The organism is Saccharospirillum salsuginis (assembly GCF_014651855.1).
Lineage (GTDB): Bacteria > Pseudomonadota > Gammaproteobacteria > Pseudomonadales > Natronospirillaceae > Saccharospirillum > Saccharospirillum salsuginis.
The window spans coordinates 1-115,343 of sequence record NZ_BMXR01000004.1 but is presented as its reverse complement, the minus strand read 5'-3'; the positions used below and the strand labels follow the sequence as shown (position 1 = coordinate 115,343).

The 115,343-nt window shown below is 59.0% G+C and carries 101 protein-coding genes and 1 tRNA gene (1 of these 102 running past the window's edge); 22 read left to right on the top strand and 80 right to left on the bottom strand.

What is annotated here, in order from left to right:
• Positions 1-1,325, bottom strand: partial view of a Na(+)-translocating NADH-quinone reductase subunit A gene (locus IE111_RS08905; protein ID WP_189608213.1) — the 5' portion only. It extends 13 nt beyond the left edge of the window; only the first 1,325 of its 1,338 coding nucleotides appear in the window; it begins with the start codon at positions 1,323-1,325; its stop codon lies beyond the left edge, outside the window.
• A gap of 286 nt (positions 1,326-1,611) precedes the next feature.
• Here IE111_RS08905 and mfd point away from each other — a divergent pair, with 286 nt between their 5' ends.
• Genes mfd through IE111_RS08890 form a run of 3 tightly spaced genes read left to right on the top strand, consistent with a single transcriptional unit; the run spans position 1,612 to position 6,726 of the window.
• Positions 1,612-5,067: a transcription-repair coupling factor gene (gene mfd, locus IE111_RS08900; protein WP_189608212.1), complete on the top strand. Its 3,456-nt coding sequence runs from the start codon at positions 1,612-1,614 to the stop codon at positions 5,065-5,067.
• 8 nt (positions 5,068-5,075) lie between these two features.
• Positions 5,076-5,867, top strand: a complete 792-nt coding sequence (locus IE111_RS08895; protein ID WP_189608211.1) for a CsiV family protein — start codon at positions 5,076-5,078, stop codon at positions 5,865-5,867.
• 13 nt (positions 5,868-5,880) lie between these two features.
• Positions 5,881-6,726 (top strand): DNA repair protein RecN, encoded by an 846-nt coding sequence (locus IE111_RS08890; RefSeq protein ID WP_189608210.1) that lies wholly within the window; start codon positions 5,881-5,883, stop codon positions 6,724-6,726.
• Positions 6,727-6,745: 19 nt separating this feature from the next.
• Here the strand turns inward: IE111_RS08890 and IE111_RS08885 are convergent, their stop codons facing one another.
• Both IE111_RS08885 and IE111_RS08880 read right to left on the bottom strand, forming a co-directional pair.
• Positions 6,746-7,495, bottom strand: a complete 750-nt coding sequence (locus IE111_RS08885; protein WP_189608209.1) for an S-methyl-5'-thioinosine phosphorylase — start codon at positions 7,493-7,495, stop codon at positions 6,746-6,748.
• A gap of 22 nt (positions 7,496-7,517) precedes the next feature.
• A tRNA-Arg gene (locus tag IE111_RS08880) sits at positions 7,518-7,593 on the bottom strand.
• Between the two features lie 156 nt (positions 7,594-7,749).
• Here IE111_RS08880 and IE111_RS08875 point away from each other — a divergent pair.
• Positions 7,750-8,298, top strand: a complete 549-nt coding sequence (locus tag IE111_RS08875) for a YecA/YgfB family protein (RefSeq protein WP_189608208.1) — start codon at positions 7,750-7,752, stop codon at positions 8,296-8,298.
• Positions 8,299-8,344: 46 nt separating this feature from the next.
• Here IE111_RS08875 and IE111_RS08870 read toward each other — a convergent pair whose 3' ends face one another.
• The 8 genes from IE111_RS08870 to IE111_RS08835 form a co-directional block, all read right to left on the bottom strand.
• Positions 8,345-8,647 carry a BolA family protein gene (locus IE111_RS08870; RefSeq protein WP_189608207.1) on the bottom strand — a complete coding sequence of 101 codons (303 nt, stop codon included), beginning with the start codon at positions 8,645-8,647 and terminating at the stop codon, positions 8,345-8,347.
• 55 nt (positions 8,648-8,702) lie between these two features.
• The gene (locus IE111_RS08865; protein WP_189608206.1) at positions 8,703-9,215 is read right to left on the bottom strand and encodes a 3'-5' exonuclease; all 513 of its coding nucleotides are present in this window, start codon (positions 9,213-9,215) and stop codon (positions 8,703-8,705) included.
• A 98-nt stretch (positions 9,216-9,313) separates the two neighbouring features.
• Positions 9,314-11,053: a protein-disulfide reductase DsbD family protein gene (locus IE111_RS08860; RefSeq protein ID WP_189608205.1), complete on the bottom strand. Its 1,740-nt coding sequence runs from the start codon at positions 11,051-11,053 to the stop codon at positions 9,314-9,316.
• Between the two features lie 7 nt (positions 11,054-11,060).
• On the bottom strand, positions 11,061-11,933 hold the full coding sequence (locus IE111_RS08855) for an FAD:protein FMN transferase (RefSeq protein ID WP_189608522.1): 873 nt from the start codon (positions 11,931-11,933) through the stop codon (positions 11,061-11,063).
• A 45-nt stretch (positions 11,934-11,978) separates the two neighbouring features.
• Positions 11,979-13,223: a DUF3570 domain-containing protein gene (locus tag IE111_RS08850; RefSeq protein ID WP_189608204.1), complete on the bottom strand. Its 1,245-nt coding sequence runs from the start codon at positions 13,221-13,223 to the stop codon at positions 11,979-11,981.
• A 9-nt stretch (positions 13,224-13,232) separates the two neighbouring features.
• Entirely contained in the window at positions 13,233-13,448 is a 216-nt protein-coding gene (locus tag IE111_RS08845; RefSeq protein ID WP_229805299.1) for a DUF4266 domain-containing protein, read from the bottom strand.
• 40 nt (positions 13,449-13,488) lie between these two features.
• Entirely contained in the window at positions 13,489-15,126 is a 1,638-nt protein-coding gene (locus IE111_RS08840; protein WP_189608203.1) for a DUF1501 domain-containing protein, read from the bottom strand.
• Between the two features lie 11 nt (positions 15,127-15,137).
• Positions 15,138-17,579, bottom strand: a complete 2,442-nt coding sequence (locus IE111_RS08835; protein ID WP_189608202.1) for a c-type cytochrome — start codon at positions 17,577-17,579, stop codon at positions 15,138-15,140.
• Positions 17,580-17,864: 285 nt separating this feature from the next.
• Between IE111_RS08835 and IE111_RS08830 the strand changes: the two genes are divergently transcribed.
• The 5 genes from IE111_RS08830 to IE111_RS08810 all read left to right on the top strand — a co-directional run bounded on the left by IE111_RS08830 (position 17,865) and on the right by IE111_RS08810 (position 20,845).
• Positions 17,865-19,061, top strand: a complete 1,197-nt coding sequence (locus IE111_RS08830) for a DesA family fatty acid desaturase (protein WP_189608201.1) — start codon at positions 17,865-17,867, stop codon at positions 19,059-19,061.
• A complete protein-coding gene (locus IE111_RS08825; RefSeq protein WP_189608200.1) occupies positions 19,058-19,417 on the top strand; it encodes a hypothetical protein in 360 nt (119 codons plus the stop codon). Before IE111_RS08830 ends, IE111_RS08825 begins: the two co-directional genes overlap by 4 nt.
• 66 nt (positions 19,418-19,483) lie before the next feature.
• Positions 19,484-19,831 (top strand): arsenate reductase (glutaredoxin), encoded by a 348-nt coding sequence (gene arsC, locus IE111_RS08820; protein ID WP_189608199.1) that lies wholly within the window; start codon positions 19,484-19,486, stop codon positions 19,829-19,831.
• Between the two features lie 23 nt (positions 19,832-19,854).
• A complete protein-coding gene (gene wrbA / locus IE111_RS08815; protein ID WP_189608198.1) occupies positions 19,855-20,451 on the top strand; it encodes an NAD(P)H:quinone oxidoreductase in 597 nt (198 codons plus the stop codon).
• Positions 20,441-20,845: a DUF2069 domain-containing protein gene (locus IE111_RS08810; RefSeq protein ID WP_189608197.1), complete on the top strand. Its 405-nt coding sequence runs from the start codon at positions 20,441-20,443 to the stop codon at positions 20,843-20,845. Before wrbA ends, IE111_RS08810 begins: the two co-directional genes overlap by 11 nt.
• A 279-nt stretch (positions 20,846-21,124) precedes the next feature.
• On the opposite strand, the gene IE111_RS08805 is transcribed toward IE111_RS08810, so the two are convergent.
• Entirely contained in the window at positions 21,125-22,102 is a 978-nt protein-coding gene (locus IE111_RS08805) for a GlxA family transcriptional regulator (protein WP_189608196.1), read from the bottom strand.
• 112 nt (positions 22,103-22,214) lie between these two features.
• On the opposite strand from IE111_RS08805, the gene IE111_RS08800 reads away from it, so the two are divergent.
• The 3 genes from IE111_RS08800 to IE111_RS08790 all read left to right on the top strand — a co-directional run bounded on the left by IE111_RS08800 (position 22,215) and on the right by IE111_RS08790 (position 26,020).
• Positions 22,215-24,059 carry a beta-ketoacyl synthase gene (locus tag IE111_RS08800; protein WP_189608195.1) on the top strand — a complete coding sequence of 615 codons (1,845 nt, stop codon included), beginning with the start codon at positions 22,215-22,217 and terminating at the stop codon, positions 24,057-24,059.
• A 132-nt stretch (positions 24,060-24,191) separates the two neighbouring features.
• Complete coding sequence (gene trmH, locus IE111_RS08795; protein ID WP_189608194.1) at positions 24,192-24,869, top strand: tRNA (guanosine(18)-2'-O)-methyltransferase TrmH; 678 nt, start codon at positions 24,192-24,194, stop codon at positions 24,867-24,869.
• Positions 24,866-26,020 carry a cation diffusion facilitator family transporter gene (locus IE111_RS08790; RefSeq protein ID WP_189608193.1) on the top strand — a complete coding sequence of 385 codons (1,155 nt, stop codon included), beginning with the start codon at positions 24,866-24,868 and terminating at the stop codon, positions 26,018-26,020. The genes trmH and IE111_RS08790 overlap by 4 nt, the downstream gene beginning before the upstream one ends.
• A 48-nt stretch (positions 26,021-26,068) precedes the next feature.
• Here IE111_RS08790 and IE111_RS08785 read toward each other — a convergent pair whose 3' ends face one another.
• From IE111_RS08785 to IE111_RS08740, 10 genes are all read right to left on the bottom strand, one after another.
• Complete coding sequence (locus IE111_RS08785; RefSeq protein WP_189608192.1) at positions 26,069-26,443, bottom strand: DUF2914 domain-containing protein; 375 nt, start codon at positions 26,441-26,443, stop codon at positions 26,069-26,071.
• A gap of 530 nt (positions 26,444-26,973) precedes the next feature.
• On the bottom strand, positions 26,974-28,068 hold the full coding sequence (gene aroC, locus IE111_RS08780) for a chorismate synthase (RefSeq protein ID WP_189608191.1): 1,095 nt from the start codon (positions 28,066-28,068) through the stop codon (positions 26,974-26,976).
• A 261-nt stretch (positions 28,069-28,329) separates the two neighbouring features.
• Positions 28,330-29,268, bottom strand: a complete 939-nt coding sequence (prmB, locus tag IE111_RS08775) for a 50S ribosomal protein L3 N(5)-glutamine methyltransferase (protein WP_189608190.1) — start codon at positions 29,266-29,268, stop codon at positions 28,330-28,332.
• 141 nt (positions 29,269-29,409) lie between these two features.
• The gene (locus IE111_RS08770) at positions 29,410-30,234 is read right to left on the bottom strand and encodes an alpha/beta fold hydrolase (protein ID WP_189608189.1); all 825 of its coding nucleotides are present in this window, start codon (positions 30,232-30,234) and stop codon (positions 29,410-29,412) included.
• 3 nt (positions 30,235-30,237) lie between these two features.
• Entirely contained in the window at positions 30,238-31,041 is an 804-nt protein-coding gene (locus IE111_RS08765) for an alpha/beta fold hydrolase (RefSeq protein WP_189608188.1), read from the bottom strand.
• A 79-nt stretch (positions 31,042-31,120) separates the two neighbouring features.
• On the bottom strand, positions 31,121-31,552 hold the full coding sequence (locus IE111_RS08760) for a SixA phosphatase family protein (protein WP_189608187.1): 432 nt from the start codon (positions 31,550-31,552) through the stop codon (positions 31,121-31,123).
• A gap of 2 nt (positions 31,553-31,554) precedes the next feature.
• Entirely contained in the window at positions 31,555-31,926 is a 372-nt protein-coding gene (locus tag IE111_RS08755) for a DUF4389 domain-containing protein (RefSeq protein WP_189608186.1), read from the bottom strand.
• Positions 31,926-32,963: an NAD(P)H-dependent glycerol-3-phosphate dehydrogenase gene (locus IE111_RS08750; RefSeq protein ID WP_229805298.1), complete on the bottom strand. Its 1,038-nt coding sequence runs from the start codon at positions 32,961-32,963 to the stop codon at positions 31,926-31,928. The genes IE111_RS08755 and IE111_RS08750 overlap by 1 nt, the downstream gene beginning before the upstream one ends.
• 29 nt (positions 32,964-32,992) lie before the next feature.
• Entirely contained in the window at positions 32,993-33,475 is a 483-nt protein-coding gene (locus tag IE111_RS08745; protein ID WP_373300879.1) for an STAS domain-containing protein, read from the bottom strand.
• A 33-nt stretch (positions 33,476-33,508) separates the two neighbouring features.
• Positions 33,509-34,693 (bottom strand): SpoIIE family protein phosphatase, encoded by a 1,185-nt coding sequence (locus IE111_RS08740; RefSeq protein WP_189608184.1) that lies wholly within the window; start codon positions 34,691-34,693, stop codon positions 33,509-33,511.
• Between the two features lie 145 nt (positions 34,694-34,838).
• On the opposite strand from IE111_RS08740, the gene IE111_RS08735 reads away from it, so the two are divergent.
• Complete coding sequence (locus IE111_RS08735; protein ID WP_189608183.1) at positions 34,839-35,144, top strand: PilZ domain-containing protein; 306 nt, start codon at positions 34,839-34,841, stop codon at positions 35,142-35,144.
• A 27-nt stretch (positions 35,145-35,171) separates the two neighbouring features.
• Here IE111_RS08735 and IE111_RS08730 read toward each other — a convergent pair whose 3' ends face one another.
• The 38 genes from IE111_RS08730 to fliS form a co-directional block, all read right to left on the bottom strand.
• Positions 35,172-35,939, bottom strand: coding sequence for an MlaA family lipoprotein (locus tag IE111_RS08730; RefSeq protein ID WP_189608182.1), 768 nt, complete (start codon positions 35,937-35,939; stop codon positions 35,172-35,174).
• Between the two features lie 16 nt (positions 35,940-35,955).
• Complete coding sequence (locus tag IE111_RS08725; RefSeq protein WP_189608181.1) at positions 35,956-36,408, bottom strand: hypothetical protein; 453 nt, start codon at positions 36,406-36,408, stop codon at positions 35,956-35,958.
• 189 nt (positions 36,409-36,597) lie between these two features.
• A complete protein-coding gene (locus tag IE111_RS08720) occupies positions 36,598-37,077 on the bottom strand; it encodes a chemotaxis protein CheW (RefSeq protein WP_189608180.1) in 480 nt (159 codons plus the stop codon).
• Positions 37,078-37,321: 244 nt separating this feature from the next.
• Positions 37,322-38,173 carry a chemotaxis protein CheW gene (locus IE111_RS08715; protein ID WP_189608179.1) on the bottom strand — a complete coding sequence of 284 codons (852 nt, stop codon included), beginning with the start codon at positions 38,171-38,173 and terminating at the stop codon, positions 37,322-37,324.
• A 78-nt stretch (positions 38,174-38,251) separates the two neighbouring features.
• Positions 38,252-39,022, bottom strand: a complete 771-nt coding sequence (locus IE111_RS08710; RefSeq protein ID WP_189608178.1) for a ParA family protein — start codon at positions 39,020-39,022, stop codon at positions 38,252-38,254.
• 240 nt (positions 39,023-39,262) lie between these two features.
• Positions 39,263-40,099 (bottom strand): OmpA family protein, encoded by an 837-nt coding sequence (locus IE111_RS08705; RefSeq protein ID WP_189608177.1) that lies wholly within the window; start codon positions 40,097-40,099, stop codon positions 39,263-39,265.
• Positions 40,096-40,830, bottom strand: a complete 735-nt coding sequence (locus IE111_RS08700; RefSeq protein WP_189608176.1) for a flagellar motor protein — start codon at positions 40,828-40,830, stop codon at positions 40,096-40,098. The genes IE111_RS08705 and IE111_RS08700 overlap by 4 nt, the downstream gene beginning before the upstream one ends.
• A 14-nt stretch (positions 40,831-40,844) precedes the next feature.
• Positions 40,845-41,888 (bottom strand): protein-glutamate methylesterase/protein-glutamine glutaminase, encoded by a 1,044-nt coding sequence (locus IE111_RS08695; protein WP_189608175.1) that lies wholly within the window; start codon positions 41,886-41,888, stop codon positions 40,845-40,847.
• Between the two features lie 182 nt (positions 41,889-42,070).
• Positions 42,071-44,392, bottom strand: coding sequence for a chemotaxis protein CheA (locus IE111_RS08690; RefSeq protein ID WP_189608174.1), 2,322 nt, complete (start codon positions 44,390-44,392; stop codon positions 42,071-42,073).
• Positions 44,393-44,403: 11 nt separating this feature from the next.
• Positions 44,404-45,306, bottom strand: coding sequence for a protein phosphatase CheZ (locus IE111_RS08685; RefSeq protein WP_189608173.1), 903 nt, complete (start codon positions 45,304-45,306; stop codon positions 44,404-44,406).
• 34 nt (positions 45,307-45,340) lie between these two features.
• Positions 45,341-45,715, bottom strand: coding sequence for a chemotaxis response regulator CheY (cheY, locus tag IE111_RS08680; protein WP_444544499.1), 375 nt, complete (start codon positions 45,713-45,715; stop codon positions 45,341-45,343).
• A gap of 349 nt (positions 45,716-46,064) precedes the next feature.
• Complete coding sequence (locus tag IE111_RS08675; RefSeq protein ID WP_189608519.1) at positions 46,065-46,778, bottom strand: RNA polymerase sigma factor FliA; 714 nt, start codon at positions 46,776-46,778, stop codon at positions 46,065-46,067.
• Positions 46,779-46,800: 22 nt separating this feature from the next.
• On the bottom strand, positions 46,801-47,625 hold the full coding sequence (locus tag IE111_RS08670) for a MinD/ParA family protein (protein ID WP_189608171.1): 825 nt from the start codon (positions 47,623-47,625) through the stop codon (positions 46,801-46,803).
• A gap of 38 nt (positions 47,626-47,663) precedes the next feature.
• Positions 47,664-49,019, bottom strand: coding sequence for a flagellar biosynthesis GTPase FlhF (gene flhF, locus IE111_RS08665; protein ID WP_189608170.1), 1,356 nt, complete (start codon positions 49,017-49,019; stop codon positions 47,664-47,666).
• Between the two features lie 10 nt (positions 49,020-49,029).
• On the bottom strand, positions 49,030-51,282 hold the full coding sequence (gene flhA, locus IE111_RS08660; RefSeq protein ID WP_189608169.1) for a flagellar biosynthesis protein FlhA: 2,253 nt from the start codon (positions 51,280-51,282) through the stop codon (positions 49,030-49,032).
• Between the two features lie 553 nt (positions 51,283-51,835).
• Positions 51,836-52,975, bottom strand: coding sequence for a flagellar biosynthesis protein FlhB (flhB, locus tag IE111_RS08655; RefSeq protein WP_189608168.1), 1,140 nt, complete (start codon positions 52,973-52,975; stop codon positions 51,836-51,838).
• Positions 52,976-52,998: 23 nt separating this feature from the next.
• Positions 52,999-53,772 (bottom strand): flagellar biosynthetic protein FliR, encoded by a 774-nt coding sequence (gene fliR, locus IE111_RS08650; RefSeq protein ID WP_189608167.1) that lies wholly within the window; start codon positions 53,770-53,772, stop codon positions 52,999-53,001.
• An 8-nt stretch (positions 53,773-53,780) separates the two neighbouring features.
• Complete coding sequence (locus tag IE111_RS08645) at positions 53,781-54,050, bottom strand: flagellar biosynthetic protein FliQ (RefSeq protein ID WP_189608166.1); 270 nt, start codon at positions 54,048-54,050, stop codon at positions 53,781-53,783.
• 13 nt (positions 54,051-54,063) lie between these two features.
• A complete protein-coding gene (gene fliP / locus IE111_RS08640) occupies positions 54,064-54,780 on the bottom strand; it encodes a flagellar type III secretion system pore protein FliP (protein ID WP_373300889.1) in 717 nt (238 codons plus the stop codon).
• Positions 54,781-54,805: 25 nt separating this feature from the next.
• Entirely contained in the window at positions 54,806-55,294 is a 489-nt protein-coding gene (fliO, locus tag IE111_RS08635; RefSeq protein ID WP_189608165.1) for a flagellar biosynthetic protein FliO, read from the bottom strand.
• A gap of 21 nt (positions 55,295-55,315) precedes the next feature.
• Positions 55,316-55,792, bottom strand: a complete 477-nt coding sequence (gene fliN / locus IE111_RS08630; protein WP_189608164.1) for a flagellar motor switch protein FliN — start codon at positions 55,790-55,792, stop codon at positions 55,316-55,318.
• Complete coding sequence (fliM, locus tag IE111_RS08625) at positions 55,785-56,873, bottom strand: flagellar motor switch protein FliM (RefSeq protein ID WP_189608163.1); 1,089 nt, start codon at positions 56,871-56,873, stop codon at positions 55,785-55,787. The genes fliN and fliM overlap by 8 nt, the downstream gene beginning before the upstream one ends.
• 8 nt (positions 56,874-56,881) lie before the next feature.
• Entirely contained in the window at positions 56,882-57,406 is a 525-nt protein-coding gene (locus tag IE111_RS08620) for a flagellar basal body-associated FliL family protein (protein ID WP_189608162.1), read from the bottom strand.
• 114 nt (positions 57,407-57,520) lie between these two features.
• On the bottom strand, positions 57,521-58,918 hold the full coding sequence (locus tag IE111_RS08615; RefSeq protein ID WP_189608161.1) for a flagellar hook-length control protein FliK: 1,398 nt from the start codon (positions 58,916-58,918) through the stop codon (positions 57,521-57,523).
• A 308-nt stretch (positions 58,919-59,226) separates the two neighbouring features.
• Complete coding sequence (locus IE111_RS08610; RefSeq protein ID WP_189608160.1) at positions 59,227-59,586, bottom strand: Hpt domain-containing protein; 360 nt, start codon at positions 59,584-59,586, stop codon at positions 59,227-59,229.
• Positions 59,587-59,659: 73 nt separating this feature from the next.
• On the bottom strand, positions 59,660-61,345 hold the full coding sequence (locus IE111_RS08605; protein WP_229805295.1) for an ATP-binding SpoIIE family protein phosphatase: 1,686 nt from the start codon (positions 61,343-61,345) through the stop codon (positions 59,660-59,662).
• Between the two features lie 20 nt (positions 61,346-61,365).
• Positions 61,366-61,671 (bottom strand): STAS domain-containing protein, encoded by a 306-nt coding sequence (locus IE111_RS08600; protein WP_189608159.1) that lies wholly within the window; start codon positions 61,669-61,671, stop codon positions 61,366-61,368.
• Positions 61,672-61,855: 184 nt separating this feature from the next.
• Entirely contained in the window at positions 61,856-62,302 is a 447-nt protein-coding gene (fliJ, locus tag IE111_RS08595) for a flagellar export protein FliJ (protein ID WP_189608158.1), read from the bottom strand.
• Between the two features lie 5 nt (positions 62,303-62,307).
• Entirely contained in the window at positions 62,308-63,717 is a 1,410-nt protein-coding gene (gene fliI / locus IE111_RS08590; RefSeq protein WP_189608157.1) for a flagellar protein export ATPase FliI, read from the bottom strand.
• On the bottom strand, positions 63,701-64,867 hold the full coding sequence (locus tag IE111_RS08585; protein ID WP_189608156.1) for a FliH/SctL family protein: 1,167 nt from the start codon (positions 64,865-64,867) through the stop codon (positions 63,701-63,703). The genes fliI and IE111_RS08585 overlap by 17 nt, the downstream gene beginning before the upstream one ends.
• Before the next feature lie 24 nt (positions 64,868-64,891).
• Positions 64,892-65,923 (bottom strand): flagellar motor switch protein FliG, encoded by a 1,032-nt coding sequence (gene fliG / locus IE111_RS08580; RefSeq protein ID WP_189608515.1) that lies wholly within the window; start codon positions 65,921-65,923, stop codon positions 64,892-64,894.
• A gap of 19 nt (positions 65,924-65,942) precedes the next feature.
• Positions 65,943-67,718, bottom strand: coding sequence for a flagellar basal-body MS-ring/collar protein FliF (fliF, locus tag IE111_RS08575; RefSeq protein WP_229805293.1), 1,776 nt, complete (start codon positions 67,716-67,718; stop codon positions 65,943-65,945).
• Between the two features lie 28 nt (positions 67,719-67,746).
• Entirely contained in the window at positions 67,747-68,232 is a 486-nt protein-coding gene (gene fliE / locus IE111_RS08570) for a flagellar hook-basal body complex protein FliE (protein WP_189608155.1), read from the bottom strand.
• 570 nt (positions 68,233-68,802) lie between these two features.
• Positions 68,803-70,209 (bottom strand): sigma-54-dependent transcriptional regulator, encoded by a 1,407-nt coding sequence (locus IE111_RS08565; protein ID WP_189608154.1) that lies wholly within the window; start codon positions 70,207-70,209, stop codon positions 68,803-68,805.
• A gap of 21 nt (positions 70,210-70,230) precedes the next feature.
• Positions 70,231-71,433, bottom strand: a complete 1,203-nt coding sequence (locus IE111_RS08560) for a sensor histidine kinase (protein ID WP_189608153.1) — start codon at positions 71,431-71,433, stop codon at positions 70,231-70,233.
• 196 nt (positions 71,434-71,629) lie between these two features.
• Positions 71,630-73,087: a sigma-54 dependent transcriptional regulator gene (locus tag IE111_RS08555; protein WP_189608152.1), complete on the bottom strand. Its 1,458-nt coding sequence runs from the start codon at positions 73,085-73,087 to the stop codon at positions 71,630-71,632.
• A 289-nt stretch (positions 73,088-73,376) separates the two neighbouring features.
• Complete coding sequence (locus IE111_RS08550) at positions 73,377-73,685, bottom strand: hypothetical protein (protein ID WP_189608151.1); 309 nt, start codon at positions 73,683-73,685, stop codon at positions 73,377-73,379.
• The gene (gene fliS, locus IE111_RS08545; RefSeq protein ID WP_229805292.1) at positions 73,685-74,128 is read right to left on the bottom strand and encodes a flagellar export chaperone FliS; all 444 of its coding nucleotides are present in this window, start codon (positions 74,126-74,128) and stop codon (positions 73,685-73,687) included. The genes IE111_RS08550 and fliS overlap by 1 nt, the downstream gene beginning before the upstream one ends.
• A gap of 353 nt (positions 74,129-74,481) precedes the next feature.
• Here fliS and IE111_RS08540 point away from each other — a divergent pair, with 353 nt between their 5' ends.
• Complete coding sequence (locus tag IE111_RS08540) at positions 74,482-76,536, top strand: class I SAM-dependent methyltransferase (RefSeq protein WP_189608150.1); 2,055 nt, start codon at positions 74,482-74,484, stop codon at positions 76,534-76,536.
• A gap of 187 nt (positions 76,537-76,723) precedes the next feature.
• On the opposite strand, the gene IE111_RS08535 is transcribed toward IE111_RS08540, so the two are convergent.
• From IE111_RS08535 to IE111_RS08450, 18 genes are all read right to left on the bottom strand, one after another.
• Positions 76,724-78,616 (bottom strand): hypothetical protein, encoded by a 1,893-nt coding sequence (locus IE111_RS08535; RefSeq protein ID WP_189608149.1) that lies wholly within the window; start codon positions 78,614-78,616, stop codon positions 76,724-76,726.
• A 390-nt stretch (positions 78,617-79,006) separates the two neighbouring features.
• Positions 79,007-82,909, bottom strand: a complete 3,903-nt coding sequence (fliD, locus tag IE111_RS08530; protein WP_189608148.1) for a flagellar filament capping protein FliD — start codon at positions 82,907-82,909, stop codon at positions 79,007-79,009.
• Positions 82,910-83,069: 160 nt separating this feature from the next.
• A complete protein-coding gene (locus IE111_RS08525) occupies positions 83,070-83,498 on the bottom strand; it encodes a flagellar protein FlaG (RefSeq protein WP_189608147.1) in 429 nt (142 codons plus the stop codon).
• A 99-nt stretch (positions 83,499-83,597) separates the two neighbouring features.
• Positions 83,598-86,414 carry a flagellin N-terminal helical domain-containing protein gene (locus IE111_RS08520; RefSeq protein WP_189608146.1) on the bottom strand — a complete coding sequence of 939 codons (2,817 nt, stop codon included), beginning with the start codon at positions 86,412-86,414 and terminating at the stop codon, positions 83,598-83,600.
• Between the two features lie 743 nt (positions 86,415-87,157).
• The gene (gene flgL / locus IE111_RS08515; RefSeq protein ID WP_189608145.1) at positions 87,158-88,414 is read right to left on the bottom strand and encodes a flagellar hook-associated protein FlgL; all 1,257 of its coding nucleotides are present in this window, start codon (positions 88,412-88,414) and stop codon (positions 87,158-87,160) included.
• 118 nt (positions 88,415-88,532) lie between these two features.
• Positions 88,533-91,592, bottom strand: a complete 3,060-nt coding sequence (gene flgK, locus IE111_RS08510; RefSeq protein ID WP_189608144.1) for a flagellar hook-associated protein FlgK — start codon at positions 91,590-91,592, stop codon at positions 88,533-88,535.
• Between the two features lie 10 nt (positions 91,593-91,602).
• Positions 91,603-92,589 (bottom strand): flagellar assembly peptidoglycan hydrolase FlgJ, encoded by a 987-nt coding sequence (flgJ, locus tag IE111_RS08505; RefSeq protein ID WP_189608143.1) that lies wholly within the window; start codon positions 92,587-92,589, stop codon positions 91,603-91,605.
• A gap of 174 nt (positions 92,590-92,763) precedes the next feature.
• Positions 92,764-93,852, bottom strand: a complete 1,089-nt coding sequence (locus IE111_RS08500) for a flagellar basal body P-ring protein FlgI (protein WP_189608142.1) — start codon at positions 93,850-93,852, stop codon at positions 92,764-92,766.
• A 218-nt stretch (positions 93,853-94,070) separates the two neighbouring features.
• Entirely contained in the window at positions 94,071-94,757 is a 687-nt protein-coding gene (gene flgH / locus IE111_RS08495) for a flagellar basal body L-ring protein FlgH (RefSeq protein WP_189608141.1), read from the bottom strand.
• Between the two features lie 19 nt (positions 94,758-94,776).
• A complete protein-coding gene (gene flgG, locus IE111_RS08490) occupies positions 94,777-95,562 on the bottom strand; it encodes a flagellar basal-body rod protein FlgG (protein WP_189608140.1) in 786 nt (261 codons plus the stop codon).
• A gap of 10 nt (positions 95,563-95,572) precedes the next feature.
• Positions 95,573-96,316: a flagellar basal-body rod protein FlgF gene (gene flgF, locus IE111_RS08485; protein WP_189608139.1), complete on the bottom strand. Its 744-nt coding sequence runs from the start codon at positions 96,314-96,316 to the stop codon at positions 95,573-95,575.
• Positions 96,317-96,533: 217 nt separating this feature from the next.
• The gene (locus IE111_RS08480; protein ID WP_189608138.1) at positions 96,534-100,193 is read right to left on the bottom strand and encodes a flagellar hook-basal body complex protein; all 3,660 of its coding nucleotides are present in this window, start codon (positions 100,191-100,193) and stop codon (positions 96,534-96,536) included.
• Between the two features lie 89 nt (positions 100,194-100,282).
• Positions 100,283-101,035, bottom strand: coding sequence for a flagellar hook assembly protein FlgD (locus tag IE111_RS08475; protein WP_189608137.1), 753 nt, complete (start codon positions 101,033-101,035; stop codon positions 100,283-100,285).
• Positions 101,036-101,051: 16 nt separating this feature from the next.
• Positions 101,052-101,495, bottom strand: a complete 444-nt coding sequence (gene flgC, locus IE111_RS08470; RefSeq protein WP_189608136.1) for a flagellar basal body rod protein FlgC — start codon at positions 101,493-101,495, stop codon at positions 101,052-101,054.
• 2 nt (positions 101,496-101,497) lie between these two features.
• Positions 101,498-101,896 (bottom strand): flagellar basal body rod protein FlgB, encoded by a 399-nt coding sequence (gene flgB, locus IE111_RS08465; RefSeq protein ID WP_189608135.1) that lies wholly within the window; start codon positions 101,894-101,896, stop codon positions 101,498-101,500.
• A 204-nt stretch (positions 101,897-102,100) separates the two neighbouring features.
• Entirely contained in the window at positions 102,101-102,877 is a 777-nt protein-coding gene (locus tag IE111_RS08460; RefSeq protein ID WP_189608134.1) for a DUF4382 domain-containing protein, read from the bottom strand.
• Positions 102,878-103,172: 295 nt separating this feature from the next.
• Positions 103,173-104,042 carry a DUF4382 domain-containing protein gene (locus IE111_RS08455; RefSeq protein ID WP_189608133.1) on the bottom strand — a complete coding sequence of 290 codons (870 nt, stop codon included), beginning with the start codon at positions 104,040-104,042 and terminating at the stop codon, positions 103,173-103,175.
• Between the two features lie 193 nt (positions 104,043-104,235).
• On the bottom strand, positions 104,236-105,144 hold the full coding sequence (locus IE111_RS08450; RefSeq protein WP_189608132.1) for a DUF4382 domain-containing protein: 909 nt from the start codon (positions 105,142-105,144) through the stop codon (positions 104,236-104,238).
• Positions 105,145-105,323: 179 nt separating this feature from the next.
• Between IE111_RS08450 and IE111_RS08445 the strand changes: the two genes are divergently transcribed.
• The 3 genes from IE111_RS08445 (at position 105,324) to IE111_RS08435 (ending at position 108,259) form a co-directional block, all read left to right on the top strand.
• Entirely contained in the window at positions 105,324-106,880 is a 1,557-nt protein-coding gene (locus IE111_RS08445; protein WP_189608131.1) for a sensor histidine kinase, read from the top strand.
• A gap of 51 nt (positions 106,881-106,931) precedes the next feature.
• Positions 106,932-107,438, top strand: a complete 507-nt coding sequence (locus IE111_RS08440; protein ID WP_189608130.1) for a hypothetical protein — start codon at positions 106,932-106,934, stop codon at positions 107,436-107,438.
• 98 nt (positions 107,439-107,536) lie between these two features.
• Positions 107,537-108,259 (top strand): response regulator transcription factor, encoded by a 723-nt coding sequence (locus tag IE111_RS08435; protein ID WP_189608129.1) that lies wholly within the window; start codon positions 107,537-107,539, stop codon positions 108,257-108,259.
• Here IE111_RS08435 and IE111_RS08430 read toward each other — a convergent pair.
• Positions 108,240-109,064, bottom strand: coding sequence for a CheR family methyltransferase (locus IE111_RS08430; RefSeq protein WP_189608128.1), 825 nt, complete (start codon positions 109,062-109,064; stop codon positions 108,240-108,242). The genes IE111_RS08435 and IE111_RS08430 overlap by 20 nt on opposite strands.
• Before the next feature lie 82 nt (positions 109,065-109,146).
• On the bottom strand, positions 109,147-110,103 hold the full coding sequence (locus IE111_RS08425; RefSeq protein WP_189608127.1) for a chemotaxis protein CheV: 957 nt from the start codon (positions 110,101-110,103) through the stop codon (positions 109,147-109,149).
• Positions 110,104-110,435: 332 nt separating this feature from the next.
• Between IE111_RS08425 and flgA the strand changes: the two genes are divergently transcribed.
• From flgA to IE111_RS08400, 5 genes are all read left to right on the top strand, one after another.
• On the top strand, positions 110,436-111,197 hold the full coding sequence (flgA, locus tag IE111_RS08420; protein WP_189608126.1) for a flagellar basal body P-ring formation chaperone FlgA: 762 nt from the start codon (positions 110,436-110,438) through the stop codon (positions 111,195-111,197).
• A gap of 540 nt (positions 111,198-111,737) precedes the next feature.
• Positions 111,738-112,046 (top strand): flagellar biosynthesis anti-sigma factor FlgM, encoded by a 309-nt coding sequence (gene flgM, locus IE111_RS08415; protein ID WP_189608125.1) that lies wholly within the window; start codon positions 111,738-111,740, stop codon positions 112,044-112,046.
• Between the two features lie 41 nt (positions 112,047-112,087).
• The gene (locus tag IE111_RS08410; RefSeq protein ID WP_189608124.1) at positions 112,088-112,579 is read left to right on the top strand and encodes a flagella synthesis protein FlgN; all 492 of its coding nucleotides are present in this window, start codon (positions 112,088-112,090) and stop codon (positions 112,577-112,579) included.
• An 18-nt stretch (positions 112,580-112,597) separates the two neighbouring features.
• On the top strand, positions 112,598-114,214 hold the full coding sequence (locus IE111_RS08405) for a hypothetical protein (RefSeq protein ID WP_189608123.1): 1,617 nt from the start codon (positions 112,598-112,600) through the stop codon (positions 114,212-114,214).
• Between the two features lie 123 nt (positions 114,215-114,337).
• A complete protein-coding gene (locus IE111_RS08400; protein ID WP_189608122.1) occupies positions 114,338-114,976 on the top strand; it encodes a response regulator in 639 nt (212 codons plus the stop codon).
• Positions 114,977-115,343 lie beyond the last annotated feature (367 nt).

The following is a 115,343-nucleotide window of genomic DNA, read 5'->3' as shown; positions in this document are numbered from 1 at the left end:
TCGATGCGGGTCAGATTCTCCCGCAGGATCGGGCCGTATTCGTACTTACCGGCACACACATAGGTGCACAGAGCCAGGTCTTCCTCGTCCAGCTCCAGCGCCCCCAACTTCTCGGCGGAATCGATATCGCCCACCACCAGCGCACGCAGCAACTGGGTCGGCAGTATGTCGAGCGGCATGACCCGCTCATACTGTCCCACCGGTAGCATGGCGCGCTCGGAACCGTTGGTCGTGGTGGTGAAGTTGAACGTCTTGCCCTTGAGCAATTTGGAGACATAGATGTTCAGGATGGAATGACGTTCCTTACCGGCGTGCAGGTAATGCAACATCGGCCGCTCGCGCCCTTCGGCGAGGACAGTGACCTGGTTGTGGTAACGGCCCAAATAATCGGCCTCTTCCAGACCACCCCGGCCGCCGAACACGGAGCCGGAGATCAGTCGGTTGTCGTCGCCTTCCAGTTCGTCGCGGGTCAGTTCGGCCAGAGAGGCACCGATACGGGTGCGCACCAGACGCGGTTCCTTGACCTGGGGACCGGCCAGCGCAACGACCCGGTCTGTGCTCAGCCGGCCGGTGGTGACCAGTTTGGCCAGGGCGATGACGTCCTGATAACCGATGGTCCAGACGACTTTGTCGGCATGGACCGGTTCCAGGAAATGGATGTGGGTACCGGGATTCCCGGCCGGGTGCTTGCCATTGAACTCTTCGACAGAGACACCGGATGCCGTCGGAATGTCGGCACCTGGGGATTTGCACAGCCAGACCTTGCCTTCTGTCAGCTTGGTCAGCAGAGACAGCCCCTGGCTGAAGGCGTCCCGATCGTCGGCGATGATCTTGGCCGGGTCCGCCGCCAGCGGCTGGGTATCGATCGCCTGAACGAAGATAGCCGTTGGTTTGCTGTCGATGGCCGGCACCTTGGAAAACGGCCGGGTGCGGAACGCGGTCCAGAAGCCGGACGTTACCAGCAGATCGCGCAGGGACTCGTTTGAGAGCCCATCGAGCCGATCCGCCGGGGTCGCCTCGAAGGTCACTTCATCGTCACCCTCGACATCGATAACCAGGGATTGGAAGACGCGGCGAGCGCCCCGGTGAATGGCCTTGACCACACCGCTGGCCGGTGCGGTGTAGGTCACACCTTCGTTCTTTTTGTCGGTAAACACCGGTTGACCGAGCTTGACCCGGTCTCCTTCGCGCACCAACATCGTCGGTTTCATGCCATGGTAGTCGAAGCCCACCAACGCCACCGTACTGACCGGTTGCCCGTCGGATATCTCCTGGCGCGGTGCGCCCGAGATCGGCAGGTCCAGCCCTTTTTTGATCGTAATCATAGTGTGCTGTGTCCAATGACTGTCAGAAACGGGAGGGAGGCGAACCGCACGGGGAGCGCCCAATCCCTGAAATCTGGTGTCAAATACGTTTCGGGATGGCGGAATTTGTGCCGAAAATGGCGTTCCAGTCCAACCCACCCAAAAAATGCGAGCGTAAGTATAAGGATCGGGGGTATGAATGGCTACCTCCGTTTGGGATAGACCGCTCTCGGTATCGGCTGGGCGCCCTACCCCTTTTCTGCTAGGATTCGCGGCCTTTAAAGTCAGGAACCACGCTCGGACAGCCATGCTCAGTCAAACCCTGAATTTTCCCGAACGCCCCGGAGACCATCGCCACACCGGCAACCTGGTCGGATGCGCGGACAGCGCCTACATCGCCGATGTGGTCAGCCGACACACCGGAACGGTGCTGGTCATCGCCGACGGCCCGACCGAACTGGACCGCCTGGCCGGCGAACTGGCTGTGTTTCGCGGCCAGGAAGACTGGGAGATCCTCTCCTTCCCGGACTGGGAAACGCTGCCCTACGACAATTTCTCGCCGCACGAAGACATCATTTCCGAACGGCTGCGGGTATTGAACGAGCTCGCCAAGCAGCCCCGGGCCGTCTGCCTGACCACTGCGGCCAACCTGAGTCATCGCCTGCCGCCGCACGAAGCCCTGATCGGGACCGCCTTCGACTGGCATGTGGGCCAGACCATCGATATCGCCACACAGCGCCGCCAACTCGAAAGCGCCGGTTACCGCGGCACCGATACCGTTTATGAGCACGGCGAATTCGCGGTGCGCGGCTCGATTCTGGACATCTACCCGATGGGCTCCGAACGGCCGATTCGCGTCGACCTGTTCGACGACGAGATCGAGACGCTGAAATATTTCGATCCGGACACCCAGCGATCCGAAGAGGAATTGGAGCGCATCACCCTGCTGCCTGGCCGGGAAGTACCGATGACCGAAACCGGCATCGCCCGTTTCCGCCAGGCCTTTCGAGAGCGTTTCGAGGTCGATTTCAGCCGCTGCGCGGTTTACCAGGATGTCAGCGAAGGCATCGCGCCGGGCGGTATCGAGTACTTCCTGCCGCTGTTTTATGAACGCACCGACACACTCTGGCACTATGTGCCCGAAGACACCCTGGTGCTGTATTTCGACAGCCTCGCCGACCAATTGCGCCTGTTCTGGTCGGAAGTGGAGGATCGCTACGAGAACCGTCGCCACGACATCACCCAGCCGATACTGACGCCACGCGAGCTGTTCATGCCGGAGGACGAGGTGTTTTCAGTCGCCAAGTCCTTCGCCCGCATCACCCTGTCCCGCTCACCGGTACGCGAGCAGGCCGGCCACCTGAACCTGCCGGTCGACACACCGGACTCGTACCCGATCGATCACCGCGCCCAGGAGCCGCTGAACAGGTTGGAGTGCTTCCTCAAGGAAACCGACAACAGAATCCTGTTCTGCGCGGAATCCATGGGGCGCCGGGAAGCATTGCGCGACCTGCTGGCGCGGATTCGGATCACGCCGCGCTCGGTGGACTCCGTTCGCGCGTTCATCGACGACGGCATCGACATCGGTCTGACCGTAGCCCCGCTGAGTCAGGGGTTGGTGGCCCGTGAAGCCGGTTTCACCTTGATCAGCGAATCCCAGTTGTTCGGCGACTACGTCGTTCAACAGCGTCGACGCACCCAGGCCCGCCAGGACAGCTCGGATCAGGTCATCAAGAACCTGACGGAACTGTCCATCGGCAGCCCCGTGGTTCACATCGACCACGGTGTGGGCCGCTACCAGGGCCTGGAAACCCTGGAACTGGACGGGCAGGAACAGGAATTTCTGCAACTGGAATACGCCCAGGGCAGTAAACTGTATGTCCCGGTCAGCAACCTGCACCTGATCAGTCGCTACTCCGGCGCCGATGTTGAGTACGCCCCGCTGCACAAGCTAGGCAACGACCGCTGGGTCAAGACCAAGCGCAAGGCGGCGGAAAAGATTCGCGACACGGCGGCGGAATTGCTCGCCCTCTACGCTCAGCGTGAAGCCCAGGAAGGCCATACCTTCAATTTCGATCCGAGCGAGTACACCCAGTTCGCGGCCGGGTTCGGCTTCGAGGAAACCGCCGACCAGGCTCAGGCCATCGACGCCGTTATCCACGATATGAAACGCGAACAACCGATGGACCGCCTGGTCTGCGGCGACGTCGGCTTCGGCAAAACCGAGGTGGCGCTACGGGCCGCCTTCATCGCGGCCCAGGCCGGGCGACAGGTGGCGGTGCTGGTGCCTACCACCCTGCTCGCCCAACAGCATTTCGAGAATTTCCGCGACCGGTTCGCCGACTGGCCGGTCCGGGTGGAAGCGCTCAGTCGCTTCCGCAGCGGCAGCGAGACCAAGAGCATCATCGACGGAATCGAGGACGGCAAGGTCGACATCGTGGTCGGCACCCACAAGCTGCTCCAGAAAGACATCAAGTTCAAGGATCTGGGCCTGCTGATCATCGACGAGGAACACCGTTTCGGTGTCGGCCAGAAAGAGAAAATCAAGGCGCTGCGCGCCAATGTCGACATTCTGACCCTGACCGCGACGCCGATTCCCCGCACACTGAACATGTCCATGTCCGGTGTGCGCGACCTGAGCATCATCGCCACGCCGCCGGCTCGCCGCCTGTCGGTGAAAACCTTTGTTCGCGAGCGCGAAGACGCCCAGGTCAAGGAGGCCATCCTGCGGGAGGTATTGCGTGGCGGCCAGGTCTACTACCTGCACAACGAAGTCAGCACCATCGAGAAAACCGCCCAGCATCTGCGCGAATTGGTGCCCGAAGCGCGAATCGTCGTGGCCCATGGCCAGATGCCGGAACGCCAGCTCGAGCGCATCATGTCGGATTTCTATCACAAGCGCTTCAACCTGCTGCTGTGCACCACCATCATCGAGACCGGCATCGACGTGCCGACGGCGAACACCATCGTCATCGAACGGGCGGACCGATTCGGCCTGGCCCAACTGCACCAGTTGCGCGGCCGTGTCGGCCGGTCCCACCATCAGGCCTACGCGTATCTGATGACACCGCCCTGGAAGACACTGGCGAAGGACGCCCAGAAACGACTCGAAGCCATCGGCGAGGCCCAGGACCTTGGCGCCGGTTTCACCTTGGCGACGCACGATCTGGAGATACGCGGCGCCGGCGAGTTACTGGGCGATGAACAGAGCGGTCATATCGAGGGCATCGGCTTCTCGTTGTATCTGGACATGCTGAACAAGGCGGTCAAGGCCATTCAATCCGGCGAGTCTTTTTCGCTGGAAGACGCCGAAAGCCACGGCCCGGACATCAACCTGCGCATCCCGGCACTGATCCCTTCCGACTATGTTCCGGACATCAACACCCGTTTGACCCTCTATAAGCGCATTGCTTCGGCGGAGAACGAGAATGAATTGCGAGAGCTGCAGGTGGAAATGATCGACCGCTTCGGCCTGCTGCCGGATCCGGTCAACTACCTGTTCCGTCAGACCGCTCTGCGACAACGCATCGAACCGTTGGGCATCGAACGGCTGGATGTCGGCCTGACCGGAGGCTTCATTGATTTCGGCACGAACACCACGGTGGACCCGTTCACCCTGGTTCAGCTGATCCAATCGATGCCGCAACGATTCAAACTAAAAAACGGCACTCAGTTGCGCTTCGAAGCGGACAGCCCGACGCCCGAGTCCCGGTTTGACACCGTGGATGAAATCATCAAACTGATCATCAGGAAACCCCAGTGAGACTCAGCATGACCGTGAAAACCGCGCTCGCGGCCGCCATAATCGGTTTGGCGGCCCCCCTGTTATGGGCCGAGGAAGAAGAACGTTGGTATCAAGTCGAATTGCTGATATTCGAAAATCCGGACTATGGCACCGAAAGCCCGGAACAGTGGCCCACCTACCCCAGCCTCTCCAGTCGCACCCCGGTCATCACGATCGATGAACCCGGTACCGCCGGGGAACCCGATGATGTCGAGGTCGTTTCGCCGGATATAGACGCCGCGAACCGCCCCACCCCTTTCGAGCCGCTGTCACCGGAAGAGCAACAACTGATGGCCGAGCGCACCGAACTGGAACGGACTCGTGGTTTTCGCATTCTTTACCACCAGGCCTGGATGCAACCGGTACCGGGTCGGAATGAGGTCATTCCCATCCGCATTCGGGGCGGTGACCAATACGGGCAACAGTCGGAACTGCAAGGTTATGTCAACCTCTATGTCGAGCGTTACCTGCACCTGGTGACGGATTTGCAACTGGTCCGCTACGCCCAGACCGACAACCCGTTTCGTCTGATCGACGAAGGCGAAAGCGCGGGTCCGGACGCCCTGGAGCCCTTCCCGGGCCTGTCGCTGGGCGAACAATCACCGCGCATGCAGACGGCCGGCGTCACCCAGGTCGACAATCGGTATTACGTCGCCACGGAAAGCGTTCGCCTGCAGCAGCGTCGCCGGATGCGCAGTACCGAACTGCACTACCTGGACAACCCTGAATTCGGCTTACTGGTATTGATCACTCCGATCGAATTCCAGGACAACGGCTGACCCCGGCATGCTCATGCGGATTCGTTCAATCATCGCCACGGGCCTAGCCCTTGGACTGATGGCCTGTTCGCCGACAACGCCCCGGGACGTGACTCACGCCTATTGGCAAGCCATGATCGAAGACGACGCCGAGACCGTCACCCGACTCTCGACCCTGGTCAGCACCGCCGCTTATGACGGTTATGATCAAAGCTGGCAAGGTGTCGACTTCAGCCTCGGCCGAATCGTCATCGACCAACAGGCAGCGACCGTCGATGTGGTATTGTCCGGCTTGTCGGACGCAAACGGTGCCGAGCGAACGGTGACGACCCATCTGGTTCAGACAGACGATCGCTGGCGCGTAGACTACTACGCCACCTACGACGCCTTTAACGATCGACCCATCGTCGATCGGGTCATGGGAACTTTGTCCGGCCTGAGTGATCGCTTGTCCTCCGAGTGGTCACGCCATTCGTCGCAAGCCGCACGCGAGATGGAGCAACTCGCCCGGGAGCTTCGACAACGAGCGGATGAGATGAACCGAAAGCTGGAACCGGAACTTGAACGCTACGCACAAGCATTGCAGAATGCCATAGAACAATTGGTGGCATCGCTGCGCGAAGCACTGGAAAACACGCCGTCGGCCAGCCCAGCGGACAAACGGAATTTGAATCAGACGATCTACTATCTGGAACAGCAGCAGAACAGACTGGAGCAGCCCGATTTACAGGGGGTCGCCGAAAGCAGCCAGGCCTTGACCGAAAGCCGGATCGCACTCGCCGAATTGGGCTCCGAGTTCAGCGACTACCAGAACCAGTGGCAACAGCTGTTCGACGAGATGCGCGAGACGATTCAGTCGATGCTGTCGAGTACGGAATAACGCCGTACTCGTTCAGCATTCAGCCGTAGAACTGATCCACGGCGGTGTGCAGTATGCGCTTGACCCGTTCCATTCCATCGTCCAGATTCTCTTCGATCTCCTTGATCGTGATCACGCCCTCGCCTTTACCGGCCGCCGGATTGACGATGACGGACAAGGCCGCATAGCGCAATTTCAATTCTCGCGCCAATACCGTTTCCGGCATACCGGTCATGCCGACGACGTCGCAACCGTCCTGTTCCATCCGGAAAATCTCCGCGGCGGTTTCCAGACGCGGCCCCTGGGTGGCGCCATACACACCGCCGTTGATCACAGGCTCATCCACTTGTTTGGCCGCTTTCAACAACAGTTGGCGCAGGCTTTCGGTATAGGGATAACTGAAATCGACGTGCGTCACCTGGGACAACTCGCCTTCGAATATGGTGTTGTCACGTCCGTAGGTGTAATCGATGATCTGGATCGGAACCACGAGCTTGCGGGCAGCCATGTTGTGCGTGATGCCGCCCACGGCTGTCACGGCAATGACGTCGGTCGCATACAGGTTTTGCAGCGCCCACAAATTGGCGCGATAGTTGACTTGGTGTGGCGGAATGCGGTGCGGGTGGCCGTGCCGGGCCAGGAACAGCACACGGTGGCCGTCCAGCTCACCTTCCAGAATCGGCGCGGACGGGCTGCCGAAAGGCGTTTGCACGTCGTGTGCCTTGGAAATGGTCAGTCCCGGCAGCTGGGTCAGCCCCGTGCCTCCGATGATCGCCAGCGTATCGCTCATATCGCACCTCTGTGTGTCGTTATGGCCTCCCCGCCTGGACTCGAACCAGGATTTAAGCCTTAGGAGGGCCTCGTTCTATCCGGTTGAACTACGGGGAGACAGGAAGCCGTCAGGCTCGACTGCATTGTAACGGGACCGGTGTGTCATGGAAACCCGTTCGGCGTCAAAGACTTAGCGTGTGGCCCCGGTGATAATATCCAGCCGGTCGACGGTTCGTTATAATCGTCCGCCCATACTGAACCACGATCGGTAACATGACAGATCTCGACCTGGACGCCCTGGCCGACTGGCTGGACGACGAAGCACGCCCCGAGGAATGCCTGGACATTCACGGTTTGCACGGTTATCTGACCGCTCTGACCGTCTGCGGCGAACCGCTGGACGACGAATGGCTCGCCAATGCGCTGGGTGCCTCCCTGCACGACCTGCCGGAGGACGAGGCTCAATGGTTCGCCGATCATTGCGTGGCGTTGTGCCAGGCGATCGGGAACGAGCTGTATTCGGACGACCAGGTCGGCGTTACCTTCGAGCCGACGGTCGACTGGCAGGATTCACCAATGCAGTTCTGGTGCGAGGGTTTCATGGAAGTGGTGTTCGCCCGGCCCGAACGATTCACCCATCCGAACGAGGATAACCTGGCAACGCTTCTGTTGCCGATCGAAGTGGGCTCGGGTTTCTTTGCCGACGAAGCGGACTACCAACCCCTTTACCGCCAACCCAAGCTGCTCAAGCAAATGTTCGATCAGATTCCGGAACTGCTGACCGACCTCTATCTCCTGCTGAACAGTCCCGAGAAACTCTAATCCAGGACCAACCACTGGGCCTCTTGACTGGACCTACCCCGGCGGGCTATTGACCACTCCCTCCCCGGCAATCCGGGGAGGCCGGCGCTTCACCCTGCCACTCGTCCGGTGCGAATGCGTGAATCGCCAGTGCATGGACCGGTCCGGCCAGCTCTTCCTGCAACAGACCGTAAACCAGCTGGTGTCGCTTGACGGCCCGCACGTTTTCGAAGTCGGGGCTGACGATCTCGACGCGAAAGTGCGTTTCGCTGTTGGCGGGCACAGAGTGCTTGTGACTCTCGTTCTCCACCATCAAGTGCTGTGGGTTCAGAGCGGCGAGTTTTTGCTCGATACTGGCTGCGACGGACATGATGATGTACCTCTGTAAGCGGGACTAAAGAAGCTGGGGAGCCCCCCGCTGTCTTTCAAGTCTTGCGGATGTGTTGCTGGTGTTCCTGGAACTGGGTGGCTTCAAAGGTCAATTGCAGCACACGGGCATCCTTACCGGCCCGATGATGCGTCAATTGCTGTTCCCGGCGAATACGTTCCTTGGTTTCATCCCAGATGGAGAGCTGGTAATCGCTCAGAATACGCGGCAGTGTTTCCAGGCGAAACGTCATGGTTTTGCGGGCGTGGTAAAAGAGCAAGGCCAGCCAGCCGGAATCGAAGCCCCAGCCATCGCTGTACATGATCTGCCCTTCGAGCAGTTCGTTGAGTTGGTCGGCGACCAGGGTGACGGGATAGCCTTCGCTCAACAATTGATCGCGACGGATGCCATGAATGGCCTCGGCGTCGTCATCCCAATGATCCCAATCAGGCTCCGGAGTGATCAACCAGGCATATTCGTCTCCGGTCTCGGTGGCCACCCCCACTTCGATGGGATAACTGCCCCGGCCGAACCCGGAGGCTTCTATGTCCAAAATACCTGGTAATAACATCGGTGCTGTCTGTCCACTCCCCAACCCAAATAAACGTCCGGCCTGCCGCCGGACGGATCAACCGTTTCATGATAGCAGCTATGGCGACCGAACGAAGTTTATTGGGTGAAGGTATCCTGTATCAAACCCGGTGTCAGCACCTGAGGCAACATCTGTGGCGGACCGCCATCGGCGGGGTAAAACGCATAGAGCGGAATGCCTTCACGATCGAACCCCTCGATCAGGGCATCGACAGAGGGTGAAGGATTGGTCCAGTCGGCTTTCACCAGGCGAATGCCCTCATCTTTCACCAACTGTTCGAACCGATCACCGGACAACGCCACCCGTTCATTGACTTTACAGGTGATGCACCAGGCGGCGGTCACATCCAGAAACACGGGCTCGCCTTGGGCCCGATACCGGTCAACCAATTGGGCGTCGTAAGGTTCCCAGAGTTCGGTTTCTTCCCGGTGGTCAAATACCAGAACAACCGCGATCACCAACACAGCCGCACGCAAACCGCGCTTGGTGATTTGAACGAAGGGACCGCTTCCGGGGCGGACGTTCAGGGCCGGCCAGACCGCCACCGTCAGCAGCAGCAAGCCGATACCGACTGTTAGCAGCGCCTGGGAGCCTTCCAGCTCAACCAGAACCCAGACCAGCCAGAGTACGGTGGCGAACAGCGGAAAGGCCATCAGTTGACGGAAGACGGTCATCCAGTGCCCGGGCTTGGGCAGGCGTTTGGCCAGGCCCGGCAAATAGGTGATCAACAGAATCGGCAAGGCCATGCCCAGACCCATGACGGCGAAGATCAACAGGCCGACGCCCGCCGGCTGCAGCAGGGCGAAACCGATAGCGGAGCCCATGAACGGCGCGGTACAGGGTGTCGCGACCAGGGTCGCCAGCACACCGGTGAAGAAAGTACCCGAGGCACCGGGCTTTTGGGTCAGATCCTGCCCCACGCCCATCAGGCGTTGGCCGACCTCCACATAGCCGGCCATGGCCAGAGCGAGGATGTAAAACAGAAAGACGAGGAAGGCCACAAAATACGGCGATTGCAGCTGGAACCCCCAGCCCACCCAGTTACCCAACTGGCGCAGCAGCAGCAATACAGCCGCCACCACCATAAAACTGAGCACTACGCCCAACGTATAAATCCAGCCATGAAGGCGGGCGTGTCCCTGATCGTGCCCGTATTGAGCGATGTGCAACGCCTTGAGCGACAACACCGGGAACACACAGGGCATCAGATTCAGGACCAGCCCGCCCAGTGCGGCGAACACCAGGGCTGCCACCAGGGACATGGACGCGACTTCCGCGGCGGGCGCGCCGGGTTGATTAGACCCCGGAGCGGTGGATTGAACCGGCGCGGCCGGTTCGGCAAAGTTGATCAACTCGCCTTCCAGATCCGATGTCGAGGATCCGACGGAGCCGGCACCGGCCGCCGGGCGCTCCATGGCCACACCCTGCAGATCGAAATAGCGTTTTTGCGGGGGATAACACAGGCCGGCCTCGGCGCAGCCCTGGTAGACGACTTCGATGTACCCGGAATCTACCACGACGGGGTATTCAGCGCTCATGCGGTCATAATAGAGCGCCATGTCCTCATCGAAATTGGGGTCGTACTTGATGACAAAGTCCTGGGCAAGTTCCGCCGGCCCGACTTCACCGCCATCGAAGGTATTCAGCGAATGGCGATCCCGATAGAGGTAGTAGTCCTCGGCGATGTCCCAGTCCAGTAGCAGGCGTTCGCCATCGCGCCGCACATCCAGTTCGAAGGCTTCATCGACGGGCAGGAATTCCGCGGCCTGGGCCAAACCGAGCATGCTCAGCAGGACGATATACAGCAACTGTTTCATGGGACCTCTATTGAGAATGCGGGCGCGGTGAGCGCGACGCCAGTGTTCCGGATACTGTCAATTGTTCGTCGAATAGTAAGAAAGGCACACCCAGCCCAGCCAGCCAGCTTTCGGCTTCTTTACCTTTCAACATGGCCATGGTGGTCAGGGCTCCGGCCAACAGACAGTGGTCCGTCACGATAGTGACCGAAGCCGGCCCACCCGGTACCGGCCAACCGGTACCGGGGTGTAAAATATGGCAATAGCGGCGTCCATTCACCACCATGAATCGTTCATAGTCGCCACTGGTCGCCAAAGCCCCCGAGGACAGCGGCAAGGTCGCCGCCGCCTGGCCCGGACGACGCGGATGGCTGATGCCGACCAGCCAGGGCGTCCCGTCCGGCTGTGGTCCGGTCACCCCGATATCTCCGGCCAGGTTGACCAGACCGCTGACATCGGCTTCCGCCATCAGGGCAAGCAACCGATCGGCGGCGAATTCTTTGACCAGTCCGCCGAGGTCAAGTTCCATGCCGGTCGGAATTTTTATTCGGGATCCCCGTCGCTCGACCCGGGGCCAGCCCACGGCGGACAGCACGGCATTCAAATGGCGTTGCTCGGGCAACCGGCCGGACTTGAAGTCCCAAGCCCGGCGCAAGACTCCGGTTGTGATGTCGAACAGGCCCTCGCTTTCGCGAAAGCACTGGTCGGCGAAGTCGAGCAAACCGGCCGTTTCCGGGTCGATGTCGAACCAGTCTCCGGCGCTGCGGTTCATTCGGGACAACAGACTGTCCGGATCGAAGCGGGAGTACTTGGTCTCGAGCCGGCGCACTTCCGCTTCGAGTCTGTCCATCAGGCCCGATTCACAATCGGTATAAACCGAGAGCACACAAGGGCCACCCATGGCCCTGAAGTGGTGTTGGCGTGGTTCGCCGCTCACTCGGACCGCCTAGAACCGGTAATCCAGTCCGGTGGTCAACCGCCAGAACGACACCAGGCCCGGCGTTTCCTCGTCACCATTGAACCCGTAGGCCGGATTGGCGGCGTAGCGCTCTCCACCAATGGTCCACGAGAACTGGCGAAAATCGGTCTTCAGAGACAACCCGATGCTTAAAGCGCCGTATTTGGACAGACGGGGATCGCTGGAGTAGTAAGTGGTCGTATCCGCCGTATAGTAGGGGTCAGCCACACCGTGGTCCGGGATTTCGTAGAAATACGCCTCTGTTTGCTGGTAGTAGCGCAGCTTGGGAACCAGTTGAAAATCGATGGCATTGTCCACGAACCAGTTCCAGTTCGGCGCGTAGTTCTGGTACCAGGCGACCTCCCAGGTACTGGAGAAAATATCCCAGGTATCGACGAGAAAACGGACATCGGCGTGCAATGCCGCATCCGGCCCCGGGAAATAGCGACGTGCACCGCCACTGAGAGTCAGCAGGGTCCGGTTGTCCGGTCGAATGTCGTAGGGTACTTCGGCACCGGCGTATTCGCGATACGGATCCGACAAATAGCCGTTCTTGTGGGTGACGCTGATGCCCGCCTGAACGACGGTGTTCATATCGATCACCTGCCCCACACCCTCGTAGGCGGACACCTGCCAAATCGACTCCCCTTTGGCGGCGAACCGGCCTGGCGTATTGGCCTGTTGTTGTTGATCGCCGGAGAAATCCTGAGTCGGATTAAGGATGTCATACCCGGCGCTCAAACCTCCACTGATCGTGGTCATCTGCTCATTGAGCTGGATGGACCCATCTGTACCGGCGAAAAAAGCGGTATAGTCCCGCTCGGTCGAAAAACCGGCGGTAGCGCCCGCCTCCGCTTCGGACCAGTAGTACCGGCCGGAGCCATAGAGGTCGAAACGGCGCTCGGTGGAGGCGCCGCTCATATACACCCGGGTCACATCCTCATCATCTTTATAGGTATAGGCCGGTGAGGCGCCGGACATACTCTCGAAGGACGTTTCGATATCCCAGCTCATGTGGTCGCCAAAGGGCATCATCAGATAGAACTGATGCACCTGGATCTTGTAGCGCTCCTGGGCACCGCCGTCGCTGCGCGAGGCGGGCGAATCATCTTCGGAATAATAGGTGAAACGGTAGCCGGTCTCGGCCTCGGCCGGCGCGGCGGCCTGAGCCACGGACACCATGCCGGGCACGGCCAGGGCACTGCGGGCAAGATTCTTCATTACGGCAGACATGCATACTCCTCAGTTACAACCGCAACCACCGCCTGCCGCGGCCGTTCCGCCAAAGGAAGCTTCCTTGGAATAGTAGATATGGTTTTCGAGCGTCGCCTCCAACGGATCCGGTGACCAGCTCATTTCGGGTTTGGCCAGGGTACCCCGTTGCCAGGGCTTGACCGTGGTACACCCGGTGGCCAGCAACAGGGCCACCAGGGTGATTGTCAGTGACTTGATCGACACAGGACTGCTTCTCCTCACCAGGTCGTAATAATGTCGTAGACTATCCGAATACCGGAATATCTTCAGCTTCGATCGGGAACGTCAGGCTGAAATCGTGATTCGAGATTCCGGCGATCGATCGCAAGCCCCGGTGCAAATGCGCCGGTGTAATGCGGATACTGCCACTCTGCTCCTCGTCCACCGGCGTCAATGTACTGCCCGACACCTGCACATTCCGGGCGCCGACCAACGGGTCCGTGGCATTCACCACAGTGCCACCCGATACATCCTGCCCCATCAACACGTAGCTGGTCACGGCCCAGTGATCCTTGCCTTCGCCACTGTTGTACCAGGGGGTGCGGCCAAAGTCGGAGCCCAGTGCGACGGTGGTTTGACCATCGATGCCGTAAACAGACAGCGTACGCCAAAGATAGTGCAAGTCGACGAGCACATCGCGAATGCGGAAAAAGTGCCGGTTGTCGTGGTCGTTGTGGGTATCGAACCCGCCAAAGCCGATTTGCATGGATGACGCCATACCGGTGCTCATGGCGGCCGCACCAATGCGCATTTGACGTTGACGCCCATTATTGGCGGCGTCATTGAGTTCGATCTCGGCCGGATCCGTCGGGTTGGCCAGCCGGGTCGCGACACCGGAAAACGCCAGCCCCTCGTCCCGGACCATATACAACTGACTCTGCAGACGATCCCGACGCGGCAGAGATTCCTTGACACTCAGTAACTGCCGGCGACGTTGCTTGGCCTGTTCAACCAACCCCTTCATACCGCCATCGAGATAATCACCCTCAGGGTCTGCCAGGGTGTTGAAGACATTGACATCACTGGCGCTGGAACGAGGCACCAAGCCCGCCGTTTCATCATTGCCTCCGCCATCGGTAATGTACGCCAGCGGTCGGTCCGCCCCTTTGACGGCCGCGTACAACGCGCTGAAGTCCGGATACGCCATATCCATACTGCCGGTATCGGCAAAACGGGTACCGGTATCGTGGCCGTTGGTCCGGTTGTCGACGCCGTTCAGAATCCGGACCTTACTGCCATAGAGGCAACAGAACGCATCGTACACGAAGCGATCGGCATCCATCTGGGTGCCGTTTCGAGTCACACCGACCATGGCATCGGCCAGGGTATCGAATTCGACGGTGGTCAGACGACCTTCCAGTATACCTTCGGCATTGGCCCGAATCTGTTCGGCTGAATCGCTTTTGGCGGTAGCCCAGTCAAACCCATCGCTCAGGTCCGCCCGCAAAAGACTCGGATCGGTACCATCCGGTGAGCCGGCCAACATGCGCCGAACATGCTCTATGGTGACCCCGGTGTTGGTGGCCGGAGTGCCGGGCTGATCCATATCCCCTTCATTGAAAGTCCCCCGATACGGTGCGTAGACCATATCCGCATCGACATTGTCTTCAAGTGCCACATCGGCCACTTTGCGAATCGCGGCTGAGCAGAATTTGTTCACCCTTGACCCGCTGTTGCGTGTGTCAGGGTCGATACTGCCGCGAGTGATGTTGCCCTTGGGATCGCAAAACGAAGTCGGATCCCAGCCACCACCCAGGTGCAGGAAAACGAAATAGCGACCCACCGGTGTCAGATCGGCGTAGGCTTTATTGGTGACAATGGCCGGTGTACAGACCGCCATGCCTGTTGCGCTGACCGTTTTTAGAAAATCACGACGTTTCATCTCGGCCACCCTTATCCGTAAATAAACCGATAATCATTGAGCAGATACACCAGCACGGCATACCAGGCGTCTTCGACTGTGCTGCGAGCGTCGTTGCAACCCGAATCGATGTCTTCGTCAATGACCGCTTTGAACAGATCGAACGCGATATCGACTTCTTCGCTGTTGATGCCGACTTCCTCGTGCAACAGGGCCAGGTAGAGATAGGCAATGGTGTTACGAACCGCGAGTGCCTCGGCCCGGCGATTGATCGCCACATCGTTTTCGAGGTCGGTCGAACGCTCCACCAGTTTGAACAGGGTCCGTTCGGAACGATCCAGGTCGAACTCGTTGTCGATGATGTCGCAAGCTTCCTCAACCGCCATGGCTTCCGCGAGCGTCGCGATGATGCCGCTGGCGGACTCGGCCGTTTCCAGCACTTCACGACTGTCTTTGCCCCCCATGAACAGACGATCGTTCTGGCGGTACAAATTCACACTGCCCCGCCATCCGCCGGAATTCAGAGCACGCAATTTCTGGTTCAGGTACACCGGCGGCAACAGACGGGTCGACCCGATGCCGTCGTATTCCGATTCCAAGCCAGCCTGGTACATACCGCTCGCACGGTAGTAACCACTCTTGGTGATGGCGTACACCAGTGCTTTGATGTCGAAATCCGAACTGGCGAATTCCGACGCTGCGTTGGTGATCAATCGGGCTTGTTGGGCGTAATTATTACGATAGTTCTCGGGGGAGTCCGGATTAGGCGCACCCAGAATGTCCTGACCGGTCAACCCTTTGAAGACAATTTGCGTGATGCCTTTGGCATACGCCGAATCGTTCGCGATCTGCTCACCCAGCCACTGCACTTCACGGCTGGAATAGTTGGTGCTTCCACTGTCAAAATGGTTCAGCTGGGCATTCGCCTGAGCCCAACCGACCTGGACACCCGGGACCAGCGGTCGTTCATCGCCTTGTAAAAACTGAAGCTCGGCGTCTTCCTGGTACAGGCCGTCCAGCCGGAAGTGTTTGTAGGCCTGTGCGACTGGATCCATGATTTTATGACAAACGGTACAGTCTTCGCTGGTTTTGGTCGGATCCTGAACCCCCACGGAGTTGTCGGCTTCGTCCAGTTCCAGGGCCGTGACATCCCGATTACCATCGATGGCCAACAAATCCTTACCGGCGAAGAACCAGTAGACCATGCGCGCGCGATGACGGTTACGGTTGGTATTCATGGCTGTGAACTTGGTCAGGAACACCAGATCGGTCAGAACACCCGAGTGTGGAACACCACCTGTTTTGATATTGCCCTCCGAATCGGAGTAAAACAGCTGAACCGGCTTGATATCGCGCGGGTCGTATGGGAAGGCTTCCATCACATACTGCGCTGTCAAGCCGCCGTTCACGTCCACACCGCTGCCAAACTGGTTACGGCCGACCAGGTTCAGCATATCGAGATACTCGGTCAGATCCTTCACATCGTCGAAGGTATCCCATTCAACGTTGTCGACTACCGGCAATGCCCCCCGATTCGGCGAACCATCAGGGTTCACTACTTTTACATTCGACGTTGCGGTATCACCGCCAAACGCCCGATAGGAAAACGCATTGACCACGGTGTACTTACCGCTGACCAGTTCTCGGAAATCCCGATCATTTCGTGCCAGGTATTCCACCATCAGAAGCGGTTTACGACCCAGAGCCTCGTCGCTGAAGTGCTCCAGGTAATTGCTGCCCAATTCGAAATCGTTGGTACCGTCGCCATCGGTATCCAATACCCGATCGGTCCAGTCCATCATCGGGAAGACGTTACCGTCCCGTTCATTCGCTTCCAGGTCTTTGTTGTAAACGTCGTTGAGACGTCCTCCGGTTGCGGGACGATACTTGTCAGTCAGGAAGCTGTCATTGAACACATCCTTGAGCCGCTCGTAGAAGTAATCCTCTTCCATGAATCCGTACACAACGGATTTTTCACCCTCGAGACTGCCGGTAAACTCATCGACTTCCTCATCGGTGGGCAACCGACCGGCCAGTTCCAGCGCCAGCTTGTGCACCGATTCTTTCGGCGTCATGGTGGCGACGCCCGGCAAGGCCCGCTCCACGGTGCCGACCGCGGATTCGTTGAAGGCGTGGTAGATGTAGTCGGCGACATCCTGGGCATCCCCACCGCGCAACGGGTTCGAGGCGCTGGGCATATCCTGTTCGATCTTGGCGACAAGGGAGGAGGTGCTACCACAGGTGGCACACGCCACCAGCGGACCGCCCGAACCACCGGAACCATTGGCTCCGTGGCAGGACGCGCATTCGGATTCGTACAAAGCCTTGCCGGCTTCGTTCAGGGACTTGGCGGCGGTATCATCGCCATCGAAATTCTGGGAACATCCTGTGATCAGCCCAATCAGCAGAGCCAGCAGACCCGCTTTGAGCCAGGTTTGCCGCCACAGGAATCCGGTCAGTCTCAGCGCGGCCATTTTTACACTCCATGACATTCCGTATTAAGACCGGGCCAAACTACCAGCCTTTGTAAGGACGAAACCGGAACAAATTCACAAGAAATTTACCAAATGAGAATACCGTGACAGCCATCACAGTTTGGCGTTGAGACTACCTCTCATTAGGGACGCGGAGCGTCAGATGATGACAAGATTTCACCCCGGAATAATCTTCAAGCCGTTTGGGTAAAGTCGGCTGACAGTCATTGGCAGCGTGAACCCCCTTGCCTATACTTCCACTCTGATCCATACAGGAAAGACTGAATGACCCTGGCAACCGGCCTTCTGCAGTGGCACTGGTGGCAACCCGTGCTCTACACCCTGATTCTGACCCACATCACCATTGTATCCGTAACCGTCTATCTGCACCGCCACTCGGCGCATCGAGCGTTGGACCTGCATCCGGCCCTGGCGCATTTCTTCCGGTTCTGGTTGTGGTTGACGACCTCGATCAAGACCCGCGAGTGGACCGCGATTCACCGCCGCCATCATGCCACCTGCGAGACCGAGAAAGATCCGCACAGCCCGCAAGTGCTGGGATTGAAAAAAGTACTGCTGGAAGGATCGGAGCTGTATAAACAGGCCGCCGACGAAACCACCCTGAACCGTTTTGGCAAGGGTACGCCGGATGACTGGCTGGAGCGGAACATCTACAGTCACCGGTTCGGCAACCTGGCGGGCATCGCCACCCTGGCGCTGATCAATATCGCCCTGTTTGGGCCGATCGGCATCACCATCTGGGCCATACAAATGCTCTGGATCCCCTTCTGGGCCGCCGGTATCATCAACGGTCTGGCGCATTTCTGGGGCTACCGCAATTACGAGAGCCCGGACGCGGCTCGCAACATCTCTCCGGTCGGCCTGCTGATCGGTGGAGAGGAACTGCACAACAACCACCACACCTATCCCAATTCGGCCAAGCTGTCGTCCCGCTGGTACGAGTTCGATATCGGCTGGACCTATATCCGCCTGTTCAGTTGGCTGGGCATGGCTAAAAACATTCGCCGCGGCCCGGTCGTCTACCGCGAGACCGACAAATCCCTGATTGATCTGGAAACCGCTATGGCGGCGGCCAATGATCGCTTTCGCATCATGGCCCAGTTCCGGCGTCAGGTATTGCGGCAGGCCATTCGTGAAGACCGCACCGTCCGGGAAACCGCCGGCCGCCACTATCGCCGACTCGCCACCTGGCTGACGCAAAACCAGGAGCATTGGGACGAAGCGCGCCATCAGTGGATGGACCAGTTTTTCGACAAACATCCGGAGCTGCAGAAACTGCATGCTCTGAAAGAAGAACTGAACCAGATCTGGGCCTTGCGCACCCGCTCGCGCGATGAACTGGTCACCGCTTTCAAAGCCTGGTGCGAGAAAGCAGAAAACGCCGGTTCGGATGCTTTGGCGGAATTCGCCGCCACTCTGCGTCAATATCGCCTGCAACCGGCCCATCTACCGGCGCGATGATCGATACCAACGCCCTGGCTCGGGAACTGGACGCCCTGCGCTGTCAGGGCGAAACCATTCAGTACAAGGCCATGGCGGAGCAGCTGGGCATTCAGCCACCCCGCCAGATCCAGCAACTGGCCACCCTGCTGGAAGCCATCCAGGAAGACGACGCCCTACTTGGCCGGCCGCAACGTGCCGCCCTGGTCATTCAAAAGGGCGGCAAACCCATTCCGCGTCAGGGATTTTTTCAAAAGCTGAAAGCGCTGGGCATCTACAACGGCAGCGACCAGGGGCCGGAAGCGGAAATGTGGCACCAGAACGAACTGGAAAAACTCTTCACCACGGATACGCCCGACTCGCCCACTTCGATTTGACCGGCTTCCACCAGGCCGGTCCCTCCCCTACAATGCCCCGCTGTTGCATAGACGGAGTCCGTTGCCATGTCCGAATACACCCTGTATCACAATCCCCGCTGTTCAAAATCCCGCCAGGCCAAGGCATTGCTGGACGAACAAGGCGTTGCCTATGAGACCCGGCTGTATCTGCAGGACCCGCTCAACACCAGCGAACTGAAAGCCCTGGTCACGAAATTGGGCATCGAGGCCACCGAGTTGCTGCGCACCAAGGAAGCGGAATACAAGGAAGCCGGTCTCTCCAAGAACAGCACCGCCGAAGAGGCTATCGAGGCCATGGCCAACTTTCCCAAGCTGATGGAGCGTCCGGTGTTGACCGGTCCCAAAGGCGCGCGCATCGGCCGTCCACCCGAAGCCATTCTGGATATTCTCTAAGCCACGGAGCAGCGATCCGGCCCATGCCCTACCTGTTGATTCTGTATTACAGCCGCCATGGCAGCCTGGCGAAGCTGGCCCAGTGCCTTGCCGAAGGGGCAGACGAAGTCAGCGGCATCGAGGCCCGACTGCGCACCGTCGCACCGATTCGGGCCGATTTCGAGGAGCCCGGTGACAGCATTCCGGATGACGGCCCCTTGTATTGCACTCTGGACGAACTGGCTGATTGCGCCGGTCTCGCTCTCGGTTCGCCGGGCCGTTTCGGAAATATGGCGGCACCGCTGAAATATTTCCTTGAGCAAAGCACACCGCAATGGGTGTCCGGCAAGCTAGCCGGAAAACCGGCCGGCGTGTTCACCAGCACCAGCACCCCCCATGGCGGCCAGGAAGCGACGCTGCTGTCGATGATGATTCCGCTATTGCACCACGGCATGCTGATCCAGGGGCTGCCGTTTACCGAATCCGGCCTGCACGATTCGTTGCACGGTGGCACGCCCTACGGTACTTCTCACGTCGCCGGTCCCGACCACGCCGACCCGGATACCGCCGTGCGTCTGTTGGCCAAACGACAGGGACGCCGCCTGGCCGAACTGGCACTGAGGTTGAATCATGAACGCTAAACCATCCCCGCAGACCGTCCGCGTGAACGCCAAACTGCGACTGAGCTACTGGTTGATGCTGCTCTCCATTCTCGGCGGCGCCTTCCTCTACGGTCCCGACTTCGGCACCATGCCGATCGGGCAATGGGTCGCGTCCTGCCTGGTCATCGGCTTCTTCATCAGCCTGCCGTTGCTGATGTTCATCCTGACGGCGCATCGTCCGACGCCGGGCGGTGTCAGTTGGATGAGTTTTCTGCTGCTGGGTTATCTGGTCTTCGGGATCGTATTGATCTTCTCTCCGAACGGGTTGTTGGCCGGGCTTTTACTGACGGGGACCACCCTGAGCACTTTTTTCTACGCCGTGGTTTGGTTGCGTCCATTTAAGAAAGCGGCCAAGGCCAGCAACAAAAAGTGAAGTAGGGTGCCATGAGACCAGTTGGATTACGCCCTAAGGGCTAATCCAACCTACTGAGGCTAGCGCCGGATACCGGGTATACGTATTCGGGGATGTCGACAGCCAAGGATGGCTGTCGCCAAGCCCCCATGGATGGGTTCACGGCGAGCGATGTGTCGCACCACCCGAATAGGTATACCCGGCAGCCGGTGCGGGTTTTGGCACCGCCCCAGGGAGGGCTACCCCCGTCTCAGGGGCGTACCCAACCACCAAACCAAAAGCAAACCCGCCACAAAACCTTCAACCGGCGGTAAACAGCTTCGAACGCACCATTTTTCGGTACTCCCCGGGGCTCAACGAGAGCTTCTCCCGGAACACCCGGCCGAAATAGGCGTTGTTCGGAAACCCGCTGGCCTCCCCCACTTCCGCGACCGTCAAATTGGTATCGCGCAGCAACTCCCGCGCGTGTTCCAGCCTCAGTCGCAGTACATAAGCCATGGGACTTTCCCCGGTGGCCTCGCGAAAGCGTCGACTGAAATTTCGTTCGGACTGTTCGAGCAAGGTGGCCAGCAGGGCTACAGTGATGTCTTCGGTCAGATGCTGACGCACCCAGGACTGGACCAGGCTGATGTCTTCGTCGTGATGAACCGCCCCACCCGGCTCGAAATAAGGCGTCGAGAAAGTCCGTTTCAGTTCGTGCATGAACTGGCGCTCCACCACGGCCAGGGCATCCTCGCCGTAGGTCTGCTCGATCAAAAACAGCACCAGGTCGGTCTGGGAATTGATCGAGCCGGCGCAATAGATGCCGTCTTCATGGGTTACGAAATGGTGGCCTTCGAAACGAACCTCGGGAAACCGATTCCGGAATCGATCGAGATAATACCAGTGCGTCGTGGCGACCTTCCGGTCCAGCAAGCCGGCCATGGCCAGATGCCCCACTCCGGTGCCGGTCGCCGCCAGTCGGGCGCCGCGTCGGTACTGTTCGGCCAGCCAGCTTTGCAGCCGTCGCCCCTGGCTGATCGACGGCCAGGGCGTGCCCCACATCGGGGGAACGAAGACCAGATCGGCATCGTCGGCGTCCTCGAACCGGCAATCGGCCTGGATGTTCAACCCTCCGGTAACCCGGGTCGGTCCGGTGTGCTCGCCCACCAGTTGCACGGATAAACCGGGTGTCCAGCGACGACGAACCCGATGACGACTGGCCGCGAAAAACATCTCCACCGGCAGGGCAATGCCCGTCAGCAGAGCCTGAGGGCTAACCACAAAGGCAAGCTTCATGAAACTGTCCTGATTAGGCTATTATTCGTCTGTATAGTTATACCATCCCGTCCGTCACCACACTATAGTGCCCTGCATTCCTGTTATTGCAGACCGAGACAAAGGCTTTCTCATGAAAAAGTTACCCGTGATTGTCGGGTTCGGTGGCATCAACGCCGCCGGACGGGTTTCCATGCACCACGGCTACCGCCGCATGGTGCACGAGGCGCTGGACGACGCCCGCATGGCCGGCACCTGGGAGGACCTGGCGACGCTGATGCGGCTCAAGGACTCCGCCAACCCGCGCGATGCCATCCTCGCCGGCACTCTGATCCGCCGTATCGAGGCCGAATCCCACTACGACCCCGCGGCCGTTCCCATGCATCGCAAGGCCACGCTGAACCAACCGGGCGGCCTGAGTTTCCATTTGAGGCGCAACCAGTTGCCGGAAACGATGCCCGCCGGCTGGACGGTCGAACCGGTCGAAGGCAGCGGCACTCAGGTGCGCGTCACGGTCGATTCGGACCTGCCCATCATGCTGCCCGATCAGTACGTTTCCCGGGTTTCCTCGGCCGGCACCCTGCCCACCGGATTCAACCCGGCGGACTACTACAATGCCGCCCACCACCCGCGCGGACTGCAAATGGCCGTTTATGGTGCCTCCGACGCCATTCAGTCCATGGGTGTGCGCTGGGAAGACGTGCTGGAGCACATTCATCCCGACCAGGTCTCCGTCTACGCCGGATCCGCCGTTTCCCAGATGGACCAGGCCGGCTTGCGCGGCCTGTACCAGAACCCGATGACCGGCAACCGCATCACCTCCAAGATGATGCCGCTGGCCCTGCCGGAAATGGCGGCCGACTTCGTCAACAGCTATATCCTCAACAGCGTCGGCAACACCGGTTCGAACGCCGGGGCCTGTGCAACCTTCCTCTACAACCTGCGTCAGGGCCTGATCGACATCGAGGCGGGCAAGTGCCGCGTGGCTGTGGTGGGCAATTCCGAGGCGCCGGTCGTACCCGAGATCATGGAAGGCTTCCGCATCATGGGCGCCCTCGCCGAGGACGAACAACTCAAGCAGCTCGACCAGAGCGAGACGGCCGACAATCGCCGCGCCTGCCGTCCGTTCTCATCCAATGCCGGTTTTACCATGGCCGAATCCAGCCAGTTCATGGTGCTGATGGACGACGAACTGGCCCTGCAACTCGGCGCCACGGTCTACGGCTCGGTCGCGGATGTTTTCGTCAATGCGGACGCCAACAAAAAATCCATTTCCGGCCCCGGCGTCGGCAATTACATCACCATGGCCAAGGCTACGGCCCTGGCGCGCGCCATCCTCGGCGACGATGGACTGCAACGCACCTTCGTCATGGCACACGGTACCGGCACACCGCAAAACCGTGTCACCGAATCGCACATCTTCAATGAGATCGCCCAGACATTCGGCATCGACAACTGGGCCGTGTCCGCCATCAAGTCGTATCTGGGTCACTCCCTCGGACCGGCAGCGGCCGACCAGTTGAACGCGGCTCTGGGTGTCTGGTCCGAAGGGTTCATACCGGGTATCCGCACCATCGACCACATTGCCGACGATGTGCATCGCGACCGCCTGAACATTGCCATGAACCACCTGGCGGTCGGCGAGCAAGGCGAAGACATGCTCGGCACCCTGATCAATTCCAAAGGCTTCGGCGGCAACAACGCCAGCGCCCTGGTGCTCTCGCCCAACACCACCCGCTCGCTGATGCAACAACGCCACGGCGAAGCCGCCCTGACCCAGTGGCAGCATCGCAACGAAACCGTTCAGGAAACCCAGGCCGCTTTCGATGCCCGGACTCGGAAGGACGGTTTGCAGGTGATGTATTCCTTTGGCGAATCGGTCATGACCGACAAGGACGTGCAACTGGACCGCGACAGTGTGAAATTGAGCCGGTTCAGCCGTAGCATACAACTACCGGGCAGGAATCCTTTCGTGTAACTCAAGTTTCGGAATTCGAGCTGGCTGTGAGGTAGTGGCCCGCGTCGGCTACCGGGATATTCCGACAAACGGTTGAGGTTTACCACCAGCACGGTAAAGTGCGCGGGTCCGAGTAACCGCTGAACAATGCCGATGAGCCGAAGCCGTTTCGAGAAATTCAAACAGGTCCTGCGTCAACGCCAGCATGACATGACCGTGGTCACCGACCAGGTCCACAAGGCCCAGAATATTTCCGCCATGATCCGCACCGCCGACGCCGTCGGCATTCCGGAGGTGCATATGGTCAAACCGGTCCGGGGGCATCTGGTGTATCACAACACAGCCGGCGGCAGCGGCCGTTTCGTCAGCACCCGGGTCCATCCGGATATTCAAACCGCACTGGATACGGTGCGGGGCAAGGGCATGCGATTGCTGGCCGCCGCCTGGTCGGACAACGCCGTCTCCTATCGCGATATGGACTACACTCAACCGTTCGCCCTGGTCATGGGAGCGGAAAAATACGGCCTGAGCGAGACCGCCATGGAGGCGGCCGATGCGCACCTGACCATCCCGATGATCGGTATGGTCGAAAGCTACAATGTCAGCGTCGCCGCGGCCATCATCCTGCAGGAAGCCATGCACCAGCGGATGCGATCCGGACACTACGATTTGCCCGACCCGACCGACGCGGCCAGCCGGAAACAGCTGTTTCGTTGGGCTCAGCCCAAGATGGCGGCTTACTGCGACCGCCACAACCTGCCCTACCCGGATCTCGATGAGGACGGCGACCTGATACCGCCCGAGGATCCGGCCTATCGAGGTGCCCTATGAGCGAAGTGGATCGAACGGTTCGACTGAGTGACGCCGAGCGTCGACGCATCATCGACCGGACCAACTGGGTCTGTGTCGTCGTGGACGCCATTTCTTTCATCATCAAGCTGGTGGTGGGCCTGATGGCCAAATCACCGGCGCTGATCGCCGACGCCATGCACAGTCTCAGTGATCTCGCGGCCGATGTTCCAATTATTCTGCTCGCCAAGATTTCGCATCAGGACGCCGACGACGACCACCCCTATGGCCACGCCCGATTCGAGACGCTGGGTACCGTCATGCTGGGCGGCCTGCTACTGGCCGTAGCCATCGGCATCGCCTTTGAAAGCGTTCAACTGCTGTTTTCCGATCAACGACCGCTGCCCAGCATTGCAGCCCTGATTACCGTGCTGATCGCGCTCGCCCTGAAAGAAGGGCTGTTTCACTATGCCATGCACAATGCCCGCAAAACCCGGTCGCCTTTGCTGGAGGCCAATGCCTGGCATTCGCGTTCGGACAGTCTGTCATCCCTGGTGGTCCTGGTCGGCATTGTCGCCACCCTGCTCGGCTATCCGCTGATTGAAATTCTGGCTGCCATCGCCGTCGCCGGCCTGATCGGCCGAATGGGCGTCAAGCTCGCCTGGGAAGCCATTCAGGAACTGGTCGACCGGGGGGTGGATCCGGACCGTCAGCGGGACTATCAGGACGCCCTGGGCTCGGTACCCGGCGTCAAGGATGTTCATATGCTGCGTACACGCATGATGGGACGGGATGTCATCGTCGACGCCCATGTCCAGGTCGGTGGCTACCTGAGTGTTTCCGAGGGCCACCAGATCAACGAGTGGGCCTTGAAGACGTTGAAGGACCGGTTCGAGGAAATCTCGGATGTGACCCTGCATATCGATCACGAAGACGACGAGCGGGATCATGAAAGCCGCCCGCTCGCGCCACTGCGCCCGACGATAGAAGGGCTGCTGCACGAGCGCGGGATCGACGACTATGATCGATTGATCATTCACTATCGGCAACAGCAGGCCGAACTGGAGCTGCGCTTTGCCGATGCCGACAGCCTGCGCAATGCGGCTCCGGTATGCAAAGCTGTCGTCGAGGAAGTGCCCTGGATACGCCAGGTGGTGTTGACCGAGGCGGGTCAGGCGTTTCGCAGGGATTAAGGCAGAGGAGACGGACCTTGCGGAGTGCAAGGTCCGTTAGCGGTGTAGTCAGTCAATCAGGACGCTGATCGTGTCGGTAGCCAGTATGGCGCCGGTCTTGTCGATCACTTCCACCTTCCAGATTCCGTCCCATTCGGGCAACAGTTCCTTACTGGAATAAACGCGCCAGCGCGGCCCGCCAATATCGAAACTCACTTCGGCCATCACCTGGTTCTTGTAACTCCACCGATGGGTGACGGTGGCGCCCGTCATGTTGCGGATCTCGGTGAAGTAGTACAGCGGATTGATGTTGGTGGCGTTGGTGAGTTGGTCGACCGGTTCCCGGTCTGCGATGTTGCGGGTGAACTGGTGTCGGGGAACCTCGGCCCAGGCCGTCAACGGCAAGGCGAGGCACAGCAATGCGGTCAGCAGGATCTTTTTCATTCTTGGTTGTCTCCTTCTTGGACAGGTCCTGAGTATTTAAAGGTCGCACGCTCGTGACGTTTTGTAAACGCCCTCTTGGTCTTAGCCAATGGTTTGGTTTCGTGGCTCATTCCTGGTGGCTGGGTTTGCATTTGTGCCCTTGGTCCGTGCCAGCAGTAGGGGGAGGCTTCCTCGGGGTCGCCGTAAATACATCCATGTAGGCTAGGCGGCAGCCATCCATGGCTGCCGACTTCCCCGAGGAAGCCTCCCCCTACTGCTCGCACTCACTCTCGAAATCCAATGACCAAAGACCCACTGCAGAGGTGCCTATAGTCGTTTGGACGAGGTAATAACTACGAGTGCCTGGGGAGGGGGTAGGCCTCATCGGGGAAGTGGGCGGCATGGATGCCGCCGTCTAGCCCCCATGGATGGGTTAAGTGGGCGGCATACCGCGCGACCCCGAGGAGGCCTACCCCCTCCTCAGGTACGGACCATTGGCACCAAACCAGACCATGCCACCAAGGCCGAGGCACCCAATCATCCGAGGGACTCTAAGCCTGCCCGGGGATAGGCGATAACGGTGGGACGACGTCTGCGTTTTGCGCGCGGTGGCGGAGCCAGTGGTCCATGAGGACGATGGCAAGCATGGCTTCGGCAATGGGGACGGCGCGGATGCCGACGCAGGGATCGTGGCGGCCCTTGGTGATCATCTCGGTGGCTTCGCCCTGCCGGGTGATGCTTTTGCCGGGAATCGTGATGCTGGACGTTGGTTTCAGGGCGATGTGGGCTTCGATGATCTGACCGGTGCTGATGCCGCCGACGATACCGCCGGCGTGATTGGAAAGGAAACCTTCCGGGCTCAGTTCGTCACGGTGTTCCGTGCCTTTCTGGTGGACCGCCGCGAAGCCGTCGCCGATTTCGACGCCCTTCACCGCATTGATACTCATCAGCGCGTGGGCGAGTTCGGCGTCCAGGCGGTCGAAGATGGGTTCCCCGAGGCCCGGTTTGACACCGACGGCCTGGACACTGACCCGGGCACCAACGGAGTTGCCTTCCTTGCGCAAGGCAGTCATGTAGTCTTCAAGTTCGGACACGCGCTCGGGATCGGCGCAGAAGAAGGGATTTTCACCGACAACGGACCAGTCCTTGCAACCGAGTTCGATGGGCCCCAGTTGGCTCAGATAGCCGCGTATCTCGATGCCTTGAGCGCGCAGAAACTGCTTGGCAATGGCGCCGGCAGCGACGCGCATGGCGGTCTCGCGGGCGGAGCTGCGACCGCCACCCCGGTAGTCGCGGAAGCCGTATTTCTGGTCGTAGCCGTAGTCGGCATGCGCCGGACGGTAGGTGTTCATGATCTCGGAGTAGTCTTTGCTCCGCTGGTCCGTGTTTTCGATCAGCAGGCCAATGGGGGTACCGGTGGTCCGCCCCTCGAACACGCCGGACAGAATACGAACCTGGTCGGCTTCGCGGCGCTGGGTGGTGTAGCGGCTGGTGCCGGGCTTGCGACGGTCGAGGTCGGTTTGCAGGTCGGCTTCGCTCAGTTCGATTCCGGGAGGGCAGCCGTCGACGATGGCACCGAGCGCGGGACCGTGGCTCTCACCGAAGGTGGTGACGGTGAACAGTTTTCCGAATGTGTTTCCAGACATCTTGGGGTGACTCTCTCTCGTCCGTGGCTGTCGGTTTGTTCCGCAGCCAGGTTTCATCTGTGCTTGGGTGTCATGCAGTGGTACTCGCCCCTGCCCTCACCTGCCCGCCGTTGATGCAATCACGTCTAGGCTGGGTCGGTCCGACGTCTCGGCCGCCCACCAAGGCAACCTGTTAATTATTCCAGACTCGTACCACCGCCGCTCTTCCGGCATGGGCGCGGTCCCCGGTTTCTCCAACCCTGGTGGTGGGCCGTGCCCACCCTACTGTCGTTCTCTTAACGCTTCGGCGCTGATGACGAATACGCCATGGCCTCCGCTGGCGAACTCCGGCCACTCGAACGGCAGGTCCGGATAGGCCTCGATCAGGGCGGCGGCACTGTTGCCGACTTCACAGACCAGCAGGCCCTGGTCGGTTAGATAGTTCGGCGCTTCTTTGAGGATACGCCGGACAATGTCCAGTCCGTCCTCGCCAGCCTCGAGCCCGAGCCGGGGTTCGTGATGAAACTCCTCGGGCATGCTGTCGAGATCCTCGGTGTCGACATAGGGAGGATTGCTGACGATCAGGTCATAACGCTGGCCATCGAGGGATTCGAACAGGTCGCCCTGGAAGGCGCTGACCTGCCAGCCGAGATCCTTGGTGTCGATGTTGTCGATCGCAAGGCGAATCGCGTCTTCGCTCAGGTCACTGAGGTGGACCTGGGCGTCCGGAAAAGCCCGGGCACAGGCGATGCCGATACAGCCACTGCCGGTGCAGAGATCAAGGATGGTCTCGGGTTCCGAGTCGATCCAGGGTTCGAATCGGTCCTCGATCAGCTCGGCGATGGGCGAACGGGGAATCAGGACTTCGGGCGTCACCTTGAAGGGTTCGCCGAAGTACCAGGCCTCGCTCAGCAGGTAAGCCGTGGGTATGCGATCGACACAACGCCGCTGGATCAGGGCCCACAACCGGGAACGCTCGGCGTTGAGCAGTCTTCCGTACAGAACCTGCGGTGGAGCGTCCCAATCGAGGTGCAGGCCGCGCAGACACAGGAAGACGGCTTCGTCCCAGCCGGATTCGAAGCCATGCCCGTAAAACACCTCATGCGCCCCCATCTGGCTGGCGGCGAAGCGAACCCAATCCCCGAGGGACACCAGTTCGCTCAAGCACTCGGCCTGGCGGTCCGGATCGCTGAATTCGGTCAGTCGGGCTGGGTCGGTCATAGGGCCTCTTGTTTTGCGAATGGCGTAAGAATGCGTAGTGGGCGGAGTATACCTTGGATCGAGGCGGAACTTGAGGGGTTCGGCGGGCGTTTTTAACAGGGCTGTGTTTCAGGAGCGGGCCGGGAGCTTGCCGATCCCGGCTCAGCCGAGGACGGATTCCACCCAGCGGGCCACCGGTTCCGGCGTTTCCATGTGTTCATGGTGATTGCCCGGAAAGACCTGGCTGTACAGCTCCGGCACGCAGGCTTCCCGGCCCTGAATCAAGTCCATGACCTGACTCATCGGGCTACTTTCGAAAATCGCCAGGTGTACAGGGCAGCGAATGCGCCCCAACAACGCCCGAATTTGCGACTCGGTCAGTCGCCAGGTGCTCTCTTCACGCAGGCGACGGTCGTAGCGATGGAACCAACCCTGGTCGTTGACGCCGACACCCCGCCAGGACAACAGCCGGGCACTGCGTTCGGACAGCGGAAACCGCCCTTTCATCCGGGCCTGCCAGAGTTGGTCGGGGTTTCGGTAATAGCGTCGACGGGAATCGACGATTCCGCGATTGTCGTAGATCCGCTGCAAGCGATCTAGATTGCCGTCGTCGGTATCCGCCACAGGTCCCAGGGCATCGAGTGCGATCACGGTACCGATCCGACCGTCCACCGAGGCCAGCATCTGTGCCAGGATGCCACCCAGCGAATGACCGAGCAGGTCGAACGACGGCCAGGCCAGTTCGTCCAATAATCGACCCAGGGTCGGCAGCCACTGCATCAGCGTCCAGCCTTCCCCCGCGGGCAGCCCTTCGGAGCGACCATGGCCGGGCAGATCGATGGCCCAGATTTCGACGCCTTCGATAACATCGCCCATCGGCTTGAAGCTCATGGCGTTGTCGAGAAAGCCGTGGAACGCAAGCACCGGTCTGCCCCGCCCGAACCGAACCCCTTGGATACGTCCATCCAATAACGAGAAATCGCGCATGCTTCAGGCTACCTTCCGGTGCCGCAGGCGATCGATCATCCGGTGAATGTCGTTGGCGGTTTCCAGGGGATGCTCAAACGGAAACATATGGCTGCCGGGGACCCGCATACTTTGAAAACCCAACTCGCGCTTCATACGCAGGTACTGACGCTTGAGCACCGTATCGGTATCGCGCCCGACAATGACCCCACTGGGCACATGAATCTGGTTCGGCCGGGGCGCCAGGCTATGCGGCACCGTGCGGAAAATGGCCAGTTCGACGGCCAGTTCATAGGCCAGTTCGATCCCGCCTTCCGGTGAAGGTCGGGTCGCGCTGGCGAGGTAATCGCGCAGGCATTGCTCATGGAAGTTGCGGAACAAGCCCCGGGTCTTGAAGTATTCGAAGGCCGTCGCTTCATCCGGCCAGTGCGTACGTCGGTTTTTGGAGCGACCGGCCGGAGTCACGTTGTCGATCAGCCCCAGGGCCTTGATGGTCCGTACGACCCAGCTTTCCCACCGACTGAAGACCGGCACGTCCAGCATCACCACCGCCTCGAACAATTCCGGCCGTTCCAGGCTGGCCATCAGCGTCAGACCGCCGCCCAGGGAATGGCCGACACCGATTACGGGCCGGTCGCACTGGCGTTCTATGCTGTCGATGAGCTGGCGCTTGAGGTAAGGCCAGTTGTTGGTGACGGGGTACTGCGGATCATGCCCGATCAGGGGCAGATTGCACACGTCATAGTGCGGAGCCAGGGCATCGAAGATGACGCCGTAGCTGGCCGATGGAAAGCCGTTGGCGTGTGCGAAGTGTATTTGCGGTTTCATGGTGTGAGACAGCCGTAGGACCAGCCGACAATCTAGCGTAACATCGACCAATATTCAAACGGCCGTTTGAATAAAGCGCTCAGCGCAACCACATCAATGTGGCGCCACCCGGGAACCAGTCCTCGGCTTCCAGGCAGGCCAGCCCCGCCGTGTGCAGGTGCAAAGTCCCGCGTTCGCCGACCAGATCGCACAGCAACTGACTGAGCAACGGATTGTGGCCCACCACGAGAGTGGTTTCCGCCTCGCCCGCCTGCAACAGTGACAGCGCCGCTTCGACGGGCTGTTCCGGCGTCAGACTATCGTCCAGAACCGGTTCGATGCCGGCCCGGGGCTTCATCAGCTCCGCCGTCTGCCGGGCCCGCAGGTAGGGGCTGCACAGAAAACGCGAGACCGGTTCAAGGAAGTCGGCCTTGTCGAGCACGGCCCGGCGGCCGGCTTCCACCAGGGCCCGGCCGGCGTCGTCGGTTTGATACGGCTCGGCTTCACCGTGTCGTAACAGATACAGCCGCATGGTCAATCCTTGCGTTCTTCGTCTGAGTCGGAACGGGCGTCGTTGTCGTCTGTCGGCTCATCCGTTTCGATCGGGTTTTCGTCTTCCGGACGTACGGCATCCACATCGCTGCTCGGCCAGTCGTCGAATGGAAACGGCTTGCGCGGGGTGTTGAACAGCAGAAAATCGACCACCTGCCGCTGGTACCGCGCCAATGAGACGCTGAACCGTCTCAGACGTCCATCCGGCCGGGTTTCGAACCAGCGCCAAATCCATTGCACCAAGGCCATCAGGCCGGTGACGAAATAGCTCAACCGAAGGATGAACCAGAACAAAATCATAAAGAGAATGCGCAGCCCGTGGCGCTCCTTCTCTTCTCGGTCCAATGTTGCCATCAGATACCCGCTCCCATGAATTCGACATCCTGTGCCAGGTCACCGGACATTAGGTTGCCGGCGACATCGCGGATGGGTTTGTCTTCGAAGATGATGGCATAGAGGCCACTCACAAGCGGCATGTAAATCTGCATCTCGGCGGCCTTGTCGTGCACCATACGCAGGGTATTGATGCCCTCGGCCGTCTCGCCGACCCGCTTGATGGCCTGCTTCAGCGAATCACCTTCACCAATGTAATAGCCTACGCGGTAGTTGCGGCTGAGTTTAGAGCTACAAGTCACGATCAGGTCCCCGACACCGGCCAAACCGAGGAATGTCATGGGGTTCGCCCCGAGACGAACCGCGAAGCGTGACATTTCCGCCAGCGCCCGGGTAATGAGCGCCGCACGGGTGTTTTCCGCCATGCCCAGGGCCGCCGCCAGGCCGGAGACAATGGCGTAGATGTTCTTCAGGGCACCGGCCAGTTCAACGCCGTAGATATCCGGATTGCCATACACCCGAAACGTCTGGTTGCTGAGCATCTGCTGGACTTTCTGGCGCAATGGCTGGCTGTACGAGGCGACGACGGTGGCGGAAATGTGATGATCTGCGATTTCCTTGGCCAGGTTGGGGCCACTGATTACACCGATGTCATGATTCGGTGCCTGTTCGTGCAGTATCTGGCTCATCAACTTGAAACTGACCGGCTCGATGCCCTTGGTCAAACTGATCAGGGCGGCATGAGGCTGCAACAGCGGGACCGCCTGCTCGACCACGGCCCGAAACGCCTTGCTGGGCACGGCGACGAAGACGAAGTCCGCGTCCTGGACGGCTTCGGTCAGGTCGAGTTCGGGGGTCAGATTGTCATGGAGGTGATAGCCGGGCAGATAGCGGCTGTTTTCGCGGTTCTTGAGGATGTCGTCGGCTTGTTTTTCACTGCGCATCCAGAGTTTGACGCGATGGCCGTTGCTGGCGGCGATGTTGGCGATTGCCGTGCCAAAACTGCCGCCCCCCAGGACTGCGATGGCCTGAGGGGTTTCCAGGGAGGTGTTGTTCACGAGCTTTCCTTAGGACTGAAAAATCCTGTTCAGTGGGTCGGCTGGTTTTCGAGACACTCGACCAGTTCGTGGAACGTCTGGCGGTTTTGCTCGTTCAGCGACATAAGAATCTTGTGGGCTTCCAGCACGCGATCGCGCGCGGACATTTCATCCACCGGCTGGGGCGTTTCCTCATTCAGGGAAGCATCCGGCTCCTCATCCACATTCGAATGGGGAACAATGACAAAGACCCGATCCCGGAACCCCATGGTTTCGATGATGCGGGTGATGTCGGGACGACTGGAAATCAGGGTGGGAACATGACCCATGGCCGGGGTGGCCAGACGGGAAACCTTGGCGAGCATGCCGAGGCTGGTGCTGTCGATGCCTTCAGCCTCGGTCAGATCGACGATCACCGAGGTGAACACGGGATCTTCCACCATTTTTTTCAAACAGTTATCGAGTGTCGTACAAAGCGTCATACGCACGTCCCCTGTCAACTTAATGACATAGGCACCTGCCTTATTAGCCATCAAAACACGACCGGTACTCATCTATGATACGACCTAATTGACCTTTTCTACCGTTAACACTGTGATGTCATCGGGCGCAGACTGGGTTTTTCCGGATTCGGATATCTGCGTCAGGAAGTCGACCATAGTATGGGTTGGGTCCGCCCCTAACTCAAGTAAATGCGCTTCTTTTTCTTGTAATGTCGAGTCATCCAGCAGTTCCAGAAAACCGTCCGACATGACGGATAATCGCTCGAAGCCGTCAAGATCCAGTCGTCGGTTTTCATAGTGGGCGTCGTCGAACAACCCGACGGCCAGGTTCTCCGGTTCGATGGCGCGACATACCTGACGGGTGCAGATCACCGGTGCGGGGAAATGCGCGGCGGAGGCATAGTCCAGCCGACCTTCTTCGGTGTCGATCACCCCGTAAAACATCGTGGCATGCTTACCGGTGTGAGTCTTCATCAATTCGAGGTTGATCTGGCGCAATACCTGCGCCGGAATCAGCACGATGTCCGAGGCATCGTTTTCGATCTCGTCTCGATACCGATCGATCTGGTTCTTGATCAGCAGGGTGATCAGCGCGGAACTGGCCCCGTGACCGGATACATCGGCCACGTAAAACACCAGTTTGCCCGGCACCGGCTGAAAATAGTCGACCAGATCCCCACTGAGGTAACTGGACGGGACCATACGGTGGTTGACCTGATAGCCACCATGCTCCAGCGGGAATTCCGGCAATAGCCGTTGCTGAACCGCCCGCCCGGCTTGCAGATCGAGCTTGAGCCGGTCCACATGGTCCTGCAGCTCCTGGTTCCGGGCTTCGAGTTCGACCCGGTAACGGTAGTTTTCGCGGATTAATAATGAGCGTTCCAGTGACCGCTCCACCGAATGTTCCAGCACCCCGAGATCGACCACCGGTTTCATCAGATAGTCACTGGCGCCAAGGCGCAGCGCCTCCACCACATCGGTCATGACACCGGCACCGGAAACCACGATGACCGGGACCTCGTCGGTCACCTCCATGATGCGGCGCAACAGCTGGAGGCCGTCCATGACCGGCATGCGCAGGTCGCAAATCACAAGATCCGGCGATTCACGCTCGAACAGTTCCAGGGCGGTCTGGCCGTTGTCGGCTTCCAGAACGGTGTAGCCACTGTCTTCCAGGTAGGCGACGATGGAATCGCGGACGGCTTTTTCGTCGTCGACGACCAGGAGTTTGGAGTCGGTTAAGAGCATCTGGTTGACTTCCATTAGACGTTAGAGGCAAGTTAACGGGGTGGTGCATCGAACGCAATAGATGATCGCACCCGACTGACGGCTTTCCCGGCAACTTGCCGGCTTCTTGATCGAGGCCACAGCGCCCTTCTCCGACGAGGTGACAATGAGTACAGCGGATCGGGAATACAGCGAAAAACGCGATTTCATTCGCATGACCATGAACGCCCAGGCCCAGGTATACCTGGATGGGGAACCCCAACCCCTGATCGGCCAGTGCAGCGACCTGAGCGCCACCGGTATGAGCCTGAGTCTGGATCGACCGGTGCCCGAAAACACGGAGCTACGGGTTGTGATTCAGTCACCCAATGAGCAGTTCCAATCACTGGATGCGCGCGCCATCGTCATCCGCAGTGTGGCGGGCGACGACGGCCGGTACTTCCTCGGGCTTCAAATCAAGAACCTGACCTGAAGCGAACGGCCGCATCACCGGGGCGGCCTAGAAAGATTCGTCGACGAACCCTTCCTCGTCGACGTCTTCTTTGCGGTCGGTACTGTCAATAAAGCTGTCCGACAAGCTCTGACCGTCCTGTACGTCATATTCCCGCTTGGACAGATAAGCCTCGCGTATCACCAGATATTTGTCGCCACTGAGCAACCCTTCCGAAGCCAACAGATCCGCCCGGGTCTGGATGCCATCGAGAGCCGCCAGCCCGCCCCGTTCCAGCACGTTCAACTCGGTGTACTGCAGGGGACTGAGCCAGACATCCGCCAATGTGCCGGAGCCGTCACGCAGGGTGGACGGCCCGACAATCGGCACTACCAGATAAGGCCCCGTCGGTACGCCCCAGCGGCCTAGCGTCTGGCCAAAGTCTTCCCGTTCGACCGGCAGTCCGATTTTCGTGGCGACGTCGAACAGCCCCCCGATCCCGACCGTGGTATTGATCATAAACCGGCCGGAGGAGGACAGCGTTGCCTTCCACTTACCCTGAAACAGATTATTGGTGGCGTTGCGCACCTCCCCGATGTTACCGAAGAAATTGCGCACCCCCCGTTCGAACGGGTCCGGCGTGAATTGGGTATAGACTTCGGAGACCGGTTTGAGAACGGCCTGGTCGATTGCGTCGTTGAAGACGAAAACAGCCCGGTTCACGGGCTCGAGGGGATCTTTATCACTGGCGGCCCAGGCGGCATTGAAGCCAACCGGGCTCGACAACACGATACAGACGACGAGGAGACGTCGGGGGAACTGGGTCCATTTCAGCATCGAGCGATGTTCAACCTCAGGCTGTGGTTCGGTAATCCTTCATCCAGTCAGCCAGGGCTTGTTCGGCACGGCTAGGTTGATTCTGGTCGTTGGACCGGATGTCGGGGGTCTTGGTCCGCGGACTGGAAATGGGCGCTTCCTCGGGGGCCGGACCATAGCCGTTCAGCAATTGCTCAAACGCACTGGGTTGCTTCCTGGCCGGGGCCGGGGCTGGAGTGGTATCGACCTGCTTGCGCATCCGTTTTTCCAGATGCTTCACACGATGACCCACCCCGATGGCACCTTGATTCATCATCTTCATTTCCTGACGAAAGTAGCGATGCTGGCTGACCAGCTTCTGCTCCAGACGGCGGATCTTACGAGCATGATGCCAGAGGTTGGCCGCCAGAAGCAAAACCAGCGTGCCCAGGATAACAACGGTGCTGTTGGATTGAATCAGGCTTTGAACAGTGCCGACGGTGGATTCCATGGGATGGCCTCTCGGATTTTTGACGCTTGAGAGGCCTTATGCACAAGCCAGGCCAGTTACAACGTTTGCTATGCCGGCGGCGAGGGATGGATGCGGGCAATCTTGGATCAAGGGTGGGGATGTGGCCGATTGAGACCTTTCCCTGTCGCGGGGGCGCCTTTCCTTGGCGGGTATGTTTGTCGCTTTCGTTTAAAGCTCGGCGATCTCCTGCCATTCCCGCTCGGTGAGCAGTTTTTCGATCTCGATGAGGATGAGCAGGGTGTCGTTTTTGTGGCACACACCCTGGATGTAGCGAGAGCTTTCGTCGTTGCCGACGTTGGGGGCGGTTTCGATTTCGGATTCGCGCAGATAGACGACTTCGGCGACGGAGTCGACCATGATGCCGACCACCTGGTCGTCGGATTCCAGGATGACGATGCGGGTGTTGTCGGTGACTTCTTCCGGGGCGAGGCCGAAGCGTTCGCGGGTGTCAATGACGGTGACGACGTTGCCGCGCAGGTTGATGATGCCGATGACGTAGCTGGGAGCGCCGGGTACGGGGGCGATCTCGGTGTAACGCAGGACTTCGCGGACCTGCATGACGTTGATGCCGTAGGTTTCGTTTCCTAGGCGGAAGGTGACCCATTGGAGGATGGGATCGTCACCGGATTTCGCTGTTTGGGCTGTCATGATTCAATCCTCTTGGATTCTAACGTACAACTATAGTTCACCCGTGGTGTTGGTCCAACCTCGGGGATTGTCCTCTGTTTGTCCCGCTAAGTGGTTTAACCCACATCCGGGAACGGGGAGCCTCATCCGGGGTCGCCGTGAATACGTCCATGTAGGCTTGACGGCGGCATCCATGCCGCCCACATCCCCGGCTGAGGCTCCCCGTCCTCGGCTGTTAGCCTATTCCGCCATTCTCTCGTTCATTTCACACCAACGCCGTTTTAGCGAAAGCATTCAAGTCCACAAGCGCGCACATTTGGTCGATCACCGTACCCGCCAACCAGGGTCGACTGGTGCGTTTGGTGCGCCATTTGACGTCTTCTGGCTCCAGGGTTATGGAGCCTTCGATGGCGTGGCAGCCGAAGGCCCAGTCGGAGCCATGTACACCGACGGCGTATGCGAGGTTTTCTGCGCTCTCGGGTCGGTAGCGTTCAGGCATGACGAGCCGGGCGGTGTCGACGACGCGGATGTTCTTTTTGTCCTGCTGGATGGGTAACAGCCCGAGGAACCATTTCGGTTGGTCGAACAGGGGTGTGAGTTCGCGCTCCAGCGGGTGGATGTTGCCGAGCAATAACAGCGGGACGGCGAGTTTGAGGCCGTCCACGACGAAGACGAGGCAGTCGAACCGTTCCTGGGCCCAGGCCGGACGACCGTTGTCGAGCCAGCGGCTGAGGTCGTGCGGGTCGATCTCGTCCACGGGTTCCGGGGTGGCTTCTTCGGTTTCAGGCTCGGTGGCGACCGGCTCGATTTCGGGCTCGACCTCTGGTTCCGGCTCGGGTGCCACAGGTTGAGGGGCCGGATCGGCCTTGAGTCGGGTTTGGGGCTCGGGTTCCGGTTCGGGTTCAGCGAGAGCCTGCTCCGGCACGGGGTCCGATGTTACCGGGAGTTCGACCGGCTCGTAGGGCCAGTCGTAGGTTTCCTCGGTTTGGCTCTGCGTGGCTTCGTGCAGCATGGCGTCGAGGTAGTTGGCGAGCGTTTTGTCGGCGGCCAATTCTCTCGTTTGGGTACGATGCTGACGGTTGTCCGGCTTGTCTTTGCGCGAGGCATGGGCGTTCATGGCATGCCCCCTGCCCCGCCGGGTCTGTCTGTTCTGAGCTGCATGTCACAGGTACGGCACAACGTCATGATCAGCTCTCTAATCCGTGGACAACAGGGATTTTAGCAGGGACTGGTAGGCGCGCGCACCGCGACTGTCGGGGGACAGGGCGGAAATGGAGACGCCTTCGCGGCTGGCGTCGCGCAGCCGGGTGTCTACGGGTATGGCGCTTTGCCAGATGTGGCCTTCGTACTGTTCGCGCAGGCTGCGCAGGGTCTTGATGGAGGCCTGGGTACGGCGGTCGAACATGGTCGGGATGATGAGGTAGTCGAGGCTTCGTTTTTGCGAGGCGGTGACCATCTGGATGGTGTGAACCATGCGTTCGAGGCCCTTGAGGGCGAGAAATTCGGTCTGGACCGGCACGAGCAGGCGTTTGCAGGCGGCCAGGGAGTTGATCAGCAGGACGCCGAGCAGCGGCGGTGTGTCGATCAGGGCGTAGTCGAAGTCGTCCCACAGGCGCGCCAGTGTTTTGGAGACGACGAGGCCCATGCCTTCCTGTTGGCTGACGTTGCGTTCGAGTGTGGCCAGGGCGGTACTGGCGGGCAACAGGGACATACCGGGCTGGCTGGTTTCGAGCAGCAGTTGGCCGGGCAGGTCGTCGGGGACCTTGCCTTTGTTCATGAACAGGTCGAAGACGCTGTGGCTGAGGTCGTCGGGGTTGTTGCCGAAGTAGCTGGTGAGGGAGCCCTGGGGGTCGAGGTCGAACACGAGGACACGATGGCCCTTTTCGGCGAGCATGGCGCCGAGGGTGACGACGGAGGTGGTTTTACCGACCCCCCCTTTTTGATTGGCAACGGACCAAACATGCATGGTTCTTTTCCTGTCTACACCTCAGTTTTAGCTGGGTTTCCAACTGTGCCGGGAACCCGCGCCTGCTGCCGGTGGTGCTCCAGCCGGGTCGCCGTGAATACATCCTTGTAGGCTAGACCGCAGCATCCATGCTGCGGACTTCCCGGCTGGAGCACCACCGGCATCAGTCGCTTGCCATCTCGATTACCGCTAAAAATATCTAAACACTCATAGCGGTGTACCAGCTTTTGTATCTATTCGTTAAGGCTCAGCAAATTCCGGTCCAGTTTGTCCACCCTGCCCTGCTTCCCCCGGCACGGTCAGGATATTGGGGCCGCCGAGCCGGGTGACGACGATGCTGACGCGCCGGTTGCGCTCGGCCCGGACCGGGTTGGTTTCGTCGAATTGGGGTTGAAACTCCCCGAATCCGACGGCGGACAAGCGCTGGCCGGAAACGCCAGCCTGTTGCAGGTAGCGGACAACATTGGCCGCTCGCATGGCCGACAGTTCCCAGTTGGTGTCGAATTCTCCGCCTGCCGGGCTCTGGTCGGTGTAGCCTTCGACGGCGACCGGGTTGTTGAGCGGTGCCAGTATTTTGGCGATTTCGTACAACAGGGCTTCGGCTTCATCCGTTATATCGGCCGATCCCGGTGAAAATAAAATGGGTTCCTGCAGATTGATTTCGAGCCAGTTTTCGGTGCCGCTGACGCTGATCAGTTGATCCTGGATGAGTTGCTGGAACTGGCTTTCGGTGCGCTGACGAATGTCCAGGAGGGTGGATTCCTGGTGGTAGGGTTCGGTATCGGCAAGGTCTTCCCGGGTGCTGGGTATGGGTTCGGGGCGATACAGGGGGTTGAAGAGGTCCGGGCCCTGGGGTGTGCCTTCAAGTTCGATGGGTTCGATGGCGCTGGGTTCGACGTCGAATATTTGCAGCAGGGTGCGGCTGACGTTGCGGAATTTCTCTTCGTTGATGTTGGATATGGCGTACAGGAATGCGAAGAAGGCGAACAGGAGTGTGAGAAAGTCCGCGTAGGAGATCATCCAGCGGAGCTGTTGCGAGCCTTCGAAGCGTTGCTGGCGACGGCGGCGGCGTTTCACTCTCGATACTCCCGTAGGCGACGCTCCAGTACGCGTGGGTTTTCGCTGTCGGCGATGGCGAGGATGCCGTCGACGACCATTTCTTCGAACGCATAACGCTCTTCGGCGATGGACCGCAGGCGGTTGGCGACCGGCAGGAAGAAGAGGTTGGCCAGGCCGACGCCGTAGATGGTGGCGACGAAGGCGGTGGCGATGCCGGCCCCGAGGGCGGCGGTATTGTCGATCTGGGTCATGACTTGGATGAGTCCGAGGACGGCGCCGATGATGCCCATGGTGGGCGCGTAGCCACCCAGGGCGTCGAACAGCCGGGCGGCTTTAAGCCAGCGGGCTTCACGGGAGTCCATGGCGACTTCGAGGCTGTGCTGAATTTTCTCGGCGGTCTCGCCGTCGACCAGCAATTGCAAACCGAGGCGTATGAAGTCGTCGTCTTCCTGGTTGGAATCGGTTTCGAGGCTCAACAGGCCTTTGCGGCGCGCCACCTGGCACCAGCGCACGAGTTTGCCGGCCGCCTGTTCGAAGCTGAAGCCGCGCCCGTTGAAGATCGCCGGGAAGTAGCGCCAGGCCAGGGACCAGGTCTTGGCGTCTGATTGCACCAGGCCGGCGGCGATGGTACCGCCCAGCACGATCAGGGCGGCGGGCATGTTGGTCAGCGAGCCGGCCTGGCCACCTTCGAGCAGGTGGCCGCCGAAGACGGCGATCCAGGCGAGTACGAGTCCGGCGAATGCGATCATGGCAAGGCCTCGGTTTATCCGGTGACGACGTCCACCAGGCGACGAGCCACTTCGTTCAGAGGTACGGTCTCGTCCGCCAGGTTCGCCTTGACGATTGCAGAAGGCATGCCATCGATGACACAGGTACTGGATTCCTGCGCCCAGACCACACCTTCGGTCTGCTTGATCAGGCGTGCGCCTTCACGCCCGTCAGCGCCCATACCGGTCAGTACCACCGCCAGGATGTTCTTGCCGTAATACTTCACGGCGCTGCCGAAAGTAACATCCACCGAAGGTTTGTAGTTCAGTCGTTCATCGCCGTCGAACACCCGGATGCGACCCTTGCCGGCCAGCATCATCTGTTTGCCGCCCGGGGCTAGCAAGGCTTCGCCGGGTCTCAAAGTATCGCCGTCGGCGGCTTCGCGGACGGTGATCTTGCATTGTCGGTTCAGGCGATCGGCGAACGCTCCCGTGAACGACCCCGGCATGTGCTGAATCATCAGAATAGGCGCCGGAAAGTTGGCCGGAATCTGGGTGAGGATTTTCTGCAGCGCCACCGGCCCACCGGTGGAGGTACCGAGCATGACCAAATCGAAGCGTTGCGGGTAACGTTTTTGCCCCTTTCGGGGTGCCGCGGGAGCGGGTGCCGGGGCGGTCGCGGCCGCCATCGCACGAGGCTTGGCCTGGCCGGCAATGGCGATGATTTTCTCGCACAGGGCCTTTTTCAGGGCGGTGGGGCCTCCGGCGACGTTCTCGTAGCTTTTCGGCAGGTAGTCCACGGCCCCGGCGTCGAGGGCATCGAGTGTGACCCGGGCGCCGGCCTGGGTCAGGGAGGAGAACATCAAAATCGGCGTCGGCTGTTTGGTCATGATTTCCCTGACCGCCGAAATGCCGTCCATCATCGGCATTTCGTAATCCATCGTGATGACGTCCGGCTTCAGTTTGACCGCCTTTTCCACCGCTTCCCGACCGTTGGTGGCTTCGCCAATCACGTTCAACTGCGGATGTGAGTTGATCAGACCCCGGATACGCACCCGAAAAAAACTGGAGTCGTCGACAATCAACACCGAAATGGGCATTCATTTCTCCTCAAAATACAGAAGACCCGGTATCTTGCGAGCCACACCGGTGTCGTCGGTGCGGCCCTGCCGATACCGGGCCGGAATCCGGCTCACTCTAGCATACTGGCCGGACAGCCAGATCGGCGAATAACGTCGACACCGGCCGAATAATAGGTTGGCGGCATCCGATGGCCGCCCGGTCAGTTGCCGGCGTACGCTTTCAGCAGGCTGGGAACATCCAGAATCAGGGCGATGCGGCCGTCGCCGGTGATGGTGGCGCCGGCCATGCCCTCGGTCCCCTGCAACATCTGGCCCAGAGGTTTGATGACGACCTCTTCCTGGCCGATGAGTGTATCGACCACAAAACCGACTTTCTGGGTGCCCACGGACACCACGACGACATGCCCTTCTTCGGGAACATCGGCGTGGCTGGTACCGCGAATCAACCAGCGCTTGAGATAGTACAGCGGCAACGGTTTACCGCGCACCATCACCACTTCCTTGCCGTCCACGACATTGGTTCGGGTCAGGTCCAGATGGAAGATCTCGTTCACGTTCACCAAAGGCAGTGCGAATGCCTGATCCTCAAGCATGACCATCAGGGTCGGCATGATGGCGAGTGTCAGCGGCACCTTGATTTTAATGGTGGTGCCCCGCCCCTGTTCGGAATCGATATCGATCGTACCGTTCAGTTGGCTGATCTTGGTTTTGACCACGTCCATGCCGACACCGCGCCCGGAGATGTCGGAGATTTCCGTTTTGGTACTGAAACCGGGTGCGAAGATCAGGTTGTAGCATTCTTTATTGCTGAGCCGGTCGGCGGCTTCCTGGTCCATGACACCCCGATTCACGGCGATTTCGCGCAGTTTGTCCGGGTTCATGCCGCCGCCGTCGTCGCGGATGGTCAGCAGAATATGGTCGCCTTCCTGCTCGGCGGACAGGATCACGCGGCCCATACGGGGTTTGCCCGCCGCTTCACGCACGTCCGGCATCTCGACACCATGGTCGACCGAGTTGCGCACCAAATGCACCAGGGGGTCGGCCAGGGCATCGACCAGGTTCTTGTCGAGGTCGGTATCTTCGCCAATCAATTCCAGATTGACTTCTTTTTTCATATTGCGCGCCAGATCGCGCACAACCCGGGGGAAGCGCCCGAATACCTTCTTGATGGGCTGCATCCGGGTTTTCATGACCGAACTCTGCAAGTCCGCGGTCACGACATTCAGGTTGCCGACCGCCTTTTGCAGCGTCTCGCTTTCCAACTCGGAACCGAGCCGGACCAGACGGTTACGCACCAGCACCAGCTCACCGACCATGTTCATAATGTCGTCGAGACGCTTGGTATCCACGCGCACAGTGGTGTCCTGGGCACCGCCACTGGCTGCCGGCCGATCGGGCTGTTGTACCTTGGCGGCGGGCTTGTCGGCCTCAGGTTCGGCCTTCTTCGCGGCCGGCTCCGCTTTTTTCGCCGGAGCCTGCTTGGCGGCCGGTTCGGGCTTCTTGTCGGCGGGAGCCTTTTCAGCAGGCTTTTCAGCCGGTTTGTCGGCTGGCTTTTGCTGGCTGGTGTCGGGTTTGGATTCCGATTTACCTGCATCTTGGTCTGGCTTGGAGTCACTGTCAGTCGTACCGACCGCCCCCGCGTTGAACTTGCCCTTGCCGTGCAATTGGTCCAGCAGCGCCTCGAATTCGTCATCGGTGATTTCATCACCGCCTTTGTCGCTTGAGGTGTCCGGTTCGGCGGCCGATTGTTCGGGTTTGCCGGCTTTCTTGTCTGCTTTGTCTTCGACCGGTTTGTCGTCACCCTGGTCGGATTCACTTCCGACGGCACCGGGATTGAACTTCCCCTTGCCATGCAACTGGTCCAGCAACGCTTCGAATTCGTCTTCGGAAATTTCCTCGTCACCACCGGAATCGGTCGAGTCGCCGGCCGACTGGCCGGAAGATGGCTGGGTCGAGTCAGCCGCTTTGGCCTGGTCTTCGGGCGATATGGCGTCGAGCAGTTCCTCGAATTCACTGTCGGTGATGTCTTCACCTGCTTGCGGGGTTTCGGCGGCTTCGGATTCAGCGCCCTCGGCACCGTCGCTGTCATCAGTGTCGTCCGATCCCGAGGCCGAGAGGTCTTCTCCGGGTTTTTGCGGCTCGGCGTACTTGTGCAGCCAGTCCAGCAGGTCCGGATCGGCCGGTTCCGGCATGGCGCCGTTACTGACCGTGGCGAACATGTCGTTGACCGAGTCCAGCGCCTTGAGCACGGTGTCCATCAGGTCCGAATCGACCTGACGATGACCGTTACGCAGCGTATCGAACACGTTTTCGGCGGCGTGACAGCAATCGACCAGCGCCGTCAATTGCAGGAAGCCGGCGCCCCCTTTGACGGTATGGAAACCGCGAAAGATGGCATTGAGCAGATCGCGGTCGTCGGGAGAGCGTTCCAGTTCAATCAGCTGTTCAGACAACTGCTCCAGAATTTCCCCGGCCTCGACCAGGAAATCCTGTAATATTTCTTCATCAGCTTCGAAGCCCATGGCTACGCTCCCTAAAACCCAAGACTGGACAGCAGGTCATCGACGTCATCCTGGCTGGACACGACATCCTCGGCTTCGGTGTCGATTTGGGGGCCTTGCCCCTTGAGGTTGTCCTGTTCCGCCTTGACTTCGCCGTCTCTGACAATACCCGTGATTTCTTCCACCTGGCTGGCCATGAAGACCAGATCGACCAGGCTGGCTTCGACCTCCTTGACCAGCCCGGTGACCCGATTGATCACCTGACCGGTAAGATCCTGGAAGTCCTGCGCCAGGAGAATGCTGGACAAATTGCCGTAGAGTTTTTGGGAATGATCGCTGAGTTGGTTGAAAAAACCATCGAGCTGCCAATACAACTCACGAAATTCCTCGGCGCTCATGTCGCGGTCGATCAGCCGCTTCCACTCGCCTTTCAGACGTTCGGCCTCGGAGGCGAGCTCGTTGGCCACCGGCATACTTTCCTCGACCAGATCGAGCGTCGTGTTGGCGGCCTTCTCGGTCATCTTGATCACATAGCCGAGCCGGTCGGTGGCTTCGCTCATCTCGGAGAGCTCTTTGACCTGCTCCCCGGGTTCGGCGTCGATGTGGAAGTTGGTGATCGCGCTGTGCAATGCTCGGGTCAGCCGCCCCACCTCCTGATAGAGGCCGCGATCGCGGGCATCCTGCAGTTCCTGAAGCGTTTCCAGTGCGGATTCGATTTCCCCGGACTCGATACGCTGATGCAATTCGACGGCTTTCTGCTTGAGGACGGAGGAAAATTCACCGTCGGAGTGCGATTCGTTGCGCGCTTGCTGTAATTTCACCAGGATGGCGACCGCTTCTTCGAGGTTGTCGCCCTGGACTTGTTCCAGCAGGGCCGGCGCCAAGGACTTCAAAGTATCCTGGAATTCCTGCGATAGTTTACTTGCTTCCGCCATAGTGGCCTCTTGGTTGAACCCCGACTTCGCGACTTCAGCTATCCACCCGTTCGAATATCTTCTCGATCTTCTCCTTGAGAGCGGCGGCGGTGAAGGGTTTGACGACATAGCCGTTCACACCGGCCTGGGCAGCGGCCACGATCTGATCCCGTTTGGCTTCGGCCGTGACCATGAGCACCGGCGTCGTCTTCAGGCGTTCATCCGCCCGGATCTTTTTCAGCAGATCGATACCGGACATGCCCGGCATGTTCCAGTCGGTCACGACGAAATCGAAATCACCGCTTTGCAGCATGGGCCAGGCGGTTGTGCCGTCATCGGCTTCGTGGGTGTTGCTGAAGCCCAGGTCACGAAGCAAATTCTTGACAATGCGACGCATCGTCGAGAAATCGTCCACAACCAGGATTTTCATGTTTTTGTCCAAGATGACCTCCTATAGCCTCACCCGTAATGCTCGGTACACTGTTAATAATAGACGCTGATGACCGGCTAGCCAGTCCTGTCCGCTCCGAGCTCCCGGTTTCGGGGCCCGGCAAAGACAGGCTCGGGATTTGTCGCATCCCATTGGTGGCCAGCAGTACCCCGGCGGAGGCGTGCCTGTCAGCTTCCGCTGATACCCACTGTTTTTTGTATCGACCAGCGCTCGCAAAAGTTTAGGCACGTCATCCGGGTCGGTCGAAACCGGCGTAGTTTACCCCATAGCCGGAAGGGACACACGCCTGGAAAGAGGTCGGGAGAGGTTTGGAAAAGCCGGAGTAGAACTACCAGTCGCGCATACGGGCACGCAGCCGTGCGGCGGCCTGGGTATGGATCTGACTGATGCGGGATTCGCTGACCCCGAGTACGGCACCGATCTCTTTAAGGTTCAGCTCTTCGTCGTAATACAGCGACAACACCAGTTGCTCGCGTTCGGGTAACTGTTTGATAGCGTCGGCCAATTGGCGGTTCAACTGGTCGGACTCGACGTCCCGATGCGGTGCCGATTGCTGGCCCCGGTCAGCCTGGTAATCCTGCAGGTCGCCATTGCCCTGCTCCACCAGTTCCTCGAAACTGAACAGGCGCGAACCATGGGTGTCTTTCAGCAGGCTGTAATAGTCATCCAGGCTCATTTCGAGCGACTGGGCGACTTCGGAATCCTGGGCGTCCCGCCCCTCCCGCATTTCGATCTCGCGAATGGCGTCGGCGATGCGGCGGGAATTACGGTGCACGCTGCGCGGTATCCAGTCGCCCTTGCGCACTTCATCGAGCATGGCGCCGCGAATACGGATACCCGCGTAGGTCTCGAAGCTCGCGCCCTTGGAGTGGTCGTAATTCTGCGCCGCCTCGAACAGGCCGATCATGCCGGACTGAACCAGGTCTTCGAGTTGAACGCTTTCCGGCAGACGAGCCAACAGGTGATGTGCGATGCGTTTGACCAGCACACCGTGTTCGTCCACCAGTTGGTTGTAGTCAACCCGTTTTTCGGTCTGATACATAGTGTACTGTTGCACCGACATCTCAGGCCACTCCGGCGCCCTGCACCAGTCGCTCCACGAAGAATTCAAGATTACCGCGCGGTGATTGCGGCAGCGGCCAGGTTGCGACCTTTTGCGCCAGCGAACGATAGGCGATGGCCGCCTTGGACCGAGGATAGGCCTCGATCACCGCTTTCTGGCGTTGTACCGCCTTGCGCACGGACTCGTCCATCGGCACCGAGCCGACATACTGCAAAGTCACGTCCAGGAAGCGATCGGTCACCTTGACCAGTTTATTGAATAGATTCTGACCTTCTTTCGGCGTGCGGACCATGTTGGCCAGCACCCGGAAGCGATCCATCTTGCAGTCCCGGTTCAGAACCTTGATCAGGGCATAGGCGTCGGTGACCGAAGTCGGTTCATCGGTGACGACGATCAGCGTTTCCTGGGCAGCGCGCACAAAATTGGTCACAGTGCGGGAGATGCCAGCCGCGGTGTCGACGATCAGCACGTCCATCTGGTCGCCCAACTCGCTGAAGGCGCCAATGATGCCGGCATGCTCGCGTTCGCCGAGGTTGGCCATCTGCTGGGTGCCGGACGAGGCCGGGATAACCTTGATGCCACCTGGGCCCGGAACCATGATGTCCCTGAGTTCAGCCTCGCCGGCCAGGACATCGGCGATGTTCTTACCCGAGGAGATACCCAGCAGGACATCGATGTTGGCCAGACCCAGATCGGCGTCCAGCAACACCACCCGTTTGCCTTGTTCGGCCAGCGCCACGGCCACGTTGACTGAGACATTGCTCTTGCCAACGCCTCCTTTACCGCCGGTGACGGCCAGGACCTGTATCGGTTTCAAACCACTCATTCGATTCATCTTCTCCAGTTACCCGACAGTATAGGCATTCAGCTCGCGACAGCCAATTTCGGATGGGTCTGCGAGAGCCCCCGTGCCAATCGTTTGACCAGGCCGGCCGGATCGCAGCGGTGAATGTCCTTCGGGATGTTTTGTCCGTCGGTGCTGAACCACAGCGACCAGCGATGACGCAATACGCAATCGAAGATACTGCCAAAACAGGGCGCTTCATCCAGTTTGGTAATGATAGCGCCGGCTATATGGCGGCCCGGGAATGCCTGGACGAATTGTTTCAGGCTATCAGAATGTGCGGTCGCCGGCACTACCATGACGGTTTGCAGGCGCCGATCCAGGTCGGTGTCGGCCACGTCTTTCTTCCATTGACGCATGGCTTCCCGGCTGCCGCTGGTGTCGATCAGTACCAGCGAGCGACTTCCCAGGCCATCCAGCACCCGGCTCAGAGACTGTCCCTCTTTCACCCCGACAAATTCGACACCCAGTATCCGGGCGACCAGGGCCAGTGAATCCTGGGCGCCCAGTTGAAAATAGTCGGTACTGACGATGGTCACCCCTTCCGGCCCCTGCTCTTTCACGTAGCGAGCGGCCATTTTGGCCAGCGTCGTGGTCTTGCCGGCACCGGTCGGGCCACAGAGCGCAATCATGCCGCCCTGAGCCAGCGGGTCGAACATGGGAACCGACAAACCCGCCGCCAGACGCCCCAGGAGCCGACGCCAGTTGGTGTCGAGCGGTGTTTCGGGGTCGAAATGACGCAGCAGGGAGCGCTGCACAGAGCCGCTGAGACCCAGCGCCTGGAACCGCGCTTCCAGTCGTTCCAGTTGGGGCGATTGTCTGGGCATGGGCGGCTCGTTCAAAAAGTCGGTCTGGCGTTGCAACAGGCGGCGCAGGCTGTCGATCTCTTCGCGCATGACGGACATCAATTCGCGTTCCTGCTGCCGATCGAACCCCGCCGGCTGTTCCGCTCGGGGCGATGACGCCTCACGCGCCTCCACCGGTTGCGGCGTCGGTTCGGGTATGGGAGCCGGGCGTGCCCGGGGTGTCGGCTCCATGGGCTCCGGCCGTTCGACCGGTGTTTCGGGCTGCCCGAAAGCAGCCCGATTCTTGGGCGCCATGGCCTGCAGCAGTTCCTGAAGGGTATTCTGGTCCAGTTTGGACTGGCCGCCACCGGATTCGGACTGAGGTTTGGCTTTAATGATGGCATCCGGATCCGGCTCGGGCCCCCGCTGAGCTTCGTATTCAGCCAGATCGGCCTCATCGACGCCGGCGACGATTTCCAGCCCCTGCGCCAGTTTTTTGTTGGATAGGATGACCGCACCGGGCCCCAGGGCATCGGCGACCTGCTTCAATCCGACTTGCATGCTGGGCACGACAAAGCGTTTCACTTTCACGGGTTAATCCTCATTGTCCGCCGACCGTAGCCACGATGGTGATGTGTTTGTTGTCCGGTATTTCCTGGAAACTCAGTACTTTCAGGTTCGGTACGCCGTGACGAACGAAACGCGCCAACAGCATCCGTATCCCCGCCGAAACCAGCAATACCGCCGGCTTGCCTTCGCTTTCCAGGCGCTGGACGGTCTCTTGCAGCGATTGCTGCAGGCGTTCCGCCATCCCCGGTTCCAGGGCGATACCGTCAAGATTCCCGTCACTTCCGGCCTGTTGAACAGTCTTTTGCAACAACTGTTCCAATGATCGGTCCAACGTGATCACCGGGATTTCCCGTTCGTTGCCGACGATGCCCTGGACCACCAGCCGGGACAGCCCCATACGCGCGGCATTGGTCAGCGCATTAATGTCCTGGGTCTTCGGCTGCAGGTTGGTCAGCGATTCGGCGATGGTTCTCATATCCCGCACCGGAACCTGCTCCATCAGCAGGTTCTGCAAGACCTTGAGCAGTTGGCTGAGCGACAGGGTGTTGGGCACCAGTTCCTCTGCCAGCTTCGGCGATTTCTTGCCGAGCAGATCCAGCATCTGCTGGACCTCCTCATGGCCCAGTAGTTCGTGGGCATGTTGTTGCAACAGATGATTGACGTGGGTGGCCACCACGGTGCTGGAATCCACAACCGTGTAGCCCAGCGTCTGGGCCTTCTCTTTCTGGGTCGCTTCGATCCAGACCGCCTCCAGGCCGAATGCCGGGTCCGTGGTCTTGATGCCGTCCAGGGGGCCGAATACCTGACCCGGGTTGATCGCAAGCTCCCGATCCGGATAGACCTCGGCTTCGGCGATACCGACACCCATCAGCGTCAAACGATAGGCATTGGGCATCAGGTCCAGGTTATCCCGGATGTGTATGGACGGCACCAGAAAGCCCAGTTCCTGGGACAGCTTCTTGCGAATCCCCTTGATGCGTCCCAGCAGTTGGCCGCCTTGGCTGCGGTCCACCAGGGGAATCAGACGGTACCCCACTTCCAGGCCGACGATGTCCACCGGTTGAACGTCGTCCCAACTCAGTTCCCGGTTCTCGTCTTCCACCCGGGCCACGGGAGGTGCGCCCTCCACTTCGCCCTGCCGGGCCGACCCCGCGCCTCCGCCCGGCCCACCCGGACGGCCACCGCCGGCCCCGGCTTTCGGCGGCGGCGCACCGGGCAGGAAGGACTCGCCCAGCGCCAATTTCTGGCGGTATTGAATCAGCAGAGCCCCCAGCGCACACAGAAACGCCAGAGACAGGAAGACGAAATGGGGCATCCCCGGCAGGATGCCCATGATAAAAATCAGGAAGGCGGCGATGCCCAGCACTTTGGGTGTGGCGAACATCTGGTTGATGATCTGTTCGCCGATTTCCTGACTGTTACTGTTGCGGGTCACCATGATCGCCGCGGCAACCGACAACAGCAGACTGGGAATCTGGGCGACCAGGCCGTCACCAATGGTCAACAGAGCATAGCGCTGTACGGCCTGATTGAACTCCAGGTCGTGTTGCATCATGCCAATGGCCAGCCCGCCGAGAATGTTGATGGCCAGAATCAGCAGACCCGCTACGGCGTCGCCGCGTACGAATTTGGACGCACCGTCCATGGAGCCATAGAAATCGGCCTCCTGGGCGATTTCCGTCCGGCGCGTCTTGGCCGTTTCGGCGTCGATGAGGCCCGCGTTCAAATCGGCGTCGATCGCCATTTGCTTGCCCGGCATGGCATCCAGGGTAAAACGGGCGCTGACTTCCGAGACTCGACCGGCACCCTTGGTGACCACGACGAAGTTGATGATCATCAGGATGGCGAAGACGATGAAACCGACCGCATAGTTCCCGCCGATCAATACCTCGCCGAACGCTTCGATCACCTTACCGGCCGCATCCCCGCCTTCATGGCCGTAGAGTAATACGACCCGGGTCGAGGCGACGTTCAGGGCCAGGCGCAACAGGGTGGCGACGAGCAGAATGGACGGGAAGACGGCGAAGTCCAGCGGGCGCAGGACATAGATGGTGACCAGCAGGACGACGATGGACAAGGCGATGTTAAAGGTGAAAAAGGAGTCGAGGACGAACGGCGGTACGGGCAATGTCATCAACCCCAGTACCATCAACAGCATCAGCGGTACGCCGACCAGACGCTGCGTCATGATTTTGGCATTGGAGCGGGTGCTGTTCATGACCGCGGTACGGTCAAGTCCGCGAACCTGGTTGCCGAATCCTTTTACGTTATCGAATAGCGCCATCTGTCAATTTTCAGACGAATCAGGGAGTTATGTGATCTATCGCAAGGTTTGGGCCAATCGTCTTGGTTCAGTGGCGGGAATCCGTGTCGGGTGGCGGGTAGGCTTCAGTCGGTCGCTGCAAGTACATCCCTGTAAGCTCGGCGGCAGCCATCCATGGCTGCCGACGTCCGCCTGAAGTCTACCCGCCACCCGACACTCGATTTCGTGGTCGCTTATCCAACCCGTCCCTTTGCTTGGTTGAACCGTAGGTGGGATCGGTCCGACGTCTCGGTAGCCCGAAGGGCGTAATCCAACATCACGTCGGTGGCGATGAGTTGTCCTGTGGCTCCGTCATATCTGTTGGATTACGCTCCCGCTAATCCAACCTACTTGACTACTTGACCGGCTTTGCGGCGAGTGCCAGGTGGTGGGTATGTCTCAGTCGGACGTCGGCAGCCATGGATGGCTGCCGCCGAGTGTACATGGACGTATTCACAGCGACCGACTGAGGCATGCGCACCACCTGGCACGGATTCCTGGCAATCAAAGTAACGCTGGCGTGAGGGGAAAAGGGCTACTCATCCTCACGCAAGTCATTCGGAATGGGACAATCGGGTCGGCCTTCGGGTTTGGGGGCATGACCCTTTTTCCACTGCTCGGTCTGGTAGACGTAGGCAAGCACCTGGGCGACGGCGATGTAGAGCCCTTCGGGGATTTCGCCGCCGATCTCGGTATGATGGTAGATGGATCGGGCCAGCGGCGGAATTTCCATGACCGGTATCTTGTACTCGGTGGCGATTTCGCGAATCTTGAACGCGACCTGATCGACGCCTTTGGCGAGCATCACGGGTGCAGGCATGGCGTTGGGTTCGTATTTGAGCGCGACGGCGTAGTGTTCGGGGTTGGTGATGACGACATCGGCATCCGGTACGTCGGACATCATGCGGCGGTTGGCCATTTCGCGTTGCAGTTGGCGAATCTTGCTTTTGACTTCCGGCTTGCCTTCGGTGTTTTTGAATTCCTCTTTGACCTCCTGCATCGTCATGCGCAGTTTTTTGGTGTGGCTGTAGATCTGGAACGGAATGTCGAGCGCCGCGATGATCAGGGTGCTGCAGCACATCAGCAGGAAGGTCCAGGCCAGCAAAAAGGCGGCGTGTTTGACCGAGGGTTCGGTCGGTTCGAAGACCATGCTGATGAAATTGCCTTTCAGGCCAAACAACAGTATCGCGGAGATGGTACCGACCAGCAGGATCTTGCCCCACCCTTTCAACAATTCCACCAGTGAATTCAACGAGAACATCCGCTTGAGACCGGAAAGCGGGTTGAGCCGGCTGCCCTTGGGTGCGATGGCTTTGGTGGCGAAGTTCCAGCCGCCGAGACCGATGGGTCCGAAGAACGCGGCAACCAGCAGAAGGATGAACAACGGAATAAGCGACTTAAGCGCTTCGTAGGTCGAGACTTCCAGGTACCGCATGGCGACGGTGGTGTCCCAACTGGCGTAGGCGTCGAACCCGAAGTTGAATTTCATGATGTCCATCAGGGTCGCGGCCATGCCGGGGCCGAAAATCAGAAAGCCGGCGGCGGCGGCGACCAGGATCGCGGAGGTGTTCAGCTCCTTGGATCGGGCGATGTTGCCCTCTTCCTTGGCCTGCTTGAGTTTTCGTTCCGTGGGTTCTTCCGATCGCTCCTGGGAGCTGTCGTTTTCTTCGGCCACGATGCACTCTCCTCAGTTAAGCCTCAGTTAAGCAGCAATTCGCGCATAAAGCGCACGTGTTCGTTCAGCAGTTCCTGGACCATCGGAAAGGCGGCCCAATAGCTGGCCCAGACGATGACCAGACCGGCCAGCATGGTGATCGGAAAGCCGAGCACGAAAACGTTCAACTGCGGCGCGGCGCGGGTCATGATGCCGAACGTCAGGTTGACCAGCAGCAGCGCCGAAATGGCCGGCAGGGCCAGCATCAGCGAGGCCTGAAACAGCCAGGCTCCGAATTCGGCGACGGCCATGAAGCTTTCCCGGCTGAAGCTGACCGGGCCGACCGGCATGATCGAGAACGATTCGGCCATGACTTCGATCACGACCAGATGGCCATTGATGGCCAGAAACACCAGGGTCACCAATACCTGGTACCACTGACTGAGCACGGCCACGGAAATGCCGTTCGCCGGGTCGACCATGGATGCGAACCCCAGCCCCATCTGCATGGAGATGGTCTGACCGGCGAGGATGAAGACCTGGAGGATGGTAAGCACGATGTAGCCGAGCGTCAGACCAATCAGCACCTGCTGGGCGATGATGACCAGACTCTCCATACCCGTCACCTCGATGACCGGCATCGGCGGTAAAAGGGGTGACACCGCGATGGTCATCATAAAGGCCAGACCCAGACGGACGCGCGTCGGTACGACCTGGGCACCCAGCACCGGCACGATCATCAGAAAGGCGCCGATGCGAAAGAATGGCCACATGAAATGGCTGACCCAGCTGGCGATTTGCGCGTCGGATATTTCCATTCAGAGGGTCACCCGATCAATATGGGAATGTTCAACATCAATTGTCGGGTAAAATCCACCACCTTGCCGACAATCCAGGGGCCGGCGAATATCATCATCATCAATGTGATCAGCAGGCGGGGCAAAAAACTCAGTGTTTGCTCGTTGATCTGGGTGGCGGCCTGAAAGGTCGCCACCACCAGACCGGCCAGCAAGCTGGGGCCGATGATGATGGTCACGATCATGACGACGATGAACAGCGCTTCGGAAAACAGGTCCGCGATGTTGGCGGCTTCCATAGTCTGCGTCCTCCTAGGCGAAACTCGAAGCAACCGAGCCCATGATCATGGCCCAGCCGTCGACGAGTACGAACAGCATGATTTTGAACGGCAAGGAAATGATGATAGGGGACAGCATCATCATACCCATGGCCATCAGCACCGAAGCGACCACCAGGTCGATGATCAGAAAAGGAATGAACAACAGAAAGCCGATCTGAAACGCCGTCTTCAGCTCACTGGTGACGAACGCCGGTATCAGGATATTCAACGGCGTGTCCTCCGGCGTTTCGATCTGCCCTTCCTCATCGGCCAGACGAATAAACAACCCCAGATCATCCTCCCGGGTTTGCGCCAGCATGAAGCGCCGCATCGGACTGACGGCCCGATCGATGGCTTCCCGGGGCAGGATGTCTTCGTTGATGTAGGGCTGAATCGCCTGCTCGTTCACCTCGTTCAACACCGGAGACATGATGAAAAAGGTCAGAAACAAGGCCAGGCCGATGAGCATCTGGTTCGACGGTGTCTGCTGCAAACCGATGGCCTGCCGGAGAATGGCGAACACCACGATGATGCGGGTAAAACTGGTCATCATCATCAGCGCCGCCGGAATGAAAGTCAGCGCCGTCATGATCGCGAGGATCTGCAGCGTCACCGAATAGCGCTGGCCACCGTTGCCGTCCGAGGTGATGGTGATGGCGGGGATGCCCTGGGCTTCGACCAGCCCGGCGAAGAGGATCACCGGGACCAGAGCGAACAGGAACAGGAAAGAACGTCTAGCCGTTCTTGTCGGTATTGGAGTCTTGCTTGGGTGAGTGCTTGTGTTTCGCCAGCGGATCACTATCCAGCCCTTTCAATAAACCTTTCATCCGATCGGCGAATGGGCTGGCGACGGTGTTTTCCCCGATATCGATCGGCTCGTCGTAGCGATGCAAGGTGGTGATGCCGTTCGGCGTAACCCCCAGCAGGAGGTATTCATCGGCCGCCTTGACCAGCATCAGTTTCTCCCGGGTGCCCAGTGGCATGACCGACAGTACCTTGATGTGACGGTGGTTGAAGCCCGCACCGCCAGCCATTCGTCGTACTAACCAGCCACACGCAAAGATAAGGCCAATAATGAAAACCAGGGTCAGACCGAGCTTCATATAGTCGGACTGGCCGCCTGGTGCCGGGCTTTGGGCGAGCGCGACGGGCGTTGCCAGAAGCAATGCCGGCCAGGCGATCAGTTGCCCTGTCAATTTTTTGGTTCGGGTGTCAAAAAGCACGGAGTCTCTCTCAATGGGTCGCTATCTCAATCGCTGGATGCGTTCCTGCTGACTCACAACATCGGTCAGTCGAATGCCGAATTTTTCGTTAACCATCACCACCTCGCCATGGGCGATGAGGGTGCCATTGACCAGAACATCCAGGGGTTCACCGGCCAGGCGGTCGAGCTCGATCACGCTGCCCTGGTTCAATTGCAACAGGTTGCGAATCGGGATCTGGGTATTGCCCACTTCCATGGAAATGGTCACCGGGATGTCGAGAATAACATCCATGTTGGGTGTGTCGCCCTGGGAGTCGAAACCGCTCGGTCCGCCGAACTCTTCCAGTGGCGCACGCGCCGTATCGTCGGCGTCATCCTCATCGTCGCTTTCATCATCGCCGGACTCCGCCATGGCCGCGGCCCACTCTTCGGCCAGGGCTTCGTCGTCCTGTGAAGTCTCGGCATCCGTGGATGCGTTTTCGTTTTGCTCGTCTTCGGGGCGCTCGTTGTCACTCATTGTCCTGTTTCTCCTCTTTCTCTTGCTGGACCGCCTGACTAATCGCCTCGACGGCATGTTCTTCGCGCTTCTTACGGCGCTGGCCCAGCAAACGGGATTTCAGATCGCCCACTTCCCGGCCGTTCTTCTTCACCGGTTGGAGCACTTTCAATGCCAGGTTCTCGCCCGACTGACCCAGTTTGCATTCAAACAGGGGCACCTTGTTGGCTGTCAGGGTGATGGCTTCCGGCAACTCCACCGGAATAATGTCTCCGGGCTCGAGATCGACCAGATCGCGCAGCTTGATCTCGCGTTCCACCACCTTGGCGTTCACGGGCACCTTGGCGCGCAGGATATCGTGCCGCAGTGATTCGACCCAGCGATCGTCGATTTCGTCGACATCGCTCTGCACCCCGGCGTCGAGCACTTCACGCACCGGTTCGATCATCGAGTACGGCATGGTGACGTGCAGATCGCCGCCGCCACCATCCAGCTCGACATGAAAGGTGCTGACCACCACCACTTCGCTCGGCGAGACGATGTTGGCCATGGCCGGGTTGACTTCGCTGGAGACGTATTCGAAATCGACATCCAGTACCGCGCCCCAGGCCTCCTTCATGTCCTCGAACACCTGAGACAGCACCATTTGCACGACCCGAATCTCGGTCGGTGTGAATTCGCGGCCCTCGATCTTGGCGTGGCGTCCGTCGCCGCCGAAGAAATTATCGACCAACTTGAACACCAGTTTGGCGTCGAGGATGAACAGGGCCGTGCCGCGCAAAGGTCGAACTTTCACCAGGTTGAGACTGGTCGGGACATAGAGCGTGTGGACGTACTCGCCGAATTTCAGAATCTGGATGCCGCCGGTGGCCACATCGGCGCTGCGGCGCAGGAAATTGAACATGGAAATGCGGGTGTAACGGGCAAAACGCTCGTTGATCATTTCCAGGGTGGGCATGCGCCCGCGAACGATGCGATCCTGACTCGTCAGGTCATAGGATTTGACCCCGGTTTCGTCGCCGGAATCCTCCTCCTCGACAGCACCGTCATCGATCCCGTGAAGGAGCGCATCGATTTCGTCTTGTGACAGTAAGTCCTGCACGATTACACCTATTGCATCACGAAACTGCGGAACAGCACCGTTTCAATACCGGGGCGTCCGATTTTGTCCTGCATGATGGTTTGCACAGCCTGGGTCAGCTCACCGACCAGCTGTTCCTTTCCTTCGGCCGTTTGCAGGCTTTGATAATCCTGCTGCGCCAACACTTCGAGCAGCCGATCCCGAATCAGCGGCATATGGGCATTAGCGGCATCGATGGCCGCCCCGTCCCGCGTCATCAAACTCAGTTCTAGCTGCAGAAACCGTGTTCGCGCCCCGACAGTATAGTTGACGATGAAAGCGGGCTGCATGGCCAGGTACATGGCCGGCCCCTGGGGCGCCTCCTCGGCGGATTCTTCCGACATCTCCTCGTCTCCGGCCATCGAATCATCACCCCGGCTCAGAAAAAACAGGGTACCGCCGATGGACAGGGAGGCGATCAGGATACCGCCGCCCGCGATCATCACCATGCTCTTCAACTTGGAGCGGGCCGATTCCCCCGACTCGTTTTCGACCTGTTCGTCGTCTTCCGCCATGCCTGTCTTCCGTCGTTTGAATTCAGTACTGCAAAGGATGCGCCAGATTGTTCAGATTGAACAGCCGCGGTTCGCGTCGCTGACCCGCATACAGTCTAGCCAACCGGGATTCGATCAGACAAAATCGTCCACCAATCCCTGCCGCCATTGACGCAACGGCTCACCTCCTTCGTCGGCCAGGCCAGAGCCGGGCTCGCCGGATGAATCCCGACCGTCGCCATCTCCCGACTCATCGCCGTCGCTCTGGCCCCGGGACTCCTCGCGCACATCGAGATTGTCCAGCGACAGCCCCTGTTGCTCCAGGAATTCCCGCAACTTGGCGCTTTGGCTCTCCAAGGCTTCACGAACCTGCGGATTCTGCACCACGATCTGGACCTGGGTCTGGTCGTTCTGAACGGAGATTTTAATGTCCATCATGCCCAGCTCGGGCGGATCCAGCCGGATCGAGGCCTGCTTGATCTCACCGCGCGCCATCATCAACACCCGTTCGCCCAGTTGTCGGCCCATCTCATTGGCCATGACCGGTCGTTCCACCGCTCGCATCAGCCCCCGATCCACTCCGGTCAAATCCGGTTTCTGGGCCAACCCCTTGGCCTCCAGCACTGCGGTATCAGCCGCGTCCGAGAGCGAGGCCAGCTGCATGGGCGACTCCGACTCGGCTCCGGCTTTACGGGCAAAGGTCGCTCGCGCCATATCCAGCAGAGTGTTATTGAAGGATACGTCATTGGACGGCTGACTGGCACCGGTGGTCAGCAAGGCCAACTCCGGACGACTCATGTCCGGCGAAGACGGCAGACTGCCGTTGGTCGCGGAATTCAGTACTGTTTGCAGAGTCCGGGCGATAAATCGAGCCGGCGATGGCGGTTCTTTCGAATCACCCTCCGGTTTGCCTTCGCCCAGGCGGCGCATCTCGGCCGGGAACATATCGGCCAGCGACGCCAGCGGCGAAGGTCCACCATCCGGTGCGACGGTGGGAGCTTGTTCAGGATCGATCTCGGCCAGCCAACGGGACAACTCCTGATCCAGGTCGCCCAACAGCCGCGACAGGCCTTCGATCTGATTCAGAACCTCGGGGTCCATGGATTCCAGTTGTTCTGGGGTCATGGCGACTTCCGGCGGATTCTCGATCCAGTTTTTCAGCGCCTGCATCACCTGATCCACGCTTTGCTGGTCGAGCCCCAACTCCTGCTTCAGGAACTGGCTCAGCGGCCCTTCGCCATCGGCATTGGCTTCCTTGGCCAATAGCTGGTCAATAGTCTCGGTCAGATCTTCGAGGCGCAGCGAGAGATCGTCCAACAATTCAGTGGGCGAAACGTCCAGAGCGCTGTCGGCGCCCTCCCCTTGCCGCAAAAGCGGCAAGAACTGGCCCTTGGCGGTCTCGCTCCCGGCTTGCAACGGCAATGTCACCCCTTCCTTTACCGCCTCTCCGTCCGCCGACCGAGCCGCCAGGCTGTACTTCGACAGTATGGCGCCAAAGCCGCTTGGTGCGGACGTTTCAGAGGATTCGGACAAACGTCCCGGGGTTATGGTCGGGGTCGTTTCAACCGGAGATACGCTTTCCAAGCCGGGCAAGGACAACATCCACTCAGCCTCACAATTCATTGATGATGTGAGAGTCTCAGCAAATGGCAGGCCAATGTGGGAAGGCTTCTGTGAATAAAACGCAGATGGAATACAATCAGTAGGTTGGATTAGCCGAAGGCGTAATCCAACATCTCCAACCCGCGTGTAGATATGAGAGCCTCAAGAACTAACGTTGGATTACGCCTTCGGCTAATCCAATCTACAAACTGTGTCGGGTACGGACCACAGGCAACAGTTCACAAATAACGCTGACGAAACAGTGTGTCGACGACAGTCATTTCATGGTGGATGTTTTCCAGCAACTCCTTGGCGTAGACGATCCGTCCCTCTCGAGCATGGTCTTCCAGCTCCCGGCACAAAGCCGCCAACCGGGTTGCCCCGACATTCAGACTGCTGCCCTTGAAGCTGTGCGCCGCTCGCCGGATGTCCTCGGCCACGGTTGATTTTACCGTTTGCGCCAACTCGTCGTAGCGAACCTGGGCGTCCTTGAGGAAGGTTTCGACCAGATCGACGAAATCGTCCTCCAGCAGCGCTTCCAATTCGTTCAGGGTCGCTTCATCCAAATGATCCGACGGTTCCGGATTCTGTTCCGACATAAGAGTCCACTCCAAGATCCATCCACCAAATTCGCCTGTTGCTTCCCGACAGGTTCGTTTATTCAGGTACGCGTCAATTTTGCTTGGGCCAGCACACCGTGGCTTCCACGGTATTGCCCCGATCCCGGTATTCAAAGCGGTCGCACAGCTGGTGCACGAGCGTGATGCCGCGCCCACTGTAGGATTCGCCGTTCTCGTCGATGCCCGACACCATCCGTTGATGGTCGAAGCCGGGACCGCTGTCCGAGATCCGCAGGCTCAGTTCGCCGCCCTTGCCCACCGGCCGATGCCGGATGTGAAGGCTGATGCGGCCGTCGTCCAAGTCGTTCAGGCGGCGTTCGCGCTCCAAGTAGTAGGCGGCGAAACCCTGAGCATTGGTTTTCAACTGTGAATCCAGTCTCAGAATGCCATGATCGAGCGCATTATTGAACAGTTCGGCGAGCAGGGTGTACAACTGTCCGCTGAGACCGCGCAACCCTTCGACCTCCATGAGGATATTGAGCACTAATGGCAAGGGGTTGAAGGCTTTCAGGCTTTGATCGCGCAGTTCGAGCGACATTTCCCAGTCCATGGGGCCGCCGACGGTCCCCTTGCTGGTGTCGAACGTGGGCATGCCGATGTCGTCGATGTGGACCATCTTGGCGGTGCACAGGGTGATGTCGTCGTCGCGATTCCCCTTGCCGATGAACGCGTCGACGGCGGAAAGGATGTCGTCGAACAGGTCGTCGGGGTTGTCGGTTTCCTCGAACAGCTGCTCCAAACGGGCTTCACCGAACATTTCTCCCATCGGGTTGTGGCTTTCGATGATGCCGTCGGACCAGAGAAAGACCCGGTCGCCGACGTCCATGTTGTGATCGCTGGCGGTGGGATCGAATTCGTGAGGGTCGAGCACGCCGAGCGGCAGACTGGTGCTGGGAATCTTGACGAGATCGCCGGTCCGGTGGCGGACCAGGTAGACATCGGGGACGCCCCCGACCCAGATGCGGGCGGTCTTGTCGTAGAAATTCAGCTCGACCATGGCGCCGCAGCAGAAGACACCCACCGGCAGAATCTTGCGCAGCCGGCTGTTGATCTCCCGCAGGACTTCCTCCATCGAGAAGCCTTTCGACGTCATGCCGTAGAAGATTTCCGCCAGTGGCATGGCGCCGATGGCGGCCGGCAGGCCGTGGCCGGTGAAGTCGCCGAGAAAGAGCAACATGCCGCCGTCGGGTTTGCGTTCGGCGAGGACGGTGTCGCCGTTGAAAACAGCCAAAGGAGATAGGCTGTGGCGGATGTTGTCGAGGTTCAGGCAACCGGAGTGAGCCACGTTGTCGAACACGGTTTTGGCGACCTGCTGTTCGAGCAGCATCTGGCGGTTGTGCTCCTGAAGCTGCGCGTGCATCAGCCGCATCCGGCTGAACGCCTTGATCTTGGCCTTGAGAATAACCCGGTTGTAGGGCTTCGACATGAAGTCGTCGCCCCCGCTGTCCAGACATTCCGCCAGGGACTGGGCGTCCTGCAGGGACGTCAGGAAAATAATCGGCACCAGGTCGCCACCGGCGCGCTCCTTGATTTCCCGGCTGGCCTGCAACCCGTCCATGACGGGCATGAGCGCGTCCATCAGGATGATGTCGGGAGAATCCGCGAGAAAACGTTCGACGGCTTCGCGACCGTTGGCCGCTTCGATGACCCGGTGACCTTCCTGCTGGACGATCGCCCTCAGGATCATCCGGTCGGTTTCGTTGTCATCGGCAACCAGGATCTTGAGCGGCTCAGCCATCGGACGCGATTCGGGTGGGGTTATTCAATACGGAACAATTGTCCGAAATTGGAGATGGTCAGGATCTTGCGCACATCTTCGTTGCAATTCTTGATGCGGATGTCGGAATTGTCGCCGCCGGCGTGGTCACGCAACAGCAACAACATGCCCAGAGCCGAGCTGTCCAGGTAGGTCGCTTCCGCCATGTCGATGGTGTAGACCTTGATGTCCGGCGAGGCGTTCTCGTAGATCTGGCGGAATTCCTGATGGGAACTGAAGTCGAAGCGACCCGTGATCTTGATGGTCATGGCCGTGCCGTTATCGCTGGGAATTGCAGAGACGGTCATACGCTGTCCTCAATCGTTCTAAAGCGTCACTGGGGTCACCGGGCCAACAGACAATCGCCCACGGCCGGACGGTTTCCCTTTCAGTGTAGATACAAATTAACAGGCTGCCAGTCACCGACGGCCGTTCGAACTCGTCACTTTACTGTCAGCCCCGGGGTCGGCGCAACTATTGTTCGAGCGGTTCTCACGACTGGGAACGCTGCATCATTTGGCTGACCATTTCGTCCAGGGCTTTCTGCTCCTGTCGGTCGGCCTCGATGAATTCTTCCAGGCTGATTTTCTCGATCAACTGGGACAGGCTGCGGCGACGTTGGTACAGCGACTGCCAATGCTGCAGCAACTGCTGCTCCTGTTGCTGCCAGCGCTGGATGACGCCTTCCTGCTGCTGTATGACATTGCCGAGCTGGTCGATGAACCCCTGGGTACGCCGCCACTGCAGGATCGACATCCCCTCGCCGCCCTGCTGCTCGAGGTACCCCTGGTATTCGCGTCGATAACCGAACAGTTCATCCAGTTGCTGACGTTCCTGTTCGATGCGCTGACGGGTTTGCGCAAGCGCCTGGGCGGCCTGATCCTCGCGCTGGCGCGCCAGGCGCTCGATCAGTTGCATGCGTTCGGAGCGTTTCGCCATTCAGTTCACCCCTGCTGGTTACCGGCCCGCGCACCGGGCTTGGCCAGCGGCCGGCCCTTGCGCATGCCGGCCTGTGGCGTTCGGGGCGGTTGCTGGGCGGGTACCAGTTGTTGCATTTGCTGGGTACTGAGCTCATAGGGAATCCGCTCATTCAAGCCCTGCTGCAGAAAATCCCGAATCGCTGGAAACAACTGAATGGCCTGGTCGATGTCCTTGTCGGAACCGGCGGTGTAGGCGCCAATGGAAATCAGATCCCGGTTCTGGTGGTAGCGTGACCAGACCTGCTTGATCTTCTGCGATAACTTCATGTGCGACTCCGGCACCACCTGCGGCATGGCGCGACTGATGCTTTGCTCGATGTCGATGGCCGGGTAATGCCCTTCCTCGGCCAGTCGCCGGTTGAGCACGAAGTGGCCGTCCAGAATGGCGCGGGACGAGTCCGCCACCGGATCCTGCTGGTCATCGCCCTCGGTCAGTACCGTATAAAAGGCGGTGATGGAACCGCCACCGGCTTCGGCGTTACCGGCCCGCTCCACCAATTGCGGAATGCGTGCAAATACCGAGGGCGGATAGCCCTTGGTCGCCGGCGGTTCGCCGATGGCCAACGCGATTTCCCGCTGCGCCTGGGCATAGCGGGTGAGCGAGTCCATCAACATCAGTACATTCTTGCCCTGAGCGCGGAAGTATTCGGCGATGCTGGTCGTGTATTGCGCGGCTCGCAGGCGCAGCAGCGGTGCGTCGTCCGCCGGTGAAGCCACGACGACGGACCGGGAAAGCCCCTCCTCACCGAGGATGTCCTCGATGAATTCCTTGACCTCCCGGCCGCGTTCGCCGATCAGGCCAACGATAATAATGTCCGCTGTGGTGAATCGGGTCATCATACCGAGCAGCATCGATTTACCGACGCCGGAGCCGGCGAACAGACCCAAACGCTGGCCTCGTCCGACCGTCAATAACGCGTTGATGGCGCGAATGCCGACATCCAGCGGCTCACGGATCGGCTGTCGGTGCAGCGGATTGATGATGGTGCCGTTCAGGCTCTGCTGAACCCGGCAACTGAGTGGACCCTTGCCATCGATGGGCTCGCCGAAACCGTTGACCACCCGGCCCAGCAGTTCGTCGCCGATCACCAGTTCGCTGGCGGTTTCAAGCGGCACCACCCGGGCCCCGGCGCGGAGCCCGCTGAACGGTTGCACCGGCATCAGAAAGGCTTTGTCGTCCTGAAAGCCCACCACTTCGGCTTCGACGGTGTTTTGACGGTCGATCACCAGACACCGCTCACCCACCGTGGCATTGAGACCGATCGCCTCGAGCGTCAGCCCGACCATGCGCGTCAGACGGCCCTCGACGATGATCGGCGAACGCTCGGGAATCCAGCGCTCATTGTCGCGCAGAAAATCAGCGAGGTGGCTCATCGGGCGGCTCCGGGTCGGTCGGTGGCTCGGGTTCATTGTCCGCTTCCGGCGGCGCATTCGTTACGGGTTCGGGTTCGGGTTCGGGAACTGCCTCGTCGTTGTCCGGAATGGATTCGGAATCGGGAGACTCCGTCGGGTTTTCGTCCAGTGCCGGGGCGCCGTACTCGTTGTCGGTGTCCGCCGTCGGGCTTGTGGAGCCCACCTGCGATGTATCGACCTCGTGATCCGGCTCCGACGCATTGCTCTGCAGGTGCTCGGTGTCTTTGGACTCGGGCTCTTCAGGCACCGGCTCCGGGTCCGAATGAACATCCTCGGCCGGCGGCGGTTGCGGCGGCTCTGCGGCCGGCAACGGCCAGGGCTGCTCCAGCTCGGTTAGACGTTCGGACAGCCCCAGATGCGCCAGCAGATTGGCCACCTGCTGGCGATAACGGTGCTCCAGAGTGTAGTCGATGTAACTGAATCGCGTTCGCACGACACAGCCACCGCGGGTGATGGCGTCATCGGGCTCCAGCGTCCAGTGGCTTTCGGCCACGCGGGACACCAGGGCTTCGTCGGCGGGGTTCATTTCGATGATCAGCCGCTCGTCGGCATTGGGCAGCGCCTGCACCGCGGCATGGGCCAGACTGGCGATGTGATCCGGTTTCAGCGAGAGTTCCGCGTCGATGACGTTGCGCGCGATGCGGGTGGCCAGAACGACCAGACCGTCCTTAAGCGCCGCTTCCTGCTCCGGGAGCGCCGACTGCAACTCTTCAAGCACAGTCGCCAACGGTTTGAGCTCGGCTTCAATGCGTTCGTCCTCGGCGGCTCGCGCCGCCTCGAAGCCCGCCTTTTCACCCGTCTCGCGGCCCTGGGCTTCGCCGGCCTGATAGCCCTTCTGCTGCCCCTGTTTGTGGCCGTCGGCCTGCCCCTGGCGCATGCCCTGCTCGTAGCCGGATTCGAAGCCTTCGTTATAGGCGTCCTCGTGAATCCGCCGGATGTCCTCGGCGGTCGGCAGTTGGACATCCGCTTCCTCGATGTCTTCGCTGGCCACTGACTGACGCGGTTCGGATACGGGATTACCCTGGCTGTCCCAGCGCGGCAGCCGATAGGTTTCGACATCGGCATCAGCCGAAGGCCGGTTGCGATGGTTCGATTTCGGGTTCGACGACATGGAGTCCACTCAGTCGAGCGCCGGCTAAACCATGGCGTCGCCGGCGGAACCGCCCAACACGATCTCGCCGACATCGGCCATGCGCCGGGCGATGTTGAGAATCTCTTTCTGTGCCATTTCCACGTCGGTGATGCGCACCGGGCCCATGGCTTCCATATCGTCCTTGAGGATTTCGGACGCCCGCTTCGACATGTTGCCCAGGATCTTTTCCTGAACCGCCGGATCCGAGCCGCGCAACGCCACCTTGAGTGTATCGGTCGGCACTTCGCGCAGCAGGGTCTGAATGCCGCGATCGTCGATATCGGCCAGGTTGTCGAACACGAACATGAGGTCGGCGATCTCGGAGGCCAGGTCTTCGTCGACCTCCTTGATGCCGTCCATGATTTCCGCTTCGACGCCGGATTCGAGGAAGTTCATGATTTCGGCGGCCGTCTTCACGCCGCCCAGCGACTGCGACTGAGCGCCGGCGCTTGAGGAGAATTGTTTTTCCAAGATGGAATTCAACTCCGACAGGGCGGCCGGCTGCACGGTTTCGAGCGCAGCCACCCGCATGATGATGTCCAGCCGAACCTTTTCCGTGAACTGGGCCAGGATTTCGGACGACTGGTCCGGATCCAGATAGGCGATCACGATGGCCTGGATCTGGGGGTGTTCGTTGCGAATGATGTCCGCCACAGCGCGCGGCTCCATCCACTTGAGGGTATCGAGACCCGTGGTGTTGCCGCCGAGCAGAATGCGGTCGATCAGGCCAGTGGCCTTGTCCGCCCCCAGGGCCTGCGTCAGCATGTTGCGAATGTAGTCGCTGGCGCCGATACCCAGACTGGTTTGGCCACCGACCTCTTCGAGGAAAAGGCGCACGGCGCCTTCCAACTGGTCCTGACGGACTTCGGCCAGACCCGACATGGCGGTACCGACGCGCTGGACTTCTTTCGGCCCCAGGTGTTTGAGCACCTCGGCGGCATCCGCCTCACCGACGCTCATCAGCAATATGGCGGCGCGATTGACCCAGGATATACCGTCAAGCGCGCGTTCGGCGCCTTCCACGTCCTGAGGCATGGGCAGGTTGCGATTCTGTTCAGTCATTACTCATCACCCAGCGTTTGAGGACCAGGGCCACCCGGCCCGGGTCTTCAGCGATCAGGCCGCGCAGGGCATCCAACTGGCGTTCGAAACTCTCGGACGGTCCGGGCAGCTGGTATTCCTCCACGGTACTCAGGGTCACTTTGTCATCGGTGATGGCGTCTTCATCGACATCCAGCGAGGCCAAGGCATCTTCCTCCGATTCCTGCTCTTCGGCGCCTCGGCTCAACAGGTTGCGCAAAGCCGGACGCAGGACTCCAAACACCAATACTAGTACAAAAAGTCCGGCCAGGATTTGTTTGGCGATGTTCCAGAACCAGGGCTGGGTGTACCAGGCCGGCTCTTCCATCGGCGCGTCGTCCGCGCGGAACGTAGAGTTGACAACGTTGATGCTGTCCCCCCGACTGGGATCGTAGCCGACGGCGTCCTGCACCAGCAAGCGCATGCGCTGCAAGTCTTCTTCGGACCACTCTTCGGTTTCCACCTCGCCGGTTTCCGGGTTCGTTTGCGACAGGTTGTCGACCACGACGGCCACGGTCAGGCGGCGCAAACGGCCTTGTTGGAACTGAGTGTAACTGAGCGTTCGGTCAACCTCGTAATTGCGCGTCGCCTCACTACGGGACGTCGTCGGCGGCTGGTTTTGCTGACCGCCCTCTGCAGCCGCTTCTTCCGGTGCTTCCGCGGCACCCGGCGGTTGATTGGTCAACGCCCCCGGAACACCGCCTTCGGCTTCACCGACGCGCTCTTCGTTGATCGTCTGTTCGCTGCGCAGGGCAATCAGGTCCGGATTGTAGAGTTCTTCGGCCTGTTCGACCTTGGTGAAATCAACATCCGCCGACACCTCGGCGCGGAAGTTATCCGTACCGACCACCGGACTCAGAATGGAATTGATGCGATTAACCAGGTTTTGCTCGACACGTTGCGTGTATTCAAACTGGCGATTGGTCAGTTCCTCTTCGGGGTTTTCCGTCTGGTCGGACAGTAAACGTCCACGCTGATCGACGATCGACACATTCTCCGGCGACAATTCGGGAATGGACGACGCCACCAGATTGCGAATGGCCTTGACGGAATCCGGATCCATCTCCGCGCCGGCAAACAAATCGACGAACACCGAGGCACCCGGTTCGCGACGATCGCGAACAAAGACGGACCGCTCCGGAATCGCCAGATGCACCCGAGCCGTCCGCACCTGATTCACCGACGACACCGTACGCGCCAGCTCCCCTTCGAGACTGCGCAAATAGCGGGCGTTCTCCATGAACTGGGACGTCCCCAGCGGCTGGTCCTGATCGAGCAGTTCATAACCGACGGTCTGATCGTCGGACAAACCGGCCCCGGCAATCGCCAGCCGGGCCTGGTGCAGGTCGCTTTGCCGAACCAGTACCACACCGCTGGCCGGATCGATGTCGAAATCGATGCGATTGGCCTGCAATACCTCGATCACCTCGTTGGCGCTATAGGAATTCGCACTGTTCATCAACGGACGATAGGTTTCTTTTTGCGACCAGAGCACCACAGCCAAACCGAGCGCGATACTGGCCGCCAGCCCGATCAACAAACCGAACTGACGCATCATGGTCAGCTTGTTGAAGCCGACCGTCAGTGGGTGCAAACGGCTCAACCCGCTCTCTTCTTTTTCCACCATATCCGCCCGTTCGGTCGCGGCGACATCGCGCCCTTCCCGTTCGGTCGACGGTAACGATGAACCTCTTTGTCCGGCGGCGCCGCCCTGGCCCTGGCCCGTGGCGGCGGGTACGTTTTCAGTCATGCGGTATCCCGTTCAGCGCGACGGCCGATCATATCGGCATGTTCATGATTTCTTTATAAGCCTCGACCATCTTGTTGCGAACCTGGGTCATGGCCTGAAAGGAGACACTGGATTTCTGCAGTGCGATCATCACCTCGGGTAAATCCACCTTTGGGTCACCCATCTCATAGCGAGTAGCCAATTCACTGGCCGCCTGCTGATTCTCGTTCACGGTGTTGAAAGCCGATTCGAACATATCGCCAAAGGAAGGGACTTCCTGATTCGGCGGTGTGTTCTGCATTTCATTCACGTTACCGGGAGACTGAACGCTTTGAGTCTCCCGCGATGGATCGGTGCCCTGAACCGACTCCCGCGCCTGTTGAATCTGCTGCGCGAAATTCGATCCGTTAACCTGACCCGGCTGATTGATATTATTGACGTTGCCGGAGGGAGCGCCGGGTTGGTTGGTCTGCATCTGCTCACGGATGTTCCGCATCTGACCCAGCACGTTTTGGATGTCGAGACGGTCGGCCATGATCTTCTCCCCTTGATCGCTCGTCTTATGTGACGAGTGTCAAAATTTCCGCTTGATTCAGTTCGTCGGGGCGGTTTCCGAAGCTGGAGCGACAAGAAATCGGCGCCTGGGTCGGAATTCCCCTCTTGTTGAGGGTTACTGAGCAAATGATGGGCCAATGTTTGCCGGTGGTAAGGTTTGGCCGGTGGGGGTGGTTTGTTTTTGAGGTTTGTTACGTGTTTGTGGAATAGCATATGAGGATGGGTGAAAGTGGGCTTCGCCCACCTGGCAGATAACGCCCTTCGGGCTCTTCTGCCCTACAAGGATTTAATGGTTATTCAATTACCGAGCTGAGCGCCTGAGGTGGGGGTAGCCCCGCAAGGGGATGTCCGCAGCAGGGACTAAAACGCCCGGAGCGTTTTTGCACGAGCGCAGCGAGCCCGAAGGGTGAATCCCATGGATGGGATTCATATCCTGCGGTCAAGCTTACAGGGAGGTATACACAGCGACCCCTGGCGGGGCTACCCCTGCCTCAGGGGCGAATTCCCGGCATCACATACTACCGTGCCACATCCAAAACCAACCACGGACCTAACGAATCCCCGCGATCGCTCCGTCGACATCCATCCCCATCTCCCGCATGCGGGCGAGTTTGTAACGCAAGGTTCGGGCACTGATACCGAGCTTTTCGGCGGCTTTATTTTTGCGGCCCTGAGTGACCCGCAAGGCATTCAGGATGAGCTCGAATTCCCGGTGCTTGAGATCACGATGAATGCCATCGTTAGCCTCAGACTCTGCTTCATCCAGCTCGGCCGGTTCCTCGACATTGATCATCGGCTGAGAGGCCGGAGCCGGTCGGCGGGATTCGAAGTCGATCAGATGCTCGCCTTCCAGACCAAGATCCTGAGCGGTGACACGCTGCCCGCTTTGCAGAATCAACGCCCGCTGCAACGCATTGTCCAGCTCGCGGATGTTGCCCGGCCAGCCGTAACTCAAAATACGTTCGCGTGCGGACTCATCAAGGCTGACACCGCTCTTGTGCATCTTGGTGGCGTGTTTCGCCAGCAGATGATTGGCAAGCGGAATCAGATCGCCGGGGCGATGACGCAACGGCTGCCATTGCAACGGGAAAACATTGAGGCGGTAATACAAATCTTCGCGGAAACGACCTTCGCGTACTTCGCTGAGCAAATCGCGATTGGTGGTGGCCAGTACTCGAACGTCCAGCGTGATGGTTTTGCGCCCGCCGATGCGCTCCACCTCACGTTCCTGCAACACCCGCAGCAGTTTTGCCTGCAACCCGAGATCCATTTCGGAAATCTCATCCAGCAAAATCGTGCCGCCATTGGCCTGTTCGAATTTGCCGGGCTGGCTTTGAACGGCCCCGGTGAAGGCGCCCTTCTCGTGACCAAACAGGGTTGCTTCGAGCATGTTTTCCGGAATGGCGGCACAGTTGATGGCCACGAAAGGCTCACCGGCCCGGACTGAACTCTGGTGAATGTAGCGCGCCAGAACCTCCTTACCGGTACCGCTTTCGCCACTGATGAGAATCGTACTGTCGGTCATTGCGACCTTGCGCGCCAATTGCAACACTTGCTGGCTGGCCGGCTCAACGGCAATCGGTTCATCCTGATCGGCGACCCGGGGTTGACCATGTTGTTCGATCAATTCAATCAACTGATACGGCTCGAACGGCTTGACCAGGTAATCAACAGCACCGTTCTGCATGGCGGATACGGCCTTGTCGACGGCGGCGTAGGCGGTAACCAGCAAGATGGGAATCTGCGGTTTGTGGACGCGGACATAGTCCAGCAATTCATGTCCGTCCATGCCGGGCATGTTGACGTCGCTGACGATGAAATCCACCGGGGTGTCGGCCAGACGGGCGACGGCGGCTTCGCCGCAATCGGCTTCGATGACGCTGAAATCGGACAGCTTCAGGGTGTCGGCCACCGCTTCACGCAGGCTGGCATCATCTTCAACTATCAATACACGCATGCTTGTCTCCTCATGCCGGGATCAGCCCCTGAGGGGCAGCATCAATCTTATCGTCGTCCCATGACCGGGCCGACTGTCGATTTGGAATTCGCCCTGGTGGGCTCGGACTATGGCCATGACGACCGGAATACCCAGGCCGGTACCATGACTCTTGGTGGTGAAAAACGGTTCCTGAATCTGACGTAAAGTAGCCTCATCCATACCGGGGCCGTTGTCGGACACGTCCAGCCGAAGTTGGCTGCCCTCACGAGCGGCTTCAATGCGAATCCGCGGCTCCACCGGAATCGCTTCGAAGGCATTGTTGACCAGATTGCACAGAGCGCTGATCAGGGCATCCTGTTGGCACTGGATTTCACCGCCCTCGCTGTTATCAACCCACTCGACGCTGTCCGGAAATTGCTGCAGTTTCAGCGACAGATTATCCGCCATCGCCTGATACAAATCCGGGACCGTCATGCGGTGGATGAGCTTGCACTCGCCCTTAACGAAAATCAGCATGTCCTGCACCTGCTGTTCGAGGTGATGCAGGCGGCCGATCAGCTTATCGACGAACTGCTCGCGAACCGGCTGGCTGACTTTGGGGTTTTTCAGGTTGGAGGCATACAGCATCGCCGCCGATAGCGGTGTACGTATTTGATGCGCCAGCGATGCGACCATGCGTCCCATGGCGGTCAGGCGTTCATGACGCGACAGCTGAGCTTGCAGAGCCCGGGTTTCGGTCTGATCGGAGAGCAGGATCAGTTGACCCGCGTTATCCAGGGCGCAGGTTTCAATGCTGACCAGGCGGCCATCGACCAGGGAGATTTCATGGCCGTCATTCTGACGTGGCTTGAAGGCATGACGAATGATGCGCACCCAGGCTTCACCGACCAGATCCGGTATCGCCTCGCTGCCGAGCAGCGACTGCGCCGCCGGGTTCACGCGCCGGATAATACCGGTGTTGTCGACTACCACGACACCCGCCGGCAACAGGTTCAACAGACTTTCCAACTGGTCCGCCAGCCGCTCCTTCTCCGACAACTCCCGCATGCGCTGTTCACTGACCGTGGCCAATTCGCCACTGAGTTCCAGCACTCGGCTTTCCAGCATCTGGTAACTTTCCGTCAGCTGTTCGGACACCTGACTGAAGGTGTGAAACGCTTGCTGGAGATCCTCCAGGGATCGATCGGACACGTTCCCGGGTGTATCGGTCGGAACCAGACTGTCAAATTTCGGCGCCGCCATTCAGACTCCCACTGACCATTTATTGGCACTTTGGGGAGGATTTGCAAGAGGGATGCCAGGTGGAAGAGTCGACGGGTAGGTAGGGTATATTTGTTGGATTACGCTCCTTCGGAGCTAATCCAACCTACTTGAAGGGTGCCGACATCCTGTAGGTTGGATTAGCGCAGCGTAATCCAACAAACAAGCCACCCCACCGTCAGCTAACGGCTTCGCGCTTGTTGATTTTGTACTTGCGCATTTTCTCGACAAGCGTCGTCCGGCGGATGTGCAGTTTTTCCGCCGCGCGGGCCACCACGCCCTGGGCATCATCCAACGCCTGCTGGATCAGGCTTTTTTCCAGGTCGGTCAGATATTCCTTCAAATCCAGGCCGTTCACCGGCAACAGCGCCTGCTGATCCTGCGGGAAGGCGGGCATGTTGTCCTGCATCGGCATGGACGGCACCTGAGTCGGCATCAGGCTTTCATCGTCGTCATCGACATGACGATACTTCAGCGGCAGTTCCTGTACGCCGATCACGCCGTAGGGATGCATGATCGCCAAACGCTCGACCAGATTGGCCATTTCCCGAACATTGCCCGGCCAGTCGTGTCGCACCAGGGACATGATGGCCCCCGAGTTGAACCGGATCGAGCCGCGTTTCTCGTTCTCGAGCCGGGCGATCAATTCATTCAGCAACAGCGGGATATCCTCGGCGCGCTCGCGCAGCGGTGGCATTTCAATGGGAAATACATTGAGGCGATAGTAGAGATCTTCCCGGAAGGTGCCGTCTTCGATCATCTGCTCCAGGTTGCGGTGAGTGGCGGCGATGACGCGGAGGTCGCAGGTAAAGGTCTTGTTGCCACCGACCCGCTCAAACGTCCGCTCCTGTAAAACCCGCAACAACTTGACCTGCATGGCCAGCGGTAGATCGCCGATCTCGTCCAGAAACAGCGTGCCGCCTTCGGCCATCTCGAATCGTCCCGCCCGGGCGGTGATCGCCCCGGTGAAGGCGCCCTTCTCGTGCCCGAACAGTTCACTCTCGATCAACTCACCCGGAATGGCACCGCAATTGACCGGCACAAACGGCTTGTGGCGTCGGTGCGAGTTGTAATGCAGGTTTCGGGCGACCACCTCTTTACCGGTGCCGCTCTCCCCCTGGATCAATACGGTGACTTCTTTGTCCGCCACCTGAGTCATCATCTCGCGCACTTGCTGTACACCCCGGCTGCTGCCCACCAGCGACCGGAAGAGGTTCACTTCGCGACGCTGGCCACGACCGCGGGTGAGATCAAACTGCTCGCGGTACATCTGGGCGCGGTGAAGCGTATCGAGCAGCTTGTTGTAGGTGAGCGGCAGCGCCAGTTTGGCGATGATCTGACGACGGAACTCGTCGTCGAGCAGTTCCGCATCGGGGTGTTCGTCGAGCAGGATGATGGGTAGCCCCTCGTCCCAGTCGACCACCGATTGCACCATCCGCGCCAGCGAGGGTTCTGTGTTGCCGATCAGCACAGCCACCAGCTCTCCGGGGCTCTCCACTTCCTGCTCCGCCTGTGATCGCCAGTCGGTACTGGACAAATTAACGCTGACTTCGCCCAGAAAATCGAGAATGACCTTGAATTCACGACGACGTTGCTCATCGTCTTCAATCAACAGGAGCTTGATCTCACGCCACATTGCGTACATTTCCTCACAAAAATTCGGGATGGCTGTCACAGGCGCCGTGTGCACCCGTCAGCAAATTGACTGGCCTTTACAAAGTAAAGACGTACGAAGCCACCCTGTCAAACCGATGACTCTTTCGGAAAAAAGTGCGTCAGGAATGCGATAATGCCTTGTTTTTCAGTCGCTTACCACATTTCGAGGAATTTTGCCGTGAACATCGACACAGTTTGTTACAAAAAGCGGAAAGCAAATGACGGGAACAGGCGGGAACTGGACGGGAAAACCTCGGAAACTGGGTCGATCAACCGTTGATCGCCCAGCGAGCCTCTTTCAACTCGGCCGTATGGGCTGCCTTGTCGGCTTCCAACTCGGCTATGGCGGACAACACCTGAGTGTATAGGTGGATCAACTGGTCGAGACGGCGTTTCAGCCGTCGGCTGGCGAAGCGACCAGTGTTGAGGTCGTTGTTCAGTCGTTCCAGAAAGGTGTTGACGGAGTCGTCCCAGTGCTCAAGTTGCTCCAGGCTCTCCATGGACTGCAGTTGAACACCCTCTTCGATCAGTGACTGAGCGCGCTCAGCCAATAACTGCTCTTCGCGCGCCCAATCCATCAGCGCGCCTCCGGGGTCGATTCCGCCAACGCCTGTTCGCGGATGTCGTCCCAGGCGGTTTTGATCTGGCTAAGCAATCCGCTCACCTCATCCAGAATGGTCTGGTCGTTGCGTGCGTTGGCTTCGAACAGGCGGCGAATCATGTAATCGTAGAGGCGTTCAAGGTTCATCGCCAGGTCGCCGGTCTCCATGTTCAGGCTGTCCTGCAGACCGCCGATGATGTCGATGGCCGAATTGATCATCTTGCTCTTACGGTCGTATTCCTTGCGCTCCATATGCCCTTTGGCCGTCGAGATGCGCGCCAGGGCGCCTTCGAACAGCAATTGGATGAGCTTGTGGGGGTCGGCGTCCATGATGGAGGTTTCCGTGCTGACCGACTGGTACTGCTTGATCCCCTGAGCGTACATAAATTCACCTCGTTGACCACTGGTAGTGTTTGCCATAGCCATCTCCCGGTCACCTGGTAGGAACCTGGAAAGGATAATTCAGTTAACGGCGACCTGCCGGGAAAATTGAGGGGTTTTTACAAAAAATAAGGGTCGCGCACGGCGTGCGCTCTTACCGATTGCCCCCGTAGGAGCGCACGCCGTGCGCGACAACAACCATTCCGCCAGCATCGTGGGAGCGCACGCCGTGCGCGACAACCCTCCCCCTGGCACACCAATTGCGATACCCCACCCCAAACGGCCAATTCCCATTAATCGGCCCTAAAAGCGGAAGCCCCTTGCCGCCCCGGCGGCGAAAAGCGGCTAAAAAATGACCGCCCCAAGGCAGGCGACAGCCCAACAGGTGCACCATGAGACAGCCCTCAACCGTTCTGCGACACCAACCCGGCGACTCCATACAGACCGAGTCGCTCGATGCGCTGGACCAGCAAGCCTGGCGTGAATATGAGTTGAGCCTGAGCGATCAAGTCACCACCGAACATGCCTCGCAGCATCGGGGTGAAGCCCGGTTATTAGCTCAGCGGATGCTGAAAACCACCCCCGATTGTGTCCCGGCACTCAACCTGATTGGCCGCATCGCGCTGGACGAAGGGTTTTACGAGACCGCCGAGCAGCATTTGTCACGGGCCCTGGACCAAGCGCCGGAGGATGCGGGATGCTGGTATTCCATGGGGCATGTGGCTCTGGCCAAACGACAATTCGACAAAGCCGTGCAGTGTTTCGGTCGCAGCCTGGACCTGGCCCCCGGAGAAACCCGCGCGGCGACATCGCTCGTCTATACCTTTGCGCGCCAGGGGAATATCGTTCAGGCGTTCAACGGGTACCGGCAACTTATGCGGGTTCATCCCGAAGACCCTCATGTTCGCGCCAAGCTGTTCGAGGTTGCCCAGCACATCCAGGCCGACCACTATCAGAAAGAGCTGGAGCAGGATGTTATCGCCTGGCTCTCGCTGGAGAACGTGGACCACGATGGCTTATCACTACTGGTCGCCTCTCTTTTGAAGCACAAATACCGGCTCGATGACGAAGACGCCGTCATCGACTTACAGGACTTGGCCAAAGACACCCTGCTGAACCTGGCCCTCAACAAACTCTATTTCACACAGTCCTACCTGGAATCGTTCCTGACACTGGTTCGCAAGCAAGTATTGCTGCACAGTCTGTCCAGCCAGTTCTCCGACCGTGCACTCATCAAGCTGGCGGGAGCGTTCACGTTGCAAGCCTGTCACAACGAGCATGTCTATGCGATCGACGAACACGAGTCCGACCTGGTGGATAGCCTCAGGGACATGCTGGAGACCGTGCTGAAACAGCCCGCCGTGCAGCCGGGCGACTGCCTGAATGCACTGCTGCTTTACGGCATGTACGAGCCCCTGACCGAACTCCGGGGTGCGAGGAAGCTCGCCAACATTGCTTTAAACCATTGGCCCAACTGGGCCAGACCCATTGTTCGCAACGCACTGCTGTCCGGATTGATGGAGGACGATCTGGTTCGGACCATCGAGCCCATCACGCCGATATCCGACCCGGTATCGATAGAGGTTCAGGCACAGTACGAAGAAAACCCCTACCCTCGCTGGCTGCACTTGGGTTACAACAGCCCCACGAATTACGGCCGTGCACTGGAATCCGAGTTGGAGGGCTACCGCGCGCCTCAATTCTTCAACATGGGCACGGTGCAGGTGTTGATCGCCGGTGCCGGTACCGGACGGCATGCCCTGCGCGTCGCCAAGTACTTTCGCAATGTCGAAGTTACCGCGATCGACTTGAGTGCCCGCAGTCTGGCGTATGCGCAAAAAATGGCGCACCGCTATCGCATCCGGAACGTTCGTTTTCTGCAAGGTGATCTGCTCGATATAGACCGACTGGAACAACAGTTTCACGTGATCGAATGCTCCGGGGTGTTGCACCATATGGCCGATCCGGAAGCGGGCCTGGCAAAACTGAAAGGGCAATTGCTGCCGAAAGGCGTGATGAAAATCGCGCTCTACAGTGAAGCGGCCAGGAAGGTCGTGGTCGACGCCCGACACTGGATCGAGCGACTGGGCTATCAACCCAACCGTGAAGACATCCGGCGCTTTCGAAACTTGTTGATGAACGAACGACTGGAAGGCGATTTCAGTGCCCTGTTCGACAGCCGGGATTTTTATTCCACCAGTGGCTGTCGGGATTTGTTGTTCCATGTGCAGGAACACCGCTTCACCATTCCGCAACTGAAGTCTTTGCTGGATCGCCACGAGTTGGAATTCCTGGGCTTTGTAACGAGCGAAGCCATTCAGCAACGTTTCAAACAACTCACTCCGGACACACCGTCACTGCGAGATCTGGACGCCTGGCATCAATTCGAACAACAAGAACCCACAACCTTTTCGGGCATGTACCAGTTCTATACCCAAACGCTGTAGGAGCCATGGTCCGCACGCGGGGCGTCTGTGCGCCCAGCCAAACCCGTAGGAGCGCAGGCCCCTGCGCGACCTTTTCCACCTTTTGGCACGTTGGTCGCGCACGGCCCCGCGTGCGGACCATGGCTCCTACAGGTAATGCGGTCGAGCACTGCCCCGCCTGCAGACTTTGTCTCCTACTGGTTTTACTTCATAAACTGCAATCGGCCCGTTGCTGGTCAATCTGTTGCCATAAATAGTCGTAGGCTGTGTAATTGACCGCATAAAGCGCGTGCATTTCAGCACCTTTTACGTACGCCTTGTCGGTGGCCATCCAAACCGCAGGGTTTGCGTCCTGATCACTTGTATTCGTGTCGGTACCGAACACATAAAACGGTAGACCGGCGGATCGAGCGAATGCGGGGTCGATCACAAAAGCAGACTCTCCCTCATATTGCCCAAACCGATACGAGCCAGACCGGGTGTCGCCACTCACCCGCACACTGACATCACCGTATTCACCCTCGAGCACCGGGCTAAAGTTGATCTGTATCGATTTCGGAGCATCATCTTCCATATATGTCAGCGTAAAATTAACAGATTGATGAGAGGCAAGATCCGTCAATGTTGAATCGGCATCATGAGTCAGCTCGCTGCCCTCAAACCACTGATAGCCGGGGCCTCCGTCAACACCCAGAGTAACATAGAAGATTTCGGAACCTTCCGGAAAAGTGAGCCCGCTGGCATTGAAATTATCCATAAACCCTTGCTGCGCGTCACTGAGCACCAGCCACTCATAGACCGGCGTATTGGAAATATCCTGCCTGAAGAACCGGGGATTGAGGGATTCTGTTTCTGTGTAAATAACTTGGTCCGAACCGTCGTATACCGTTCGCGTGTACCTGAGGCTACCGTCATCCATAAACCCGTAATCGAACGAGGTTTTGCTGAAGGTCTCGTCCATGCCATTTTTATCAAAATAGTCCCCCACCGTGGTTCCGGCATACGGATAATCAGTAATTGTACTTTCAATCCGCGTGCTCTGATTGGGGCTCTGAACTCTATCGTAGCCGTAGTGGGTTGCCACCACCAAGCCATCCTGATTCATTTTAATTCTGTTGAGGTCGCCCGAGAAACACTTTGAATCGTCCATGTACATCCCCGACAGGGTGCCGTATCCGACTTCAAACAGGTCTTTAACCGGGCTGGTCTGCGCCTTAACCTTATGCTCACTGGCATGAACCATCGCAACAAGGCGTTTGGCATCGCTCATGAATTCAAATCCATTGTAGACAGCACTTGCCTGTGTCTCGATTTCACTGAGGGTTCGAGCGCTGCTGTCCACCCAGTTTCTCAGCGCCGGTAATTGCTCGTTCAGTGCATCCTGCAACACCATTCCGAAGGCTCTTGCGGCAGCCGGGCTGGGTGCAGAACCGGTTTCTGCTTCATAAGTCGTCTTGAACCCGGCTTCGGCCAGACCGAGAACCCGTGCCGTCAATTGCCCCAACGCGTACGCCGAACGCATTCCGTCATCCGAAGGGCTTTCCATGACATAGTCCTGGTACAACAAGTCGGAGTCAGGATCCAAACCCAATTGCATGGCAACCTGACGCTTTTTCTCCGCAACGGAGGCGCCGGGGTCATTCTCGACGGCGGCTTGGAGCATTGTTGTCAGAGGAGAGACGAACGCCTTGTTTTCAACCGGCGAGGTTAACGTGTAGCTTCGACCAACGGCTTCGCCGGTGTCTTCGTCAATGGTGTCTGGTCCTACCACGACGATGATGCGACTTTCAGCCAATTGCTCATCTGTAGCATCCAGCTCGAAAGTGCCACCGTCTTCGGAAAGGGTCGTGGGTTCACCCATATCGCATGTGAACGACTCGTTTACATCCAGACAGACAGTGGCACCAACCAGATATCCGTCCGCCACACGGCCCAGCGTATCTCCAGTTGTATTGTCAGGGTTGGCCGAAGCACTGTCGTCCGAAGACGAGTTAGAACCACCGGTCGAGCCGGAGCCATCGCCACCGCTGGAGTTGCATGCTGTCAAGAAAGCCAACGAGAAGGCCAGACCGAAACCAGCAATTGTATGTTTTAAATCCATGAACAACGTCCTGTTTATACAATGTTCGAAAAACATACAAAGGCAGTGATTTACAGGTCAACAAATTCAGAGATTTGAGGGGAAAATCGGGCTGAGAAGTCAATTGTACGTCAGTTTCACAGGCGGCAAGTGGCGCATTCCTGTCCGCTTGGTTAAATTGTCAATTGTTCGACTCGGATTAATGAGAGATGTTAGACGAATGTGAAGTTTGGCGGATCTACATGAAGAAGCCATGGTCCGTACGCCGGGCGTCTGTGCGCCCAGCCAAACCCGTAGGAGCGCAGGCCCCTGCGCGACCTTTTCCATCTTTTGGCACGTTGGTCGCGCACGGCGTGCGCTCCTACAAGTAATGCGCTCGCGCTCGGCGCCTATGGTGGGTCCTGGTTGTCGCTATTTCTTACTGTTCGCAGCAGCCAGGGCCTCGAACTGCTGGGTCAGGAAATCCTCGGTCGATTTCAGTTGACTGATGATCTTGTCGTTGTAGAGGAACTTGCTTTTCAGCCGGGCTTCCATCGCCGCAATGCGCGCATCCAGATCACTGCGGTCTTCCTTGATGTCGTCGGCATTGTCTTCCAACGCTTCTTCGCGACGAGTAACCAGGCCGTTTGACCCCAGGATGCTATCCAGGGTCTTGTCCATCTTCGCGAAAATACCCTCCACCAGAGTAATACTACCCCGGTCGCCGGTTTTGGAGCCGGTCACGCGCAGCATCAGACCGGCCGCTGGATCCGGTTCGCCCTCGGCCTCTTTGCCGTCTACCCCTTGGGTGGAGGTGGTCATGCCGAATACGTCGATGGCGGCGGTGTCGATGGCGGACACCCGTACGGTGGATTCCTTGCCCTTACTTACCGAGAAGATCCCGAAGACATTGGTGTCTTCATCGTATTGCACATCCACCGATTTGCCAGCGGCCTGCAGGGTCGCGTCCGCATTGATCTGCTTTTTCAACTCGGCGGCCAGGGCGTCACCGGTGGTGTAGACGCCGGCGTCCAGGGTGATGGTGCCGGATTCGGTACCGTCGATCACGACCGTCATGTTGTCGTTGCTGTTGTCGATGGTCACCGGGCTGGTGAAGTCAGCGCCCGGGCCGCCCAGCAGGTAACCATTAGTCGCCGCTTCGCTGCCTTCGCGGGCGGTCAGATACTGCCCGCTGCCGGTGGCTTCGACGCCGTTGATGGTGCCTTTGACATCCTGCCCGCGTTCCGGGTCGGATTCGGAACCGGTCGGCAGGCCAAACCCGAGTTGAGCGGCGGCCACGGTATTGACGGCCGTGAACTCGACCTGAGTATCGTTACCGAAGCTGACCACGAAGCGGCCGTTGCCGTCGTCGTTCTGTTCGTAGCTGACCGTTGAATCGGCGTCGACGCCCTGGTAGCTGCCCAGCGCGAGGCCGAATTCATCGGCACCGTTGATGTTCGGCCCCTGGTCCGCCAGCCCCAGCACAGACTGGGCATTGGCGTCGGTATTCTTCAACTCGATCGAGGCATCGGCCCCGAAAGTGGATTCGGTTTTGACGCCGTTCTTGGAGAGGGTCTCGAAATACAGCTGATTGCCGGCGTCCAGCCGGGCAACGACGTCGCCGGCCTGGAATTCACCACCACCACCAGCGGAGGTCAAGGCGGTATCCAGCGCCTGCTGAATCGCCGCCAGGTTGGATTCGGCATCATTGCTGCCCTGGGTGCCGTCACCGTCAACGGTGACGTCGATGTCGACCCCGTCAACGGTCAGGCTGAAATTGGCCGGGCTGGCGCTGAAATCGACACCCGTCGAGAGATCCACCGAACCGGCCGCCGTTGTGGCGCCCAGGCCGTCTTTGGTGATTTCCAGTTGTTCGGTTGAGCCGGTAGCATCCGTAGTCAGAACCAAGCCGCCGGAATCCAGCGACGCAGTCACGACACCTGCACCCAATTCGGCATCAATCGCTTGCTGGATGCTATCCAGATTGTCCACTCCGTTCGCTGTAACGTCGACGGTATGATCGCTTCCATTTAAATTTAATTGAAATTGGGCTGGATCACTGGTGAAGTCGATCGGATTGGTGAGGTCTCGAGATCCTTTGGTCGTCGTGGCGCCAGCGGCACCAGCCGCCACCGCCGCATCGGCATTGACTTGCGACTGGATGGCCGCCGCCAAATCCGCGCCGGTCTCGTAGGTGCCCGCCGGCACCGCGATGGTGCCGGAGGTCACATCCGACAAGCGGTTGGAATAGCTCAGACTGAATTCGGCATCGCTGGAGAGGGTCACGCCTGAATTGCCGCCGCCGGCTTGCAGGCCCAGATAATCGACACCCGTGGCATTGATGTTGGACAGGGTGATGCTCTGGGAGCCAGCCGCCGGATCAGTCGAGAAGACCAGTCGGTTGGCGCTGTTGAACTCGGCGCTGACAACGCCGTTCAAGCCGGCGTTGTTCAATTCCGATTGAATATAGGTCAGAACATCTTCCCGATCCCGGTCGACGGAGACATTGCCATCGGTATCGAGAACATCGGCCCAGTCTTCATCCAAAGTAATGGTGTGGGTGCCATCGGCGGCGGTTCCGCCCAGGGTCATGTCGAAGGAGACCGTATTCGTACTGAAATCGATGCCCTGGTCTTCACTGACCGCCTGTGTACCCGGCAAGGTGGTCGCGCCGAAACCGGCATCGCTTAAGCTACTGAAATACTGACCACTGACCTGCCCCTGGCCGGCCGGTGCCAGGCCGAGCGTATCCGCCAGGGTCGCATCCACGCCGGAAATGTTCACGGTCGATGCCGACCCGAACTTGGACGATACGATGGACAGCGATTGATTGGCCGCATCGAAATTGATGGTCGCGGTCTGGCCGGTCCCCTCGAACGCGCTGTTCACCGAATTCTGGATCATCAACGCCAGGTCGTCGCCGGTGCTGTAACTGCCCTGCTCCAGATTGACCGTCCGGCTGGTGCCGTTCAGCTCCAGGGAAAATTCGTCGTTACTGCCACCGATAACCAGGTCGGACCCGAACGCCAGGGCATCGGAGCTCAAGCCGCTCCAGGTGGCCTGGGTGGCCGCCTGCTCGATGTTGATGTCGTAGGTGCCGGGCTGGGTCTTGTCGCTCTGGGTGACGTAGCGAATCTGGCTATCCGTCGGAGTCTGCTGGTTGGCCAGCAGGCCCGCCATAGCATCCGCATTGGCGTTCAGGGCGGCTTCGAATTCGGTGCGATTGAAGGTCAGCTTGAAGCCGTCGTTCTGGTCCGTCTCCAGGCCGACGTCGGTCAGGCTGCGGAAGTCGGCCCCGGTCAACCCTTCCACGATGGCGTTCAGACTGCCGCGTACCTGGGAATAGACCGAACGCAGGGTGGAATCCCCCAACAGAAGACCCGCCACCTGCTCTTCCGGGTCGAATTTGTTCACTTCGTCGTAAACGGTGCGGAACTGGTTGTAGGCTTCGACAAAGGCTTCCATTTTGTCCGCCACGCTGCCGGTGTTGCGGCTGACGTTTAGATTGACGGTGCCGTCAGTCACCTGGTTGGCGTTCAGCGTAACGCCCTTGATCACCTCATCGACCTGATTGCTCTCTGAGCGGATTTCCAGGCCATTCACCCGCAGAATGGCGTCTTCACCACGCTGGGTTTCGGTCATGTTGGAGGCCGGGTCGTTCTGTGCCGCATTGTAGGCCAGGCCTTGAAGGCCCGCGTCTCCGCTGGCGGTGATTTCCATGCTGCTGGAATCGCCCGTCTCGTCACTGGTCAGCAACAGACGATACCCGCTGCCATCGTAGACGATGCTGGCGGTCACACCTTCGACGTCTTTATTGATGGAGTCGCGAATGCCGGACAGGGTGTTGTTCTCGGACGTAATATCGATGCTGACCGGTGTATAGTCGGCATCCTGCTCGAAACCGGTGTAATCGCCGGTGCCGCTATCATAACTGGTGGTGCCGAGCTTGAACGTCAGGGTACCGGTACCGACGGTATCGCTGACGGAGTTGTACGCCTTGGAGGCCAGGGTATGGGAACTGGCCACCTGGTCGACGGCCACCCGGTAGTTGCCCGGGTCCGCCGTGGAATTGGTGGTGGCGGTCAGCGCGCTTTCGTCGCTGCTGGTGGCGGTGGTGCCCTGGATGAGGTTCGACGAGGAAAGACCGGCGGCCGCACTCTGAACATTGCCCAGCACGTTGCGGATTTCACCATAGGCGGTGATCTTCGATTCCACCTCGGCTTCGCGACGATCTAACCGAAGGTCGGTCGCTTCGCGCTCGGCGGCGATGATTTGATCGACTAGATCCGATGTTAATAGACCGGACCCAATGCCCAGGGATTCAATGCTTGCCATGGTCTCACCCGTTAAAGTGGTCGGTTTCGGGACACCCCAAAACAACGACAGGATATCCCGTGTATCGGCCGGGGCCGACAACACTTGATACCCTGTCTGTAACGGACTGTTGTTCGCCTGTCAGAGTTTTGACAGCGAGCCGATCGAATCGACCCGATCGCTACACCTGAGCGGAAAACAACATCAATGGCTCTTCCTGATTCAATTTCTGGGCCAACGATACGGCTTCCTCGCTGGGGATTTGGCGAATCAACTCCTCGGACTGCTTGTCGTACACCCGAATGATGGTCAGTCCCGCCTCCTCGTCCAACTGGAAGTTCAGCTTGCGCTCCGTATTCTGAACGTAATCGTTCAGCTTGGCCACGGCCTGCTCCAACGCCTCGGCTCGTGAAGCCTGACCGGCAGTGCCGGTCTGTTCTTCCTGGGCTCTGGTGTAGAGGCTGGCCGACTTCAGCGACGCCTCATTTACCGCACTGACTCCGCTATCCGGCAAGGTTTTGCCGACTTTGGTTTCAGCGGGTGCCGCCCGAGACTCGGATCGCTCCGATTTCGGACTGTACGAGGCTTGATGGATGCTCAAGTCACTCATAGCACACCTCCAATCACCCTGGGTTAAAGAACTCTGAATCCCCTCTCCCGGAAAGTCCCCTCTCCCACTGGGAGAGGGTTAGGGAGAGGGAAAGTCTTATTAACCCAGCAGTGACAACACCTGCTGCGGACGCTGGTTGGCCTGCGCCAGGATAGAAATACCAGCCTGCTGCAGCACCTGGGTCCGTGACAGCTCAGCGGTCTCGGCCGCAAAGTCCGCATCCCGGATTCGGGAGTTCGCAGCAGTCAGGTTTTCAGAGGTAATCTGAAGGTTGCTGACCGTGGACTCAAAGCGGTTTTGCAAGGCACCGAGTTCGGCGCGCTGGCCAGTTACGGTGTTTAAGGCGTTATCGATGGCTGTGATTGCGGCCTGAGCGCCTTCGAATGTGGAGATGTCCACATCCTTCAGGAACTGGCCGTCTTCGCCGCCACCGAATGTGCCGGTTCGTAGACCCAGGGCTTCCACTTCGTCGTTGCCGTTAGAACCACCGCCTACGGTGAACTTGCCAGCACTTTCCAGACGAATGGTGCCATAAGTGGTTTCATAGGCTTGACCTTCTGCGCTGACTGTAGTGCTACCTGCCGCTTCGCCGAACGTCGCTTCACCAATACCATCCTGAGCGGCGTCCAGACCGAACATCGCACCTACGGAGGCATCCGAACCTGCGCGGTCATCAATGGCGACAGACAGGTTACGACCATCCGCAGCCGTCAGTGTCAAAGACACACCATTGTCTTCTGCAGTCACACCCGTTTTACCGGAAGTCTGATTAATTAGATTCAACGCATCAGCGCGAGCCCTGTCGGTGTCGATGTCTCCATTGCCATCCGCTTGCAAGGTCACTGTCCCAACGCTAACGCCGTTGATATAGATAGCACCCTCATCACCGACCTCGAAGTCACCGGTACCATCGAGCGCACCGACATTAGAACCATCACCCCCAACGACTGTGGTCTCTTCCACTATCGCTTCCACCCCGGTTTCATTGGAAACGTCGTTGATCGATGCCGCAATAGCAATCGCGGAACGTTCTTTATCACTGGAAATGATGTCAGTGCCGTCTGAACTCTTGGTCGCACTGGCTGTATCGGCAATGGTTTTGGCGGCACCAATGGTAACCCCATTAATGACCAAGTCACCATTATCCAGGCCGTTCACACCGGTATATTCAGCGGAATCTGCATTACCGGCAAACAACTCACCGCCTGTGACAGGATCTGAAAGCGCAACAGTGACGTCTTCACCTCCAGACGAAGTAAATGCAAGCTCGCCTGAGGCGACGTTACCGTTCAATGTACCGGCACCGGTGGTGACATCGTTCGCACTGGTTGCGAATGCCACCTCACTGCCGCTGTAGTTTCGAATTGTCAGAGAGATGTTGGTGCCGTCGAACTCGGCGGACACATCGATAGACTCACCTGAAAAGTCGGTCGAGTTAATGTCGTCCGCGAAAGACTGCAGATCGGTATCTTCAGAAGCGGTTACAGCAGCACCACCGCCGCCGGCAGTGAAGGTCAGAGTGTCACCGGTGACCAAGGTAGAAGCGGTAATGCTCAAACTGACTTCTTCCCAGGCATTCACACCGGAAACGCCGTCTACTGACGCTGCCAGATCAGCAACCTTGGAACCGGCTGCCAAGACACTGTCTGTAGTTGTATCACCAACTGTGACTGACACAGAAGTCTCGTTTGTAGTGGCAAAGTTTGCGGTCAAATCCACGTCATTGGCATAGGAACCGCCACCTAATATAGTTGCACTGGTAGTTTCCGCCAGAGACTCACTAACCGAAGCCGCAACAGCGCGATCATATGTACCAGCTACGAGACCGGCGTTGGCCAGATCACCATTACCCGTACCATTGCCACCTTCGATGGTGATTTCATCGACATCGCCATTGGATACCAGAGTGTAACCACCTTCATAGGTGTCAGCAGCGCCAAGACCGGTACTGGCTGCTGTGACCGTGTCAAAAGACAGCTGGATATTGCGTCCGTCTTCCGCCACCAACTGCACACCGTTAGAATTGCTACCCGTATCGACCGCGATCACACCGGTTTGCTCAGTAAAAGCGTTGATGGCCTGAGTTACAGATGCACGAGTCGAGTCGGTATCGGTGGACGTTGCGATTTCAATGTCAACACCATTAATGGTAACACTTCCGTTCAAGTTGGCACCGGTCATCTCGCTGCCCGCAACGGTGTTTTCGTTGACGAAGGCTTTCACGCCGGTCTGGTCGGTGTATTCGTTGATCGCTGCGGCTTTGGCAATGGCCGAAGCGGCACTATTGTCGGTCGATGCAGTATCGTCTTCCGCTTTGGAAGCACCAATCGCAACACCATTGATAGACAAATCACCATTACCGATTGCACTGTCGGTTCCGATTGCGCTGACACCAACCTGATCAGAGGCACCAAGTTTACCAGCCGTCAGTTCGCCGATGGATACGTCCACCGTCTGACCGGCATTAGCACCAATCTGGAAAGTCCCATTGAAGTTTCCATCGAACAGATTTCGACCGTTAAAGTCTGTTTCCTCCGCAGTCCGACTAATCTCGGCAACCAAAGCCTCAACTTCCTGCTGCAAAGCCACACGGTCATCGTCGGAGTTGGTCGCGTTAGCCGACTGTACAGCCAGCTCACGAACACGCTGCAGGTTGTCGGTCATGGAACCCAGGGCACCTTCAGCAGTCTGAGCCAGGGAGATACCGTCGTTGGCATTACGAACGGCCTGGTTAAGACCCCGGGTCTGGGATTCGAAACGGGTGGAAATTGCCAGCCCCGCCGCGTCGTCCTTCGCGCTGTTAATACGAAGACCGGAAGACAGGCGTTCGAGGGCCTGGGAGTTTGCGCTCTGAGAACTGTTCAGGTTGCGCTGTGCGTTCAGGGACGCAATGTTCGTGTTGATAATCTGAGGCATGATCTCATCTCCTAGTCGTTCCGGGGGCCGGTATGGCCGAGCCGACAACGATGTTGCTCATTCACAGTCTTGTTAGCGGCGGGGGTTTGGGGAACTTTTATAGTTTTTTGGAATATTGGGTGTGGTTTTTAGGCTATTAGTGGATTTGGTGGCAAGGTCTTATTTGGGAAGGATGGATTGTCCCTCTCCCTAGCCCTCCCGAAGCGTCGGACCGCCCGTGGGAGAGGGGACTCTGAGGACTGTGGCTTTGGTTAGGGGCTGTGGTTGGGGTGGTTATGGGTGCTATTGTTTAGGTTGTGGTTTTTGGAGGTTATGGGTATGCGTGCGCGGGCTGAGGCAGTTAAGGCGTCTTTAATTGAGATTTTGGGTCGGCCTGAGGTGTTTGAACAGCGGTTTGCGGCCTGGCGGTTGGAGTGTGCGGCGGTTTTGGAGTCCCTGCCTGCTGAGGAGCGGGAGGCGTTGCTGAGCGAGCTTCAGGGGTTGATTGAGGAGAATCGGTCATTGTTTGAGCAGGAGAGTGAGGCTTTGGTTCGGTCTCTGGTGGGTGAGCGGAAGGAGCACCATAAAGCCCGGAGTGCTCGGGCCCGGCGGTATTCGGATGTTGGGAAGATGGGGTCTGGTGGGGGTGAGTGAGGGCAATTGGGCCGGATGAGTCGACTTGGCTCGGTCATCAGGTCGCGCACGGCGTGCGCTCCTACAGGACATGCGTACGGAGCCGCGTGCGGACCATGGCTCCCACGTTTCTAGCTGATGAAGTCGAACAGGCTCAGGCGGCTGGTTTGGGCGAAGCTTTGTTGGGCGGCCTGTAATACGAAGCTTTGCATTTGCAACCTGGATACGGCTCCGGCGAAGTCCAGGTCCTCGATTTCGGCTTTGATCTCCTTGGCGGCCAGTTTGTTGTCGGCATGCTGGTTGGCGACCGACTCCGAGGTGTTCAGGCGGGCGCCGATGCGGGCGCGGACCTGGGAGACGTTTTCAATGGTGTTGTCGATGTTGTTCAGTGTGGTTTCCATGGTTTCGTCGTACACCTCGTCGAAACCGGTGCCCGGAGGGTAGTTTTCCAGGGCAAACAGGAATTTTTCGTAGGTGGTGAGCACGCCCTGCTTCTGGCTGGTTTCGACGACGAACTGGTCGCCCGGGGCCGGGTTGCCGACGATGTTGACGGTCATGCCGCCGAACTGGATGGGTGAGCCCGGCTGGTAGGCGACGTTTTCCAGGCCGTTGATGACGCGGCCGTCGGATTTCCGGCGCACGGTGAAGTTCTGCTCGGGCGGGTCCACATCCAGCGGATTTTCGAAGGTGATTACGGCGTCGTTGGGCGCGAAGTTATCCAGAGCTTCCTGGTCGACAGTGATGCCGGACGAGATCACGCCGGGTGGGTTGCCCTGGTTTTGCGGGTTGCCGTAGGCGGTGAAGCTGGTTTTATCGGCTTTGATGTCCATGAAGACGTCTTTGCCGCTGTCGCTGGAGGCCAGGTTTACGTTGCGGCTGACCTGCAGGGAGCGAACGCCCTCGTCACCCTGGTATTGGTAGCCGCCGCCGGGGCTTTTTACGAACGGTTGGGTCTGGCCGGAGAAACCCGCGAAAAGGTATTCGCCGCTGCCGTCTTCACTGTTCATAAGGTCCTGCAGTTCATCCAGTCGTTCGCGGATTTCCTGGGCGATGGCATTGCGGTCGGCCTCGGTCAGTACGCCGGCGTTACCGGCCTTGACGGCCAGTTCGCGGACGCGGGCGATGTTGTCTTCCACCGCACCGAGGACGCCTTCCTCTTGCTCCAGACGGGCGTCCAGGAGGTTGATGTTACGCTCGTATTGGTCCATGAGCGCGACTTCCTGGTTCAGTTGGAGCACGCGAGCGGCGCCGACCGGGTCGTCGGCCGGTGTCAGGATACGTTTGCCGGTGCTGATTTGCTCCTGGGTCTTGTTGACCTGTTGTTGCAGGCCGAGCATGTCCTGGACCGGGCGGTTGAAGATCCAGTAGGTGGAGAGTCTGTCTGGCATGGTTTGTTGCCCTCACCCTAGCCCTCTCCCGGGGGGAGAGGGGACTTGATTTGTGGCCCATCTCGAGAATTGGAGACGGGCCAATTTATGGTCGCGCACGGCGTGCGCTCCTACAGTTTTATCTGAATGCGGCGATCAGGCTGTCGAAAGTCTCCTGGGCGATGCGGATGACCTGGCTGTTGGCGTTGTAGGCCAGTTGGAACTCGATCAGCCGTGCGGCTTCTTCATCCAGGTTGACGCCTCGCACCGAATTCAATTCTTCTTCGCCCGCTCTCAATACGCCTTCGGCCGCGTCGGTCTGGATCTGGGCTTGCCGGGTCTTGGTGCCGATTTCCTCCACTGCCTGGCTGTAGGCTTCGGTGAAGGTCATGCCGCCGTCTCGGTTGTTGACGGTGTCGCGGGTTTCCAGGCCGACCAGGTCCAGTACGTTGCGGTTGTCCGAGACGCCGCCTTCGTTCCATTCGATGCTGAATTCGTCACCGGCTTCGGGGCGCCCGGATATTTCGAACTGGAATCCGGTATAGGTCGATTTCGCTTCCGGTACGCCGGTTAAAATGGCGCCCTCTTCCGGTCGTGTGGTCAGGCTGATGCCGTCGGCCATGGTGACATCGACCTGGCCGCCGACATTGACACCGGCGGTGTCGTCATTGCCGGTACCGGAGACCTTCATGAAAATCTGGTACTCGATCTCGCCGCGCTCGGTGATGGAGGCTTCCACGCGACCCGGACTGTCGAGCTGTGCTTGTATCTTGGTTTCGATTTCAGCTTTTACGTCTTCAGCGGTGGCGTGATTGCCGGTCAAGGTAATACTGCCGGTGCGACCATCGGGTAAATACATCTCGTATTCGTACGGGCCACCCTCGCTGAAGTCGAACCCGGTCAGGTTGTTCAGTTGCCCCCGGGTGTCGCCGGAGACCGGTTCGACAGACCAACGCTCGCCGGTGCTGATCTCAAACGTATCACCCGGGTCGATCTGGCTGTTCGTCGGTCCTCCGCCGACCGGTGGAGCGCCGACAATCACCGGCTGAGGTTTGTCGCCGCGCATTTCGACGAAGATGTCGTTGCCGTTCTGGTCCGTAATGGTCAGCGTTTCGCCATCGCTTTTCGCCCGAATGCCCGCGGCTTGCAGGTCGTAGTGGGCGTTGATGCGGTCCGCCAGGAAGTTCGGGCCCAGTTCGTCCGGCATCTCTTCGGGGTAGCCGTCCATAAAGACGGTCTGGTTGGGGCCCAGATCGTCCAGCGTAATCTCATGACCGTTGACCCAGACCTCGAAGGGGTTGTCCGGATCATAGGGCGTACCCGAGTTGGTGAAGTTACTCAGTTGGACCTCGGTGTAGGCTCGGGCGGTGACTCCATCGACCTGATTTAACCGATCCGCGATATCGGCCGCCGAGGCGCCGGTTTCCGTGGTGATCAGCGGGTCCCGGGTCACCTTGCCGGTCTCCGGGTCGGTCCGGCTGAAGGTGAATTGTTCGGTGTTGATGCCATTGTAGGGCGGCACGGTGGCCGGTCCGTCCTGGGAGATCGTCGGGTCTTGCGGCAGTCGGGGACGCCATGAACTGACCTGGGTTTCGCCCGGATCACTGGTGAACAGTGTATTGGAGGCGCCGGGCACGAACTCGATATTCTGCAGGGGCGGCTCCAGCGGTACCGGGTTGCCGGGGTCCGAATTGTCATAGACGGAATAACGGGTCGGGCTGTCGAATTGAATCAACAGAGGCGGGTCGAGATCCCCCTCTTCGGAGAAAAACTGACTGTCCCGGCTCAACATCTGCCCTTGATCGATCGCACCGGTGCCTTCATTGCCGGACGGGGTTTCGGCACGCATGGGATAGGCAAATGCCAGTTCGGCCGGTTCTTGCAACAGCAAATCCATTTGACTCGGAATGTCGCGCAACGGGTTGATGGTGAAGCTGTCCCCTTGCTTGAACGTGCCGTTTTCCAGCTCGACCCGCAAACCGTCGAATTCGATGGACTGTGGCAGGTCGGCCGGAAGCGAGCCTTCCTTGACGACTTCGCCATCGTTTTTCCGAACGATCTCGTAATTGTTGTCCGCTGGACCAGTGAACTTCATCGTATAGTCGCTGTTCGTCAGGGCCGCCGGATCTTCGAAGTAAACGCTGATAACCTGGTCCTTGGGCGGTGTATTCAGCGAATTGGGTTGTGCGCGCCCCGATGCGGCCAGGTCCGGGTCGTTGAGATCCTGGAAAAAGTCCTGACCGAAATCGCCATTCAGATCGATCCCCTGCCGGTGTTGACTGTTCATCTGTTGAGTGAGTGCCACACCGATCCGGCCCAGGTTGTTCATCGCCGGGTCCAATGCCTGGTCACGAAATTCAAACAGCCCCGCCAGCTTGCCGTTGTTGAGCTTGTCCGTGATAAACAGGTTTTCGGTCTGGCTGATGAAACGCACTCCGAACCGTTGCGGGTCTTCCACACCGCCGGTGGCTTCGAGTCGATTGGCATCGCCCGCCAAAACGAGCCCTTGTCCATTGCCGATGGAGACGTTGAATTGCTCATTGTCGACAGTCACGTCCACATCCACGAACTCGGCCAGTTGCCGTACCAGTTCGTCGCGCTGGTCGAGCAAGTCGTTCGGTGGGGTTTGGGTCGGGCTGCCCTGAGCCGTCACGATTTCTTCGTTGAGCGTGGCGATGCCCTCGGCCAACGAATTGATTTGCGCCACCATGGCCTGAACCTGGCTGTTGATGGATTCGTTCTGGTCCGTCAAATAGGTATGGATGGTTTTAAAGCGGTCGACCAGACCGGCCGATTCGCCCAGGACCACATCTCTAGACGGTATATAGGCAGGGTTGTCCGCCCCGCCCTGCAGGCTGGCGAAAAAACTGTCCAGGGCGGGTTGCAAACCGGTTTTTTCATCGGCCAGCAGCCGGTCCACCTGTTCGATGTTGGCCCGGTAGGTATCGAGGCGCTGGAAATTCGAGGTATCGGCCCGCTGCTGTTCAATCATGAACTGATCGGTGACCCGCCGTACCGAGTTCACATCCACGCCCTGCCCCACAAACCCGAAACCGCGAAACTGCGGATCATTGGTTTTCAGCACCACTTCCTGGCGCGAATAACCGGGCGTGTTGGCGTTGGAGATGTTGTGCCCTGTGGTTTTCAGCGCTTCCTGCTGCGCTTTCAGACCGGTGATGGCGGTATTGAGCAGACTCATGGCCTATCCCCTATGCCACCGAACCGGTGGACGACGAAGCGCTGGCCAATTGCATGAGGTCGCTGTCGGCGATACGCAGAATCTTGTCCGCATAATTCGGGTCGGTCGCGTAACCGGCCTGTTGCAACCCCTGGGTGTAGGCGGCCGGATCGGCAGCCTGGTCGAGGGCGTCACGGTAGCGCGGGTTTTCCTTCAGGAAGTCGACATAATCCTGAAACGCCGAGGCCGGATCCGGATAGGCACGGAAGCGGTCCTTGATCGTCAGGCGTCGTCCTTCGATGTATTCATGGGTGGTGGTATCGGCCACATCGCCCTGCCAGCCGTGGTTGGCTTTAATGCCGAAGAAATTGAAACTGGGTTGACCTTCTTCACCCTGAATCATGTGTCGACCCCAACCGGTTTCCAGGGCCGCCTGGGCCACCAGGACGCGAGGCGCCACACCCAGCTGCTGCGCAGCCTCACGGGCATGGGGCAGCAAGGACTCGATGAAGTCCTGCGGTGATTTGAAATTCCCGGAGTCGTCTTCCCCGGCGTTCTGAGAGTCCGGAGCTTTAAAGCTGTCAGGGATAGTCGACTCAGTGGCCTTGGCTTCACTGGCCTCGGGTACAGGTGACGCGGGTAAAATGGGCCGTTGGCTCTCGTCCAGCGGCTTCACGTCGACGTTGCTGAAATCCCGGTCACGTTGCGGCAGTTGCGCGGAGAGTTGCTGGTACAGCGTATCGGCCAGGCCGTAACCACCGCTTTCGGCCATGGACAGACTCAACTGCTGGTCGTGCATATCGCGGTAGAACTTGGTCTCGTTGCTGCTGAGCATATCGCTGGCCATAACATCGGTCGCTTCGCGCATGCTCTTCAGCACCATGGAAATGAACATGGACTCGAACTGCTTGGCCACGACCTTCAGCGCTTCGGGGTCGTCCTTACGCGCGGCCTGCTTGACCGAGTTCAGGCCGTGCAGGTCGTTGTAGTTAAAGGCTGCGTCCAGTTGAGAAACCATTCTTTGCCGCTCTCCGGTGAATGTTTGCCGGTTTGGTTGTGAGTTCCGGCCGGTGTGGCTGCTTTCTTGTTGACAGTTCAAATCTCGTGCCAGGGATAACTGTAGGAGCGCACTCCCGTGCGCGACAAGGAGTAGATGGCAATCAAATGTCGCGCACGGAGTGCACTCCTACAGTCAGATAACAATCAACTCCGCCTTCAACGCCCCGGCCGATTTCAGCGCTTCCAGAATCGCCATCAAATCCCCGGGGGCGGCGCCGACTTCATTCACCGCGTTGACGATGTCATTCAGCGTGACCGTCGGTCCGAACAGAAACATGCGGTTGTCCCCCTCATCGATTTCAATATCCGTGTCGGGCACAACAACGGTTTCGCCCTCCGACAGGGGTTCGGGTTGGGAGACGTTCAACTGATTGTCGATGGTCACCGTCAGGTTGCCGTGAGTAATGGCCACGGGTTCCACCCGAACGTGCTTGCCGACGACGATGGTGCCGGTCCGGCTGTTGATGATGACCTTGGCGGATTCTTCGCCCGGCGTGACATCCAGATTTTCCAGCACGCTGATGAAGCTGACCCGCTGGTTGGGGTCGCGGGGAGCCGTTACACGAACCGAGGCGGCATCGACGGCGTAGGCCGCATCCGGCCCCAGCAAATCATTGATCGTGGCCGCCATTCGTTTGGCGGTTGTGAAGTCCGGGCGATGCAAATTGAACGTCAGGTAATCGCCCTGAGAGAAGGTGTTCTCAACGCCCCGCTCCACGATCGCACCGCTCGGGATGCGACCGGCGCTTTGCACGTTGACGCTGATGGACGACCCGTCCTGCCCTTCGGCCCCGAAACCGCTGACGACCAGGTTCCCCTGGGCGACGGCGTACGTCTGTCCGTCCGGGCCGCGCAAGGGCGTCAGCAACAGACTGCCCCCGCGTAAGCTGTCGGCGTTGCCGATGCTGGAGACCGTGACGTCGATTTCCTGACCGGGCTTGGAGAACGGCGGCAAGGTGGCATGCACCGACACCGCTGCCACGTTGCGCAGGCGCGGGTCTTCCCCCTGGGGAATGGTGATGCCGAACTGCTCCATCATGTTGCGGAAGGTCTGGTTGGTGAACGGTGCCCGGTCGCCCGTGCCGCTGAGACCGACCACCAGGCCGTAGCCGACCAACTGGTTGTTGCGTACGCCCTGGACCGAGGATAAGTCCTTGATGCGGTCGGCCTGAGCGGCACCGCAGAGCAGAACGGCGATAAAACAGGAAAACAGGGCTCTCATGGTGTCACCTTCTTGGCGCCTGTGGGGGTTTGGGTGGTATTGAGCAATTTGTGGGCCAATGGGAAAGGTCACGCAATTAAGTAGGTTGGATTAGCCCGAAGGGCGTAATCCAACAGGTATGAGGGTGCCACGAGACCAGCCATTAACACCGCAGTAATGTTGGATTACGATCCTTCGGATCTAATCCAACCTACATTTATGAACCTTCGCTGGCGGAATCAAAACGGAAACACCGGGCTGTTGAAGAACTTGGTCAGCCACCCCGGCTGGTTGGCATCGGCCAGCGCCCCTGCACCACTGTATGTGATCCGGGCATCGGCCAGTTTCTGGCTGGAAACGGTGTTGTCCAGGTTGATGTCCTCGGGCCGCAACATGCCTTTGATGCGAATGAACTCGGCACCGGTGTTCAGGGTAATCCATTTCTCCCCCTGCACCCGCAGCACACCGTTGGGCAGAACTTCAGCGACGGTGACCGAGATATTACCGGTCAGGCTGTTGCTCTGGTCCGCATCGCCACGGCCTTCGAAACTGCGCTCTCCCTGGATGGTGGCGCTCAGGGCCTCGATGGGTTGACCGCCGGCGATCACCGGAGCGTTCAAACCCGCTTCACTGGTTTTGGAGGAACGCGACTGGGAGGACTTGCTGCCCTGGGTTTCTTCGTTGAGCACCACGGTGATGATGTCGCCGACGCGCATGGCCTTTTTATCACCGTACAGCGACATGCCGTAGCGCGGTGTGAACAGAGAGCCGTCCTGGTTCGGTGGCGGCTTCAGGGACTCGGACGGCACCGGAGCGAACTCGGGGTCGCCGGCCACCGGTGTTTCTCCGACCGTGGCGGTTTTCAGGGTGCCGCATCCGGCCAAAGCCAGACTGGCGAGGATAAGAATCAGGCTGCGCTTAATCATGATGATCGCCTCCCCCGGGTTAGAGGTTCGAGGTAATGAAGCCCAACATCTGGTCGGCGGTACTGACCACTTTGGAGTTCATCTCATAGGCCCGCTGTGTGGATATCATGTCCACCATTTCCTCAACGATGGTCACGTTGGAAGTCTCCAGAGCGCCCTGGATCACAGCGCCGAACCCATCCAGACTGGGCACACCGACCTGAGCCTGGCCGCTGGCCGCCGTTTCCAGATAGAGGTTATTACCGATGGATTGCAAGCCAGCCGGATTCACGAAGTCGACCACTTCGATCTGACCGATCTCGAAGGGTTCGTTGTCCCCTTCCGCCACGGCCGTCACGATGCCATCGGTGCCGACCGTAATGGTCTTGGTTTGTTCCGGCACCTGAATGTCCGGCTCCACCTGGTACCCGCTGGCGGTCACCACCTGCCCTTCGGCATTGATGTGGAAGGTCCCGTCACGGGTGTAGGCGATGTTACCGTCCGGCATCAGGATCTGGAAAAAACCGCGACCGTTGATCGCCATATCCAGCGGTTGCTCGGTCATGTTCAGGTCGCCCTGGGTAAACATTTTCTGGGTGCCGACGGTGCGCACACCGGTGCCGAGTTGCAGACCCGAGGGCAACTGGGTGTTTTGCGAGCTCTGGGCACCGGGCTGACGCTGCACCTGGTAGATGAGGTCTTCGAACACGGCCCGCTCTTTCTTGAAGCCGGTGGTGCTGGCGTTGGCCATGTTGTTGGAAATGGTCGACAGGGCAATGTCCTGAGCTTCCAAACCGGTCTTACCGACCCATAAGGCTTTGTGCATGATGGACTCCTCAGCTCAGCCGCAGTAATTGTTCGGATGACCGGGACATTTCCTCGGCCGATTTCATGATCTTGACCTGCATTTCATACTGACGATTCAGCGACAGAATGTTGGTCAGTTCGTGAACGGAATTCACATTGCTGCCTTCGACGAATCCCGTGGTCACCTTTAAGGCCGGATCATCCTCCAGCACGGCATCACCCTCGCGGGGACGAAACAGGCCATCCGTCCCTTTTTCGAAGTTTTGCAGATCCGGATTGACGATTTTCAGGTTATCGATCACCAGCATTTCATTCGGACCGGCGCCGGCGGGGCGAATTGAAATCGTGCCGTCCTCTCCGATATCGACTTTCTCATAGGGCGGCAGGACAATCGGTCCGCCGTTGCCGATAACCGGTTGACCACTGCCGTTGATCAGTTCGCCCAGCGGTGTCACGGCGAGATCGCCCCGACGGGTGTAGGCTTCGTTGCCTTCGGCATCCTGAACGGCGAAAAAGCCGTCGCCGGCAATGGCGACATCGAGTTCATTACCGGTCTCTTTCAGCGGACCATCATTGAAGTCGGTGGCGGGCCGTTCGGTCATGGCGTAGGCCCGGGTCGGATAGTGTTCACCGTAAACCGGCATGGCCCGCGCCTGCTCCCAATCCGCCCGAAAGCCGGTGGTGGAGGCATTGGCCAGGTTATTGGAGTGCGAGGTTTGCGCCATCATGTTGTTCTTGGCGCCGGTCATCGCGATGTAGAGTGCGCGATCCATGGGAGGACTCCTGCCGCTTTTATGAGCTGTACAGGGAGTATTGCGAAAGGTGTGCCAGAAAGGGGAAACCCTGGGAGCGCCGGCGTCATCTCCCCGTAGGAGCGCACTCCGTGCGCGACAAAGCCTTGCCATGAAACGCATGTCGCGCACGGAGTGCGCTCCTACAGGGAGGAAAGCGGTAAAGCGGCGGCAAGAAACTTCCTACCGCCGCTACGAATTACCGCAGGTTAATGATCGTCTGGGTCACGGCGTTGGCCGTTTCGATCGTCTTGGCGTTGGCCTGGTAGTTTCGCTGGGCGATAATCAGGTGCACCAGCTGCTCGGACAGGTCGACCGTCGAATCCTCCAGTGCAGCCGACTGGATGCTGCCCAGCAACCCGGTACCCGGCTCACCGATGGTGGCATCGCCGGACTCGAAACTGGCCTCCCATTCGGTGTTGCCCACCGGGTTCAACCCTTCATTGCTGGCGAAGGAAGCCAGAGCCACCTGCCCCAGCACCTGGGCCTCGCCGTTGGTGTAGCGGGCATAGACGGTGCCGTCGTCATTGATCTCGAGATCCTTGAGACGTCCACTGGCATAGCCGTCCTGCTGGAAGTCGTATCGTGAGAAGGGACCGCCGTACTGGGTAGTGCCATCAAACGAAATCGCAAAATTCGAGTTGGTGTTCGGATCCGGAATCGGCAGACTGCCGCCCTGGGACTCCGGCTGACCCACATAGGCGCCGGTCGGGTCTCCGGTTTCCGGGTCGGTCGGTGTCCAGTTGGAGACCAGGAAGTCTCCCGTGTTCGATTCGTCCACGGTGCCATCCGCGTTAAAGAACAACTTGAACGAGGCCAGAGTCGGTTCGGTGTTCTCCGGGAAGGGTAAGCTCGTATCCGGATCGCCGACATTTTCACCATCGATCTGTGCGTACACCGTCCATGAATTCAGTGCGTTCGGGCGGTTGGGATCCTCCGGATCCTTCACGTAGAACAACTGCAATTGGTGCTGGTTGCCGATGGAATCGTAAATCGGCAGGGACGAGGTTTCATTGTATGTTTCCGGGTCATCCGGGTCGAAGGCATTGATGGTGTAGTCTTCGAAGCTGGAGTCGGTCAAGCCATTGAACAGACCGGCTACACGAGGCTCGGGTTCGGTCAGCGTGAAACCTTCGTTGAGAATGATGTCGACATAGCCGCCAATCTTGGCATTGGTTTCGGCATCGGGCTCACCACCCAACACAACGGGGGCGGTACCTTCATAGCCTTGCACCGTGAGGGAATCGTTGTCGTTCGTCGATTCGATCGAGACTTCGATGTCGATACCGGTGCTGGACGTGAGCACGATGTCGCCGGTGCTGTCATCCAGTTCCGCCGTGATACTGTTCAGCGACGTCTGCTGATACTGGTTGATTTCGTCGACCATGGATTGGAAATCGTTGGCGCTGATCACCTGTCCGTTGATGAACAGATCCAGATCTCCGGAGTTGGCGTAGTTATCGCTCAACAGCCGAACCTCGGTCTCCGCGGAGGCATCCACACCCGCGTTTTCGGATAGCTGAGCGGCGATCTCGGAGGCTGAAGCACCGGCTTCTGTAGTGATGGTGGTGCGCTCATCTTCATCTTCGTTATACAAAACAAAGCTCTGCTCAGGATAGCCGTTGGTTACTTCAGGTTCGCCTACGGTGACCAGATCGGTATTGTACTGATCGGTTTGCAACAAGCCGTACAATTGCTCGACATCCAGATCGTCACCGGGAGCCTGAATATTGGTGACCGATACCTGAGATGCCTCTCCCGCTTCGGTGGCAACAAATTGCAACTGTTTGCGGCCTTGCTCGTCCTGAATGACCTGAGCCTGGACACCGATGTAGTCTTCCGCCGGTACAGCCGCCAATTCACGGTTGATCGCCGCCGCCAACTGGTCAATGGAGATGATCTCTTCCTCGAGCGATATTTCGACGGAGCCCGAGCGGTCTTCCGGGTCCGGTGCGGGCACGGTCAAATTGACCCGGAAAGAATGGGACCGGTCGATGGTATCGATCCCCAGGGTCTTGGTGGTGCTGGTAAAGCCGAGCGCATCCAGGGTCACACTGTTGGGGTCCCCTTCAGAGACATCAATATCCCCGCTGTCCCCGATCTCGGTACGCTCAAGCACAATACGACCATTGATCTCACTGGCTTCCACCTGCCCGAACAGGGAAGGACTGACTTCGATGGCGTCGTTGATGGCCTCGACCAACTGATTATGGCTGCCATAACTGCCGGGTGGAATCTGAATGGTGTCGCTGATGCCACCTTCGATTTCGATGTCCAGCAGGTTGTTGGCCAAAACCGGGTCGTCACCGGCCACCAAGGTCGGCGCTGGAGTCGAGTTGCTGGTGTCCATACCCATGGTCACCAGATTAAAATCATCGTTGTTCTGGGCGTCGCTCACTTGCACCAGATTGATATCGTTACTGCCTTCACCCACGTCCGACCCGACCGTCACGACCAGACGGTTGGCCGAATAGGACGCTTGTAATACATCGGGGGAGCCGAATGCCGTGTTGAACGCCGCGTTAAACTGGTTGACCAGGTCGGCGGCGCTGGCGACACCGTTGATGTCGACATCAATCAAGGTGGGAGACACTTCTCCCGGAATCGAGGCGTTGAACCGGATACGATCCCCCGTACCCAGGCTGGTTTGACCAAAGTTACCACCGTCCACGGCCGCTGGATCGGCCGAACTGGTCAATTCGGAAAAGGTACCCGGGTCGGCATCGGTATAAACCAGGTCGGCATCGTCATTACCCTGAACCGATGCGGCCTGACCGGGAATGGTCCGTAAATCGATGGAACCGCCGGATTCGAACAGATCCGCACCGGCGATCGGCGCCTGAGTCAGTGCACCCGGAATATTGAAGTGGTTCGCTCCCAGCACAGTACCCACGTCATTGGCCAGCGAGAAACTGGTGCCATCAGTGGCGTAGACACCGGTCGTACTGAAACTGATGCCATCGCCGGCCGCGTTCACTTCGGCCTCGATCTTGCCGGCAAGATCCGGGCTGCCCAGAATCGCCCGATTAACATCATCGACGATTTCATCGACATCCGCGTACGTCTTGCCAGCCTGGAACGGCTGGATGGTATCCGTCAATGTAGCCGTGCCGCCTTCAATGTTGGGCCCCTGGACACTGACTTCGATGGTCCAGCCGGACGTGCCATCGGCCGCCGGGTCGTACGGAAAGGTGATGTTACCACCCAGAGTACCGCCGTCGTATCGGGCCTCGGTTCCGGATGTGGTGGGAATGCCGAGCGTGTCCACCGTAGTGGCAATGTCTTCCAGCGGTCCCACCTGAGCGGAGCCGATGGCCAGACCATTGGTCCGCGTAATGGTGCCGTCCTGCTGCAGGACCTGGGCGCCGGCAGGCACGTTCACACGGGCATCGACGCCATGGGTACCGCGCGGCGGCTGGTTGCCGGTATCCACCTCCAGGTCGGTCAACACACCACTGACAAGACCGTTTTCATTGACACCGAACCCTTGCAGGCGAGCGCCCTGGTTGTTGGTGATGAAACCCTGCTTGTCGACGCCGAAGATGCCGGAGCGGGTATAGGTCACGGAGCCGTTGGCGTATTCGGTGACAAAGAAACCATTGCCGTCGATGGCCAGATCCAGCGCCGAGTTCGTCTGGCTGATGTTGCCTTGCTCGAACTTCTGGCCAATGTTCTGGACATTGACACCGGCACCAGCCTTGTCCTGGCCATAGCCAAGGAAAGAGTTCGTATAGGCGTCGCCAAACTCGGCCCGACTGGACTTGAAGCCCGTGGTACTCGCATTGGCAATGTTGTTGCCGGTTACTTTGAGGTCTTTGTTCGCCGCGGCGACGCCGCTCAGCCCGGTACCAAAAGTCATGCTATGCTCCTCGCACTGCCGTCTTGAAAAGCCGCCGTGAAACGGACAGCCTTCTCAAACATCCTGTCGCCTGCGTTTACTGAATCCGATCAGTAAACGTGATTGATCTGTTTCACATCGGCCATGGTGGCGGTGCCACCGCCGGCCAGGTTCAACACCAGGTCGTTGTTTTCACCCAGCGTCACCGAGTCCACCCGGGCGCTCATGTGAACGTTCAGGTTCTGCTGCTGCCCGCCTACATTTCCAACAACCTGGAACTGATACTCACCTGGGTCATGCGGAATGATGTTGCCGTCGTCGTCGGTCGGGAACTTGTCGTAGTCGATGTCCGCCATCTCCCCGTTGATCTCAAGGTTCGCGCCGTCCCATTTGAACGACATCGGGCCATTCGGCTGGTAACCCAGCGGCACATTCTCGACGACCTCACCGGCTTCGTTGGTGATCTGAAGTTTCAGACTGTCCGCACCGGACGGCACATCGGCCATGCCGTACACCAATTCACCGTGGCGCAACAGGCTGGTGTCCTGCCCGTCGACCGTCACTGCCCCGCCCACCAGCGAGCTGGCCTGCAACGCCTGGGAGGACTTGAAGGAACTGGCCAGCGACTCGAAGCCACTGCTCATGTTCTGGATGCCCTCGACGGTCGAGAACTGCGCCATCTGGGCCACGAACTCGGCATTCTTCTGGGGCTCCAGCGGGTTTTGGTTATTCAGCTGGGCGATCATCAATTCCAGGAACTCGTTCTTGCCCAACTCGTTGGACTTCTTTTCCTGGGATGCGTTCTTGTTGATGTCGTATTGGCTCAGCGCACTGGAGCCAGAGACATTGTTGACATCAGACATACCGGACCCTCACTGGCTATTGCCCCATCGTCATTGTTTTCTGCATCATGGTTTTGGCGGTATTGAAGACTTCGACGTTCACCGTGAAACTGCGCGACGCCGAGATCATGTCCGCCATTTCCTCGACCACATTCACGTTCGGGTAGTAGACATAACCGTTTTCATCGGCCATGGGATGAGTCGGCTCATAGCGGATATCGAGCGGATCGTCCTTTTCGATGATACCGGCCACATGCACGCCCTCGCCCACGTCGTGCTCCAGGTCGACCGGGTCCATCAAATCCCGATCCTGAAATTGCCCCTGCAGTACTTCGAACACCGGCTTACGGGCACGGTAGGTGTCTTCCTCGCTCGAGCTGACGCTTTGAGCATTGGCCAGGTTGCTGGCCGTGGTGTTCAACCGGATCGACTGGGCATTCATGCCGGATCCGGCGATGTTGATGACGTTATTCAGCGACATGATTATTGCCCTCTCAAGGCGCCGTCCAGGCCTTTGAATTTCCGGTTCAGGAAGTCAAAGCTGGCGTTGTACGACATGGCGTTCTTGGTGAATTCGGCGTTCTCGACATTGGTGTCGACGGTATTGCCGTCGATGGACGGCTGAATCGGGTTGCGGTAAAGCATCTCGTGTCCGGTCTCGACGCGGCCGGGAATGTGCTCGCCGTCCGTCCGGGCCATGTCCAGCCCCTGGGCTTTTTTGGCCTCACCGCGCAGGATCGCCTGAAAATCCATGTCCCGAGCCTTGTAGTTCGGTGTATCGGCATTGGCCAGGTTGTTGGCCAGCACCTCGGAGCGCTGCGCACGGACCAACAGGGCGTTGTCGTGAATCCCCAGCGAGTTGTTGAATCCCAGTGCAGACATTGGACACCTCTTTGCCGCTTTTTTCGAAGTTACAATGACTTTTGCAAGTCGGGTGCCAAGTCTGTTTTTCCTTTTAATTCAATGGGTTGGGGATTTTCGAGCTCGTTCAACAACGGCAACCGGCAAGGGTTGACCGGTTGATGTGGCAGGCCCCGGGGAAGGCCGATTCCGGTCTTCCCCGGGGTGTCGGTAGGGGTTGTAAGGTTAAAAATCGACCGTGGCCGATCCTCCCGCAGTGACCGTCACACTGTGCGTGGCCAGCCACTCGAGGGTATCGTCGGCTTCCGGGTCATCCAGGTCGGCTTCGCAGGTAAAAGCCAGGGTATACTCGCCGGCCGCCATAAACGCCAATTCGTACTCGAACTCGGTGACGCCGGTGGCATCGGTGTCCACCAGCTTGGTTGTTAGAGGCTGGACCTCTTCACCGCCCAGATCCCCTGGCGTGATGTCGACACCGGCGTAGACGTAGATCGCGCCGCTGCATTCAGCCGTAATCAGCCCGCCGTCGACCGAACCATCGACTGTTCCGGTGTCGTCGTCCGCTACCAGCCGAAGAGTCGGTTTCAGCTTATACCCCTGCGGATTGTGTACGATGGATTGGCGAAGATCGAAATCGATGGTGTAGTTGGAGGTCTGGTCTTCTTCGATGGTAAAACCGTTCACCAGCTTCAACCCGGTTTGCGCTCCACTCGGAATGCGTAAATCATGCTGGGCACCGTCGACCTCGATATAGGAATCAGTCACACCGGTTTCGGCCGCGACATGCAACCGGATCCACTCATAATCTCCCGCTTCCAGTTCGACCTCTTCCAACAAGGACTCGGTCGTTTGCCCTTGCAGCGACAGCAAATCAATCTCACGGGGTTCCTCGTATTCATACTCTACACGTTGACCGTCTTCGGCTTGTACCGTGACTCCGGTAAATACGACAACAACCTTGTCGGCTGAATCGATGGGTGCATCGGTTATGCGCAGATTCATTCGACCCGTCAGTGATCCCGATCCATCGTTCGATCCGTTATCCGAACCGCTGTCGTCCTCTTCAAGCTGACATCCAGTCAAGGACATCGCCATCAAACCCACACCGATACAACCGATCAAAGATTTTATTTTCACGCTACTCCCTCCTATCGTTTTAGCTTAGTCGAGCCGGGTTATCCCGACGTCGACAGCAAGACTACGATGGAAGGCGGCGCCCTGTTGTTCCGCCCATGTTCGTCGACTGTAGTTGTGAGAGCGCGTCGATACTGTAACTGTGAACACGGTACGGTTAAGCTCAGTTTTCGAAATGAGCTTCTGTTATTTGCCCCGCGGTTACCGTCACATTCTGCGTACCGGACCAATTCAAAACGTCGGCGGATTCGGGATCGTCGGTATCGGCCTCGCACGTAAACGACAGGGTGTATTCACCGTAATTCAGAAAACCAATGTCGTAGTCATAGGCGACCGTCCCCGTCGCTTCCGTGTGAACAATCGCCGAGGTCACCGGCGCTTGTCCTTCACCACCGACATCTCCGGGAGTGACATCCGAACCCGCGTACGCATAGACAGCGCCATGACAATCACCGGTCACCAGACCCGAAGATACGGTGCCACTGACACCGCCGGTTACCGCGTTTGCGATCCAACGAAGTGACGGATCCAGGCGATAGGTTTGGCCGTGATGAACAATGGATTGTCGCAAGTCGAAATCAACGGTGTACTTGGCGGTTCGGTCAACCGGAACGGACAGACCGCTCGACCATGTCAAGCCGGACTCGCCGTGCTCCGACAATTCGAGATCGTATCGTGCACCGCCGATTTCAATGTAGGAATCACTGTTGCCGGGTTGCGCCGACACGTCCAATCGAACCCAGTCATACTGGCCACCCTGAATCTTGACGTCACTTAACAAGGCGGCGGATTCGCCTCCCTGCAAGTCGAGAAGATCAATGGATTTGGGTTCATCGAACGTCAATTCGATACGGCCGATAGACTCTGAATATAAGGTGACGCCGGTAAACACGACGACCACGGAGTCGGCAAAGTCCACCGGTGCATCGGTAACGGCCAGACTGAGCCGACCCGCACCGAGGTTCCAGTCGGGATTACAACCGCCAAGCAGTACTGCGGTGCCGATCACGGTGGTGAGCATCATTCGTTGCATTGCACAGACTCCCTTTTTCAATCGGAACCGGTGGAATAAGAAAAACTCACCGGCCTGTCGACAGGCTAGCCCTATAAAAACAATGGGGTGTTGATACCGTGTTTTGCAACTGTAGAAATGAGAGGCGGGTCAATAGTGAGAGCTGTCCGGCAAGAGCCTAAAGGCTCTTACCGGATAAAGAGGTTACAGAGTGTTAAAAATCGGCTTGTGACGTTGCATCGGCCGAAACGGTCACGTTTTGAGTGCCGGTGAAGGACAGGTCGTCATCTCCTTCGGGATCGTCCAGTTCAGCATCGCAGGTGAAGGCGGAGGTATAGTCCCCTTCCACCAGGAAGGCGGCCGTATAACCGAGTTCGCCGGATCCCTGTTGCTCAACCATGGCGGTCGTGATCGGCACGCTGCCGGCGCTACCGACATCGTCGGCCATTACATCCGAGCCTTCATAGACGTAGACCGCCATGCCCGCATCGCAGGCACCGGCCTCATCTGCATTGATGGCGTCGATGGTGGCCTCGGCGACCGTACCGGAAATGGCACCCACCGTTGTGTTGTCGACCAGACGCAATGTCGGTTTCAGTTTGTACTGACCATTGCCCGTCTTGATCACGGATTTCCTCAGATCGAAATCGATGGTGAAGGATGCGCTGCCGTTCGCGGGAATGGTAAAGCCTTTCACCAGCTTCAGGCCAGTCTGTTGGCCGCTCGGTACTGTCAGGCTGTAAGTGCCTTCGTTGGGACCGGGACCGATTTCAATGTTGGAACTGCCGGTGCCTTCGTCGGCATCGAGCTTCAGACGGATCCACTCGTAGTCGCCTGCCGCCAGAGTCTCCCCTTCAAGCAAGGCGGCGGTTTCACCACCCTGAAGGTCCAGCAGGTTGATGGTCTTGGGTTCGTCGTAAGTGATTTCAATGCGATTATCGGCGGCGGATTGGATGATCACCCCTTCGAACACCACATTGACGGCGACCGCCTCATCGACGGGTGCGTCGGTGATATCCAGCGAGAGCGTCCCGGTGCCCGATCCGGCTGACTCCAGATTACAACCGGCGAGCACGGCGGATGCCATTCCCAGGGCCGCTACCGTTTTGAATGGTGACGTCATACACTGACCTCCTTTCGAGGATGTGGCAGGAACCCCGATTGGTCCTTGCCAAAAGTAACATCGCCTACTGTAGAAAAGAGTTGATGAAGATGTGTAAGACCTCTTTATGGCAAATGTAAGCCCGAGTTTACCGAAGACCGCCCGGCTGACTGAACACGGTGTAAAGGCCTGACAAAACCATGCAATCACTGTTTACACGGGTTTACCTGAATCTGCTGCTCACCCTCGCCTTAACCGCGACCGGAGTCTGGCTGGTGCTCGATCAGGTGAACCGCTATCGATTCAACGAATTCGTGGAGTACCGGATCGCGGCTCTCCAACCCGCTCTCGATCGAAACGGGTCGGTGGTCGCACCCGAACGACTGAATGACTGGACCACCATTCTGTCGCGGCTGACCGGAACCGAGTGGGGTCTGGCGAACAATTCCGAACCCACCGGTATCACAGAAGCCCGTTGGTGGTCGGAGCGGGCCGGGATCACCCTGCCTCTCAATGACGGATCCCGTTTGATCACGGCCAGCATCGCGGACTGGGACGAATTGCTGATCGGCACCGGCTATCTCGTGGTCAATGCCCTGTCACTGGCCGATGTGGACGATCGGGACGAACTGTTGGCCCGCTTGAGCGAGCGCAGCGGGATCGCGATCCAACCGGTCGGTCTCGCCGAAGAGCCCCTGGGATTTCTGCAGCAGCGGCAGTTGCAACAAGGGCAAGCCGTTATCGTCAATCAAAGTGCCGGCCTGACCGCACCCGGCCAGACGCTTTACATTCCCATGGGCCAGGGCAATGCGCTCAAGCTGGGCCCCGTACATCGCTTCGAGTGGATCACGCCGCTGGGGCTGCTGCTTCTGGCCGGCGCGACACTGATCGCATTGGGCGCATTGATCTATTTGACGCTGACACCGCTGAGACGGCGACTGGTGCGGATGACCCGGGCCGTGGACGCCATCGAACACACGCCGGACAGTGTCGATGTGCCGGATCAGCCCCGGGACGAACTGGGTACGATGGGCCAGCACATCAACAATATGGCGGCCCGACTGGTGGATTACGGTCGACGCAACAAGGCGCTTAACCAGGCGGTCTCGCACGATCTCAAGACCCCGCTGGCGCAGTTCAAATTCGCGTTGGCCATGCTGAAACCCGAGGATCGACAGCGATACGTCACGGATAAAATGGATCAGGCCGTGACCGAAATGGAAACCCTGGTCGAAGAACTGCTGCTGTTTCACAGCCTGTCGGATACGGATACCGATCAACAAGCCCGCAGCGACCTGACCGCCCTTTTACCGAGCGTGATCGAGACGCTCGAACCCCGTGACGCGGTGAGTTGGGACTGCCGGCTGCCCAATACCGCTGTTTGGTTGAAAGGTGAAGAGCGGTTGTTGCGGCGACTGTTTCTCAACATTTTGAGCAACGCCTTGAAGTACGCCGACCATCAAGTCAGACTCACCCTCGATCGAATGCCCGACGAGCGTATTCGCCTTCGGGTGGACGATGACGGCCCCGGGATACCAGCCGGGGAACGGGAGCGGGTGTTGGAGCCTTTCTATCGACTCGATCGAAGCCGGGAGGGTCCGATACGCGGTCATGGCCTCGGGCTGGCCATCAGCCGGGACATCCTCGAACTGTTGGGCGGCGCTATGGTACTGGACGATTCCGATCTGGGCGGCTGCCGGGTGACCTTGTTACTGGCACCTTACAAAGCCGGACAAAGGACCGACACCCGGGACTGACGGATGGGTTACAGTTACCCTCAGAATTCCACCTGCGAAATGAGTCGGAACATGCGGTATATGACAACGGGCTTGCTTGCCCTGTTCGCCAGCGGACTGGCTTGGTCAGAGGATACCGATTCCTGGGGCGCCTGGGATGAACTGCCCAGCGATGTCCTCGATTTGAGCGGAGAGACCGACCCCCGAGCCTTGTCACGTCGACTGGATCAATTGATCGAGTCCAACCCCGAATCCGAAGAGCTGGACCAGTTGCTCGAGGTCTGGCTGCGTCAGTCGACCGTGTCCGGCAATGGCCGTTTGATGTCGCTGCAGTCGCTGATCGGTATGAGCGAGGAAGACATCGAGGCGTTGCCGGAGGCCGCCAGGCAGCGACGCGAGGAGATGCTGGACGATCTACTGTCGGACCTGCCCGCGGCCGCCGGCAATGACGACTTTCCGGGGCAAGGCCCTCCGGATGACCTCCCCGCCGCCGGATCCGGCAACAATCCGGGTGGCGGTAATGGACCGGGGAACGGTCAGGGCAACGGCCCTCCACCAGGCACTCCCAACGGCGGATAACCCCCGGCCTTATACGGGTTCGGTTTTAAGTCGATTCGATTTACACTGGGTCACTGGATTGTTCAGCTGAGGCCGTTGCAAGCGCCGACCGGAGTTCAATGGAAACCACAGATCATTACGCCACCCTGCTGCTGGTGGAAGACAACGCCAACCTGGCGGAACTGATGCAGCATTTTCTCGAAGACTCAGGCTACCATGTCACCGTCATCGCGGACGGCACGGTTGCCCGGGACCACATCATCGAGCACCAGCCGGACCTGACCATTCTCGATATCATGCTGCCCGGCATGGATGGCCTGGCGGTCTGCCGGCAGGTTCGCCCGCACTATAAACACCCGATCATCATCCTGACCGCCAAGAACGACCCCATCGATGAAATTCTGGGGCTGGAACTGGGCGCGGACGATTACCTGACCAAGCCGGTGGAACCCAAGCTTCTGGTCAGTCGGGTTCGGGCGCATTTGCGTCGGGCCCTGGAATTCAATCAGGCCTTGTCCGGCTCGCCCGATCGCGAAGAGCCGTCGCCGATTGACGTCGACCACCGCAACCGTCTGGCCTATTGCTGGGACGAGCCGCTCGACCTGACGACACCCGAATTCAACCTGTTGGCGCTGCTGCATTCGAAACCGGGCCACATTTTCACACGTGACGACATCATGAAAGCATTGAGAGGCATCGAATACGACGGCCAAAGCCGCGCCATCGATATGCTGGTGTCATCGTTGAGATCGAAACTGCCCTTCAAGGAAGCCATCAAGACCGTGCGCAGCAAGGGGTATTTCCTGGTTGAACCGCACCTGCTCAGCGCTTGCGATAAATAATACCCGGACGGCAGTGCACCATCTCATAGAGGTCCCCCAGACCGTTTACGGCCTCCGAAGCCCCCACCAGCAGATAGCCACCCGGGTTCAGGGTGGCGTGGATGCGGGTCAGGATGTCCCGCTTGAGATCGGCGGTGAAATAGATCAACACATTACGGCAGAAGACGATGTCGAACTTTCCCAGCAAGGCGTAACTGTCCTGCAGGTTCATCGCGCGGAATTCGACCCGCTGAGCGATGCCCGGTTTTACCCGCCAGCGCCCGCCGGGTGTTTCTTCGAAGTGTTTCTTCAGGCGGTCCGTATCCAACCCACGGCCGATCGCCAGCATGGCGTACTCGGCGGATTTCGCCGCCGCCAGCGCGGACGGGGATATGTCCGTCGCGACGATTTTCTCGCCACTGTTGAATACCCGGTTTCGCGCTTTGTATTCCTCGATCATCATCGAGATGGAATACGGCTCCTGCCCGGTCGAGCAGGCCGCCGACCAGATGCGCAGCGGCCGGGACGGTCGCTGACCGTAAAATTCCGGCAGCAGCTTCTCTTCCAGAATACGAAAGGGATGGATATCCCGGAACCAGAGCGTTTCGTTGGTGGTCATCGCGTCGATGACGGCCGTTTTCAGCTTCTGGCCACCGGGTCGTGAAATGGCACTCACCAGTTCATTCAGGTTCCTGACGGATTCCTGTTGCAGGATTTTGCGCAAACGGCTGGACACCAGGTACTGCTTGCTCGTACCCAGACAAATGCCGCTGTGTTTTTCCAAAAAGTCGCAGAAGGCATCGTAGCCTTCGTTCACATCCACCATTAACCCTATGACTCCTTCGGATCAGTCGCAATGGGGGTGATCTGGAAAACCACCGTCCCTTTACCGGGGGTACCGCCTGTCGTCATGCCTCCCCTTCCAGGGCCGGCAATTCACCGCCCAGATGGGTAATGCGCTCAATAACCAATTGCGCGAGCATGTCCGGTTGAAATTTGGCCAAAAAGTCGTTGGCACCCACCTTTTTTACCATTGCCTGATTAAAGACGCCACTCAGAGAAGTGTGCAGCAGGATGTGCAAGTCGTTGAGCTGAGGGTGGTTACGGATTTCCGAGGTCAGGGTATAACCGTCCATCTCCGGCATTTCGATATCGGAAATGACGATCGGATAACGGTCCGCGGGATGAACACCCTCTTCCACCAGGGCCAGCAAATGATCCAGCGCCTCGCGCCCGTCGTTGACCGCCACCACGGTCACGCCGATCTGCTCCAGTGTGCGGGTGATCTGTTTGCGCGCAATCTTAGAGTCGTCGGCGATCAGGATCTGTTTGGACACGGCGTTGGAGGTGACGTCCTCGGTGATCAGACCTTCGCTGACGTCTTCGGTCATCGGGGTCACTTCGGCGAGGATCTTCTCGACATCGATGATTTCCACCAGCTTGTCTTCGTACTTCGTCACCGCCGTCAGAAAATGATCGTGACCGGTCCCCTTGGGCGGTGGCTGAACATCTTCCCAGTTGATGTTGATGATGCGCTCGACGCCTTTGACCAGAAACCCCTGGCTGTGCATGTTGTATTCGGTAATGATCGCCAGTCGGTCCTGAATGTTGTCAATCGGTGCGTTTCCCGTCGCCCGGCTCAGGTCGAGAATCGGAATGGTTCCGCCCCGGATATGCGCCACCCCCTTGACCACCGAATTGCTTTGGGGAAGCTGTGTCAGGGTCGGGCATTGCAGCACTTCTTTCACCTTGAACACATTGATGCCGTAAATCTGTTCACCATCCAGGCGGAACAAAAGCAATTCCAGGCGGTTTTGACCCACCAGTTGGGTCCGTTGGTTAACACTGTCCAGAACGCCTGCCATAGAATTCTCCACTTCGCGTTGTCTTAGGGCATAGTCTTGGGAATATCGCCGCCATCCAGCCAACAGCCGGCTCCGGACAGCCCCGAATCGGCATACCCTTTGCACCGACCCTCTGAAAGGCGCGCTTCACCGTCAAGATAAAACAGTCAAACACGCCGTGAATCCAGAAAATCGGGCTCGGCTTGGACTCAAATCGTCAAAATACCGTCAAAAAGCGCTGTCCGACCGCTTCAAGTGCCGGAAAGTCTGACGGACCGGGCCCGCGACCTCGTTTACCGGGCGAGGACATGGGTTCCTTAAAGCATAGACCGCAATTGTCACAGGACAACCGGATGCCGCAATTATGCACTATAACGGCCGGGCGGCCGGAAAGCTTAACCTCGGTCCTCATGGCCAGTCTGGCGCTGTTGTGTCTGGCGCTGCCATCCCCGGCCCTGTCTTCCACTACGGAATCCACCGCCACGCAGATCGACACCGCCCTGACCGAGCAAACCTGGGCGCGCTTGCACCAACGCTATCCGGATCTGGCGGACGACCGTGTCCGCATCGATTTCGATCTGCCCAGCGCCGTCTCCAGCCTGGCGCCCTGCCCCGACCCGATCGACATTGACTGGCGGGGTCAGACCCTGGCCGGCCGGCAGACGCCGAAGGTCAGTTGCGACACCCTGGGCTGGCAGCTCTACATCCCCATCGACCTGGCCATTCACCGCCCGGTCGTCGTCGCAGCGGGCAGCCTGTCGCGGGGTCATCGCCTGACGGCATCCGACCTGACACTGAGAACACTGGACATCGGCACGCTGAGACTTGGATATTTCGACAGCATCGACTCGCTCGAAGGCTACGAAGTCGCCCGACCCGTCCAACCGGGCGATGTCATCACGCCCCACATGGCCGAACCACCGGTCATGGTCAAGCGCGGCGACCGGGTCGTCATCATCGCCACCACCGGGGGCGGCCTATCGGTCCGCACCCTGGGCGAGGCCCTGCGCGACGGCCCCTCCGGCGAGCAGATCCCAGTCAGAAACCTGACATCCCGAAAAGTCGTCCACGCCTATGTCAAAAGCAAGGGCGTCGTGGAGATTGCAGTGCAATGAGCTCGTGTTGTGGTTGGTCCGACTGGGCTGAACTGGGTGCCAATGGTCCGCCCAGGCGGCGGGGTAGGCCTCTCAGGGGTCGCCGTGAACCCATCCATGGGGGCTTGACCGCAGCATCCATGCTGCGGACATCCCCTGAGAGGCCTACCCCGCCGCCTGGGCTCAACACGGTGACAAACCAAATACAGCGAAGTCACACCTGCCGGCTCGATCCGAACGCTCTGGAATCGATAATGCAACCATCCAATTTAGAACGGAGGTTCTTCGGATTTGGGGCAAAGCGCGAGCGGTGGGGGCCGGGTAAGCCCATCAGGGGATGTCTGAGGCATGGATGCCGAAGCCAAGCCCCCATGGACGGGTCCACGGCGACCCCTGAGGGGCTTACCCGGTCCCCATCGCGGCCCCTGGCACTCAAGCCAGACCGGCCGGGATTCCACGGATTTTCCCCAAAACCGGATTTTTTTCACAAAAAAAGCTAAAGTTGCTGGAGAAAGGGCCGCTAACCCCTTCAGGAAAGTGTATCCAACGTGAGGATGAAACATGGCCATGAACATTAACGGCCTGCCACCGGGCCAAAGCGGCACTGCCAAGACTCGACAGAACGAGTCCGCCGAACAGGTCAAGAACGCGCCTGAAAAAAGTGGAACAGAAACTGCTAGCAAGGATGATGTGGTGGAACTTTCCGATCGCGCCCAGGTATTGCGCAGCGTCAACAGCAAAATGCAAAACCTGCCGGACATCGATCAGGAAAAAGTCGACCGCATACGCAGCGCCATCCAGAATGGCGATTACAAAATCGACTACGACAAACTGGCGGCCGCCTTCCGACGCTTTGAATCCGGACTCTGATCCTTCGGCGTGTTGGGCTGTCGCCGGGGAGGCTCGGGGACATGACCATCGACACCCACACCTTGCAGCGTCTGCACGACGCCCTGCAGGACGCACTGGAGGCCAGCCAGCGCTTTCAACCGCTGCTTGAGGCCGAGCAGGAGGCTCTGACACAGGCCGATTTGACGTCACTGACGGCCATCCTCGATCGCAAGAAACTCCTGACCGAGCAATTGCTCTCGGCCTCGCAAAGCCTGCTTGGCTGGTGTGCCGATCAGGGCATCGAACCCGACTATCGCGAATTCGAACGCTGGACCCAGGCGTTGTCGGAGCCGGAACGCATGCCTCTGCTCGATCAATGGCGGATCCTGCGGCAAAGTCTGGACACCAATCACCGTTCCAACGCCGCCAACCGGCAACTACTTGCCTCCCTCACCACTCGCAACCAGGCTCGGCTGTCGTTGCTGAAAAACCTGGTCGGTTCCACCGATACCTATTCCGCCAGCGGTACCCGTTCCACGGGCATGGCCAGCGGCTGGGTCGATTCGGTTTAACGCAGGTCGCCGTCGCCCATGTTCATCAATCAGTTGACGCTCTTTATCCTCGGCGAAATCGCCGTTGTTTATGTCGTCATCACCCTGTTCATGCTCTACCGCAACCGGCTGTTTCATCTGCTGGTGGCGATTCTGAAAGAGATGCGCGGGGATACGGTGCGTCGACTGGAAGCGCAGCAGCAAGCAAACGCCGACCTCCAGGCCGAACTCGATGCGCTGCGGGAATCGGCGGGTGAAGCCGGGACCGGTGGCGACTTTGCCGGTCAGTTGCAGAACCGGATCGACGAACTGACCGATCGCGCCAAGCAATCCGGTACAAATCTGAAAAAGCCGCCGGCTCCCGACGATGACTATCACATGGACTGGCTGCGTCGCCGCATTCTTGAACTTGAGAAGGAAATCACCACCGAAGAGCTGTCCGAGGACGATTGGCGGCCGTTGGCCGAAAACGCCATCAACGATGCCGGCCTGGAGCACAGCGACCCCAATCGACGCGCCGCCGCCGCGGAGTCTCTGGATGCGGCTTCGCTCGAGAAACAGGTTAAACAGTACCGGACTCAATATGAATCGGCTCGGGACCGAATCGGCATACTCGAAGACGAACTGGAACAACTGAAGAGCATCAACTCGACCGAATCCAGCCACTACGAGCGTCCCGAGATGGGTATGTACTCGGACGAGCTGTACAAACTGAAGTGCGAAAAATTCGATCTGCAGGAAAACATCAACAAGTTGGGCCTCAAGATCCAGCAAATGGATCCCGGCAGTGACGAGCACATCCGTGAACTGAACCAGCAGTTGGGTCTGCTCGAGAAGTACATGAAAGAGGCGGATGTCAGTATCAATCTGCTGGAGAAGGAACTGGAAGCGGCCCACCACGAGAACGAGGCCCTGGAAGGTCAGGTCAAGGATTTGAAGAACCGCCTCAAGGACATCGCCACCACCGAGGACGGTCAGTCCATCATCGATCTGAAGAACGTCGACAAGTTGTCCGGTAACGCCGGAAAACAGGCCGAATCGGTCGCCAACCTGAAGGATTCGATCGAGCAATTGCGTGACGGCGAGGATCAGGAGCGCATCCTGGAGCTACAGGAGTCGGAAGTCTCCCGCCTTGAGCTGCTGGTCCGCGATTCCGCCAATTGCATTGCCGTACTGGAAATGGAACTGGAGCAGGCGCAGAGCACCATCGATCAGTTGACGCAGCGGGAAAAAGACCTGCTGGCGCAAGTGAGTGGTGACGGCGACAGTGAGGGCAACGTCAGCGATCGTCTCCAGGGCATCAACAATCAACAGAAGGAAAGCCTCGGCGAATTGCGCACCCAGGTGGAAGCCATCCGCCAAGGCGGCGATGCGATGGACATCATCGTTCAGCAGGAAGAGGAAATTGACCGGCTTGAAGGTTTGCTGAAAGAAATGCAGTCCATGGTGGCGAAGCTGGAAAGCCAGGCGAGTGGCGAATCCCCCTCCGCTTCGTCCCGGCCGGATTCCAACGAGGACATGGAAGAGATGGAATCCCTGCTGCAGCAGTTTATGACCGACAGCCAGACCATGTTGAGCCGCATCAAAACCCTGGAAGAAGAAAACACCCGCCTCAAGGAAACCAGCAAAGCCGGAAACAAGGAGGAAACCGACTGACCCGTCTCCTACTTCCGTAGGAGGCGAATCACGCCGACATCGTGCCCACCGCGAATTTCTGCTATAAAGAGTGTGTCCGGGGAAAACGTCTCCGGCCCGACCACAACAAAAAACAAGCGTGCCATGACCGAAGACATAGAAGTATTGATCGCCGACGATCATCCGCTCTTCCGCAACGCTATCTCGGAAGCCCTGACCAACACCCAGACGCTCGTCCACGTCAGCCAGGCGGATTCGCTGGAATCGACACTGCAACGCCTCAACGAGGGCAACATCGATCTGGTCCTGCTGGATTTGAAGATGCCCGGCAGCGAGGGGCTACTGGGCTTGATCCAGATTCGCAATCAATTTCCGGAAGTGGCCGTGGCCGTCGTCACGGCCAATGAGGCGGGGCGTACCCTGGCTCAGGTAAAAGCGGCCGGAGCCCTGGGTTATCTGCCCAAGTCGATGGCGCTGGAAGACCTGGTCTCGGCGCTGGACGGCCTGCTGAGAGGTACCCCTTTTTATCCGGAAGGCCTGAACCAGGGCGTGGACAGCCAGGACGACGTGGAAGCCATTCGCAAACTGGCGACCCTGACCCCGCAACAACAACGGGTACTGGCGTTGATCGCCCGGGGCTTCCTGAACAAGCAGATCGCCTACGAGCTGGACGTCAAGGAAACCACCGTCAAGACCCACGTCTCCGAGATTTTCCGCAAACTCGACATCTACAACCGCACCCAGGCGGCGATGTACAATCAGTATCTTGAGGTGCCTGAGTGACCCCACCCGGCTTGTTGTGCCTTCTGGTTTTTACAGTGCCACCGCATTTGGTGGCTGGGTAGGCTATTGTGCCAATGGTACGTGCCAGGTGTGGGGGTAGGCCTCCTCGGGGTCGCCGTGAATACTTCCATGTAGGCTAGACGGCAGCATCCCTGCTGCCCACTTCCCCGATGAGGCATACCCCCACACCCGTCACTCGATTCCGAGGTCACTCCACCAAGCCGATTAGATTATGGCGCAAATGTATCGTTGGATTACGCCTACGGCTAATCCAACCTTGTATGTTTTACCCAATGAACTTGATAGGGTTCGAGACCAGTCACCGGGGAGACCGTTCCAACCTAGAAGCCACATCAGTGGACTTCGT

Coding starts and splice junctions, on each gene's coding strand:
- mfd (WP_189608212.1), top strand. CDS start 1,612: ATGCTCAGTCAAACCCTGAATTTTCCCGAACGCCCCGGAGACCATCGC.
- IE111_RS08895 (WP_189608211.1), top strand. CDS start 5,076: ATGACCGTGAAAACCGCGCTCGCGGCCGCCATAATCGGTTTGGCGGCC.
- IE111_RS08890 (WP_189608210.1), top strand. CDS start 5,881: ATGCGGATTCGTTCAATCATCGCCACGGGCCTAGCCCTTGGACTGATG.
- IE111_RS08885 (WP_189608209.1), bottom strand. CDS start 7,495: ATGAGCGATACGCTGGCGATCATCGGAGGCACGGGGCTGACCCAGCTG.
- IE111_RS08875 (WP_189608208.1), top strand. CDS start 7,750: ATGACAGATCTCGACCTGGACGCCCTGGCCGACTGGCTGGACGACGAA.
- IE111_RS08870 (WP_189608207.1), bottom strand. CDS start 8,647: ATGTCCGTCGCAGCCAGTATCGAGCAAAAACTCGCCGCTCTGAACCCA.
- IE111_RS08865 (WP_189608206.1), bottom strand. CDS start 9,215: ATGTTATTACCAGGTATTTTGGACATAGAAGCCTCCGGGTTCGGCCGG.
- IE111_RS08860 (WP_189608205.1), bottom strand. CDS start 11,053: ATGAAACAGTTGCTGTATATCGTCCTGCTGAGCATGCTCGGTTTGGCC.
- IE111_RS08855 (WP_189608522.1), bottom strand. CDS start 11,933: ATGGGTGGCCCTTGTGTGCTCTCGGTTTATACCGATTGTGAATCGGGC.
- IE111_RS08850 (WP_189608204.1), bottom strand. CDS start 13,223: ATGTCTGCCGTAATGAAGAATCTTGCCCGCAGTGCCCTGGCCGTGCCC.
- IE111_RS08840 (WP_189608203.1), bottom strand. CDS start 15,126: ATGAAACGTCGTGATTTTCTAAAAACGGTCAGCGCAACAGGCATGGCG.
- IE111_RS08835 (WP_189608202.1), bottom strand. CDS start 17,579: ATGGCCGCGCTGAGACTGACCGGATTCCTGTGGCGGCAAACCTGGCTC.
- IE111_RS08830 (WP_189608201.1), top strand. CDS start 17,865: ATGACCCTGGCAACCGGCCTTCTGCAGTGGCACTGGTGGCAACCCGTG.
- IE111_RS08825 (WP_189608200.1), top strand. CDS start 19,058: ATGATCGATACCAACGCCCTGGCTCGGGAACTGGACGCCCTGCGCTGT.
- arsC (WP_189608199.1), top strand. CDS start 19,484: ATGTCCGAATACACCCTGTATCACAATCCCCGCTGTTCAAAATCCCGC.
- wrbA (WP_189608198.1), top strand. CDS start 19,855: ATGCCCTACCTGTTGATTCTGTATTACAGCCGCCATGGCAGCCTGGCG.
- IE111_RS08810 (WP_189608197.1), top strand. CDS start 20,441: ATGAACGCTAAACCATCCCCGCAGACCGTCCGCGTGAACGCCAAACTG.
- IE111_RS08805 (WP_189608196.1), bottom strand. CDS start 22,102: ATGAAGCTTGCCTTTGTGGTTAGCCCTCAGGCTCTGCTGACGGGCATT.
- IE111_RS08800 (WP_189608195.1), top strand. CDS start 22,215: ATGAAAAAGTTACCCGTGATTGTCGGGTTCGGTGGCATCAACGCCGCC.
- trmH (WP_189608194.1), top strand. CDS start 24,192: ATGAGCCGAAGCCGTTTCGAGAAATTCAAACAGGTCCTGCGTCAACGC.
- IE111_RS08790 (WP_189608193.1), top strand. CDS start 24,866: ATGAGCGAAGTGGATCGAACGGTTCGACTGAGTGACGCCGAGCGTCGA.
- IE111_RS08785 (WP_189608192.1), bottom strand. CDS start 26,443: ATGAAAAAGATCCTGCTGACCGCATTGCTGTGCCTCGCCTTGCCGTTG.
- aroC (WP_189608191.1), bottom strand. CDS start 28,068: ATGTCTGGAAACACATTCGGAAAACTGTTCACCGTCACCACCTTCGGT.
- prmB (WP_189608190.1), bottom strand. CDS start 29,268: ATGACCGACCCAGCCCGACTGACCGAATTCAGCGATCCGGACCGCCAG.
- IE111_RS08770 (WP_189608189.1), bottom strand. CDS start 30,234: ATGCGCGATTTCTCGTTATTGGATGGACGTATCCAAGGGGTTCGGTTC.
- IE111_RS08765 (WP_189608188.1), bottom strand. CDS start 31,041: ATGAAACCGCAAATACACTTCGCACACGCCAACGGCTTTCCATCGGCC.
- IE111_RS08760 (WP_189608187.1), bottom strand. CDS start 31,552: ATGCGGCTGTATCTGTTACGACACGGTGAAGCCGAGCCGTATCAAACC.
- IE111_RS08755 (WP_189608186.1), bottom strand. CDS start 31,926: ATGGCAACATTGGACCGAGAAGAGAAGGAGCGCCACGGGCTGCGCATT.
- IE111_RS08745 (WP_373300879.1), bottom strand. CDS start 33,475: ATGGCTAATAAGGCAGGTGCCTATGTCATTAAGTTGACAGGGGACGTG.
- IE111_RS08740 (WP_189608184.1), bottom strand. CDS start 34,693: ATGCTCTTAACCGACTCCAAACTCCTGGTCGTCGACGACGAAAAAGCC.
- IE111_RS08735 (WP_189608183.1), top strand. CDS start 34,839: ATGAGTACAGCGGATCGGGAATACAGCGAAAAACGCGATTTCATTCGC.
- IE111_RS08730 (WP_189608182.1), bottom strand. CDS start 35,939: ATGCTGAAATGGACCCAGTTCCCCCGACGTCTCCTCGTCGTCTGTATC.
- IE111_RS08725 (WP_189608181.1), bottom strand. CDS start 36,408: ATGGAATCCACCGTCGGCACTGTTCAAAGCCTGATTCAATCCAACAGC.
- IE111_RS08720 (WP_189608180.1), bottom strand. CDS start 37,077: ATGACAGCCCAAACAGCGAAATCCGGTGACGATCCCATCCTCCAATGG.
- IE111_RS08715 (WP_189608179.1), bottom strand. CDS start 38,173: ATGAACGCCCATGCCTCGCGCAAAGACAAGCCGGACAACCGTCAGCAT.
- IE111_RS08710 (WP_189608178.1), bottom strand. CDS start 39,022: ATGCATGTTTGGTCCGTTGCCAATCAAAAAGGGGGGGTCGGTAAAACC.
- IE111_RS08700 (WP_189608176.1), bottom strand. CDS start 40,830: ATGATCGCATTCGCCGGACTCGTACTCGCCTGGATCGCCGTCTTCGGC.
- IE111_RS08695 (WP_189608175.1), bottom strand. CDS start 41,888: ATGCCCATTTCGGTGTTGATTGTCGACGACTCCAGTTTTTTTCGGGTG.
- IE111_RS08690 (WP_189608174.1), bottom strand. CDS start 44,392: ATGGGCTTCGAAGCTGATGAAGAAATATTACAGGATTTCCTGGTCGAG.
- IE111_RS08685 (WP_189608173.1), bottom strand. CDS start 45,306: ATGGCGGAAGCAAGTAAACTATCGCAGGAATTCCAGGATACTTTGAAG.
- cheY (WP_444544499.1), bottom strand. CDS start 45,715: ATGAAAATCCTGGTTGTGGACGATTTCTCGACGATGCGTCGCATTGTC.
- IE111_RS08675 (WP_189608519.1), bottom strand. CDS start 46,778: ATGTATCAGACCGAAAAACGGGTTGACTACAACCAACTGGTGGACGAA.
- IE111_RS08670 (WP_189608171.1), bottom strand. CDS start 47,625: ATGAGTGGTTTGAAACCGATACAGGTCCTGGCCGTCACCGGCGGTAAA.
- flhA (WP_189608169.1), bottom strand. CDS start 51,282: ATGGCGCTATTCGATAACGTAAAAGGATTCGGCAACCAGGTTCGCGGA.
- fliR (WP_189608167.1), bottom strand. CDS start 53,772: ATGGAAATATCCGACGCGCAAATCGCCAGCTGGGTCAGCCATTTCATG.
- IE111_RS08645 (WP_189608166.1), bottom strand. CDS start 54,050: ATGGAAGCCGCCAACATCGCGGACCTGTTTTCCGAAGCGCTGTTCATC.
- fliN (WP_189608164.1), bottom strand. CDS start 55,792: ATGAGTGACAACGAGCGCCCCGAAGACGAGCAAAACGAAAACGCATCC.
- IE111_RS08620 (WP_189608162.1), bottom strand. CDS start 57,406: ATGGCGGAAGACGACGAACAGGTCGAAAACGAGTCGGGGGAATCGGCC.
- IE111_RS08610 (WP_189608160.1), bottom strand. CDS start 59,586: ATGTCGGAACAGAATCCGGAACCGTCGGATCATTTGGATGAAGCGACC.
- IE111_RS08605 (WP_229805295.1), bottom strand. CDS start 61,345: ATGGCTGAGCCGCTCAAGATCCTGGTTGCCGATGACAACGAAACCGAC.
- IE111_RS08600 (WP_189608159.1), bottom strand. CDS start 61,671: ATGACCGTCTCTGCAATTCCCAGCGATAACGGCACGGCCATGACCATC.
- fliJ (WP_189608158.1), bottom strand. CDS start 62,302: ATGGCGAAACGCTCCGAACGCATGCAACTGATCGAGCGCCTGGCGCGC.
- fliI (WP_189608157.1), bottom strand. CDS start 63,717: ATGAGCCACCTCGCTGATTTTCTGCGCGACAATGAGCGCTGGATTCCC.
- IE111_RS08585 (WP_189608156.1), bottom strand. CDS start 64,867: ATGTCGTCGAACCCGAAATCGAACCATCGCAACCGGCCTTCGGCTGAT.
- fliG (WP_189608515.1), bottom strand. CDS start 65,923: ATGCCTCAGGACGTGGAAGGCGCCGAACGCGCGCTTGACGGTATATCC.
- fliF (WP_229805293.1), bottom strand. CDS start 67,718: ATGACTGAAAACGTACCCGCCGCCACGGGCCAGGGCCAGGGCGGCGCC.
- fliE (WP_189608155.1), bottom strand. CDS start 68,232: ATGGCCGACCGTCTCGACATCCAAAACGTGCTGGGTCAGATGCGGAAC.
- IE111_RS08565 (WP_189608154.1), bottom strand. CDS start 70,209: ATGCGTGTATTGATAGTTGAAGATGATGCCAGCCTGCGTGAAGCGGTG.
- IE111_RS08560 (WP_189608153.1), bottom strand. CDS start 71,433: ATGGCGGCGCCGAAATTTGACAGTCTGGTTCCGACCGATACACCCGGG.
- IE111_RS08555 (WP_189608152.1), bottom strand. CDS start 73,087: ATGTGGCGTGAGATCAAGCTCCTGTTGATTGAAGACGATGAGCAACGT.
- IE111_RS08550 (WP_189608151.1), bottom strand. CDS start 73,685: ATGGATTGGGCGCGCGAAGAGCAGTTATTGGCTGAGCGCGCTCAGTCA.
- fliS (WP_229805292.1), bottom strand. CDS start 74,128: ATGGCAAACACTACCAGTGGTCAACGAGGTGAATTTATGTACGCTCAG.
- IE111_RS08540 (WP_189608150.1), top strand. CDS start 74,482: ATGAGACAGCCCTCAACCGTTCTGCGACACCAACCCGGCGACTCCATA.
- IE111_RS08535 (WP_189608149.1), bottom strand. CDS start 78,616: ATGGATTTAAAACATACAATTGCTGGTTTCGGTCTGGCCTTCTCGTTG.
- fliD (WP_189608148.1), bottom strand. CDS start 82,909: ATGGCAAGCATTGAATCCCTGGGCATTGGGTCCGGTCTATTAACATCG.
- IE111_RS08525 (WP_189608147.1), bottom strand. CDS start 83,498: ATGAGTGACTTGAGCATCCATCAAGCCTCGTACAGTCCGAAATCGGAG.
- IE111_RS08520 (WP_189608146.1), bottom strand. CDS start 86,414: ATGCCTCAGATTATCAACACGAACATTGCGTCCCTGAACGCACAGCGC.
- flgL (WP_189608145.1), bottom strand. CDS start 88,414: ATGCCAGACAGACTCTCCACCTACTGGATCTTCAACCGCCCGGTCCAG.
- flgK (WP_189608144.1), bottom strand. CDS start 91,592: ATGAGTCTGCTCAATACCGCCATCACCGGTCTGAAAGCGCAGCAGGAA.
- flgJ (WP_189608143.1), bottom strand. CDS start 92,589: ATGGTTTCTCAACTGGACGCAGCCTTTAACTACAACGACCTGCACGGC.
- IE111_RS08500 (WP_189608142.1), bottom strand. CDS start 93,852: ATGAGAGCCCTGTTTTCCTGTTTTATCGCCGTTCTGCTCTGCGGTGCC.
- flgH (WP_189608141.1), bottom strand. CDS start 94,757: ATGATTAAGCGCAGCCTGATTCTTATCCTCGCCAGTCTGGCTTTGGCC.
- flgG (WP_189608140.1), bottom strand. CDS start 95,562: ATGCACAAAGCCTTATGGGTCGGTAAGACCGGTTTGGAAGCTCAGGAC.
- flgF (WP_189608139.1), bottom strand. CDS start 96,316: ATGGATCGCGCACTCTACATCGCGATGACCGGCGCCAAGAACAACATG.
- IE111_RS08480 (WP_189608138.1), bottom strand. CDS start 100,193: ATGACTTTTGGTACCGGGCTGAGCGGCGTCGCCGCGGCGAACAAAGAC.
- IE111_RS08475 (WP_189608137.1), bottom strand. CDS start 101,035: ATGTCTGATGTCAACAATGTCTCTGGCTCCAGTGCGCTGAGCCAATAC.
- flgC (WP_189608136.1), bottom strand. CDS start 101,495: ATGTCGCTGAATAACGTCATCAACATCGCCGGATCCGGCATGAATGCC.
- flgB (WP_189608135.1), bottom strand. CDS start 101,896: ATGTCTGCACTGGGATTCAACAACTCGCTGGGGATTCACGACAACGCC.
- IE111_RS08460 (WP_189608134.1), bottom strand. CDS start 102,877: ATGAATCTGCGCATAACCGATGCACCCATCGATTCAGCCGACAAGGTT.
- IE111_RS08455 (WP_189608133.1), bottom strand. CDS start 104,042: ATGCAACGAATGATGCTCACCACCGTGATCGGCACCGCAGTACTGCTT.
- IE111_RS08450 (WP_189608132.1), bottom strand. CDS start 105,144: ATGACGTCACCATTCAAAACGGTAGCGGCCCTGGGAATGGCATCCGCC.
- IE111_RS08445 (WP_189608131.1), top strand. CDS start 105,324: ATGCAATCACTGTTTACACGGGTTTACCTGAATCTGCTGCTCACCCTC.
- IE111_RS08440 (WP_189608130.1), top strand. CDS start 106,932: ATGCGGTATATGACAACGGGCTTGCTTGCCCTGTTCGCCAGCGGACTG.
- IE111_RS08435 (WP_189608129.1), top strand. CDS start 107,537: ATGGAAACCACAGATCATTACGCCACCCTGCTGCTGGTGGAAGACAAC.
- IE111_RS08430 (WP_189608128.1), bottom strand. CDS start 109,064: ATGGTGGATGTGAACGAAGGCTACGATGCCTTCTGCGACTTTTTGGAA.
- IE111_RS08425 (WP_189608127.1), bottom strand. CDS start 110,103: ATGGCAGGCGTTCTGGACAGTGTTAACCAACGGACCCAACTGGTGGGT.
- flgA (WP_189608126.1), top strand. CDS start 110,436: ATGCCGCAATTATGCACTATAACGGCCGGGCGGCCGGAAAGCTTAACC.
- flgM (WP_189608125.1), top strand. CDS start 111,738: ATGGCCATGAACATTAACGGCCTGCCACCGGGCCAAAGCGGCACTGCC.
- IE111_RS08410 (WP_189608124.1), top strand. CDS start 112,088: ATGACCATCGACACCCACACCTTGCAGCGTCTGCACGACGCCCTGCAG.
- IE111_RS08405 (WP_189608123.1), top strand. CDS start 112,598: ATGTTCATCAATCAGTTGACGCTCTTTATCCTCGGCGAAATCGCCGTT.
- IE111_RS08400 (WP_189608122.1), top strand. CDS start 114,338: ATGACCGAAGACATAGAAGTATTGATCGCCGACGATCATCCGCTCTTC.